The sequence below is a fragment of the Phycisphaeraceae bacterium genome (assembly GCA_019636795.1).
Classification (GTDB): Bacteria; Planctomycetota; Phycisphaerae; order Phycisphaerales; family UBA1924; genus JAHBWW01.
The window spans coordinates 57,672-173,014 of the sequence record JAHBWW010000004.1 but is presented as its reverse complement, the minus strand read 5'-3'; the positions used below and the strand labels follow the sequence as shown (position 1 = coordinate 173,014).

Genomic DNA, 115,343 nt, shown 5'->3' with positions numbered 1-115,343 from the left:
CTGGGCCCTGGTCGGTGGTTGGCCGTTGTATACGGACAATGCGCTGGACGGGATTCACGAACGTGCGAAGGTGGTTTCGCTCGACCCGCTGCCTCTGCCATTGGGATATCTCAAGAAGGGGCAGGTGCAGGTGTTGATCGGGCAGCCATATCACGGGTGGGGGTATGAGTCTGTGACGCACATCGTCGAGCGGCTGCACAATGCTGTTGCGCCCCCAGCCGAATTCATCTATGCGGATTTTGATGTCGTGACGAGCGAGAATGTCGAGGAATTTGAAGCCAAGTGGAGCGTGTGGAACCGCGATTAAAACTCGTGGCACGCGAGCAACAGGCTCGGCAAGCATCGCACGGCGAGATGATGGCTCAGGACCACAACATTCTGCTGACGGCCGAGCGCATCTCGAAACGATTCGGGATCACGCAGGCGCTGAACAATGTTTCGGTGTCATTTCGCAACGGCGAAGTGCACGCCCTCATGGGTGAGAATGGCGCCGGCAAGAGCACGCTGGGCAAGGTCATTGCCGGATTGCACAAGCAGGACGAAGGGGTCGTGACCATCGCCGGGCGCGTGCTCAAGCCCGGGTCGATTGATGATGCATTTTCTGCGGGCGTGCGCATCGTCCATCAGGAACTCGCGCAGTGCCCGAACCTTTCGGTGGCGGAGAACTTGTGCCTGCATGATCTGCCACGGTTGCGGTTTGGCACGGTTGATCGTGCGCGCATGCGCGAGCGTGCCGCGAAACTTGTGCATCGGCTTGAACCTTCGATTGATGTGGATGCGGAGTTGGGCACACTCTCGCCAGGGTTGCGGCAGATTTGTCAGATCGCGTCGGCTCTCGAAGAAGAGGTTCGACCCGGGTGCGAGAAGGCGCGCGTGATTGTGTTCGATGAGCCTACCAGTTCGCTTTCGATCGCTGAGACGGAGAAGTTGCTCGAAATCGTGCGGTCCCTGGCGCGAGAGGGGCTGACGATTATTTATGTCTCGCACCGAATGGGCGAGATTTATGCGTGCTGTGATCGGGTGACGGTGCTGCGCGATGGGGCGTTTGTCGCGACGAGCGATGTGAGTTCGACACCCGAGCCGGATCTTGTGGAGCAGATGATCGGTCGTCGGCTGGAGACACCAACGGGCAGGATTCGCACGCCTGGCGGCGAAGCGGCGACGCTTCGTGCGATGGGTGGAAGCGGGCCGAGGCAGGACGTGCCGCACGATGCGCCACGCACCTTCGAAGTGATCGGCATGAACTCGCCGGGAAAACTCAGGGATGTGTCGTTTTCGGTGCGGGCTGGCGAGGTGCTTGGCATCGGAGGGCTTGTTGGATCGGGTCGGTCTGAACTTCTCAATGCGATCTTTGCGCTCGATTCTCAGCGATCGGGTGTCATTCGCCTTGAGGGGGTTGAGATTGACACTCGCACGCCGCAAAAACTGATCGCTGCGGGTGTCGGCTATGTGCCGGAGGATCGCCGTGTGCAGGGCTTGTTCTTCGACCTTGGTGTGGCGGAGAACATTGTTGTGCCTTACATGCAGAGACTGGCAGCCGCAATCGGTATGAGAAGCCTGCCGAAGGAACGCACGCTCGTGACGCAGTGCCTTGATGAGTTTCGCGTCAAGTCCGCTTCACCATCGTCGCTGCCCAATGAACTCTCGGGCGGCAACCAGCAGAAATTGCTGATCGCGCGGTGGATGCAGAAGGATGCCAAAGTCTTGCTTCTTGATGAACCAACACGCGGCATCGATATTGGCACCAAGGCCGAGATCTATCGACTCATTCACGCTGCGGCCGACCGGGGCGTTGCGATTGTGCTGGTGTCGTCGGAAATGCCCGAGTTGCTGGCCCTTTCCGATCGTGTGTTGGTGATGGCTGAAGGAACAGTTCGTGGCGAACTGACGGGCGACGAGATGACGCAACGCAACATCCTCACGCTCGCGACACGTGAGGCCCGACCTGCCATGGCTGCGGGATGAACTCAGTCCAGCAGGATCGTGACGTTGCTTCCATCGCGACCGACTGCGGTGCGTTCGGTGCCGTCGGGCATGAGCAGGCGAACGTGGAGCGTGCGCGCAGGGCGCGGCATGTCGCCTTCAGCGTTGACAAGGCGAATCGTGACCTGCGAGCCATCTGATTCCGCTTCGTAGATCGAATGGAGGAACTGCCCGTCGAGGTACTCCCAGCCGTCGCCTTTGTCTTCGTAGAGTTCGCCGCGGGCAGAGCTTTCGGCGTCAAGATAAATGATGAGCGTCAAGGGATCGAGTGGAACCTCATCGACGTAGTTCATGACGGGGCCGGCGGGAATGATCGATCCTGGCCGAAGCAGAAGGCGTGGTTGATCGGGATCCTTCGAGTCGCGTCCGCCATCGAAACTTTCAAAGTCAAACTCGCGCCACGCAACGCCGGCAACAGGAGAGGGGAGCACGCTGACTCGATCGCGTGCGGGCTGGATCTGCGCCACGACAAGCAAGGCATCGCCGAGCAGAAACGAATCATCCTCGGAGCGAAGCGCGGGATCTGTCGGATCGGCAAAGAACGTGGGTCGTGCGATCGGCATGCCGGTGAGCGACGCTTCGCGGAAGAGCGTGTAGAAGTACGGCATGAGACGGTATCGACGTTCGAGGGCGCGGCGTGAGGTTGCCTCCACGGCTTCGCCAAACGCCCATGGCTCCTTGTCAATGTTGCCTTTGCCGGTATGGCCTCGGGCAAAGGGAAGGAGAGCACCGTACCCGATCCAACGGGCGAACATGTCTCCATCGCCGTTGCCTGCGAACCCACCGATGTCCGGGCCACAGAAGGGTTGCCCGCTCAAGCCGAGATTGAGTGTCATGGGAATTGAGACGTCCACATGGTACCAGTTGGCGCTGTTGTCACCGGTCCATGTCGCAGCGTAGCGATGGCCACCCATGAAGTTGGCGCGGCTGAGGACGAAGGGACGAACTTCGGGGTTGGCTGCCATGACCCCCTCGCGCGTTGCCTTGACCATGAGCATGCCGTAGACGTTGTGAAAGCGTGCGTGCGGGCCGGGGCCTCCAAGAGCCTCGTCGGCGTTATGCCAGTTGGTCTCGGGCATGGTCTTGGTGGGTGTGTTGAAGACGGCGGGTTCGTTCATGTCGTTCCAGACGCCGGAAATTCCGTGAGCCATGAATGGCTTGTATAACGAGGCCCACCAGTCGCGGACCGAGACGTTGGTGTAGTCAGGGAAAACACAGACACCCGGCCAGACCTCTCCGATGTAGACCTGCCCGGTGCTTGTCTTGACCCAAGCGTCTATGGCTGCGCCGGAGTCGTAGACGCTGTAGCCTTGTTCCCTCTTGAGACCCGGATCGATCATCCAGACGTTGTGAAAGCCTTGCTCAGCGAGTTTGGCATTGAGCCTTGCGGGGTTGGGGAACTTGACGGGGTCAAAGGTGAAACAGCGATAGCCATCCATGTAGTCGATGTCCATCCAGATGACGTCGGCTGGGATATTGCGAGAACGAAATTCTTCTGCGATTTCAAGAACGCGCGATTCAGGCTCATAGGAATAACGACACTGGTGATAGCCGATGGCCCATTTGGGGGGCATCGTGATGGTGCCTGTGAGTTCGCCGAGGCGCCGCATGACATCGTGCGGCGAATCGCCATCCATCACGATCACGGGCTGCGCAGGCCCTGCAGCACGAAAGACAATGTTTGTCGTCAGATCGACTTGGCATCGGTATGTGGTGTCGGCAAGAACCCCGAACGCCGTGCCGTCGGCCCGTACGGCCAGCACCCAGGGATGCGCGGTGTACAGACTCTGATCGCCATCCTGATAGCCATAGGCGTCGGTGTTCCATGTCTCGATGATTCGGCCGTTGCGGCGGAGCGGCCCGGCAGCCTGTCCTGTGCCATAGAGCGTGGTGCCAGGTTCGATTACGACGGTCGCGGTCCACCGATCGTCACTTTGGCCGAAGTCGACGAGCACCGGGAAGTCGGTGATGCCGGCTTCAAGAGCGGGGAATGGCTTGTGAAGGGCCATGGAGGGGAAGGCGGCGTCGCGTGCCTCCGAATCAGCATGAAACCGGACGGTTCGCTCCGCGATGGACTCGGCCACGACCTGTGCTGTAACGGATGGTGCTGCGAAAACGCCAGTCAACGCCCAATGAATCGAAATGAGGAGGGTTTTGTGGGTCATGGTGTGAACTCGATGCACTTGTGCCACTCCGGGCGTGATTCGTTTTCGGACGAGGTATGGTCCTGCCAAAATGGCTCAAGGACGTTGTTTCAACGCAGATTATTGACAATGGGCTATTCTGGAAAGCGAAATTCGTCTATAAAAGTATCGGGATTGTTGTGCGGTCGAAGTCCATTGGGGTTCGCCAGGAGAGGGATGTTTTATGACGCGACATCATCGTACCGTTTGGCTGCTTGTGGCTGTCGGGATTATGCTCGCGACAAGCTCGGCCAAGGGGCAACTGAGCCCGGTCTTCCTGCAGTGGTTCGAGACACAGTGGATCGACATCGAACGCCGCACGCCGGATTTCTTCATCGCCGGATACAACGCGGTGTGGCTCCCCCCACCGTCCAAAGCGTCTTTCCAATCGCCGGGGTATGACCCGTTTGATCGGTTTGATCTGGGCAAGCCTCCGATCAATGCGACACACTCCGGGCGCGCGCGCACAACCTATGGCACTGAGCAATCGTTCCGTTCGATGGTTGACGAGTTGCACCGCGCCAATGGGCTGGTGTATGTCGATGGCATATTCAATCACAATTCCGGGCGCACGACTTCGGATGCCTTTCTGGCGCAAGGTGGATGGCCGGGGTTCTGGATTCCGCGCGAGAATCCGCCGCGAAATAAGTTGCCGACTGATAACTGGGGTGACTTCCATGCGGGGAATGCACAAGGGTATTTGCAGTCGGAGAACCCCGGGGGATCGAACTACGACCTGGTGCGTGGCGATCTGGTTGCGCTGATCGATATCGCGCAGGAAACGAACCACCAGTACATTCGTCAGCCGGTCGCAGAGGGCGACCCGCTGAACATCCCCGCTGGGACTTTGTACAACAAGCCGGACCCGAACAACGCGAGGTTCTATCAGGATCAATCGCTCGCACCGACCGCGATCAGCAATCCGGGGACATCGCGCCATCCGGGCAATTTCAGTTACAACCGGCATCCGTTCAACGAAGCGGACCCGCTCGCGGGCGATGCAGTCACTGAAAACACGACCGGTCTGCTGATGCGGTGGGCGCAGTGGATGATGGAAGTGCAGCGGATTGACGGGTTTCGGCTTGATGCGCTCAAGCACGCGCCGACGTGGTTCTGGGATACGTATTTTGATGCTTCAGTCCACATGACACGCACGGATCCGTGGGGGAACAGGGTCAATCCGCTGACATTCGGTGAGAATGTTACGGGTAACTTTGACATGCTCAACAACTACATCCGAAAGGACAGTTTCGCGAATCGCGATGCGCTGGATCTGCAAGGAGCAGGGAGGCTCCGTGAGATCATCAACGCGAACGGACTCGGATCATGGGCGGGTCTGTTCTCGAACGGGGATAGCGGACACCTGGATATCGCGGACAACGGCGTGACGGATGGTTCGATGGGCATCAATCATGTGTTCAGCCATGACAACGGGTCAGTGGGCACAGGGAACTCGCTCCCGCCGCTGCCGACTGCCAAGCAGCAGGGGTTTCCACAGCACGCGTATCTGTTGATGAGGCCTGGGCGTTCGCTGGTGTATCACCACGGGCGAGGGGTGTCTCGGATATCCGGGTTTTATCCTCGCGAGGGCTCGCCACTGGCGCTCGGGCTTGACCCCGCGGCCAATGTGCTGGACAGCACGATGACGCGACTGGTGCGGCTGCACAATCAACTGGCGATCGGACAGTACTTTCAACTCAACGCGAACATCAGCGATGTGCTGGTGTTCGAGCGTGCGGCCAATGGGCAGGCCAACTGTTTGGTTGGTGTCAATGACCGTTACGACGCTGGCGTCGATACGGTGCAGGTGACAACGCAATATGCACAAGGCACGCGGCTGCACGAACAAACCGGAAATGCTGCGAATCCGACAATCGACCCGCAGAATCAGATTCCTGAGATCATCACGGTCGGTGTGGGCGGGACGGTGTCGCTGGTGGTGCCGCGGAATGTATCGAGCACAGGAACGGAACACGCGCGCGGGTATGTGGTGTATTCTGAAGCGTTGCCCACGGGTTCGCTGACGATCACGAATCAATCGGGGGTGATTCCGGCCGACCCGCCGCAGTTGCCAGCGTTCTTTCGCAGATTGAACCCGATTCCGGTGGTGTCTGGGCCGACGTTTCGGATTACGCTCAACACGTCGCAGACGGACCCACTCGACCCGGACACCGATGACAACGCGCTGTTCAAGATCGGCGCGGGGACGCGCGACTACAACGGGAACGGCATCATCGACATAGCGCCAACGAACCCGGTGCTTGGAGGGTATGAGCAGTTCATCACGATCAACTCCCCCACTTTTGGCTCGGGTGGAACGACCGGTGTGTATTCGCAGGAGATTGATACTTCGCTGATCGAAGAGGGATTCGCGTATATCTCGGTCATTGCGTTTCGTCGGCGCGCCAACCCGGCTACGAGCCCGATCTTCACGGAGTGGCGGACGGTGGTGTATGTTGATCGGCTTGATGCGGTGATCGAAGTTCCGGGGCTTGACGTGCCACTGGACAACCCGAGCCATGAGTTCCGAATCGTCAATCCTGATCGCACGGTGACAGCGGTGCACACCTTCCTGGATCTGCCGGCGGGAACGGACCCGGTGCCGCTCACGAGTGTCTTCAATGCTGCGACGCGCTGGGATCGGCTGGAATGGCGGCGTGCGTTCGATGCACCGATGTCGAACGGCGCGCATGTGCTGACCGTCGTGGCCTTCGAGCACTCGGGGCGAGCGACGGTTGTGCATATCCCGTTCAGCGTGGGACAGTGCCTTGCGGACTTCTCGCCGCCATTCGGGGTACTCGATTTCTTTGATGTCTCGGCGTTTCTGGCTGCGTTCTCGGCGCAGAATCCGGCAGCAGACCTGAACAACGACGGAGTGTTCGATTTCTTCGATGTATCGGCTTTCCTGTCGGCGTTCAGCGCGGGCTGCCCGTGAGAACGCGCAAAGCAAGAGCCATTACACTCGTGCGGCAACGATCACGATGAAACTATCCTCGAGTTCATCGGGATCGTCGATGGGAAATGCGTATTGCTCACCGGCCTCATCTTCGGCGTCTGGAAGATTCAGGTAGACGGCGGTATCGCGGAATCCGGCTTCGCGCATGGCATCGCGCAACTCGGGGACTGACCACAATCGCCAGTCGTAGATGAACGCGTCGGGGAACTCTTCTTCGATGATGCCATCGCGCTCGATATGAAAATGCAGGACATCGACAACGCGTCCGGTGAGTGGATTGGCCTGGCGTTGTTCCCAGATGTAGAGGATGCGGGAGCCGTCGGGTGCGAAGTGATCGCGTTGTACGCTGCCGGTGAGGAATGCGCTTTCGCCGCCGTAGGTGTCGCAGCAGAAGCACCCTCCGGGGAGCAATCGTGAGCGGACGTGCTGGAGATAGCCGATGAGTTCTGCGCGGGTGTGCATGTAGCCGATGGAGAAGTTGCCAGCGAAGATGAGGTCGGCATTGTCGCAGGTCTGACGGATGTCGTTTGGGCGTTTGATGAGTCGTGGGTGTTCGGGCCTGCGTGCCAGAACAGACGGGTCGATATCTGTAGCGATAGCAAGGCGATCGGGGGCGGCATCGACCCAGGCTTGGGAGAGTGAGGCGGTGCCGGAGAAGTCTTCGCCGAGCGTGAGCGGATTGCGGCTATGAACCGCGCGCAGCAAGGGCACAAGATGCCTGGGGGATTGCACACAGAGTTCGTAGAGGTCGTGCTTATCCATGACGGGCAAAGGGTACGCCGAGCGGTATCAGAAGATCGCAATAAGGATGAAGAAGAGGTAGACGAGCCCGATGAGGAGGCCGATGGCATTGAGGGCTACACCGACCCAACCGCAGATGCGTCCGCCTTTGGCGATGCCGAGCGAAGTGACGGGCGCGAAACCAGCTTGAACATCGAGTTCGGCTTTGCGTGCGAAGACGATGGCAAGAATAGAGCACGGCATACCGATCACGCCATAGGAAAAGCAAGTTGCAAGGCCGACAATGCCGAGTACTAGTGCGGTGACAGCCTTTCCTGACGCCTGATTGCTCGCGGCGAACTGCATGACAGGCGTGCCGCACTCCGGGCATCGCTGTCCGAGGGTCACGCCTACAAGATCGAAGCCGCACGAGGCGCATCGGACGCCGGGCTTGGCTTGTGGTAGCGAAGGTGGGAGATCTTCGGCCATGAATGAGATTCTCCGAGTTCAGAGAGTTTATCAGGAGGCGTGCTGTAGTGCAGGAAGATCGTCAGGCCATGCGCACCCATCGGAGCAATGTTTTGAGGTCTGGCGGCTTGCCGAACATGAGAAGGCCGACGCGGAAAATCTTGGCGGCGAACCAGACAGCGGCGTATGCGGTGAGGAGACCGAGGAGGATGGTTGCGAAGACCTGCCAGAGCGGCGGCGGCTCGGTGGAGGTGAGGCGGATGACCATGACGAAGGGACTGATGCCGGGGACGAAACTGGTGATGGTGGAGAAGGTGGAGTTGGGGTCGCGTGCGATGGGGAGCCAGAGGAGGTAAGGAATCATGACGATCATCATGACTGGAGTCATGAGGGATTGGGCTTCGCGCAGGTCGTTGACGGCGCTGCCGATGGCGGCCATGAGCGAGGCGATGATGGTGTAGGAAATGAAGAAGTAGCAGAAGAACCAGACGATCATCATGGGGCTGACGAGATCGGCGCGAGCGGCGACAAGCAGGCCGGTCCATCCGATGGCGCCGTAGACGATGATGAGGAACATTCCGACGCCCATCTGCCCGAAGATTTTGCCGGCCATGAGGTTCATGGGTGAGGCCGCGGCGAGGAGGAGTTCGATGACGCGGCTGGATTTTTCTTCGATGGTGGTTGTGAGGAGATATTGGCCGCCGATGAATACGGCCATCATGAGCAGGAACATGAACGCGAACTGGAAGAGGACATTGAGTTCGCCGAGGGAGCCGCGCTCGCCGGTCACTGTGACCTCTCGTGTTGGTCTTGGGTCAACGCTGGTCAGCGCGGTGAGCCGTTCGGGAGAGAATCCGGCATTGCGAATCCGGGCTTCGCGGATGGTGGATCGCACCTGATCGCGCACAAGCCCGCCGACACGATCATCGAGTTTTGGCCTGACAAAGATCTGGAATGAGCCGTAGGTCTCGGAACCTGCTGCGGGTTCGACAGAGTCGGGATCGATGATGACGAGGGCGAGTCGGCCGCCATCCTGGCTGCCCTTTCCTTCGGTGAGCGGTTGCTTCTCGGCTTCGATGTCTGCGTCGGCTGCGAGCAGTTCGATGGTGAGATCGGTCGGGATATCGGTGTTTGCAGCGGAGGCGATTGTCGAGCCCACGCCGGGTGGGCCTCCGGCGAGATCGGAAGCAGATTGCACGGCTTGCTCGACGCGTTGCTTGCCGGCTGCGGAGAGGGCTTCGGGGGTGAAGCGGCGAGTGAGTTCTTCGCCGAGCGTTCCGGTACCGTCGAGAAATGCGATAGAGCCAGTGACGCGCGGAGCGCGATCCTTCATGAGCAGTGGCATGCCGATGGCCATGACGGCCACGAGCACAATCGGGACGATGATCCCGCCGATGATGAAGCCCTTGGTCAGAGCGGTCGCGGTGAACTCACGCAGTGCAATGTGGGCGACGCGCTTCATTCGGAGGTCTCCGTGCGGGTGGATTCGGTGCGAATTGCGGCCCGCAGCCGCTCGACCTGCACAGCATCGCGGCCTGGGCCTGAGAGAACAATTTCGATGAAGACGTCTTCGAGCGAAGGGCGACGGAGTTCGAGTCTGGAAGGCGCGACAGCGGCGGCGATTCGTTGCATCACATCAGCGGCATTTGCGCCATCCTTGATTTCGATTTCGCGGGGTGCGCCGGGTTCGTAGGCCGAGACATGCCGCACACCTTCGACGGCGTGCAGCGGACTGAGATCGCCTTGCGGATCGAATGGGCTGAAGATGATGGTGCGTGGGTCGTGCTTGGCCTTGATGGATGAAATCGAATCGTCGAGCACTTTCTGTCCGTGGTTGATCATGACAATGTGTTCGCAGATCTGCTCGGCCTGGGCCATGACGTGGGTGGAGAAGATGATCGTCTTTCCCATGTTGTGCTGTTCGAGTATGAGTTCGCGCAAGAGCCGCATGTTGACCGGATCAAGACCACTGAATGGTTCGTCGAGGATGAGCAGTTCGGGCTCGTTGATGACAGCGGCAACGAACTGTACCTTCTGCTGCATGCCCTTGGAGAGTTCCTCGCACTTCTTGCCGACGGTCTGCCCGAGTTCGACGCGTTCGAGCCAGGCACCGATGCGTTTGTCGAGGTCGGGCCCACCGAGGCCTTTGAGGCGACCGATATAGCGCAGGAACGCCCCGACTTTCATCTTTTTGTAGACCCCGCGTTCTTCGGGCAGGTAGCCAACACGTTCGCGTGCTTCGACGGCGTTGCGTTTGCCAAGAACAGCGATTTCGCCCTCGTCGGGGAAGAGAATCCCCATGATCATGCGGATGGTGGTTGACTTGCCCGCACCGTTTGGGCCGATGAAGCCATAAATCCCGTGTGCGGGAATGGTCAGGTTCATGTTGGCGACGGCGATCATCGGGCCGAAGGACTTGCGGACGCTGGTGAGTTCGATGGCGTTCAAGTCTGCCCTCCCCGGGGGTGCTGCACGGCGTGAAATCGAGACATACCGTAGGTTCATGGCCAGCGGCGTTCTCACAGACAGTGTCCGGAAAAGGCTTGATGCTCTTTCAGAGCAGTTCGCGGGGCTGGAGCGCAGCCTCGAGGATCCGGCGGTGCTGGGCGATCACATTCGGGTGCGCGAGTATTCGATCAAGCGGGCGGCTTTGCTGCCGGTGGTCGAGGGGTATCGGCGGTATGTGGCGCTTGTCCGGGAAATTGCGGACCTGCGGGGCATGATCGAGGGTGGCGATGCCGATGCGGATCTGGTGGCGATGGCGGAGGAGGAACTGCCGCGACTGGAGGCCGATGCAGCTGCGACGATCGAGAATGTGAAGGCTTCGCTGGTGAGCAGCGACGACCGGCAGGTGGGGTCAGTCATGCTTGAAGTGCGGGCCGGGACGGGGGGCGATGAAGCGGGGCTGTGGGCTCGTGACCTGATCGATGTGTACCGTCGCTATGCGGAGCGCAAGGGGTGGGCTTTTGAAGAGTTGGATCTGACGACTGATCCTTCGGTCGGGGGGATCCGTCACGCGGTGATCAACGTGCGCGGCGAAGGGGTGTGGTTGGAGTTGTCGTTCGAGGCTGGGGTACATTCGGTCAAGCGTGTGCCTGCGACCGAGACGCAGGGGCGGATTCATACGAGTACGGCGACGGTGGCGGTGCTGCCCGAGCCGACCGAGGTACAGGTGTCGATCGACTGGGCGAAGGATGTGCAGGAGCACGTGACCACCGCGCAGGGGCCGGGCGGCCAGAACGTCAACAAGGTGGCCACGGCTGTGCATCTGGTGCATGTGCCCACGGGCGTCGAAGTGCGGATGCAGGAAACCAAGAGTCAGGCCCAGAACCGCGACAAGGCCAGGCGGCTTCTGGCGGCCCGGGTGTACGAGATCGAACGAAACAAGATCGAGCAGCAACGTGCGGCGGAGCGGCGCGAACAGATCGGCAGCGGCGGTCGAAGTGAAAAAATCCGGGTGTACCGCTATCAGGACAATATCGTCGCTGACCAGAGGCTCGAAGAGAAGCTCAGCAAGACGAAGATCATTGATGAGGCGGAACTTGGGCCGATGTTCGAAGCACTGATCGAACAGGAAACTGCCCGTAGGCTGGCGGCGCTGTAAGTGCAAGAGAATGATGGCTGCTGAGCGGGGGTTGCTGTAGCCTCATACACTTGCAACATGAATATCGCCATCACTACACACCAGTATTCTGAACCGTTCGGGGCTGTTTCACTGTGCGCTTCGCGCGAAGGGGATCGGGTAGCGCTTGCGGCGCTGATCTTCGGCGATTCGGACGACTGCTGCGAGATGCTCGAATCCAAAGGGCCAGAGAGCATTGCCCTGGTTTGTCCAGCAGCGGACCTCGAGTTGAAAGATGTGCTGGATCGCGCGCACAGTGCGCTGGAGAGGTATTTGGCCAGTGGCGAGATTGACACCACGCTGCCGCTCGCACCGCGCGGCACGGCTTTTGACCGGGAAGTCTGGTCGCTTCTATGCTCGATCGAGCGCGGCAGCACACGCACCTACGGCGAGCTTGCGCGGAGCCTTGGCAAACCCGGCGGGGCGCAGGCTGTCGGCGGCGCATGCGGGCGCAATCCGATTGCGATTTTCATTCCCTGCCATCGCGTGCTCGATGCGCGAGGTTCGCTGCACGGCTACGCGGGCGGGCTTGCTCGCAAGGCTGCCCTGCTCGAACGCGAGGGAGTTATGATTGAGAACGCGGGTCTGTTCGCACGAGCGGTCTGACGCGCGGAGGAGCAATTCTGTGGCTACGACCCGAGGCGAATCTCCCCTATCAACTGCAGTTTCCAGCGAACGCCAGCGTCTGCGCGAAGAGTACGCTGCATCGGGATTCTCGACGGGCGATTACGAGTATTTGCGTCAGCAGGCCGACGACTCGACGGCTGCGCTCAAGAGCGCCGGGTTGACACGTGGACTCGATGCGCTCAAGACTCCGCGCGGCGTGATCAACGCGGCGGTGCGATTGCTGCATGATCCTGCGGCCGAGGTTGCGCCGCCAACTAATGCCGAGGTATACGCGGCTGGTCTGCTCATTTCGCGGTTGTCTCGCCTGACGCGTGCATTTGCACATGCGCCTGAGGCGTGGTTCAATGCTCTTGCCTCGTTGCTCGAATCCATTGAGGCGGACGCGGACGACATCGACGCTCGGCTGGCGCTGCTTGAGTTTGCGGCCGCCTGTCGGGGAGCGAAGGTGAAAATCGCGCCCCATGGTGCGGCGCGAGCATCGCTCGACCTCGAAGGGTGGAAGTGCGGCGCTGCGGCCGTCGTCGTCGCGCATGGTGACGGGCTTACCGAAGCAGCAAAGGCTGGCGAGGAAGCGCTTCGCGAACTTCGTCTGCCGGGCATCATCATCTTCGAGATCACGTCGGCACTGCCCCCTGCGCCGAGGCTTGCTCGCGTGGCCAACGAAGAAACGGCGCTCGCCGAGATGCGTCGGCACCTCGATACGTACATCGAGCCTCGCCTCGAAGCAGTAGCACACGAGGTCAACACTGATTTTGCCTTCGCGGGGTTCTTTTCGGCAGTGATGAGCAGTGTGGTGGTGTCGAGCGGGCGGGCGTTTTATGCGTGGTGCCCGCGTGCGGCGAACCTGTGTCCACCTCGTGATGCCCGATTGACCCGGCTCGAACGGTTCATGCACCGGCTCAGCCGTCCACAGCCTCGTACCGCGCTCTAGTCGCCCGCGATGCCGAAGCGCTCAGCCAACATTGCATGTCGAAAAGCAAAAATGCGCTCCACATCGCGCTGGACGAATAGGGAGTTGAGCAACGGCGCAAGCACACCTCCGCGGGGGCGGTATACGACGATATCGCGTGCCTGAGTGACTTCGGGCGAGATGGCCTCGAAGGTGTGCGTGTGATCCCAGAGGCTGTAGGGCCCGCGGAGCTGGCGATCTGTAAAAATGGCAGGCGGTTCATATCGCGTGATTTCTGTACGCCATCGAATCGGGATTCCGTGGATGATGATGCGATAGTCAATCAGCGTGCCGGGCTGCATGACAATGGGTTCGGGAGTGAGCACGTCGAACTTCAGCCAGGGCGGAGTGAGCTCTTGGAGGTTTCTGGCTCTCGAAAAGAAGTCAAACACGACATCGAGTGACGCCATGAGCGTGATAGACGCTTCGAGTCTCCAGCCGAACGAGTTCCGGACGATCGTGCAGGTAGAAGATGAGTAACGAGTCAACAAGGTCATCGGTGATGAAGTTCGACGCATGATCCGCGATCGATTCAAGATGATCCGCGACGGAGCCAACATTCGCCATGTGCATAACTTTCGCAAAACGGCGAGATTTTGAGCGAGAGGCCTGGATCTGCCCGTCATTCGGCGTCGGTGTGCGAGCACTATGCCTAGTCAGAATACAGATTTTGGGTTTGTCAACCTATTTGCTGATTTTTGTGTGTCAGTGATGTTCTTTTTTTCGGTACTATAAGGGAGATCCACTTCATCGTGGGTTACCCGATCATCCACTTGGGCTCTCACCCAGATAGATGAATTTGCTCGGTGTTCTTGACCGAGTTGGCTGGGACTCGATCGTGCGGTTCTACGCACGTCGGCGAAATGAGGAGACAGAGATGGCATCGTTGAGCCTTACGTGCGCTGGTAGAACTGCGCCTTCCATGGGAAGGCTTGAGATGCTCGCCCAGAGCGATGTGACGGTATTGATTGGGGGCGAGACGGGATCCGGCAAAGGACTCCTGGCTCGACAACTTCACGCCCTGAGCCGACGATCGGGCGAGCCGTATGTCATCGCGGATTGTTCTGCCTTGACAGTCTCGCTCTTCGAGTCGCAGATGTTCGGGCATGTCAAGGGTGCATTCACTGGAGCCAGTTCTGACCGGCTGGGGCTCGTGCGGGCGGCGGATGGGGGCACACTCTTCCTTGATGAAGTTGGTGAGCTTGCGCTCGAGTCGCAGGCAAAGCTTCTGACACTCATTGAGGAGCGAACAGTGCTGCCGGTCGGTTCGGAACGGCGGTTGAATGTAAATTTTCGTCTGATAGCCGCTACGCATCGGGATTTGCCAGCGATGGTGAAAGCTGGCGCGTTCCGCGAAGACTTGTACTATCGATTGGCGGTTGTTGAACTGAGCGTTGCTCCACTGCGTGAAAGGCGTGACGAAGTGCCGATGCTCATCGATGAACTGATCGAGCGGAAGGCGAAACTGCTGGGTATCGAGCCCAAGCGGGCTTCGGCGGAGTGCTACATGGCGCTGCTGGATTATCCGTGGCCTGGCAATGTACGCGAACTTGGGCATGCCATAGAACGGGCGCTGGTCATGTCGCGTGGCGACTGGCTTGAACTGGACGCTCTTCCGCCGCGGGTGGTCAGCCACTGGCGAGAGCATCCACATGGTCACGGTCGGCTCATGTCCGAAGCAATGCGGCGACCAGAGCATATCGCAGGAGTGCTCAAGGCGACTGCGGGCAATAAGGCCGAAGCAGCGCGGAAGCTGGGGATCAGCAGGCGTCATCTGTATCGCCTGCTCAACGAGACCGCATGATCTCGATGGCGGTCTGACACTGAAGTATTTGGCAGGATCGGAATTCCTTCTCGAGACGGCTCGGTCGCAATTCTTCGTATCCGGCGCAACCACCACATGCAATTAAGGAACAGGCGCGGTGCTCATCGAGCATCCAATGTGTGACATTGCGTCATAGCGGTGTGACATGAAGAAGGCTCTTGTGTGACATCGAGTCGTCAGAACGAGACACGTCCAGCTTCTGAGCGCGCTTTGCACGTGACATAGCCGATTGTGGATGTCAATTTGTGACGCGATGTCGCTCATGCGGTGCCATGGAGAGGCCGTAAAAAGCATTTGCCATGATGAACGAGTCAATCCCTCGCCGTTGGCAGCATTGGCACGCGGCTTGCAATGCTCTTCACTTCATGAGACCTTCAGACAACAACCCGATATGGCTTGTGATTTCGGAGGGTCGATGTTCCGATTCGCTCCATGATCTTTGCCAGTCGCAGCGTTGGCCCATGATTGAGTTTGTCACACGTGATCGAGGGCTGAATGCCGCCATTTTCATGGGTACATCGTGCGTTGCTGTCGAGCTCGCTGAGCAGAGCAGCGTGCTATCTCACCTTGTTCGTTCGCTTGCGGGGCTCGACACCATTGATCGGGTCGCGTGCATTCTTCCGAGTTCTGCTTTGCATGCTGAACGAGAGGCTGCCAGTGCAGGCATCGACCTCTTCACTTCGGTCGAGCATTTTGCTGCGTCGCTGGGAATCCTGATGCCGTTTCCGTTGAACTCATCGAGTTCTGCGCCATCGAGGAATCCCTGGAGTGGCACACGGTTTGCAGTTCATTGAAGCAGGTTGATACGAGAGGGATTCACATGAAACTCGACATCGTGCATTCGCAAGTGATCGCCATGACCAACGAACAACTGCTGCTGATGGCCATCGAGCATTGCCGTGATCGACATGTCGGGGCAGTGATCGGGCTTGAACTTGATCGTCGCGCCTTGGCTGGGGGATGCCCTGGTGATAGCGAGCGTCATCGCGGCTCGCTGCTCGACTGGCTGAGCCCGCACACGCGGCCTTCGGTGGATGACACTCGGTATCCAACACGCGTGAGTCCTCGATTGACTGGCACTGAGGCTGTGCGTCTGCGTGCCTGATGAGTTTCTTTCGCTTGCTGCTCGCTGGGCGCTCGACGGTGCGCAGCGGGGTTCTCAGTCTCCTCTCTCCTCGCTGGGCGCTTCGCGGCGTGCAGCGGGTTTCCCACTCTCTTCTCTCGCTTGCTGAACTCCCCCCGGTGTTCAGCAGGCTTGTCAGTCTCCTCTCTTCTCGCTGGGCGAGTCTCGACGCTCAGCGGGTTTCCTTGACCCTTCATTGCGGGATGTTCGCTTTGAAGGTCGTGCTTGATGCCATGAGGCGGCATCGGATGCACGCTCGCCAAGCCTCATCAGGAGTTCAGATATGCAACGCAGTCTCATGGTGATTTCAATTGCAGCAGGGCTTGCCACGTGCGCGATGGCGAATCCAATTCTGCGGGCGCCGGCTGGCGACTACTCGCCGACCAACCCGGTGAACACGCTCGACGGAGTGTCGACCACTGCGAGCCACCTCCGCAACAACGAATGGAACGTGACGATCACATTCCAAACGGACTTCAACTACTTCGCTGGCGAGGCCAATGCCTTTGTTGCTCTCTACGACATCCCCACAGTTGTCGGCAAGACTCCGGGATCACCCGTGTATGTGCACAGTATCGGCTGGGACATTACACATACTGCCAACAGTCCATCGTGGCTCAACGAGCTGATCTTTCGGTTCGGCGATGACCTCGGGGTTGACTATGTCGAGCTGACACCGAGTGGCACAAGCGCTCCAGGGACTGAGAACAACAACTCTGGCGGTTCGAAGGTGGATCTGGTTGGGCTCGGGCTTGACTTCACGCTGTACAACGGGATTCTGCGTTTCCGCTTCTGGGACACCTTCAACGACAACTTTCCTAACCGCGACGGATTCATTCACGCCGGAAGCACGATCTCACTGGGCCTGAAGATCATCCCCGCGCCGGGATCACTTGCCCTGCTCGGCATCGGCGGGTTGGCGGCTGTGCGTCGTCGCCGCTGAGCACTCTGACCACACCCTCTCGCTCTGATGCCTCTCGCATCAACAGACAGCGAGCGAGAGGAACTCCCGCCGGCGCGAAAGCGCAGGCGGAGGGTTTCCAGACGAACCTCTCTTCTCTCCTCGCTCTGCGCCCGGCGGCGCATAGCGGGTTTCATTGGGCATATTGCGCCCGATGGTGTGTGCGGTTTGCGTCGGCCAGGACTGCATGCAATTCGAATTTGGCCACGATTGGAGTGTTTATGCGTACTCAACTTCTCTCGCTCGGTGTTGTTGCTCTCCTCGGTGTCGCCCCTTCTGCCAGCGCACAACTCGCTGCGTACGGAATCGGGCCAGTCAATGGTGGAACATCCCGTTTCAGCCATGATTACCTGCTCGATGACGGGACGCAGGATGAAGCGATTGGGCTTATTGGAGGCGGCGCTATCATGTATCTCAACCGGTTCACCGTGACGGCGGGTCGCGAGTACCTCACGGGCATCAGCATTGCACCAGGACTGTTTGGAAGCGGCAATGCACGGGACATCATCCTCAAGGTTTTCCGCGTGAATGGTGATCCCAGCAATCCCGCCAACCTGCAGAACATCTACAAGGCAGATGCCGTTCTGGAGGGACCGCGGTCCGATGACTTCCAGAAGTTCAACGTCGGTGGCCCAAACGTCTTCCTGGGCAATGCAGGAGATGAGTTCATGGTCGGGTTCTGGGTTAACAGTCTTGATGGAGACTTCCTTGGCGCAATCGACCAGACTGCATCACAAGGAATGTCATGGGCTATGGCGGGCTCCGACCCGAATGACATCTCGACATGGACCATCTGGGGAGTCATCGATTCCTTCGGATTCCCTGGCAACTGGATGATCCGCGCGAATGCGGTGCCGGCTCCGGGCGCTTTGGCTCTGCTGGGCCTTGGCGGGCTGGCAACTGTGCGTCGTCGCCGCTGAGCACTCTGACCACACCCTCTCGCTCTGATGCCTCTCGCATCAACAGACAGCGAGCGAGAGGAACTCCCGCCAGCGCGAAAGCGCAGGCGGAGGGTTTCCATATGAGCCATGATGCCGATGTGATGCATCAGGCGAGAAGCGGTGCTATGAGGCAGCGCCGTCAGTCCTCATGCTCAGCCTCAACAGGAGTTTGAACATGCAACGGATGATTGGATTCTTGACAGTTGTAGGAATCGCTGCTCTTGCAGGCGCTGGGGTGCGCGTGGATCTGATCGTGTATGAGAACGCCGACAACGCCGACGTGTCGATCCTGGATCTCTGGGTCAATCTGGTCGATGGTGGAACGTATGTTGATTTCACATTTCATAACGATTCGACTGGATCGGCCACAGTTGCGAACGTGTACTTCGAGGCGAACAGCCTGATGTCAGGCGGGTCGATTGTCGGACAGTCGGCGGGTGTAAGTTTCACTGATGGCGGTTCACCACCGAATCCGGCTCAGCCTGGGTTCCTGTTCGGCGGTGCGTGGGGCGGCAATCTGTACAGCGCCAGTGCGAATCCTCCGCCCTCGATGAATGGCATTGATCCCGGCGAAACACTGACAGTCCGATTCACGCTGGTCGGTTCATTTGCTGATGTGCTGGCTGCGGTGCAACCCAATGCGATTGGCGGCTTGCGCATCGCGCAGCATGTGATCAACCTTGGTGAGTTCAGTGTGTGGACGATCAATACGCCATCACCCGGCTCGATCGCGCTGCTTGGCTTTGGCGCGGCATGCGCTGTGCGTCGTCGCCGGTGAACATCGAGCTTCGGGAGAGCCAAGCTCCCATCTCGTGCACGTCTGTGCACAAGCCGTGATCTCGGTCGACACAGTTCGGCCGAGGCCGCGGTTTGTCGCATGGGCGAACCGGGTTCTGCAAGGGCAGAGTTCCGCAGCCAGCACATGGCGGCGCAACCGTGTACACTTGCCACAGGCGATCGGGCTGCTGGAGTAAACCCCGCTGTTCACTCAAACTCCTTCAAAGGATCCAATGCATGTCAACTGCGAAGTACAACCCGAAACTCAAGCACTCGAAGACTGTCAAACTCAACCGCCGCGATCTCACCGACGTGATCGAGACCTATTGCCAGGAGGGCCGCAGCGCGGGACAGGCGGCCTGGAAGCGGGCGTGCGACAAGGGAGTACGGCACGGCAAGATCGAGGAAAACAGTGTGGATGAATGCATCGCCTATGTGACACAGGAGGTCACGCGCGAGTGCAAGGATAAAGAAGATTCACCGATGAGCCCGAGCGACCTTCGAACCATGTCCAAGACCATGAAGCATTTGTCCACCAAGTACGTCTGACGCGCCGGGCAAGGGTGATGTTTGGGGTCTGCTGGTGTGATGCTGACATTGGGTGGCGTGTCATGGCGTCATCCGTTACAGTGTGCGGCTCGCGGGGAACGGTGTGCACCCTCGCGGCCGAACCTGTCTGACGAGGAACGCCATGACCAACCCCAACGACCCGACATCCGCTGCCTCGAACGCCGAGACTTCTGCCGCCGGAGCAGCGGGGCTCGATCGGGCAGCACGCGCGGCTGCCGGGTTCACCAACGACGATCAGATCTATGTCCCCGAGCCGGGCGAGCGGCAACTGACGCTGCGGGCGGTGCTGACCGGGTGTCTGATCGGCGGCGTGGTCGGGTCGATGAATGTGTCGCTGGGGCTCAAGATCGGCTGGAGTTTCGGCGGATCGATCATCGCGGCGATTCTCGGCTTCTCGCTGTGGGCGTTTTTGCATCAGATGTTTCAGGTGCGGCGCTTCGGGGTGCTCGAAACCAATATCGCGCAGACCACCGGCTCGGCTGCGGGGGCGATGGCGTCGGCGGCTGGTCTGCTCGCGCCGATTCCGGCGCTGGCGATGCTCGACGGCGACAACGCCATGCGATTGTCTTATGTCCAGTTGACGCTCTGGTCGCTGGCGGTTGGCTATCTCGGCGTGTTCTTCGCGGTCCCGCTGCGCAATCAGATGGTCGTGGTCGAGAAGCTGCGATTCCCGACCGGCACGGCGACGGCGCAGACGATCGTGTCGATCTTTGCCGAGGGAGCCGAGGCGATCCGCAAGGCCAAGGTGCTGCTGATCTTTGCGCTTGTGGGGTTGTTTGTGATCGCGCTCAAGACCGCGTGGTTCGATGGGTATGCACAGATCGCGGGATACGTCAACAACCCGCTGTCGGTGCTGCTCGGCGGCCAGTCCGCGCAGTCGCTGATCGACGATCCCTCGACGCCGCTCATCATCGGCATGGCTGCGATCATGATCAAGTGGGGTTTCTTTCCGATCGCGACGCCGGCGATGACGGGGGCGGGGCTGATCGTCGGCCCGCGGATCGGCTTGTCGATCCTGGCCGGCGCGCTCATCGGCTGGGGGTTGCTCGGGCCGTACGTGATGTCGGGCGGCGGGCTGCTGGGCGCGCTGTTCGGCGGGCATGACGGGTGGACAGAGCGGCAGGTCATCATGGACTCGCGCTTTGGCGTGCAGGGCTGGATCCTGTGGCCGGGCGTGGCGATCATGGTCGGCGATGCGCTCATGTCGCTCGCTCTTTCGTGGCGCACGATTCTCAATACCTTCCGGCGCACCACCACTGCAGACCCGTCGACGCAGTTTGAGACGCCCGAGCAGCGCGTGCCCAACTCGTGGTGGATCGGCGGGCTGGCGCTGGGCACGATCGCGGCGGTGGTGGTGATGGAGCTTGTCTTCGGCATTCCGTTCTGGATGACACTCATCGCAGTGGCGCTCTCGGCGGTGCTGGCCGCGATCGCGGTGCGTTCGACGGGCGAGACGGACATCAACCCGGTCGGGGGCATGGGCAAGGTGACGCAGCTGGCGTTTGCGGGCGTTGCGCCGGGGCAGATCCCGACGAACCTGATGGCGGCGGCGGTGACGGGCTCGGGCGCATCGCAGGCCGGCGACATGATGCACGATCTCAAGACGGGGCGCATGCTCGGCGCGTCGCCGCGCAAGCAGATCATCGCTCAGTGCATCGGCATCACCGCGGGGATTCTGATCGTCGTGCCGGTGTACTGGGTGTTCTCGAAGGTCTACACGATCGGCGAGGCGGGCGGCGAGTATCCGGCCCCGGCGGCGCATGCGTGGCGCGGCGTGGCCGAGGTGCTGGCGACGGGCTTTGGTTCGCTCCCGCCGTATGCACCGACAGCGATCGTGATCGGGCTGATCTTCGGCGCGCTGGTGCCGATCGTGCGCAAGATCTTCCCGAAGGCGGCTCCGTACACGCCCAGCGCGCTGGCGATGGGCATCGCGTTCATCGTCCCGCCGGCGTACCCGGTCATGATGTTCCTGGGGTCGATGGTGCTGGTGGTGTGGCGCAAACTGAGGCCGGTGCAGTGCAAGGCGCTGGTGTTTGCGGTCGCGTCGGGCCTGATCGCCGGCGAAGGCGTGATGAATGTCATCGTCGCGGTATGGAGCCTGGCCAAGGAGTGGCTGAGCGGCTGAGCCGAACAGAACACTCACGGGAGAGACGATCGCTTTTGTAAAGCAGAAGAGGCCTTTTGTAGAGCCGAAGATCGCTTTTGTAGAGCCGAAGAGCGATCTTCCCAAGCAGAATGTCGCTCTTGCAAAGCAGAAGAGGCCTTTTGTGAAGCAGAAGAGCGATCTTCTGGAACAGAATGTCGCTCTTCTATAACAGAATGTCGCTCTTCTGGAACCGAAGAGCGATCTTCTGAAAGACAAAAGGCCTCTTCTCGAAGACAAAACCGCTGTTCTCGGCCCCGCAACCGCTCCGGCCCCGCCCGCATCGCTCGCACGCGGCGTTTTTATCGCGGACCGGGGCACATGCCCGACCTGAGGCCAGTTTTATGGCCAGTTTTATGGTCAGTCCAATGACCAGTGCTGGCCCGATCAAGCCTCTGGCCAATGCTGGCCAGCAGACACTGCGGTGACAAACAGTGCGGGCCGCGCACCCGCCGCCGATGTGTGACGTCGTCGCCCCGACAGGGCGCGGGGTTGTAGCCACGGTTAGATCGCAGCGCAACCCATGAAATCGGTCGAGTTCACTTGATCCTACTCCGGTGGGGCAGAGGAAGCGATCAGAATGCGCAGCGATCGAATTGCAAAATACTACAGGTATTACTCACCGGCCAGCCACCGCAGGCATGCTTCCACCCCTGTAGAATCGGCGACGGCACCAAGCTTCTTCTGTTGCAGAGCCTTTCGCATCGCGTGCCAAGCCTTGTAGTCTTTCGACGTAAGGCCCACATGCGGCTCGATCGCGCCTTTCGTCCATAGCCAGATGTCTTTGTCTTTGAGCTTGGTGTGCAACGACGAGATGTACTTCTCTGCAGTTACGTCCGCAGCAAGTATCTCAAAGCACTCCCTCCGCTTGTGCTTGCTGAAGAAACCGTCGTCTCCCAAAGCAACGCCCATCGCATCTGCGATCGCCGGACACAGTGCCTTGCATGCCGCAATGTCCTCATCGTTCACGTCGAGCACCTTCGACGACACGGCTCCTCTAAACGCATAGTCCAAGTCCACGACCGCTCGCGTCGGGATGCCCATCTGACCCAGGACTTTCAGGCATTTGGCTGTGTTGCCGGAGCCATCCAACGCAACGAAACCTATGCGGTGGTCGGCAGGCGGAGCACCGTACAGGGCTTCAAACAGATCGGGAACCAACTCCCGCTCCGTCTTTCCTTCTGCGAGAATAACACGGTCAGAGAAGAGAACTTGGCCCGCGCCCTCGACGCTGAAGAGTTCGTCCAGCTGCGCCTGTGCTTCTTTCTCCAATGCCGCAATGGCCTGCGCGAGACGCTTGCGCTTCGTCGTGCCGTTCGCGTCGTTCTTACACAGTACCAGAACCGCACCGATCTCGTCCCGCCCGATCATGAGCGGAGAATGAGTCGTGAAGATGACCTGATAGGGCCCGGACGAGAGTTTGCGAAGCGCGCTGCGCACCTTTGCAACGGCCTGCGGGTGCATGTAGAGTTCGGGTTCATCGATCAGAAGAAGCGTCCGACCGCCCTTGCTGGCTTCCGCTGACTCCGCGAGTTGTCGGATCAGCGCCATCTGAATGGCGCGCTGAGCGCCGTGCCCAAGCGATGACACATCGCGTCCGTTCGGATCAACCGGACCGGCTCCATTCGTCTCATAGACCTTAATCGTGCCAGCCTTGAACATGGTGGTGAGTTCCGGGGCAGGAACGTGGACTCTTACTTCGACGCCTGGAAAAAACTCCGCTACGATTCCATTGGCCTTCCTGTCAAAATTCTCAAGTTCAATCGCACGCTCGTCACCCTCGGCATCGAGCAACTTTCGCAATTCGTCCAATCGCCTCGCGATTTCCTTGCCCTGAGTCTCCTTCATCGCGGTCATCAACTTGGCGATGAGTTTGCCGATTGTTGAGCCTGTCTCAAACTTGCCGATGTCCTTTCCGGCATCGTCCATCGCAGCGATTGAGATCGGCTCCGGAAAGAGAGCGGAAATCGCGTTGTCGATGCCGGACGGATTCTCCTTCCAAGCGGCAGCATCGCCAGCGGGCTTCGACAGATCTCTGACTTTGAGCTTGATGTCGCTGGCTGATCCACCGGGCCTGGGCTGTTCACGCTGAATCTCGACGACGCCGTCTTTGACGAAGGGTTCGATCTTCGGTTTGTGGGTCGTGCCCAGGTTGTCGATGATCTTCTGGGTCAGGCCGGTGATGCGGGCTTCGACCCGAACAGCCGACGCCGGGTCAAAGAAGGCGGATTCCGGCAGAACGGATTTTTTCAGCACCCATTGAAGGGCCGCGAGCACATTCGACTTGCCTGCGTTGTTGTAGCCGACGAGCGGAGTGAAGTCGGCGAACTCGACATCTTCGAGATTCCTGCAGGACTTGAAGTTATAGATCGAGACTTTTGAGAGTGTTTGCATGACTTACTGCTCCCCTTCCTGAGTGCTTGTTTCAAGCGCCTTCATCTCCAATCCCTCAATCTGCTGCAGCGATGCCCCCGCGATCGCCTGCAATTCGCCCCACATGCCAACGGTCGATGCCATTACGCGGTCGATCTGCTTCTGCCGCTTTGCCCAGTGCCGCTCGTAGACCGTGCGCTCGGTGATAAGGTCGGCCTGCATCGCCGTGAAGGCTTCCTTGATCGCTTCGACGCGCTGCCGGAACTGCGGGCCGGTCAGGTATTGGTAGAGGATCGCCATCTTGTCCTGCTGGCCTTCGGTCGCCCGCCGAGCCAGCGCCGCTTCGGTGAGCGCGTGCCGCAACGCCGCCGCGAGCGCGATCGTAAGCGCGGGCGTCGTGACCCACACCCCCTCGATCTCGGCGAAGGTGTCCAAACCCGGGGGCATCGTCTGTGTCACGATCACGGCGAGGTCGGCCTTAGCCGCCCGTTGGTCCTGTTTCAGTTTGTCCAGCCACTTGCCGTCCCAGTTCTTGGTACGTTTGGACTCCCAGAGGATCGAGCCGCAGGCTTGGCCTGTTTCGCTGAGCACGCGATGCAGCATGTCCGCCCCACGCTGCCCCTTCGCCACCTCCTCAAAGGTGTCGCGACGGAATGCGTCAGCGAGCCGCTTTTCAAGATCGAGTTCCTGAATCTCGCCCTGCAACTGCTGAGAGCCTTGTTCGAGTTTTCGCTGAGCCTCAGCAAGTTGCTCCTTCTGGGCTTCGATGACCTTGTCCTTCTCGGCGATGCGCAGCCGGGCGGCCTCCTCGGCATCCTTCTTGGCCTTTTCCAGTTGGGGCGCGACCAGTTCCGCGGCTTTCTTCTCCGCGGCAAGGTCCAGTTCGCGTATCTTCTCGTCGAGTTCTCGCTGCTTGCGGATGGCATCCTTCTGCGCTTGCTGAGCCTCGGCGAGTTTCATGTCCTTCTCCTTCATCGCCTCTTCGAGTTCTTCCTTTTCCGCATCACGCTCGGCAATTTTCTCATCGTACTTCTGCTTGGCCTTCTTTGCGGCGTCGCGCTCGATCGTGGCTCGCTGCTCAGCGACTTGTTCGGCAACCTGCTCGTCGATCTTCTCCCGCTCCATTGCCAGCGCCGCTCTTTCCTTCTCAATGTCCTTGCGTACCTTCTCGGCGGCCGTCTGCTCGTCAGCAAACGCCTTGCGCTTGGCGTCCAAGTCCTCTTCCTTGCTCTCAAACTCCTTTTCGAGTTTGCGGCGAGTCTCCTCTACGAGCGGCGCGGCCAACGTCTCATTGAGCTTGAAAGACTTGTGGCAGTGTGGGCACTCGATTTTCACGTCGGTCATGTGTTGGCCCCTGAGTACAGATTGGGTAAGTGTACGAGGAGTGTCGCGTGACAACACTGCCGGGGCTGCCGCCCCCGGCACCCCCGCTCAAGGCACCTTGCAGCGCAGGATGAGCGTGGTGAGCGTTTCCCCTTTTTCACTCGGAGCGAGCGGGGGCGACTTGGATACGCGGGCGGCACGCTTCCGGGCTGCGCGGGATCTGTGGCCACACCATGCCCGCGTCGTTTCGATCGCTCCATCACGCCCGATGCCGCTGATCGCACCGAGAGCCTGTGCATGCAGCCCTGCGAGACACGCCCCCGATGAGAGCGATGGCAATGGGTTGGCAGCGATGCCCGATGATCCCAGATCATCCGCACCGCTCGCCGGAGGAACCGGCCAACGGTGGCACGGCAGAGGATGTCTGCGCGATCGATGCCACCAGCCTGTTCTTGTTGTGTACAGCGCTACACTGTTTCACGCATGGCATGCCCGACTACCATGGCTGCACGAGATTCCATTCAATCAGCTGTTCTCCGACAACTGAAATGCCCCTGATCGAACTCGAAACTCAGATCGCTGCACCCATTGAACGCGTGTTCGATCTCGCTCGGAGCATCGACGCTCACATGGCCAGCACGACAGGATCTCGCGAGAGGCCCGTCGCTGGACGCACATCGGGCCTCATCGAACTCGGTGAGACCGTCACATGGGAAGCGACTCATTTTTGCATCAGGCAGAAACTCTCCGTCCAGATCACGGCCTTCGTTCGACCCCATCTGTTCGCAGACGAGATGATACGCGGCACCTTCGCCTCAATGAAGCATTTCCATCGGTTTGCCGAGTCCCGTGTAGGAACGGTGATGAAGGATGAGTTTCACTTTCGCGCTCCATATGGAATGCTCGGCCGAATTGCAGAATGTATGTTCTTGACCGGCTACATGAAGAGATTTCTTGCCAAGCGCGCCGCCGAACTCAAGTCCATGGCGGAGTCAGACGAATGGCGCCGCTACATCACAAGCGCGGGAGAACAATGCGATGCCGAACAACCGTTGATCCGCGATGCGAGTCGTGAGGGTTCCTATGACGCTCCATCCCGATGAGGAAGCCACCATCCGCAGTTTTGTCGTACCGGCGAAGCGTGATCGCTACATTGCGCTGCTCGGCAGTCGCACACGACGCCGCCAGGCTTTGGATGACTTGAACCACTTCACCGACTGGGACCGTCGCTATTGCCGTTCACTGCCATCCTCTGCCGATGTCTTCGATCTGCTCAATAAGGCGGGCGCGCCAGTGACGTGTCGCCTCATCTCGGACAACCCGGAACTGGACGGCCGCGAACTCACGCTGCGAGCAGCCGTGGATGCTGCTGAGAAGTGTGCGTTCGCCTCGATCCTGTGTTGCATCCCCGGCACGCTGGCCTTCTACTTTGATGAAGTCGCCGCTCCTCGCAATCGACTTCTGCTCGAACGCCGAGATCTAGACCGCTCACCAACGGCCGCAGTTCACCGGTGATACCAGCGGCAGATGAGTAAAGGGTCGGCCTGGATTCCACTCTCGCCCGATGCCGCTGATCGCACCTGAGAGCCTGTGCATGCAGCCATGCGAGACACGCCCCCGATGAGAGCGAAGCCCGATGATCCCAGATCATCCGCACCGCTCGCCGGAGGAACCGGCGAACGGTGGCACGGGTTCGTGCATTTAATCGCGGGCACCAAGCGGGCACCAAGCAGGCCGAGACGCACCACGCCCAATCATGGGATGTTGCCGACGAACACGCACGCGAATTCTGGTGCTGATCGCTCCATCACGACGATACCGGCGGCATGCAGGTCCATGACCTCGCGCGCCGGGTGAGCACCAGCGGAGCGCGCGGGCCGTGGAGCGCAACGAACGCGGCCACAGTGGCCGTGTGATCTCTGGCAGGCCGATGGCCGACACGCACGATGGACCCGCAAACCCAAAGGCACTGTGTCATGAGAACCAAACGCACCTCAGAATCGCCCACACCCGACTCGCCCAAACGCCCGCGCCGATCGCCCGGCAAACTCCCGCCGCCGCCCCCGGGCGTGGCCGTCTTGTCGCGGCCCGAGGCCGCCGCGTTCATGGGCGTGAGCCTCGGGACTTTCGGGATCTGGGAGCGCGACGGGCGCGTCACGATCCCCCGCTACCGCGCGCCGGCGGGACCCGGGCTCACGGTCCTGTACGCTGTCGAGGACCTGACGCGCCTGCGTGAGGAGCTGCGAAAACTCGAAGAGCCCCATCCCGATCCGCAGCGCCCCGGCGTCTACCGCGTGCCGATCCGCAGCGACAAGTACCGGCTCGTCGCCCTCATCGATGCCGAGGATCTGCCCAAGGTCGAAGGCAAGCACTGGAACGTCTCATACAGCAAAGGCGGCAAAGACCTGGACGTGATCCTCTCGACGGTCACGGAGCGCATGGTCCCCCTCAAGCGCGTCATCATGGGCGTGGACGCCCCGGAATGCCGGGATCAGATCGTGGACTTCATCAACAGCGACCCGCTCGACTGCCGCCGCGCCAACCTCGTCATCACAACCCGATCCGAAGTGATCCGCCGCCGCCCCAAAACGAAGGGTCGCGGCGGGAGCGAAGCCGCATCGGCCTACAAGGGCGTCGGATGGGATACGCAGCGGTGCCTCTGGAAGGTGCAGATTGGCTCGCGCGAGACCCACCGCGTCGTCGGCCGATTCCGCGACGAAGCGCAAGCCGCCGCGGCCTACGACGCCGCCGCGCGAGAGATGTACGGCGATGCGGCCCTGCTCAACTTCCCCGACGGGAACATCCCCGCGCCGACGTACCTCGATCCCGAGGGCAAGCCCGTGCGCGAGATGAACGCGTACCGCGTGCCGCGCGGGCTGCCCGCGCCCCCGCCGGGCGTGCCCATGCTTTCGCGTCACGAAGCCGCCGAGATTCTGCTCATCAGCACGACCACCCTCTGTGGCTGGGAAAAAGCCGGGCACATCTCCATCCCCCGCTACCGCGTCAAGGACACGACCGGCAACCCAATCTTCTACGCCGCCGCCGACATCACGCGCCTGCGCGATGAACTCGACAAGGTGGGCCAGCCCTACCCCGATCCGCACCCCGCGCGGGCGGGCGTATGGCGCGTGCCGCTGCGCACACTCGATGGATACCTCGAGGCGCTCATCGACGAGGCGGACCTCCACCACGTGCAGGGCAGGAAGTGGAACTTCGCCATGCGTAAAGGCGACAGGGCCGGCAAGGGCGTGGTCTTCCTCGTCGGCCCGCGCGACATCGAACGCGTGCAACTCAACCGTCTGATCATGGGCCTGACCAGTGACAGGCCCGGCGAGCACGTCGTCCACGCCAACGGCAACTCTCTCGACTGCCGCCGCGCCAACCTCGTGTTGAGCACGTTCGCCAAGGGCACCCGCGCCGCGTTCAAACTCCTGCACCGCTCGGGGCGGCCGACCACCTCGCGCTTCAAGGGCGTCTTTTGGACCACGCGCGACGAAGCGTGGGCGGCGAATATCCGCGTGGACGATGTGCACCGCGTGCTGGGCCATTTCGATGACGAAGAAGATGCGGCGCTGGCGTACGACGACGCCGCCCGCGAGGCCTGGGGCCAAGAGGCACGGGTGAACTTCCCGCGCGCGGGCGAACTGCCCAGCGCGGCCGCGCCCGTCAATCCCGCCGAACTCTCAAAGGACGCGCCGTACTCGGCCGCGCGACTCCCCGGCAAGCCGCGCGAGTGCACACTCGCCCGCCACGACGACGGGAGCGTGACTCTTTCGTGGCGCTGCGTCAACGCGGCCGCCGGCGCGGGCGTGACCTTCACGGTGTCGCGAAGGCTCCCCGGCCAGCGTGAGTTCGCCATCATCGGCACGGTGGCCGGCACCACGCACCAGTCACGCGTCGCAACCTTCACCGACGCCACCGTCCCCACCGCCCCCACCGCAGACCCCACTGCAGACGTGCTCGGCAACGCTGCCAGCCCGCAGTACACCATCCAAGCCTCCCGCGGCACAGACCAGGGCGAAGTCAGCGACGTGCTCACGCTGGACACGCACGAAGGACAAGCCGCCGGGAAACGCACACGGCAGGGAAAGGCGGCGTAAAAAGCGAAGAAGCAAGAGGAAGCCGCGGTGTTGGTGGAGCGGAGAGTGGGTGAAGCCGAGGTGCTGGTGAAGTTGGTGCCAACAGGCACCGGGAATCAGGCACTAGGTACGGGGCACTAGGCACTAGGCACTGGTGAAGGCAGCGGGCAGGAAGGCGGTTTTTCTGCGGATGTGGCTGCCTGGGTCGCCCGCAATCTGTAAGCGGAGTCGCGGCGGGGTGTCTGCACCGCTTCGAGGCTTTCGAGCCATCGAAGGATCGATCAGGCCCATAAAAAAAGCCGAAGGCCGAGGGTGACTCGGGCTGCGGCGGTCGCACCCTGTTTGACCAGGGGGCGGTGCCTGCGATTTCTCTTGTTGCGTGAAACCGCGGGCCGCGATCGATTACACTGACGGAAGTATAACGGCCTATACATTGCCTGTCAAGAATGTGATTGTCAGGGAACTGATCGTCAAGGAGACACCGCATGCCCCAACAAACAACCGTCCTCGGCCTCGACATCGGGTCCAACTCCGTCGGGTCCGCGTGGATCGACGCGAAGACCGGCACCATCACGCGCGGCATCTCCATCTTCCCCGCCGGGGTTGATGAGACCGACGACAAGCGCGGCGACCCGAAGAACGCCAATCGCCGCAATGCACGCCGCACGCGCATCACGCTCGCCCGCCGCGCCCAGCGCAAACGCGAACTGCGTCTGGCCCTGATCGACGCGGATCTGCTGCCGCCCACGAAAGAAGAGTTCAAGAAACTCCTTGAAACCACCGACCCGTGGGACTTGCGCCGCCGCGGCTTGAGCGAGGCTCTCTCGCCATATGAGTTCGGACGCGTACTGCTGCATCTGGCGCAGCGACGCGGTGCCCTCGGCCTGTCCATCGCGGACCCGGAAGACGGCGAGGAAGCGAGCGAGAGCGAAGACGGCAAAGTCAAGGCTGCCATCGGTGCCGTGCGGGCCGAGATGATTGTGCGCAAGGTCCGGACTTTTGGCGAGTTCATCGCGATGCTGCGCGATGAGCGTCGAACGCCGATTCAAGCAAGCAACGGGCGAACTACCGGCGCCAAAGGCGGCCCACGCGAGTATTGCAACCCTGTACGCAACAAGGCGGGCAGTTACGAGCGCTGCGCCGATCGCCCGATGATCCGCGATGAGTTCAAACATCTCTGGACTGCACAGAAAAAGTTCGGCGGTGCGCTCGCCCCACTGCTCACCGGCACACTCTGTGAACTGCTCGACAACGAACAGGGCGACAGTGTGTGGAAACACAAGGGTCTGCTCTTCGGCCAGCGCCGCGCGACGTGGGATCTGGGCACGCTGGGCCGCTGCGTGCTGCACCCCGAAGAGCGCTGCATCGCGCACGCCGACCGCTACGCCAGCCGCTTTCTGGTCATCGAGACGGTCAACAACCTGCGCATCATCGAACGCGGCCAATCCGCACGCCCGCTCACGCCCGACGAGCGCGAAAAGATCATCGCGTACCTGAGTGGGCCTCTGGGCATGATTGCGGCGTCAGAAAAGAAGGACCGCAAGACGGGTGAAGTTAAGATCACGCCCGAGCGACCCAAACGCACGGTCAGCGTGACGGACCTGCGCAACCTGATGGGAACCAGCGCCGAAGGCTGGGGACGCGCAAGCAAAACCTCGCACTACCGCTTCAACATCGAAAGCGACGATGACCGCACGATCAACACCGACTGGTTCAGCCGCGAGATCGTGCACGGGGCGATCGGGGCTGAAGCGTGGGACGCGATGAGCGAGCGCATGAAGGATGGCTTCAATCGCGCGATCCTGCGCTTCGATCCCGATGAACCAGACGACGCGAAGAAACTCAAGGCAGGAGTCATGTCATGGGGCGGCCTCGACGAAGAGCGTGCTGATCGACTCATCGAAGCGTGGAAGACGCGCCCGCGACCCGATGCCAGGCGCCTGAACATGAGCCGCCGCGCGGTGCGCAACATCCTGAGTGTGATGGAGCAGGCGTGGACCGATGAAGCAGGGACAGCGCGTTGGATCACCCAGATCGAGGTCCGCAAAGTGATCGCGGCCGATGACGATTCTCTTGACGTGCAGAGCGGGCGGAAACTCGATGACCTGACCCGCCGCCGCTACGCGACCGGGGCCAAGGGCGCGACCGCTCGTGACCGCTATTACATGGGCAAGCACACCCTGCGCAAGCCCGACGGCTCGGCGGTCATCGGCCCCGATGGCCACCCCCTCGCCGAGCCGCCGCCCGCGCCGCTCATCTCGAACCCGGTCGTGCGCAAGGCGATCCACGAAGTGCGGCGGCACCTTGTTGAGTACATGACCGCGTTCGGCCGCAAGCCCGACACCATCACCATCGAACTGGCGCGCGAAGCGAAGATGGGCGCGAAAGACGCGGACAAACTGCTCTTCAAGAACCGGCTGCGCAACCGCATCCGCAACGAGATTGTGCGGGACTTCAAACTTGATGCTCCGGGCGTGACGAGCACGCAGCAGCGGGCCGCCGTCGATCGCGTCATCCTGTGCGTGCAGCAGGGCGGTGTCTGCCCGTTGTGCGGGCAGGGCGGATTGACGACCAGAAACGCGGCAAACGGAGAAGGCTGCGAAGTCGCGCACATCATCCCCCGCGCCAGTGGCGGACACAACGGCCTGTCGAACATCGTCCTGTCGCACACCAAGTGCAATCGGGAGATGGGTCGCCGCACGCCGCGGCAGTATTTCAACGAGAAGTTGCCCGGCGGTTTTGATGAAGGTCTGCGCTTCGTTGAAGGGATCTATGTGGATCGCGCGCGGCCTAAGCCGTCGGAGCTCAAGAGCGCCACCGGTGAGCCGCTGTGGAGCGCGTACTTCATCGAGCGCGAGGACCGCGCCAAACTCGAGCAGTTCAAGAAGGACATCAAAGACATTCAGGACATGACCAACCGGCAGGAGGCCGCGACCAAGTACGCCGCGCGGCAGGTCATGGCGTATCTGGCTGACGCGCTCTATGACGGCACCGGCCTGCCCGAACGCGGCGGCACGCGCCGCATCTACGCGACCGATGGCCTGTGGACAAGCCGGCTTCGCCGCGAATGGGGCCTGTTTTTCGATCCGCACGACAAGCGGTCCCATGATCTGAGCGACACGGAAAAGCACATCCGCCAGGAGAAGGATCGCGGCGATCACCGCCACCACGCGATCGATGCGATCGTCATTGCGCTGTGCACGCCCGAGATCCAGCGGGCGTGGGACGCTCGAGAAAAGCAGGCCGACATCGACGGCATCAACACGGCCGACGAAGAACAGATGGCCAACTACCGTCGGGCCAACCCGCTGCCAGTGCCCGCTCCGTTCACGTCGCGCGACGCGTTCCGCGCGGCTGTCGAGGAATCGGTCTATGGCGAGCGCGGCTCGATCGTGCCGGTGTGCCACCGGCCAGTAAAGCGCAAACTCATCGGGGCGCTGCATCAGAAGACGCTCCATGGGCCGGTCCTGGATCGAGAAGGAAACCTGACCAATTTGTACACGGCCAAGAAAAGTGTGTTGGCACTGACACCAAACCATTTGCGGCTCCCTCGCTTGGAAAATTCCAAGGAGGCCATCGATCGGTTAGCCGACCGCCGCATCAAGGAAAAGGGCATTGAAGCGAAAGCTGCCCGCAAATGGGCTCGCGAGTTGATCAAGTCCCCCGCATATACGCCAGCAACGATTGACCCCCCGCCTGAGATCAGCGGAATCGTGCGCGATGCTGATCTGCGTCGCCGCTTGCGCCTGTGCCTTTATGAGAACGGCCTCGATCCCGACAACTTCAAGGCTAACGAACTCAAAAAGCTGGTCGAGGCGGGCAAGATTCGCCACGCATCGGGCGTGCCCATCAAGTCCGTCGTCCTGTTGCGCACCATGTCCGACCCGGTGCTCATTGACCGTAAGAAGATGGATTACTCTACTGGTCGCATGATTCGCGATGACGACCCCGCATCAAAGCGTGCATATCTTGGTGGCAACAACCATCATGTTGAGATCCGCGTCGCACCCGACAAGACGGGGCAGGCGGTGTGGACTGGCGAAATTGTGTCAGCCTTTGAAGCAGCGCAGCGCAATCTCGCTCGTTTGGGAGCCTTTCGCGCGGCGGGTGTGCCCAAGCCAAAGGTTTATCGCGATTTGCCTGCTGCCGAAAAGAATCGCTGGCGACCCATTATCCGTCAAATTGAGCAGGCCCACCCGATCGTCGATCGTCGCGACAACGACAAGAAGGGCGGCGCGTTCCTGATGAGCCTGAGTGAGGGTGAAACGCTGTACATGGCAGACAAAACCTCAGGAATTCCAGGATACTTCGTGGTTGCCATGATTTTCGGCACGAGCAGAATCATTCTGGTGCCACACTGGGATGCGAGAGCCGCCACCGGCAGAAAGGACTCAGAGGGCAGAAAGGTCAGCGACTCTGTCAGAGAACAGTTTGAAGTCTCACCAAACGTCCTCAAATCCCTGGCCCCGCCCGGTCATCCGCACGCGGTCAAGGTTCGCATCAGCCCGCTGGGCACGGTCACCGTGCTCGAACGTGATTGAGTTCCATATTTTTCGCTAGCTTTGCGGCAGTGCGCTTTGTTCTCCTGTGGTGAGCCGTCCTGCCCGTCTGGAGGACCGGTGATCCGCCGCACCGTCGAGATCAGCCGTGAGCCCGCCCACCTCGCTACGCGCGATGAGCAACTGCTCATCCTGCGCTGCGAGCGCGAGCCGCAGCGACTGCCCGCACGCCCGGCCAACCTCGCGGGCTCGATCCCGATCGAGGATCTGGGCGTGCTGGTCGTCGATGAACGCGACACGACCTATTCGCACGCAGCGCTGGTCAAACTCGCCGAGCACGGCTCAGCCCTGGTTGTGTGCGGCCGCGATCATCAGCCCTGCGGCTTGTACCTGCCGCTGAGCACCAACACGCAACTGCTCGATCGGCTCGACGCCCAGTTGAGCGCAAGCAAGCCGTGCCTCAAGCGCCTGTGGCAGGCCATCGTCACCGCCAAAATCAAGGCTCAGGCCGAGAATCTGTCGCACGATCCGGCGTCGCAGTCGCGGCTGCGGGCCCTGGCCGCCCGCGTACGCAGCGGCGACCCCGACAACGCCGAAGCCACCGCTGCCCAGCGCTACTGGCCCGCCTTGTTTGCGGGTATCGAGCGCGTGGGCCAGCCCTTCCGCCGCAGGCCCGGCGACCGCGACGCGGCCCCGCCCAACAACCTGCTCGATTACGGCTACGCGGTGCTGCGGGCGGCCGTCGCGCGAGCCATCATCGCCGCCGGACTCCTGCCCGCTCTGGGCATCAAGCACCGACGCCGCGACAACCCGTTCTGCCTGGCCGACGACCTTGTCGAACCTCTGCGGCCGATGATCGACTGGAAGGTGCGGGCGCTGGCCCAGCGCGGCGCGCTCGGGCTCGATCAGCCCACCAAGGCCGAACTGCTGTTGCAACTCTCGGCCCCGGTCCGCGTCGGCGACGGCTTCGGGCCGGCACAGGTTGCCATCGGTCGATATATCGCGTCGTTCGTCCGCGTGCTGCTGGGCGAGCAGGATGCGCTCGAGGTGCCCGTGCCGTGGTACGGCCAGACAGGCGATGAAAGGCTGACGGAATTCGATGATGATCCGGAGTTATCCACACTCATCGGCACCAACGAAGAACGCCCGGAAGGGTGGCACGAGTCCCGCCGTCGAAGCCAGACCGGGCAGAAACCGCCGGAAGTCGAGGATGACCGGCCATGCACCTGAGCGGGTACCGATTCATGTGGGTAGTGGCAATGTTTGACCTGCCGGTGGACTCGAAGAAGGCTCGCAAGGAGTATGCGCAGTTTCGCAAAGCCTTGCTCAAGAATGGGTTTGCCATGATGCAGTTCAGCGTGTACATTCGTCATGCAGCCAGCCGCGAAAACGCGGAAGTCCACATGAAACGGGTCGAGGCAGCGGTGCCGCCCGATGGGGAAGTGCGGGTCATCACGATCACGGACAAGCAGTTCGAGAGGATGCGAGTATTTTGGGGAAAAAAGCGACAGAAACCAGAGCCGGCCCCGGCTCAACTGGAACTTTTCTGACGGCGACTCGCGTGCAAGTGCCTGTCAGGGCGATATTTGCGGCGGGTCTAGTGTAATCGATCGCAGCCCGCGAGCAACCCGCAACTGCGATCGTTCGCTCGTTCAGCGTCGAATCAGTGTAATCGATCGCAGCCCGCGAGCAACCCGCAACTGACCGAGATCGAGATCGGGCCCGCGACCAAGTGTAATCGATCGCAGCCCGCGAGCAACCCGCAACGGGGTGGCTTGATTGGGTCTGGATTGCCCAAGTGTAATCGATCGCAGCCCGCGAGCAACCCGCAACGATGAGGTCGCGACCCAGCGCGTGGCTGGAAGTGTAATCGATCGCAGCCCGCGAGCAACCCGCAACCGACGCCCATCAGATCGCACGCGCGTTGGCAGTGTAATCGATCGCAGCCCGCGAGCAACCCGCAACATGAGTCCTTCGAGCCAGTCGGCTGCGAAGAGTGTAATCGATCGCAGCCCGCGAGCAACCCGCAACATCCTGCTGCCCAACAAGGCCGACGGCACGAGTGTAATCGATCGCAGCCCGCGAGCAACCCGCAACCACGACGCCAGTTGTGTCAAAGACGTGATGAGTGTAATCGATCGCAGCCCGCGAGCAACCCGCAACCCCGGGGCGATGAGGGCGCGCTGGCCGCGCTAGTGTAATCGATCGCAGCCCGCGAGCAACCCGCAACGTGCGGCGGGCGCGTGAGCGCGGCATTCGCAGTGTAATCGATCGCAGCCCGCGAGCAACCCGCAACAGTCGGTCAAGCGCGGAGCGCGGCGCGGGTAGTGTAATCGATCGCAGCCCGCGAGCAACCCGCAACGTCGCGCTCATCACGCTCATCACGCGTCTCAGTGTAATCGATCGCAGCCCGCGAGCAACCCGCAACATGGAACACCAACACAGAGACCAAGCCCAGAGTGTAATCGATCGCAGCCCGCGAGCAACCCGCAACATGGTGCTCGTGGTGCTCGTGGTGCTCATAAGTGTAATCGATCGCAGCCCGCGAGCAACCCGCAACAGTGCCACGCGGACGCAATCGCGTCGTCGAGTGTAATCGATCGCAGCCCGCGAGCAACCCGCAACTCGCGCGTGGTGTAGCCCACACTGACTGCAGTGTAATCGATCGCAGCCCGCGAGCAACCCGCAACACGCGGACGCGACGCCCGACGCGGGGCAGGAGTGTAATCGATCGCAGCCCGCGAGCAACCCGCAACTTGCTCGCGTCGGTCTTGACGAACCGCAGCAGTGTAATCGATCGCAGCCCGCGAGCAACCCGCAACACAACGCACAACGCATGTTTTCGGCGTATAGTGTAATCGATCGCAGCCCGCGAGCAACCCGCAACGGAATGATGTGTGGCTGTATCGCCTCGGACAGTGTAATCGATCGCAGCCCGCGAGCAACCCGCAACGCTCGCATCAGGTTCGCGGCCGCGTGCTGCAGTGTAATCGATCGCAGCCCGCGAGCAACCCGCAACGGGCAGGATTGCAAGGAACCGCCGCGCCTCAGTGTAATCGATCGCAGCCCGCGAGCAACCCGCAACAGCACCTCACGCATGGTACGACGAACGAGAGTGTAATCGATCGCAGCCCGCGAGCAACCCGCAACAGCGAAGATCCGCCGCACGATCGAAGAGCAAGTGTAATCGATCGCAGCCCGCGAGCAACCCGCAACAGCCGATCATCGTGGCCCGCATGGTGTCAAGTGTAATCGATCGCAGCCCGCGAGCAACCCGCAACAAACGGCGCACACTTGGCCGGCCGCGTTCCAGTGTAATCGATCGCAGCCCGCGAGCAACCCGCAACGGCAGTTCGTCGCGCCTGTCGTCGGCATGGAGTGTAATCGATCGCAGCCCGCGAGCAACCCGCAACGGGGAAGGGGAGGGCAGGGTGTGATCAGACAGTGTAATCGATCGCAGCCCGCGAGCAACCCGCAACAGATAATCGACGTTGGCGCCGGAACTCAGCAGTGTAATCGATCGCAGCCCGCGAGCAACCCGCAACAAGTGGCAAAGAAGATACCACAGTTCGGCCAGTGTAATCGATCGCAGCCCGCGAGCAACCCGCAACATGAGCAACGGCGCGCCGCTGCGCTCGAACAGTGTAATCGATCGCAGCCCGCGAGCAACCCGCAACTATGACCGACAGGTGAATCTCCGCAAGGCCAGTGTAATCGATCGCAGCCCGCGAGCAACCCGCAACAGCCGCACGCCGGTGATCACGTTCGCGCGCAGTGTAATCGATCGCAGCCCGCGAGCAACCCGCAACTGCAGAATCGCACACGCCTGCGTGAGGCAAGTGTAATCGATCGCAGCCCGCGAGCAACCCGCAACATGGAGAGGTAGGGCGCGAGAGGAAAAGGCAGTGTAATCGATCGCAGCCCGCGAGCAACCCGCAACGGGCATGGAACGGCAACAGCGGGTTCAATCAGTGTAATCGATCGCAGCCCGCGAGCAACCCGCAACTGAACGATTCCTCTCTCGATCGCGGCCGCAGTGTAATCGATCGCAGCCCGCGAGCAACCCGCAACGGCCTGCGCACGCGGCCCGTGCCCGCGGTCAGTGTAATCGATCGCAGCCCGCGAGCAACCCGCAACGATCGATGTCACGTACACGCTGCGCGTCGTAGTGTAATCGATCGCAGCCCGCGAGCAACCCGCAACAAAGGCGCCGATGATAAGCACGCCATGGCTAGTGTAATCGATCGCAGCCCGCGAGCAACCCGCAACGGCCTGCGCACGCGGCCCGTGCCCGCGGTCAGTGTAATCGATCGCAGCCCGCGAGCAACCCGCAACGGCTCGATCGCGGCGGCCATCGCGGCCGCAAGTGTAATCGATCGCAGCCCGCGAGCAACCCGCAACATAGTGAGGTAGGGCGCGAGAGGAAAAGGCAGTGTAATCGATCGCAGCCCGCGAGCAACCCGCAACGAAGGCCCGTCGCTGCGCTCCGACCCTTCGTTGCGGGCCATCCACAGGGGCACGATGCGCTATCCGACCCTATGTGAAATAGGCTCATGCCTCAGAAACGCTCGCTCAACCACAGACACACTCACTCACCCTCGCTCCGGCTTTTTCGAGCCTCGTCCACATCTGTTACACTCGCAGCCCACCATGCGACGACGACTCACCACACCGCTCCCCCTACGGCTCGGACGCCCCATCTGGTGGCTGCTCGGGTTTCTCTCCGGCATCGCCACGGTCCTGGGTCTGATGGCGCTCATCAGCCTCAACAATGGGTGAGTCGGCAGGACTCGCACGTCACGAACCTGACAGCGGAGCGATGGCTCCGTTATGAATGAGCCCGCCCGGTTGTGCCACTTCGACAGGATTCCCCCCACATTGCGGGTTTGTCATGGGCCGCGATCCTCCTTCTCTATGCCTTTGAGCAGGGGCGATGAAAAAAACTTCAACAATTTGAAGATTCCATTTCATTCACCGACCGCATGCGTCGATCACACTTCCAACATTGGCAGGGCGTCTTGAATGTGGCATCAGCCGCAGCGCCCTGTCGAAGACAACTCTGCGCTGAGCCGCAGAAGGAGCTTTATTATGGCAACAGTCCTGCCTCAGTCGCGCGAACAAATGATTGCGTGGTTCGCCGCCCGTATCGCCTCGTGGGCTTCAAGTCCAACGGCGATCAACTTAACCATGGCCCAGGTGACACAGCTTGCAACATTGCTCAATGAAGCTCAGAATGCCCAGACTGCCGCAATTGCAGCACGCATAGCATCGAAGGATGCAACATTACTCTTCCATCAGCACGCCGATCTGCTTCGTGCCTTTGGCGGTGACATGATCACACTCATCAAGGCCGGAGCCGAAATCAACAACGACCCATCCATCTACGCCCAGGCCTCGGTCCCTCCGCCCGCCGACCCCTCGCCGCTCGGCCCGCCGCCGACGCCCACCGATCTGAACTCGCGCCTCAACACCGCGGGCCAGGTGGTGCTGACCTGGAAGTGCACCCGCAAGGGCGGAACTTCATTCAACATCGCACGCCGCACCACCGCCCCCACTCAGCCCGTCAGCGGCTGGACACTCATCGGCACCAGCGAAGTGCAGCGATTCATCGATACCGCCCTGCCCGTGGGCCTCGAGAGCGCGACCTACCGCGTCATCGCCAGCCGGGCCGGCGGGTCGAGCGTGCCCAGCGACGTCAGCACCATCTTCTTCGGCACCGGCAACCAGCAGGAGACCGAAGACGGTAACAGCGGCCTCACGCTCGCAGCGTAAAGCCCTCGAAACGCAGCGCACGTCGCGCAGCGTTCATATCACGCCACAGCATGGGGTTGATCCTCCGGGATCAACCCCACTTTCATGCGCCGGCAGCATCGGGCCAGCCTCCACGAGCCAAAATAATTTTCCTCTCTGCCTTGCAGTTCGCACAACAGCAGGTAACTTGAAGAGTAGTTCGTCCTGCTTTGCGCGCTGGCACGGCCGCCTGGGGTGATAGCACGATGGGGTGAGATCACGAATGGCATCCTGCCCTGCCCCCACGCTCGACGTGGAACGTTGAACGAGTCCGGTTGCCCGCACCACCTGGCGGCTCGCCGGATGCTGCCAGTCATGTCGGCCCAATGCGTTGTCGGGTCGATTGAGTCCATGTGTGTCCTGCTCCTGGGAGCGCGGCTTGGCTCGGCCGAAACAAGACGAGTATTCTGGAACAAACTGAGGATCTTGACCATGCGATACACTGCAATGATTGCCGCTGTTACTCTCGCTTCCGGCTTCGCCCACGCGCAGCTCATCCAGCCCGACTCGGCCGTCGCCGGCAGTGAGTTCAACAACCAGTATCTTGTGACCAACGCCATCAACGGCAGCGGCCTGCCCGCCGGGTTTGGCCTCGACAGCGTCCATGCTACATACACTACTTTCAACCACTGGACCACCGCATCGGGCGCTCTTCAGGCGGGCAACGCCTGGGCGACGTTTTCCTTCAATGATCCTCAGTCGCTGGCCCGGTTCCATATGTGGAACCACCTGTCCAACGGCGTCGCGGCCGACCCGGGCTACGCCATCACACGATTCAACCTCGAACTCTTCGACGCCGACAGCAACCTCATCGGTTCGCTGCTCAATGTGTCGGCGCTGCCTCATGTGCATGTGGCCCAGACCTTTGATTTCGGCCTGACGCACAACATCAGCAGCGTCAAGATCACGATCCTGGCCAACAACGGCTCGACGCAGTACACGGGCCTGGCGGAAGTTGCGTTTGATGCTGTGCCCGCGCCCGGTGCGGTCGCACTGCTGGGCCTCGGGGCAATCACGGGGCTGCGCCGCCGTCGCTGAATCCTGCTTTCAGTTCTGACTCACCATTGGCGCAAACCCCCGCGGGTCTGCGCCATTTCTCATGCGCACGTCCTCCCTACCCTCCTGACGTGCAGGATGTCTCATTGCCGGCAATCGATCTGTCCGTCGTCACTCCGGCCCACAACGAGGAGGGCAATGTCGCTGCGCTCGTCGGCGAGATCGAACGTACCTTCGCCCATGCGGGTATTCTGTTTGAACTGATCATCGTCGATGATGGCTCGACCGACGCCACGCGGGCTCGAGCGCTCGACGCTGCGAGCGGCCGCGACTGGGTGCGGGTCATCGCCATGAGCAACACCCCGCCGGGCAGAGGCTGCGGGCAGAGCGCGGCGTTTGCGGCCGGGTTCGCTGTCGCGCGCGGGCGGCTCATCGCGACCATGGACGCCGACCTGCAGAATGATCCGGCCGACCTGCCGGCGATGCTCGACCTGCTCGAACGCTCGGGGGCCGATGTGGTGCAGGGCGACCGAAGCCGCTCGCGGCGCGACAACTGGATGCGGCGGCGCACCAGCGCGGTTGGGCGGGTGTTCCGGCGGTTGATTCTCGGTGATCGCGTGCGCGATACGGGGTGTTCGCTGCGAGTGATGAAACGCGAAGTCGCACGTGCTCTCCCGCTGAACCTGCGCGGCATGCACCGGTTCATCCCCGTCACGGCGCGCGACCTTGGCTATCGCGTCGTCGAGATGCCGGTCGTCCATCGCCAGCGCTCGGCAGGCGAAACGAAGTACGGCAAGGCGGGGATTCTCAAGCGAGCGATCCCGGGACTGGTCGATTGTTTCGCCGTGCGCTACATGCGCTCGCGGCGCACGCCGGTCGAGGCGGTCGAACTCGCGGCTGCGGAGGCTCGCCCATGAAGCCGGGTCCGGTGGTCGCAATGGTGGCGCTGATCGCGGTCGGCGTGTGGCTCGTGTTGCAGCCGACCCTGACGCGTGAAGCCTTCGACTATGAAGTCCGTATCGGCGGCGAGCGCGTGCGCGTGGCGGTTGAAGTCGGGAGCCAGCCGGTCCGCTATCGCATCGTCGGGCCGCCGCACCTTGTGCACGAGAGCCTGACAGCGGTTGACCTGCTCAATGTGCTCGACGCACAGGCCGAGGTACTCAACCAGAAGCCCGGGCTCGAACGAACGCTGCTTGGATTCTTCAACATCACGAGTTGGACGAACTTCGCCTGGATTGCGATCGGGCTGATTGGGCAGGCGGCGTTCTTTGGCCGCATGTTTGTGCAGTGGGTTGTCAGCGAAAGGAGCGGCCAGAGTCAGGTGCCCGAGATCTTCTGGTGGTTCAGTCTGATTGGGGGGATGAGCCTGTTTACGTATTTCGTCTGGCGTGTGGATATCGTCGGCGTGATCGGGCAAAGCACGGGAATTGTCATATATGCCCGCAACCTGCGGCTGATCCACAAGCACAAGCGGAGGCTGGCCCGCGGCGGCCAATAAAGCCGGCGGATATAGAGCCTGCGGTCGGGGGCGGTGTGAAATCATCATGATGAGCGGCCGAGGGGCTGCGCAACCCCGGCCGGATCGTGTAGACTGGTGGGATGAAGATTCGACTCGACGACACGCTGCTGGAGATGGAAGCCCGATCGGTGGCCGAAGCGCTCGAACTGGGGCGGGGGGCTGCGGAAAAGCAGGGGCGGCTGATTATCGAAGTGCATGCCGATGGCTCGCCGCTGCCGGCTGCGATGCTCGATGAACCGCCGGATCATGACGCGGGCATCGGCGAACTGCGGCTGCTCTCGACCCTTCCCGGGCCGTTCATTCAGACAACGCTGCTCGACGCGGCGGATCTGCTGGGACAGGTGCGGACGGATCAGGCCGAAGCGGTGCGTCTGTTCCAGTCGGGGCATATCGAAGAGGCGTTCGGACCGCTCCAGCGGGCCCTGACATCGTGGGCGATCGTGCGCGACGTGGTGGACAAGAGCGCGACGCTCGGGGCGATCGATCCCGAGAGCGTGCGGGTCGAAGCGGCTGACGGTGCTGTTCGCACGGGTCCAGCCCACATCGACACGCTGAGCGACAACTTGACCGAGATCAAACGGGCGCTCCAGATTCAGGATTTTTCAGCCCTGGCCGAGGTGCTGGAGATCGATATGAACCTCGAGGCCAATCAGTGGGAACGCTTCCTTCAGGCGCTGGCCGATCAGGCGGGACAGATCGGCGCGTAAGCGACGTAGTTTGATGGCCGACGTGACACGAACCAATCCGATTGATGTGCTGATGGAAAGAGCCTCGCAGGCTCTGGCCGAGACTCGGTACGTCGAGGCCGAGTCGCTGGCGGCCCGGGCACTGGTCAAGGCGCGGCGTGCCGACGATTTTGAACGCATCGCCCGCATCGCGCTGCCGCTTCAGGAAGCGCGGCGGCAACTGCGCCTGCTCGCAGCCGAGGCCGGGCCTGTGCGTCTGGTCACGGCACCGGCCGATGTGCCCGATCCGATCGCGCCGGGGTTCTATCTGGTCCAGCCGCCGCTGATTGGTCTGGATGCCCGCACGCTCGGCGAGGCGGGATTGCGACGCGGCGTGGCGGTCGTGGCTCTGGCCCGCGAACCGCTGACTCGAGATGGTTTGTGGCCCATCGTTGCGGTCAGTGAGATCAGTTGCCGCTGCAAGGTACTGCCGCCCGTGCCGCTCGAACGCGTCGAGAGTCGGATGTCAAAGGACGAGTTCAGCGGCCCGATCCCGGTTGCGTGGTTTGAATCGACGTACGAAACGCTCGGCGACAGTGCCATCGCTGCGATCGACACCGGCGAGCCACCGGCGTGGCGCGTCGATGACTGCCTCGAACGCCTCGATGCTCTGCCATTCCACGAAAAACTGCATCAGGTTCTGGCTGCCACTGCCCGCGAAGCCATCGGCCAGCCAACACCCGAAACGCCTCGAAGGCGGCCGCAGATCCGCGATCCGTATTCATTCTGACGCATCGCTACCCAGCGGCTCGCGATTGCATCGGCCGAGCCTCTTGACACGCCTGATATACTCAGTGGCGGAGGCCCGTTGCGCTTGCTCGATCATCTCTCCAGTCATGACACGCATCACTGCCACCGCATCGTCGACGAGTGCCGCGAGCTTGGAGCAGACACCGACGGTTGGCGCGTTCGACTCATCGAAAGTCTGCGGACGCTGGTCGGGGCGCGTGTGATCATCATGGCCGAACTGGTGAATCTCGGGCCAGCGGCCGATGGTCCCATGCGCTCGCTTGCGACGCACCGCATCGGCTGGGCAGACCAGCAGTCCGAATCCCGATGGCGTGAGTACTCGCAGTCCGTGCCCGTTGAACACACGCCCGAGTATCCGTATATCAACCGGTTCACCGGCCAGGGGCTGACACTCTCGCGTGACGAGATCTGGGGCCGCACGTCGTGGTATCGCTCGCGGACCTTCAACGAGGTCCATCGGGCGTGCGGCATCGACGACTATGTCATGAGCGTGCGCGCGACCGACATTCCCGGAAGGTCCGTCTCGATCTGGATCCACCGCGAGGTCGGCGATGTCGGGTTCACGCCGCGCGACCGCGCCATCATCGGGCTGGTGCATGACGAGGTCGGGCGTGCGTTCGGATCCTTTCTTGCCAGAGCCGATGAGCCGCGACTTGCCACACTCACCCAGCGCCAAAGGCAGGTTCTGTCCCGGTTGCTGCGCGGCGACGCCGAGAAACAGATCGCCTACGAGCTCGATCTGAGTCGCGCGACCGTCCATGACCATGTGCTGGCCCTGCACCGGCACTTTGGTGTATCGAGTCGTGGCGAACTGCTCAGCCGTTTCATCGGCCGCGCCCGGCCCGCGCTGAACACCGAACATCTCTGATCGCGTCGCTCCCCCCAGCCAGCGTGCCACAGCGACCCCACCAAAGAGTGGTGCCTGTGATTCCTGTTCACAGGCGAAGATGTTGGTGTCGAGCGAGCAACGTGCTTCGCGGCGACTTCAAGCAGCATCATCCACAGGAGACGTTTCATGAAGCGCATTACACTCGGCCTGCTCGCGATCAGCGGTCTGGCCACCGGGGCATCGGCCGAAGAACTCATTGTCACCGGCCTGTCAGGACTTGTTCAAACCATCGATCTGGACACCGGTGTTGTCGGGCATCGCGGCGTCTGCACCGGCGCGGTGCAGTCGATGGCGGTGGCCGACGGCACCCTCTATCTCGGCGGGCTGCTCGACGACGTGTATGTCTTTGATCTGGCGACCAACCAGGTCACCGGCACGTTCACGATTCCGGGCCAGGCGCACGCCATGGCGTGGACCGGCGCACAACTGCTCATCGCCAACACGGGCAGCACGATCATCACGATCGACCCGGCCGATCACTCTGTCATCGAGACGCGATCTGTCCCGACCGGCGACATCAGCGCGATCGGCATCGACGCCGGGGGCCTGTTCGTCGGTGGACAAAACTCGCTGGCCCTGCGGTCGCCGGTGGGCATGAACGACTTCCAGTTCTTTGCCGCGTGCGGTTCGATGATCAACGCCATGGCCTTCGGGCCCCAGCGCATGTATCTGGCGGGCACGACGTTCTTCAGCGAGGACGCCGGCACCGTCTACACCTTTGACAAGTTCGTCGGCGGGGTCAGTTACACTGCGACGTTCCCTGTGCCCAACGACGCTGCAGCGATCCTGGCTCATCGCGGGCTGCTGTACGTCGGCGGCAGTGACGGGCTCGTCCACGAGATGCACGCAGGCACCGGCCAGATCCTTCGCACGTTTGATCTCATGGTTCCGGTGCGCGGCATCGCGCCCGCGCAGGGTCTTGTCTCGTGTCCGGCCGATTACGACATCTCGGGCGATCTGAACTTCTTCGATGTCGCGTTGTTTCTCAATCTCTTCTCGGCCCAGCTGCCCGCAGCCGACACCAACGGCGACGGCCTGTTCGACTTCTTTGATGTCGCCCGCTTCCTGGACATGTTCAACGCCGGTTGCCCCTGATACATGCAACTGGCCACCCCACTGCTCCGTCGCCCCCCAGTGACGGCGGAGCGGCTTTGTGACTTGAAGCTTCACGCTCGGCTGGCGCGGCCCGGCGGGTACCGCACGTCGTATCGAACCTGCATTACTCCCACGCGACTAGTTCTTACTCGCTTCGGCGAGGTGAGTCAGCGTTTTGCGAATCATCGACCGCGCCGACACGGCATTCTCGACCGTATTGATTCCTCTCGCGTCTAGCCCCGCCAGCACCTCCAGACACTCGCTGGCCAACAAATGAGCACGCGATGTATCGCCCCACTGCAGTGCCATATCCGCACCAAGGCTCAGCGTGAAGGCGAGCAGGCCTTCGGCAAAGGCGTTTCCAGGCTGAAGACGACTGTGCTGGCGCGTTCGTTCAAGCATGTCGTCAAGCTGGAACCTGGCCTGATCAGTCCGGTTGGCAGTCGTGTCAAGCCGGAGTTGATTGCGCCCGACAAGCACCAGATGCTCGACGAAGGCCGAGCGATCGGGCTGCAGATGAACGAGTTGGTCGGCCAACTCCATTGCTGCTCTGGTATGCATCGCGCATGCCGCAAAGTCCCTGGTCTGTCGGTAGTGGTTGGCCAAACGGTAGTGTGCCGACGAAAGATTGTACTTGCTCAGAATCCGACCGGGTGAATCGTTGAACAATGCCTCGGCCAGATGGAGTCGCTCGATGAGCCAGGCTTCCATCTCGGCCCAGTGCTCGGGCTGTTCGTACCGCAGCCTGAGCCGTTCGTAACTCCAGCACAGATCATCGCGCACTCCTATGTGCGATGGATCCATCTCCAGCAGTTGCCTCTGAATGAGCATCGCCGCGTCGTAGGTCGCCAGATACTCCTGGCCTTCAAACAGCACCCGCTGCATGTCGCCCATGCGTACCACCGATTCGGCGTAGCGTCGCCCGAGTTCGATGTTGCGCGGGTCACGGCGGTGGAGAGCCTCGTAGAGCGCCATCGAGCGACCAAACTCGCCCATCGCATCTGCCAGATCACCGTCGAGGTAGCGCAAGTCTCCGCGCTCGCGCAGCAAGCGTGCCAGAGCGGCCTGCAGATCATGGTTGTCCGGATCCGCTGGCAGCAGCCTCTGGACGCGTTCCATGAGCAGTTCGACCATGGCTGCCCTCGATTCGGCTGTCCCGCTGAGCACGCTCAGGCGGTCGAGCGTCTCGACGATGAGCGAGGCGATCAGTTCGCGCTGGTCCTGCACCTCGCGCGCCAGTCGGCTCCGCGAGGCCACGATGTTGATCACCAGTATCACCAGCAATGCGGCGCACGCCAGCGACACCAACGACGCCATCGGATGGCGCCGGGCCAGCAACTGCGCGTGATAGGCTGCGTTGTTCTTGCGTGCCGTCACCGGCATGCCGGTCAGGACGCGTTCGAGATCGTCGGCCATGTGCTGGGCCGAGGCATAGCGGCGGGCCGGATCCGGGTCTGTCGCGCGTGCCATGATGGCTTCGAGATCGTGCTCGCGTCCGCCGCAGGCTCTGAGTCGCACGTCCACCGGCGCTGCTGCCGCCTTGGCCATCTGGCGCAGACTCGTGCGGGCCCGCGCGGGGGCGCCGGTCAGTACTTCAGAGAGCACCAGCCCCAGTGCATACACGTCCGAGCGCGCGTCTACATCCTGATCGTCGATCTGTTCGGGCGACATGTACCCCAGCGTCCCGACCACCAGTCCCGCTTCGGTCAGTTCGCTCCTGGCGCTGCCCGCCCCGACCAGTCTGGCCACGCCGAAGTCGATGACGGTGGCCCGCGACCGGCCGTGATCGTCACTCGACACCAGGATGTTCGAGGGCTTGAGGTCGCGATGTATGATTCCTCGCTGATGGGCGTGATGCACGCCTTCGGCCGCCTGCCGCACGAGATCCACGCGCCGGCTCCAGTCGAGCCTGCCTTCGAGTGCCGCCGTCGTGATGAGCTTGCCCTCGACCAGAGCGCAGGCGGCCCACCATCTCCCGTCGCTCAGTCGTCCGCTGTCGTACACCTGTGCCACCGCGGGGTGACTCATCGACGCCATCACGCTCACCTCGCGCATGAAACGCCGGGCGTCGCGCGGCGAACCGGCAGATCGCATCACCTTGATCGCCACGTCGCGCTCGAGCGGAGCGGGTGAGCGCCCGCGATAGACGATGCCCGTGCCTCCTTGTCCCAGCACGCCCGTGATCGCGTACTGCCCGATGACCTCGGGCATAGGCGGATTTGGCTCGGGCTCATCGCCAGACAAAACTCTGCTGACCCATGTTCCCGTGCGCGCATCGAGAAACCCCTCGCGGTCGATCACTTCGGCTTCGTCGAGCAGGCTCTTGACCTGGGCCTGGAGCACCGCGTCGCCGCAGGACAGTTCGTCGAGCAGCCGGGCGCGATCGGCGGGCGGGGCTTCGAAGACCTGCCCGAAGATGGTGCAGACGCGATCGGTGCACACGAGTTCTTCGATTTCGGGACTATTCGCGGCCACGGCATCGCCGCTCTCCTCGGTCGCGTGGGGCTGGCCCAACCTGTCGTCTGCCTGTGGCCGCATCGCCTGATCCGTCTCCTGCTATGCGCTCTGGGTGTGTGTCTCGTCGGGTCCGACGCCCGCCGCGCCCATCAGTCGCCGCAACAGCACGCGCGCCAGCGTCCAGTCCTTGCGCACGTTCCGCTCGGTCATGCCCATCTGCACTGCGATCTGGGCCGCGCTCAGGCCGCCGAAAAACTTGAGTTCCACGATGCGGGCCAGGTCCGGCTTCCTGGCCGCGAGTCGCTCAAGTGCCTCGTGCAGGGCTTCGATTTCTCTCGGGGAATCGAACTGGGGAATCTCATCGAGTTCCGCCGGCACGCGCACCATCCCTCCGCCTCGTCGAGTCGCACGTCGCGAGCGGGCGTGATCCACCAATATGTTCCGCACCACCGTCGCCGCCAGAGACCGAAACTCGGCCTCGGTGCGATACTCGGCTCCCGGAGTACGCATCAGTCGCAGCCAGGCTTCGGACACCAGGGCTGTTGGTTGCAGGGTGTGGCCTGCTCGTTCCAAGGCGAACTGCGCCACCGCGATGGTGTGTAACTGTTCAGCTAGGCTCCGGACTGCCGCGGCCGCGTCGGTCATAAACCCAGCGGGTGAGGGTAAAGTGTCAGCCGTGTGATCGGGCGGGTCCATCGTATGGAGTCTACCAGCAATTCTCCCTACGAGTTTCGCTAATTCGGTTGATTCTCTACAAAATTCCACCCATTTTTCCCATCTCCCGCCGACGTAAATACCCGGAACGACAGCGTAAATTCCCTTGCAATGCGAACTTGAGGCCTCTATGCTGCCTCCCGCGGTCGCAGCGAAGTCGGCAAATTGACCCGCAGCGGCGTCCGTCGCCGGGGGGTAGGGAAAGATGCTCATGGTGCAGTGTGGCAAGCGGCGAAGCGTCGCCTGGGTCATTGCGGCGTCGACGTTCGGGCTGCTTGTGCCCGCAGTCGCGGCGCAGGATGAGCGGGCCCTGATGCTCGACCTGGGTCTGCACTCGGCCTCGGACGCTTCGATTCTGGGCGGCATCGTCGTTGGCCAGCAGTACACCGAGCAGAACCAGTGGCGGGCTGTGCGCTGGACGGCGCCGGGCACAATCGAGAATCTGGGCACCCTTGGCGGAGTGAGTTCCTTCGGGCGCGGGGTGTCGGCACTGGGCGATGTGGTGGTCGGGCAGTCGTACAACGCAGACAACCGCTGGCGGGCGTTTCGATGGGTTGCTCCAGGCCCGATGGTCGAACTGGCTCCGCTGGACGGGGTCCGGTCCGAGGCGTTTGCCGTCAGTGACGATGGGCTGGTGACGGTCGGCTGGGCCGAAGTGCCCGGCGGCTGGCGGAAGGCGGCCCGCTGGGTTGGCAACGGACTTCCTGAGAATCTCACCGGCAATGCCGACAGCGAGGGCTACGGCGTCAACGCCGACGGGTCGGTGGTTGTCGGCATCATCCGCACGGGTGCCAGTTCATACCGCCCCTTTGTCTGGTCGCAACCGACCGGAGTCACGATCCTGCCCAGTTTCGGCGGGCAGATCGGCTCGGCACAGGCTGTGAGTGCCGACGGCACGGTGGTCGCGGGCATGGCGGGCGATGCGAACCAGAACCTGCTCGCCTTTCGCTGGACGGCCGAGCATGGAATGCTCGCGCTGGGCACGCTGGGCGGGACCAGTTCGGCCGCGACGGGCATCTCGGCCGATGGATCCGTGATCGTCGGCTGGTCGCGCGACAGCCAGAACCGCAAGCGGGCTTTCCGCTGGGACGCGATCGCGGGCATGGTGGACATCGGGACGCTGGGCGGCAACGAGGCCGAGGCCACGGGCATCTCGACGAACGGCCAGTACATCGTGGGCAACGCTCAGAACGCGCAAGGCCAGTGGCGAGCCTTCCGCTTTGGGCCTGGCGGTCCGCCGCCCCCGCCGCCCGAGTGTCCGGCGGACCTCAACGCCGACGGAGTGCTCGACTTCTTTGATGTGCAGTTGTTCCTGAGCCTGTTTGCGGCTCAAGATGCCCGGGCCGATTTCACGGCTGACGGGTTCTTCAACTTCTTTGACGTGCAGGCATTCCTTGCAGCCTTCAGCGAGGGCTGCCCCTAAGGCGAGGCGGCCGCGGGCAAGTGCCTTGCGACCAAGATATTGCGGCAAGTGCCCCAACCTGCACGGTGCGCATTTTGTCCGACAGTTCGGTACCCGCCGGAGGCCAGCTGCGCTCACGAAGAACTGGTGGTCAATGCCGCACCGCCCGACCCGGCTCAGACCCCGTACACCGCACTCTCGCCCAACTCCTCGGCGATGCGGATCAGCTGGTTGTACTTGGCATTCCGGTCGCTGCGGCACGGAGCACCCGTCTTAATTTGCCCGCAGTTGGTCGCCACCGCGATATCGGCGATGGTGCTGTCCTCGGTCTCGCCCGAGCGGTGGCTGAGCACACACGCGTAGCCGTGGCGGGTGGCGAAGTTCACCGTCTCGAAGGTCTCGCTCAGCGTGCCGATCTGGTTGACCTTGACAAGAACCGCGTTGGCACACGCTTCAACCACGCCGCGCTCGACGAACATGCGGTTGGTCACGAACAGATCATCGCCGACGAGCTGAATCCGGTCGCCGAGCCGCGCGGTGAGTTTGGCCCATCCTTCCCAGTCGTTCTCGGCCAGGCCGTCCTCGATTGACGCGATCGGATACTTGTCGCACCAGTCGGCCCACAGGCTGATGATGTCGTCGGTGGACAGGATCTCTCCGGAAGACTTGAACATTTTGTAGCCGCTCTTGCCCGCCTCGGCCGCGTGGTTGTAGCATTCGCTCATGGCCGGGTCGAGCGCCACGAAGATCTCCTCGCCCCACTTGTAGCCGGCCTTGGCGACCGCTTCTTCGATGATCCGAAGTGCGTCCTCATTGGTGGCCAGGTTGGGGGCAAAGCCGCCCTCGTCACCGACGGCCGTCGAGAGTTTGCGTTTCTTGAGCACTGTTTTGAGCGTGTGGTAGATCTCGACGCCCGCCCGCATCCCTTCGCCGAAGGTCTCGAAGCCGATCGGCTGAATCATGAACTCCTGAAAATCGACGGTGTTGTCGGCGTGCGCGCCGCCGTTGAGGATGTTCATCATCGGCACGGGGAGCGTGCGGGCGCTGGTGCCGCCCAGATAGCGGTAGAGCGGAAGGCCCGATGCCTCGGCCGCGGCCTTTGCCACCGCCATTGAGACGCCGAGAATAGCGTTTGCCCCGAGGCTGCTTTTGTTGGTCGTCGCGTCGAGTTCGAGCATCGCCGCGTCGATCCCTTCCTGATCGCGGGCATCAAGACCCTCGATCGCCGGAGCAATGCGTTCGATCACGTTGTCGACCGCCTGCGTGACGCCTTTTCCCATCCAAGCTTCGCCGCCATCGCGGAGTTCGACAGCCTCGTGCTCGCCGGTGCTGGCGCCGCTGGGCACGGCCGCGCGGGCGATGACGCCTCCATCGAGAGCAACTTCAACTTCGACAGTGGGGTTGCCCCGGCTGTCGAGAATCTGGCGGGCGAAGACAAGGTCGATGTCGAACATCGGGGTTTCTCCTGAGCAAAGTGTGCTGGTTTCGTCGGTTCACGCAAGGATAGCGCGGTCGCCGAGCCGAACTGCCCGCACGGGCGATGCAGGGCGTGTATCCTTTGCAGATATGGCTCCCGATCTGACCAGGGAAGAGTTTGCGGACGGCATCGAAACGCTGCACCGGCGTCTGAGCGCGATGGGCCAGTTGGCGCTGGGGCTGGTCGAAGACGCGCTGGTGGCGTTTTACGCCTGTGATGCACAGGCCGCCAGAGCGGCCATGACCGCCGATGACGAGATCGACCGGATCGATGTCGAGATTGAGCAGCACGCCGTCGAACTGCTCACCGCGGCCGCGGCAACCTGCATCACCGTCGCGCCCGCGACGATCCGCCAGCTGCTGACCGTGGTCAAAGTCAACAACGAAGTCGAGCGGATCGCCGACGCCGGGGGCGAAATTGCCGCATTGGCGGCGGTCGCCGATGCGGGCCAGCGCGACCTGCCCGCGACGACGCGCGTGATGACCAACAGCGTGGTCGGACTCATGCGCGACGCGATGCGGGCCTTTGCACGCCAGGACGCGGATGTGGCGCGGGTGGTGCTGGCCAGCGAGCATGTGGTCGAGGGTTTCAAGGCCCGGATCCTGCGCACGGCCGAACAGCGCGTGGCCGCAGGGGCCATGAGCGTCGATGCCGCCTTCAACTTGCAGGAACTCGTCAGCCACTGCATGTTCATCGCAGACCACTGCACCAACATCGCCGAACAGGTGATCTACATGCAGACCGGGCTGATCGTCAGGCACACGGATGAGCAATGGGTCGAGCGCCCCAGCGCCGAGGAGCCGTAAGTGAGCGGGCCTTGCGTGATCGGGCTGGACTTTGGCACTTCCAGCGCCCGGGCCATCGTGGCCCGCATCAGCGATGGCGCGATCATCGCGTCGGCCACCTTCGACTACCCGAGCGGCACGGCAGGAGTCATCACCAGCGCAACCGATGCGAACCTGGCGCGCCAGCACCCGGGCGACTATCTGGCCGCGATCGACGCTCTGCTCGGGCAGGTCGCGTGCAAGGCCGCGGCCTCGATCGACATCGCCAGCATCGTGGGCATCGGCGTCGATGCCACCGCCTCGACCCCGATCCCGGTGGACGCTGCCCTGCGGCCGCTGGCGCTGGACGCGGCTTTTGCGGGCGATCCTGACGCGCTGGCACACCTGTGGAAGGATCACACCGCCCATGCCGAGGCGGTCCAGATCACCGCCGAACTGACGCGAAGCGCCCCCGCTCATCTGGCCCGCTGCGGCATGACGTACTCGAGCGAGTGGTTCTGGTCCAAGATCCTGCGTGTCGCGCGCACGAACCAGCGCGTGGCGCGCGCGGCTGCAACCTGGGTCGAACAGAGCGACTACATCCCGGCGGTGCTCGCGGGTCTGAGCGACGCGGCCACGATGCCCCGCAACGTGTGCGCCGCCGGACACAAGGCGCTCTACGCGGCGGATCTGGGCGGCTATCCGCCCGTTGCCGTGCTCGAACGCCTGCACCCGGCCCTCGCGGGCGTGCGTGAGTCGTGCGCGGTGCCGGCGGTGACGAGCACAACGCCTATTGGCACGCTGACCGCCCCACTCGCGGCCCGTTGCGGGCTTTCGCCGCGCGTCGTCATTGCGGCTGGAGGTATCGACGCACACCTGGGAGCAATCGGCTCGGGCGTGCGCGCGGGCAGCATGGTCAAGATCATGGGCACAAGCACCTGCGACATCCTCATCGCCGAAGCGGGATCGTCGCTCGACATTCCTGGCGTGTGCGGCGTTGTCGATGGGTCGGTTGTGCCCGGCTGCCTCGGGATCGAAGCTGGACAGAGCGCGGTTGGTGATCTCTTCGACTGGTTCGTGCGCCACGTCGCGCGCAGCGGGAGCGACGCTGCTGCGATCGCCCGGACGCATGAGGAGCTCACGCGCGAGGCTGCACGTCTGGCCCCCGGCGCAAGCGGGCTGGTCGCCCTCGACTGGAACAACGGGAATCGGTGCGTGCTGGTCGATCCGCTTTTGAGCGGAGTGCTGATCGGCCAGACCCTGCACACCACCGCGGCCGAGATCTACCGTGCCCTGATCGAGGCCACCGCCTTTGGCGCGCGCACCATCATCGACCGTCTGGCCGAGCAGGGCACAGCGCTCGACACCATCATCGTCTGCGGCGGCATCGCCGAGAAGAACCCGCTGGCCATGCAGATCTACGCCGACGCCATCGGACGCCCGATGCATGTGGCCGAGTCTTCACAGGCCTGTGCGCTGGGCGGAGCGATCTGCGCCGCCGTCGCCGCGGGTGCTCACCCCGACATGCCTGCCGCCATCGCCGCCATGACACGCCCGCCCAGCCGCGTGCTGGTACCCAACCCCGCCGCAACGCGCGTGTACGACGAACTCTTCGCGGTGTACTCGGCCCTGCACGATGCCTTCGGTCGCGGGCACAGCGCCATGGACCTGCGCACGGCGATGAAGCAACTCATCGCGATCAGCCGTCAGGCCCGCGCAGCCGGCATGCCCAGTTGAATGAGCAGAACCGGCCCCGCTGCGCAAGCGCTTCACGCTGTGAACATGACCCTACCCGCTACCAGCACAGAACGGATCCATCGATCATCCCAACTGTAAAGCAGCGTGCCCAGCGGGTCGGGACTCGTCAACCACGCGCGATCTGGACGGACCACAACCACATCCGCGTCGACCCCGGTCGTGAGTGTTCCGCAACCATGCCATCCCAGCGCCGCAGCGCTGCCCGCAGTGATCGCATGAAACGCCTGCGCAGCCGTCGGTGCCTCATCGCCACGCGCACGGGCCGACTCGATCATCGCCCGGGCCACGCGCACCATGCTCCGGTCCGGGCCGCCCGCGATATCGCTCCCGAGCGCGACCGGAATGCCGGCCGTTGCCAGCCCCGCGCGATCCATAATGCCGGCTTCGAGAAACCGATTCGCGGTCGGGCAGTGGGCTGCGCATGAACCGCGGGACTCGATGAGCGCTGCATCGGCAGGCGCAAGGTGAATCGTGTGTGCCAGGATCGTCCGCGGGGTGAGCAGGCCCACGTCGTCGTAGACCTGCGTATACGAACGCCCCGGGAACAGCGACTCGACCAGCGCCACCTCGGCGTGGGTCTCGGCCAGATGAGTCTGGATCGTCCACCCTCGCCGGGCTGCAAGTTGGGCCGCGTCACGCATCAGTTCGGGCGTGCACGCCACCGCGAACCGAGGCGTCACCGCCGGTTCGAGCCGCCCGACGCGCTCGAACCGCGCCAGTTCGGCCAGTTGCACCTCGCGCGGCAGGCACAACTCGGGGGGTGCGTTGCGGTCCATCAGCGAAGGCCCCAGCACCCCGCGCACTCCCAAGGCCGCTGCGGCCTCCATTGCTGCCCGCGCACCGGCTGGGTGCACGCTGGCATACGCCGCCATCGCCGTCGTGCCAAACGAAATCAGTCCGCGCACCGCCCGCTGGGCCATCGCTGCGGCGTAGTCCGTATCCGCCCACAACGCCTCGGCCGGGAAGATCACACACTCGAGCCACTCAAGCAGTTCGAGACCCGCGATACCAATCGCGTCGTACTGCGGCAGGTGTACATGCGCATCGACAAACCCTGGCATGATGATGAAGTCATCTCCACCCAGATCCGCTGCTGCCGGTGCTTCGCCCGCCCCCATCTGCACAATCAGCCTATCGCGCGCCAGCAGCCAGCCTCTCTCGAGCCGGCTGGTTGATCCATCATGCACGAGAAGATGTCCGGCGATGAGCATTGTCTGGTTGTCCTTGCTTTGGACCACATCAAACTGCCAAGCAGCCAGCGCTCAGCTCCACACGACAAGTACCGAGCAGAACGCGAGCACACTCAACACGACACAAACTGCTTGAATCACTCGGCCAGTGTAGACGCGGGCACTTAACCGGGATTGACAACGACCACATCCGCGCTCGCTCGCCATCGCTCCGAAACGTGCGCGAATGTCGGCTCCGCAACCCCCTCGAAAAACTGCCTGGCCCGCTCGATCCCCCATCCCCGCTCGCCCGCCCTTTCGATAGCCTCCCACCGCCGCCAGCGTTGATCGGCGGGTGCCTCGACGTAGACCGCCACATCAAGCATCTGTCGGACCCGTGGATCGAACGCATGAATCCCCTCGCAGACAATCAACATCGCTGGCTCAATCCGCCGCGTGGCCACGCGTCGATGTTCTTTGAAACACCAGACCGGGGATTCGACCGTCATGCCAAGTCGTAACTGTGCGAGATGGGTTGCGAGCGCGTCAAGATCCGCGTGCTTTGGGTCGTCCCGTTCATGCTCAGGAAGGTCGGAGTAGTCAGGCAGATAGTCATCAGTTGCAACGATGATGCCAGCGGGCCTGGTCAACTCGCGCGCGAGGGTGGACTTGCCCGCCCCGACCGGGCCGGTGATACCGACGATCTGGCGGGGAGAGCCCGAACGCGACGCCACGAGGTCCCGGATCAAATCCGGAGCCTTTTCCATGGGGATCATGTGTGGCCAGTGCACATCTTCCACTGCCTCAACCATATGCTGATGTTTTGCTGTACCATGCACTGTCAAAGGAGGCATGCGTGCCCAACGTGCAGGGGTTCATCGGGATTGGTGTGCTGATCGCGATCGCGTGGATGCTCGGGCCGCGCAGGAAATCGCTCGATTGGAAACTTATCGCTGGGGGCTTGTCGCTCCAGGTCGCTGCCGCGTTGCTCATGCTGCGCGTGCCGATTACCGCCGACGCCATGCAGTACCTCGCCTTCGGCATTGCCGGTGTCATTGGACGCGCGGACGCAGGCATTTCGTTTGTCTTCGGTTCGCTGGGTGATACGTCCGGCTCATGGGGATTCATCTTTGCGGTCCGCGTGCTTTCGATCATCATTTTCTTTGCCTCGCTGATGGGAGTGCTGTATTACCTGGGCGTGATGCCTCGCGTTATTGCTGCGTTTGCATGGGTGCTTCGTCGCACACTCGGCGTCACGGGGGCCGAAGCCACCGCCATGGCGTCCAACGTCTTCGTAGGACAAACCGAAGCCCCGTTGTGCATCAAGCCACTGTTGGACACAATGACCCGCGCCCAACTCATGACGCTCATGGTCGGTGGTTTCGCGACGATCGCAGGCAGCGTGCTCGCCGGGTTCGTCATGTTTCTGGCCCCCGCTGCAGCCGCCGACGCCGATCAAGCCACGCAGGCTGCCGCAGCAGCAGTACGGGCCGAGTGGATTCGACATCTGCTGACTGCAAGCGTCATGTCCGCTCCCGCTGCATTCGTGATGGCAAGGCTGCTCGTGCCTGAAACCGACACGCCGCCCGATGAGCACGTTGCCGCACTCAAGCCACTCGATCCACCGGCCAACCTCTTCGACGCTGCAGCGATCGGCGCGACCGATGGCCTGCGCCTCGCGCTCAACGTTGCCGCCATGCTCATCGCATTCGTCTCGCTCATCGCTCTCATTGATTGGCCTTTGCGCGCACTGGGAGAATGGGCCCCGATCGCGCAGGCGCTCGATGCTCGCGGCGTCGATGAACTGAGTATGAAGGTTATTTTCGGCTGGCTTCTGGCGCCACTGGCCTGGACAATGGGCGTGCCCTGGGCTGAATGCACATTCTTCGGCTCGCTGCTGGGCGAGAAGATCGTGGTGACAGAGTTCATCGCTTACCTCAGTCTTGCTAGCGATATCAATACCGAATCACCCGTGCTCAGCCCTCGTTCGGCACGCATGGCGGCCTATGCACTGTGCGGGTTTGCCAACTTCGCTTCAATCGGAATCCAGATCGGAGGCCTGAGCGCACTGGCCCCCGGACGCCGTCGCGACTTTGTACAGCTGGCTCTTCGCGCCATGATCGGCGGAGCGATGGCATCATGGATGACGGCTTGCATTGTCGGAGTCATGCTGTGAACACATCCGGGCCCGAACACACTCAACACGCCTCACTCCAGCCTGGTATAACTCTGTCCTGGGCTGGCAAGCGGGCACCCGACATTTCTGCCGTACTCGCTCGCACGCAATCGCAATCGCTCGAAGTGAGTTCGCGATCAGACGCTGCCTCATCCAACATTCTCGTGCGTGGTGAGTGTCTTGCAGTCGCGTGCACACTTCTCGAAGACTTTCGTGGCCGCATCAAACTGATCTACCTCGACCCGCCTTATGCCGTAGGAATGGACTTTGACGCTGCCCTGCGCACCGAGCAACGCCCAGAGCCGATATTCGCATACAGCGACCGCTGGCCGACGCTCGACGCCTATATCCAGTTTCTCTACGAGCGGTTCATCGTTTGTCGCGAACTTCTCTCTGAAGATGGCTCAATTTACGTTCATGTCGATCAACGCACGAGCCATTGGGTGCGATGCATTCTGCAAGAAATCTTCGGCCGCGAATATGATCGCGGCGCGATCGTCTGGAGCCTCGGCAACGGTGCCAAGAGTCGCAGCGCCTGGAGTTGCGTGCACAACGACATTCTCTGTTTCTCGAAGGGTGCTGACTTCACCTTCCGCCACGATCACCCCGCACTGCGCGAGCCCTACGCGCAGACCAGCATCAAATCGCACTTCCGCAAACGCGACGATCAAGGCAGGCACTTTCGTACACGCCAGATCAACGGGCGCTCCTACCACTACTACGCCGATCAGGGCCGACTCGTCGGCTCGGTCTGGAATGACTGCCCCGCCATGCTCTCGCGGTCCCCGATCCTCGACGAATCAACCGGATACCCAACCCAAAAGCCAGAGAAACTCCTCGAGCGCATTGTCGAAGCATCGAGTGAGCCGGGCGATCTCGTCGCCGATTTCTTCTGTGGCAGCGGCACCACGGCTGTCGTCGCCCAGCGCCTGGCTCGCAGGACAATCGCAGCCGACCTCGGCGCGCGCGCCATTGAAACCACAGCGCACCGCATGCTTTCAGAGCCCAATGCTGCATCGATTCAGGTCCGTGAAGTCCACTCGGAAGTTTGTGCCAATGCGTGCTCACTTGCTGCCTTGTTCGCACCCAACGCAACATGGGACGAATCCATAACTGCGGCCATCGCTGAGACAGGCGACCATCGCATCATCGTTTGCCCAGCAGGAACCCCCCCTTTACGCGAGACTCTCGAACACGCATCTCTATACGCGCCTTCGCGCACACGCTGTACACTTCTCGCAACGCACTTTGATCGTGCCAACTTCGGCTCAACGACCGACGATTGCTTGATTCAGTGCCTCGCTTATCTCCCGGAAAGTGCAACCGCAGCATCGACACGCAGTCTGGTCTTCGCCGGGTCGCCACAACTGCACACTTCAGTGCATGACAACACGCTCAAAGTCCGCTATACACGGCCGATCTATCGCTTCAATACAACTCAGGCTCGCTTTGTCCACATTTGCGACGAAACCCGCGTTCTGCGATGGTTCGCCCATTATGCAGACTCGGATTGTACAGACGAACCTCCATTCGCTTCTGGCCTCAACCCCGGCGATTCAATTCACCTTCCCCTTTCTACTTCTCTCACTTCGCCCGCGCTTCTCACGATCATCGATGGGTGCGCCTTTCGCCATCGCACATTCATCTCATCACTTTGTCATGCATCACACGATAGTAAAATGGAACCGTTTGCGACTTCTCCCCAACCATCAGTTCAGGATCGCACACCATGAACAACTGGCCCTTTGAGCGCAAAGCCGTGATCGGCATGGTCCATGTTGGCGCACTCCCTGGCACCCCAAAGAGTCGCATGTCTGTCTCAGCCCTCGCTGCAGACGCCGCACGCGAAGCCGCCGCGATCGAATCCGCTGGCCTCGACGCCGTCATGATCGAGAACATGCACGATTGCCCATATGTTCATGGCGAAGCGCTCGGGCCCGAGATCACCTCCGCAATGACCAAAATCGGTCAGGCCGTCCGCGATGCGATCTCGCTCCCGCTTGGCGTCCAAATCCTCAGTGGCGGCAATCGTCACGCTCTGGCCGTCGCTCTGGCCATCGACGCGCAGTTCATCCGCTGCGAGAACTTCGTCTTCAGCCACATCGCCGATGAAGGTCTCCTCGCAGAAGCCGAAGCCGGACCACTTCTGCGATATCGTCGCAACATTGGTGCCGATCACATCGCGATCTATTGCGACATCAAGAAAAAACACGCCTCTCACGCAATCACAGCCGATCTCGATCTCGCGCAGTGCGTCAATGCTGCCGAATTCTTTGGTGCCGATGGCATCATCGTCACAGGCTCCGCAACAGGCCTGCCGACTTCGATCGACGACGTTTCGGCTGCAAGGTCTGCAACCACGCTCCCAATTCTCGTCGGCAGCGGCACGACCCCAAACAACGTCCTCGACATGCTCGCGCACGCCGACGCAGTCATCGTTGGTTCTTCTATCAAACACGAAGGCATCTGGAGCAACCCCGTGGACCCACGCCGCTGCGAACAACTCGTTCGGAGTGCACGCACACCGCGCGGAGGCTAAGGCACCGCTCCGCACGCGACATCATCCATCGGGTTTAAGGACAACCTGCGCTGAACGCTGCGAGGAACAACGAAACATCGAAGAAGTTGAACTCTCCATCGCCATTCAGGTCTGCCCGCGCGACCCCGCCTGAGAAGTCACCCAGGAACAACGACACGTCGAAGAAGTTTAACTCGCCATCGTTGTTCCAGTCCGCCAGACACTCGACCACCTCGGCCAGCGGCAGGATGAAGTCGATGATCACCGGCCTGTGATCCGATGCAACGCCGCTCGTCGAAAGTGGCTGAATCGGAAACGTACGCACTGGTACCGGCAACTTGTCAATCGTCATGCCCGTGGTAAACGACGCAAACGTGAACTGTCGTCGTGCTGTCGCGATGCTGTCCTGCCAGATCAGGTAGTCAAGCTTGTTTGATGCACTGAACGTTCCTGTCTCGCCACTGATCGGGTGCTGCGCCGAGTCATACGTCGAATCCGAACGGTCGCGGTCGGTCCCATCCGTTCCGCCCGTGACAGCAGCCCGAGCGATCCACTCCGCCGGACCCTTGCGGCCATTGGTGGCCTCGTTCTCATTCAGATCGCCTCCGACAATCACCGGCGTGTTGGCGTCAAGCACCGCTGGTGTCGATGCAGGAAACGCGATCTTGTTGTTCGGATCCGATACTCCCGTTCCTGCGCCATTGAAAAAGTAATCAATGAAATACGCAATATTCTGCGAAGCGCGAAGACGATCGGCAAGGTCCGACGATGCGCCGCCGCTCTTGAGATGCATATTGCCCACCACCACATCGCCGGCATACACGCCATCGGGCAGGTCGATCTCGACATGCATGAAGTCGCGAATACCCCCATTGCCACCATTCTGGTATGCGTCCGGTATCAGCACGAAGTTCGAGAATGCCGACTGCCCGTCACCATTGATGTCAGCAATCGGATACCGCGACATGATGATGTTGCGATTGAACTGATCCGTCGAGCTCGACACAAACACATACGGCAGGTCATACTTCGGCATCCATCGCTGAACATACGACGTCACCATCTGTCCACCGTTGAACGGGTCCGGTCCGCCGTACATGAACAGCCCCAGAGCCGTTGTCAGTTCGCCAACAGAATCAACGCCAGTGCCCGACCCGTTGCCGCTGCGATCTCCCGCTTCCTGAATCAGCAGCACATCGGGTTGAAGCGCCGCGACGATATGAACAATCGCATTCCAGTCGACAAACCCGTCATGCTTGCGTGGAGAAGTCGACACGATGCCATCGCGGATATTCCACGTCATGACACGCAGGTCCGTCGAGACTTCCTTTCCCCATTCACCGTTGTTCGGGTCCCACTGCGCCGATGCCCAACCCGTCATAACGCCCATGATGATCAGTGAACCGAAACCTGCTCGATGCATGATGTCCCCTCATTCGCACGCAGTGGCGGCCAGTCTCTACCACAAGCCAAGTATAAAGATCGCCCGCACCTTTCGGCGCGGGCAATCGTGAACCTTTCAAACCGATCCCTCTTTCAGCACTTGGGCCGATCAAGGACAACCGGCTGAGAACGCCTGAAGGTATGCCTGAACGTCAAAGAAGTTGAACAAGCAATCTTTGTTGATGTCTGCTGTCGGGTTCTGGGCCGAGAATGCCTGCAGGAAGGCCTGCACGTCAAAGAAGTCCAGCACCCCGTAAGGCGATGAAAAGTCTGCGATGTTGCACGGCACAGTCCCTGCCGACGTCGGGTTGCCGATGAACAGCAGCGCGTTGTACTGCTGGTCGGCACCACCCGCAAGATCGAACGTGCCGTCATCATCGACGTCGTACACGATGCTCGCCTGAAGGACCATGCCGCCATTGGTCCGCGGATCAGCATTGCTCATGCTCGAAAGCGGCAGGTTGCCCCAGGTGTGGCTTGAGCCGTTACCGCTGAAGATCGTGCCCGAATCCACCGAGTCATGGTCGGCCATGTTCAGGAAGCGGATCTGATAGTTGCGACCCGAGTTCTGCCCTGCGAACACCGAACCGAGTTCGAGCACGAGTTCGAGCTTGTAACTGAATGTCACCTCGTCATACACCGCGCGGAACAGCGCCGAGTCGAAATCGCTGCCGCCGCCCGGCAGACGGTTGAAGAGTTCGACCGCGCCAATGAACCAAACATTGCCCGCAGCGTCGAACGCGGGGCTCGAAAGCGACGGCCCAAGCGGACTGCCACCCGTCACATTGAACAGCGGCGTGAGCACACCGATCACGTTGTTATTGCCATCGAAGACTTCCTTGCCGCTGCGCCCCGAGACGAACGCCTGATCGATATAAGCCGCCATCGTCCAGGCACTGGCCCCGGTCGCAGGGTTGAAGCGGCACACGAGGATCTGGGCAGAGAAGTCATTCATCAACGCATTCTCATGCATCGTCGCAGCGGTGAGTCCCATGCCGTTGCGATCACGTGCGACCGCCACCTGTCCCGTTCCGCCGAGGAACCCGGTCTGGCTGCGATAATGCCCGAACTCGCGAGAGGGGTTGGTGTATGTGAGCGTAAAGCTGTCGCTGTTGTCCGTCACAGTCGTCGGAGCAAAGTACGCCTGCGCGGCCAGAACAGAACCGCTGTTGTCGGTCGTGAAAATATTCATGCCGGTGGTGATGTTGGCCGGATCCTTGGCAAGCACACCAAACGTTGTGCCGCACACGCCCAACGCGAAATCGGTAGTCATGCCAAAGGCGCCACGATGATCCACAACACCCGCAGCATAGTGCGAAGTATCCACCGTAAGCGGCGCGGTCGAACCACGAGCGTACTGGCCGACAAACGTCGGGGTAGAAACAACCGGAACGCCTGCGATGCTCTGCGGAATGTGGGCCGGTGCTCCGTAGTTCGGCACCGCATTGATCACGAGATTCGTCGTCGCGTTATGCAGCGCCGTGTTGCCATTGATGTGGTTCAGCACCGCTCCGCGCTGAAGCAGCGCCGTACGGAACAGATTATTCCCCGACACCGATGGCAGCCCGGGGCTTCCCGCCGTCTGGAACGAATCTGCACGGAAGTACGCATTGCCATGAGCATCGACCGAACCGATACCCATGCGCGCTGAATCGCCCGTCGTCGCATTGGCGGTATTAACCGCACCCACAACACGTGTCACATACAGCCGACCTGGGTCGGAGTGCTTGTAATTCACGACCGCGCCCAGAATACCGCCGTAGTTGAACCCGCCGGTCGTCGTCGAGTATTCGGCGACAAGCGCCCCAAACTGATGGGCAAAGCCGGTTGGAGACACAGAACCGGGCACAAGGTTGGTGCCATTCGGGTTCACGCCCGCGCCCGGCGCGTTCTCCCACAGCGCGTAAGAGCCTGACGCGAACGGCACGCCCCTCAGCAGATCCGCACTCAGAAACTGGGCGCTCATCAACGAACCCGAGAAGGCTGGCGATGTCTTGGAAGACTTGACGATCGGCGCGATGGCAAACGTGTTGCCCCACGAAGTGGTGAACGGAGCCATGTCAACCACATACGACGTTCTCTGCAATCCGGTGTTCCAAGGATCGAGCGAGTCGCCCGGCAGCGATCCCCCCGTCGCGATGCTGTCCTGAGCGTGAACAGAACCTGCCACGCCAGCGCACGCCATCATCATTCCCACAACCAACCGACTGTTCGAACTCGCCATGTTGATCCACTCCTCTATTGTCAACGCGCCAGTTTTGCTGGCATGACTCTGGGCAGGCAGAGATCCCCTGCGACGTCGCCTGCGCGATCCGCCCACCCGTGTGCAACGCTGCTTTCGATTATCGGGCTTGACTCGGATCCGATCCTTGAACCCACCCGATGATGCTCCTCAGGATGAGTGTAGTCTGCAATCCACCGCACGCCGCATGGGACTAGCCAAATTCACGTCCTTTTCACATGCCCCCACTCGTACGACCAGACTGCAGGTCCGAGTTTCAAACCTCATCCGAATCCTTCCCGAATGCCCAGTCAGCATAATCTGATTCATCATAAAACTCATCAAATCCTCTCGCGTTTGACTCGCAGTTTGGGTACGCTCACTCTCCACTGGCGTTCCCGAATCTCAAAGGTGCACCTTCATGTCGCGTCGTTGCGTCTCTGCGCTCACATCAATCGCTGCTGCGATACTGACCTGTTCTGGTGTGGTTGCGCCTGCATATGGCAAAATTCGCAGCCCAGAACCACCTATTGATACAACGATGTCCGCCCCGGCAGGTCCTGAATCCGGTATTCAGCATGTCGCCCTGCTGCCTGGTTCGCGAGCTCTCTCCGAAATGCCAATACAGGTGATCACGGACTCCACAATTCTGGCCATCCGCTTTCACTCCCCCATTACAAGCGATCTCATGGCCCAGCTTTCCAGCAAGGGTCTTGACCTGGGCCCGAGTATTGACTCGCGAACCTGGGTCGTCCGTGCAGGTCCGATAGCTGAAGCCATCGATCTCTCCACAATCAACGCGTCAGCCTGGACGGACCTCGGTGCAGACTTGCGAATTGCGCCAGATCTGCTCACCCTTGCCACTGGCCCCGAACCCGCCACGGTGCGGGTCAACATCTTGGCGTGGGATTCCTCCCCTGCCACGATCGATGCCATACTCCAGCACGGACTTGCCATTGGCCTGGTGGCTGAACATCGCCCTACTGCCTCGCGCAGAATCGTTGCCGAGATTCCTGCGCAGCACTTGCTCGAACTCGCAGCACACCATGCCGTTGTATGGATCGACCGCTGGTCAGCACCCGAGACCGATTTGAATCTCATTCGCCATATTTCTGGCGTCAACTCATTGGAAAGTCTGATCGGGCTTGACGGAACGGGTGTTACTGGTGAAGTGATGGACAGCGGGATCCGCGTCAACCATCAGGAGTTTGCTGCCAATCCACCGATACTGCGTACAACGGCAGGATCAGACTTCAGTCACGGCACGCCTGTCTTTGGCATCATCTTCGGGTCGGGCCAAGGCAATCCCGCCACGCGCGGCGTTCTGTCTGGCGCGATGGGTATCTTCTCACGATTCACGGCGGTCCCAGATCGGGCGGCCCACGCTCTGGCTCTTGTTCAGTCGCCGTTCCGCGCTGTGTTTCAGAGCAACAGCTGGGGCGGAGATCGCACACGACACTACACGACTCTCTCGGCAGAACTCGACGATATCGCGATCGCGACGAACCTGCTGATCCTGCAATCGCAGAGCAATTCGGGTAACGCAGATTCTCGGCCTGAGGCGTGGTCCAAGAACGTGCTGTCGATCGGCGCGATCAATCACTACGACAATGCTGTGATGCTCGATGATCGCTGGGCACAATCTGCAAGCACCGGCCCCGCGATTGATGGCCGCATCAAGCCGGATCTAGCCCACGCGAATGATCGCGTCTTCACAAGTTCGGGTAGCGGGAACGCTGCGTACGAAGAGTTTGGCGGGACGAGCGCCTCAACGCCCATTGTCGCCGGCCTTGGTGGGCTTGTGTACCGCATGTGGGCCGATGGGATTTTCGGCAACCCTGTCAACGGTGGCGATGTGTTCGATGAGCGCCCGGCATCTACGACAATCAAGGCTCTACTCATCAATACTGCGAGACAGTGGGATTTTTCGCATGTGGCTGATGATCTCGGGCGGTATCGCCAGGGCTGGGGCATGCCTCACGTTCAGGATCTCTATGACCTGCGGCATCGCATGATCGTGATCAATCAATCGGAACAAGTCGCTACTGGCGCGGTTCGTATGTATCACGCCGATGTTGCTCCGGGCGAACCGAAGTTCCAGGCTACTCTCGTGTACTTCGATCCCCCCGGGTTCCCAGGCGCTCTGTCGCACACGATCAACGACATTTCGCTCCGCGTCACCGCACCTGATGGCAGCATCTATTGGGGCAACCACGGGCTGCTCGACAGCACAACTTCGGTTGCGGGCGGGCAATCAGATCCGATCAATACCGTCGAGCAGGTCATCATTGCAAATCCGATGCCCGGATCGTGGGTGATTGAAGTGATCGGCATTGATGTGCAGATTGATATGAGCGGCCAGAACGACGGAATCTCCGTGCCTTACTCGCTGGTCGTTTCCGGCGGAATCAAGATGCCTGATGCGATCGGGCTCTCGTTCGGCACGAGCGGTCTTCCAGAAACGCGCGATCCATACCGGAGCCTCGTTGTTCCGTTTCAGTTATTAGGAACATCGACGGGCATCGACCCGCAAACTGTTCGCGCGTTTGTCGAAACTGGCGGTCCAACGCCTCTTTCGCTGGCAGCGACGCACCTGGGAGGCAATGCGTTTGAGGTTACGCTGCCCCCAGCAATGTGCGGAACCAAGACTCGGTTCAGCATCGAGGGCCTCACGACAAGCGGACAAGTACAGCGCTGGCCCGAACTCGCGCCGCTGAGTGGTTTTGAGATCACTGTCGAGCCTCAGACTGTCTACACCGTCGAGCAGTTCACAACGCCCGCGGGTTGGGTCGTGACCAATAGCGCAGGGTTAACTGGCGGTGCGTGGGGCTGGGGCACTCTGGTCGGAGGCGGGCATCGCGGCGACCCGATTATCGACGCTGATGGCAGCGGAACATGCTGGATGACTGATCCTGCACCGGGCAACAGCGATGTGGATGGCGGCCCGACGACACTCCGCTCGCCACAGATCAGCATTGCCGGCATCGATGACCCTCAGATCACATTTGCGTACTGGTTGTTTTGTGATGATGCGGGAGTTGCGGGCGAAGATGTACTCGAAGTCGAAATTGCTCCAGGAGCCAGCAACAACTGGATGTCCGTCGCAACACTGCGATCAACCTTTGGCTGGCGTGACCACACCATAGCAGTCCGGGACTACATCCCCACGGGCAATGCAGTGCGCATCCGCTTTATCATCAGTGATGTGAATAACGATTCCGTCACCGAGGCTGCGATCGATCACGTGCGTGTGTGGTCACGGGCGTGCAGTTCTGTGTGTCCGGTCGACTTGAACTCGGACGGAATACTCGATTTCTTTGATGTCCAGATGTTCCTGAATCTCTATACGAATCGACATGCCGACGCTGATATCAATGGCGATAGCATCATCGATTTCTTCGACATTCAGGCGTTCCTCAACCTGTACGCTGCGAGTTGCGACTGAGCGATCACTCCGGCAATGCCCGCGCCAGCCTTGCTGCCAGCAGTACATTCGACCGCACCAACGCCAGATTAGCCCGCAGTGTTGCGCCGCCCGAGAGTTCGTGGAGCCTCGCGAGGACTGCTGGCGTTACATCGCGGCCGACCTCGCCCGAAATTGCGACCTGGGCAAGCGCCTCATCGCACCAACGGGTCCAATCCTCGTCGTTGAGTTCGTCAGCCTCAGGAATCGGATTGGCGATCACGATCCCCCGCCCTGTGCGAGCGAGTTCGGCAGCGATGAATCGCGCAAGGTCTTCGACTTCGTCGAACCGAGCATCGACACCCACGCCCCCATCGCGAAGATAGAAGGCGGGGAACCGATCGGTGCCGAAGCCGATGACGGGCACACCAAGACTTTCGAGCACCTCTCGTGTCGCACAAACGTCGAGGAGGCTTTTGACGCCGCTGGACACAACCGCAACGGGGTATCGCGTCAGCGCGGCCAGATCGCTCGACACATCGAGGTTCTGGGCAAAATTGCGATGTACACCACCGAGAGCCCCTGTCGCGAAGAGACGGACTCCTGCTGCTGCTGCCAGTTCCATGGTTGTGCCGACTGTTGTTGCTGCGCTGAGTTTGCGGTGGATTGCGACGCCGATGTTCGCAGCGTTCACCTTGAGCACCTGAGCAGAGTGGAGCATCGCCCCGAGCTCGTCGAGCGTCATGCCGACAATCCCTCGCCCCGCATGGACTCCTACCAAGGCGGGCGCGACACCTTGTGCCGACACCAGTTCGAACAGTTCGCGGGCAAAGTCGGGGGCTACGGACCGAGGGACGCCGTGACACAGAAGGGTGGTTTCCAGCGCGACACTTCGCGAATCTGCCCGGTTGACAAGGCTTGGCTGGCGCAACATTGTTTCCCTTTCGCGCGTCTATTTGCTACGCTGATGCCGATCGATCGCGAGCGGAACCAACCATGCTGACTGTCATCATTGCACTCGGTTCATTCGTGCTCTACCTGGCGGCCTACCACACGTATGGCCGATTTCTCGCTCGGCGAATCTTCCGGATCGAACCCGAACGCGTCGCGCCGGCCCACGAGTTGAGCGACGGCGTGGATTTCGTCCCGAGTCGACGAGAGCTCGTCTTCGGCCATCACTTCACTTCGATTGCAGGGACCGGGCCGATCGTGGGGCCTGCGGTGGCCGTCGTCTGGGGATGGGTTCCCGCGCTCGTCTGGGTGCTGCTCGGTTCGATTTTCATGGGCGCGGTGCACGATTTCGGGTCGCTCATCATTTCGATGCGGCACCGTGGACGGACGATTGCCGATCTTTCGAGCGATGTCATCAGTCCGCGCGTTCGCGTGCTTTTCCTGCTGGTGGTGCTGATCGGGCTATGGATGGTTCTGGCGATTTTCGGTCTGGTCATCGCTGGTGTGTTCGCAATGTTTCCGAGCAGCGTCGTGCCGGTGTTTTTTCAGATTCCAATCGCGGTCGGGCTTGGTGTCTATCTGCGTCGTGGCGGAAGCCTGATCCTTGGGTCACTGATCGCCTTGATTCTGATGTATGGCTCGATCGCGTGGTCGGGTTCGATTGACTGGGCAACAGCAGTGAACCCGGATGGGGTGCGCATACTTCCCCGTGCGTGGGCAGAGCATGTTTCACCCGTGGGAGTCTGGACGATCGTATTGCTTGTGTATGTTGCGATCGCGAGCATTATTCCTGTTCAGTGGCTTTTGCAGCCTCGCGATTACATCAACAGTCATCAACTGCTCGTCGCGATGGGCCTGCTTGCGCTGGGGTTGATCGCTTCTCATCCCCCGGTCGTAGCCGACGCGATCAACTTGCACCCTGAGCCTGCGTCGCCTGGGGCGAGAGTACCGAGTTTTATGCCATTTCTGTTTGTGACGATCGCGTGTGGTGCGATCAGCGGGTTTCATTGCCTGGTTGCGTCGGGGTGTTCGAGTCGGCAGTTGAGTTCAGAGCGGGACGCGCAATACGTCGGCTACGGCGCGATGCTGACTGAAGGCATGCTTGCGATTCTTGTTATTCTGGCGTGTGCTGCCGGCATCGGGATGGGGACGCTTGGCAGCAATCAAACCCTGCTGACTGGCGATGCTGCATGGGCACACCACTATGCGACATGGGGCGGTGATCGCGGGCTGGCCGATGTTCTTGCTCCGTTTATTCGCGGGTCTGCGAATATGATCGAAACGCTCGGAATCTCGCCGGCGCTCGCCACCGCGATCATGGGCGTGTTTGTTGCGTCATTTGCTGCGACAACGCTGGACTCGGCCACACGCCTGCAGCGCTATGTCATTGCTGAACTCGCAGCGAGCAGCCGCCCTCGCCATCAACTTGGCACGTTACGCCAAGCGATCTCTAATCGCTACGGTGCCACCTTGCTCGCTGTGGTGTCTGCAGGGATGCTGGCCTTTTCTGACGCCATTGCACGCAATCCACGCACTGGAGAGTTTAACGGACTGGCCTCTGCCGGCCGCGGCGGGCTGATCCTCTGGCCTGTGTTCGGGGCGATTAACCAACTGCTCGGCGGGTTGGCGCTCCTTGTCATCACTGTCTGGCTCGCCAAGAGCCGTCGCCCCACGCGGTATACCGCCATTCCCATGACATTTATGCTCGCGATAACCGCGTGGGCGATTGTTGAACTGCTGCGATCGTTTTCGGGCGTTGGTGAAGGGGCGTTGCCGCAGTGGCATCTGGCGGCCGTCGCAGCGATCATGCTTGTGCTTCAGATCTGGATCTCGGTCGAGGGCATCCGTCTTCTGTTCAAACGCGGAGACAACGCTGCCGGGCCAACTTCGCTCGACTAGCATCGCACACCTTACGAAAGGACGCCTCGCATGCTCTTTCGACTTATCTTGTGTGGAGCGGTGCTTTCGGGCCACGCTTCGTTTCTGGCGGCTGGTCCCGACGACGAAGCTCTCTATGCCGATGCGGTCAACGAACTCGCCTCCGCGGACCGCCTGCGCGAGTATCACGATCTTCTTGCCAGCGAGCCTCATGTCGCTGGTTCGATCGGCGACCAGCGCACCATTGAACGCATCGCGGCCCTGTTCGCGTCCTTCGGCTTACACGTCGAGACACAGGAGTTCTGGGCCTATCTCGCCGTGCAAGGCCGCTCGACCGTAGAAGTCCATGCGGGCGACGACGAACCAGTGACACTGCCGCTGCGTGAAAAGCCGGTGGACTCTGATCCCGACACGCAGGATCCGCACCTCGGCGATGGCTGGAGTGCTTACTCAGGTTCCGGCGACGTCATCGGCGAAGTCGTCTATGCCAACTATGGACGGCTTGAGGACTTCACAGAACTCAATCGCCTTGGCATCGACTGCCGCGGGAAGATTGTCATCGCCCGCTTCGGCGGAAACTATCGCGGATTTAAAGCCAAGTATGCGCAGGAAGCCGGCGCGATCGGGCTTGTCATCTACACCGACCCTGCAGACAGCGGTTACACGCGCGGCATCCCGTACCCCGAGGGCGGCTGGGCGAATGAAACAAGTATTCAGAGGGGGTCGCTGGCCACGCTTGATTATCCTGGCGATCCACTCACACCATTCATCGCTGCGACCGAAGGCGCCGAACGTCTCGATCCAGAATCGGTTGCGTTGCCACGGATTCCTGTGCAGCCAATCGGATGGGGCGCGGCTCACGAGATCCTTTCACGGATGAGCGGGCAGCGTGTGCCCGATGCATGGCAAGGCGGACTCCCCTTCTCATACCGACTCGAAGGAGGTGCTGCACTGCGCGTACGCGTGAGCGTTGAGCAAACGCGCAAACTTGTGAAGTCGGCCAATGTTATCGGCGAGATTCGAGGCTCGACGCATCCCGATGAAATCATCATTGTCGGCTGCCACCACGATTCTTGGGGGCATGGCGCGTCGGATCCGCTTGCGGGTCTGATCTGCCTGATCGAGTCGGCCCGTTGCTTTGGTGAACTGGCAAGTCAGGGCTGGAAACCTGCCCGCACGATTCGCTTTGCCGCGTGGGGAGCGGAGGAACACGGCATCATCGGTTCGGTCGAGTACGTCGAGGCGCACGCGCAGAGCCTAGCTCAAGGGGCGATCGCATACATCAATCTCGACATGGCTGCGATGGGTCCGAACTTTGGGGCCTCGGGCACTCCATCGCTCGCGGCTGTCATCGGGATAGCCGCAGCCTCGACCCCGCAGGCGAACGCGCCCGAGCAGACCGTGCTCGATCACTGGAGCACGCGTTCGAACAACCAGCCCAATCTTGGCGACCTCGGCGGTGGATCAGACCACATCGGGTTCCTCTGCCATTTGTGCATTCCATCTGTCAGTCTCGGTGCCCATGGTTCGCCGGGTACCTCGTATCACTCGAACTACGACACGCTCGCCTGGTATCGCAAAGTAGTCGGGGAGGACTACGAGTCCGCTCTGATGATCACACGCATCACCAATGGCACTGTGGCCCGCCTGGCTCACGCTCGTGTTTTACCCTTTGAGCCGACACGGTACACCGACGCGACCCTGCGGCACATCGCCAACCTGCGACGACTGGTTGCGACTTCTGCGAGTCTGGCTCCCATCGCCCCCCCAACGCTCGACCGCATCGCCTCTGAGGCTGAGGCGTTCAAAGTCCTTGCCGATGCCGTCATGGCCAGGGTTGCAATCGCCGATGTACCGCCCGACCGCGCTTCGATGATCAATCAACGCTTGATCGACATCGAGCGGCTCTGGTGCACTGTCGGGTTCGACACCGGGCGCAGTTGGTTCCGCAACGGTTACGCCGCGCCCGATCAGACTTCCGGGTACGCTGCCTGGATGCTCCCTGCGCTGCGGCACGCGGTGGAGCTTGGCGACCCGGATCTGGTCACGCAGCGGGGGCAGAGTTACATCCGCTTCTTCGAGCGCTCGCATGAACTGATCGGCGAGATCAATCTGCTGATCGAGTGATGCCCGTGGCCAGAACGCCATCGAGGGACGAACCCGGCGACTGCGGCTCGACGGGCTCTGCCATGCGCAGCATCCGGTGAATCTCGACCACAAGCGTGTCGTCATCGGTCGGCGCGCCCCCACGGTGCTCGGCAATCGCGCTGAGCAGCAGTTCGGGCAGCATTCCCTGCGGACACTTGGTCGTTGCAATGAGTGAGCGGAATCCTTCGATGCGCATCATGCGCCCGTCGGGCGCCCGGGCCTCGGTCACGCCATCGGTGTACGCGATGATCTTGTCTCCTGGATGGAAGGGCAGCACGCGCGTTCCCGGGTCGAACTCATCATCGCGGCAGGCACCGAGCATGAAGGCTGTCGACGAAATCTCGTCGAGCGTGCCATCAACCGAGTGCAGAAAAACCGGCGGGTGGCCCCCATTGGCAATCTCGACGGTATGGTTCTTCGGGCTGCAGCGTAGACACAGCGCGGTGGCGTAGACCGAGTGCTTGGCGAGTGTCAGATTCACATAACGGTTCAGGTGCTTGAGCACCTTTCCCGGAGGGATGCTCGGGTCATCGGCGTAGAGCAGTTCCACCTCGCCATGCAGTCGGTTTACGGTCAGTGCTGCGGGAATGCCGTGCCCCGTGACATCGACAAGCACAAGACTGACCGATCCCGCCGCGTCGCCATGGGCGACGCGCGTCAGATGCAGATAGTCCCCCCCGATGTGTCGCATGGGCTCGTAGCGATAGGTGACGCGGATCTCGCCTTCGGTCAACGGCTCCGGGAACAGCGCTTCATGAATGCGCCGTGCCGACGCCAGTTCATTGCGCAGCACGCCGTAGCGATTGCTCAGTGCGCGGTACCCGAATCGGTGCTGCCTCCACTCGTGGCGCACGGAGGAATACAGAATCCCGGGCAAGGCGACGAGCGAAGACATCGCGATTCCCAGCACATCGGACCAGACTTCCCCAACGCCGTCACTGAAGACGTACACGCCGCGAGCAACCAGGAACACAAGCAGCGGAATCGTCGCCTGACCCCCCGTCCACGGGTGGTTGATCGAGGCCAAGACATGCACCGCTCCAAAGACGAGCAGCGGCGCGGTATATGGATCAAGCCAGTAGTTTGAGATGACCAGGTGAATGCTGAAGAACGAGATGAGCCCCAGGCTCGTGTACAGCGCCATGTTGCGCGACGACCCGCGATCAAGCCCGACATAGATGGACCACGCCAGCACGCCCGCCATGAGCAGATCGCTCAAGGCCAGCCCGACGAACGTGAGCCACTGGAACTGCTCGGCAATGCCCTCGCTGATCCGGTCGATCCATTCGATCGCGCGCACCAGCACCCAGACTGCGCTCATGCCCAGTGCGAAGTTGCGCAGGCGCTTGCGCAGCAACCCGAACGTCTCGCGCACGAACTCATGCCTGAACTCGATGGTTTCTGCACCTGCCACAGCCGAACATGCTCCTCAATCGGGCTGCTTTGCTCGCCCGACCCCAATGAGCGTACCCGATTCTCCCGCGGGCGTGCGCCCTGAATCAGGAACTTTCTTGCACACTTGTCCCGGCCTGCTGCGGGTGCTGATCCCGATTCAGGTGTCCAGGTTCGGACTGGGCCTCCCCTACCGGCCCGTGGGATTCTTCGCCGAGTGTTCGATACAGCTCAATGACCAGAATGTCATCGTTCTGAGGCCCGGACTTGAACCGGTTGACCGCCCGCATGATGGTCGCGGGCCAGCGCTGCGTCTGGTCTGCCCAACCCTGGGCGATGATCTGCCGGAGCCCTGCAACTTCGAGCCTTTGGCCTGTGCGTGAGCTGACATCGGTCGCGCCATCGGTATAGGCGATGATCGAGTCGCCGGGCATGAAACGTCGCCTCTGCGGGTTGGGGTCGAACTCGATATCGGGCAGCGCGCCGAGCACGATCGCCGTCGCGTGCAGCTCCTCGATCTGTCCCGAAGAACTCCGCAGGAACGCCGGCGGGTGCCCGGCACTGGCGAACTCGAGCGTCGATGTCGTCGGATCAACGCGCATCACGATCCCCGTGACGAACACGGAATGATCGGCCAGGGTCAGGTACACGTATCGGTTGAGGGCAGCAAGAATCGCGCCCGGGCCCATATGGGTATTCTCCGCATAGAGCCGTGTGAGTTCGCCGTGCAGACGATTGACCGTCAGGGCCGCGGGAATCCCGTGCCCGGTGACATCGAGCACCGCGGCGCTGAGGGCTTCGTCCCCGCCGCGCTGCCCGGGCGAGATGTGTGCGTGCAGGTAGTCGCCACCGATCTGGCTCATGGGTTCATAGACAAACGCCAGGCGAACGCTGCCCGTCTCGCGGGGCGGAGGGAACGCCGCCTCGTGGATCAGTCTCGCATCGACCAGTTCCTGCCGCATCTGGTGGTAGCGATGCCTGAAATATTCGACCATCTCGCGCGACTGCTCGCGCCAGTTGCGCACCACCGAAATGACGATGCCCGGCATGCACAACCCGCCTCCGACGAGGATGAACCCGGCCCTGCCCAATCCGACCGGTGCCTCGGCGATGATGGCCAGACACGCGATGACCAACGCGCCGGCAGCGGGCAGGACTGTCCGCAGCGGGGTCCAGGGCAGGAGGATCGCCCCTCCCGCGTGCGCCACCAGCACCCCGACCAGAAACGAGCCGGCGCGAGGGTCGAACCCGAAGACCAGCCGCACCGCTCCGAACGAGGCCTCGACAAGCGTCATCAGGATCGACACCCGCAGGAGCAGCACGCCCCCCGATTTGAGCATCGCGACCACGGCCAGCGCGACATACGACAGGCCCCAGACGATATCGACACCGATCGCGGCATCCGGGTACGAGCCGATGCTGCGAAACGCGCTGACGCGCAAGGCCGCCATCACCAGCCCGACCACAAAGCCGATGGCCAGCAGCAGCAGGAGTTGGCGGCGCACTCTCGGTTCCTGCTCGGGTGTGATCGGCGGATCGAGCATGCGCCAGATGCTTTCGCCGAGCATGGATTCGGTTGTCTGGAGTGGGTGCATGATCTCGCCGGGCCGCCTGTCTTCGAGCCGAAGCGTGATCGTAGGTCTGGCGCAGGTTGCTGAACACTAACTCTTGCGATTTGCCCCGGGAATCCAGAGCACATCGCCCTTCCCGCCGTCGTTGGCGACGCGCGAAAGCACGAAAAGAAGGTCGCTGAGGCGGTTCAGATAGACCGCCGCGAGCGGATTGGTGCGTTCGGCATCAACCGCCATGAGGGAAACGACGCGGCGCTCGGCCCGGCGGGATTCGGTGCGGGCGTGGTGCAGGCGAGCCGCCAGTTCGCTGCCGCCGGGGAGGATGAAACTGGTCAGCGGCGCAAGGGCTTCGTTGTGCTGGTCGATCGCGTCTTCGAGCCGATCGATCTGCGACTGAACCACCCGCAGCCTTTGCTTGGCGTCGATCGGCACGCATAGATCGGCTCCGACGTCGAAGAGATCCTGCTGGATCGAGCGCAGCAGATCAGCGATCGCCGACTGCCCGGCTGCATCGGCCGCGACAACCGCCAGGCCCATCGCGGCGTTGGCTTCGTCGACCGCGCCGTAGGCTTCGACGCGGGCGTCGTCCTTGGCGACGCGCGAGCCGTCACCCAGGCCCGTCGAGCCGTCATCACCGGTGCGGGTATAGATCTTGTTGAGTTTGACCATGGCTCAGCCTCCGATCCGGTACAGTATCGTGCCCGGCGGCGGAACGTGAACAGACACGAGAGCGAGCGTCGGGCGCGCGTGTGAACGCGAGAAAGTGAGTGAGCGCGTGCCGGAAGCCATCGAGAGGGGGCTGAAGTTTCGCTGGAAGACCGCGCCGTGCGCCGCTGGCGGCCCGCTGGTCGAGCGTGTGCTCGCGCGGCGCGCGATTGCCCAGCCCGAGGCCTTCCTGAATCCATCGCTGAGCCAGCTTTCGGATCCATCTGTGATTCCCGGCGTCGATCGCGCGGCCGAGCGGCTGCTGTCGGCAGCGCGGGCGCGCGAGCCGATCGTGATCTACGGCGACTACGACGTCGACGGCATCACGGCGACGGCGATTGTCTATCGCATGCTCCGCGCGATCGAGCCCGAGGCGCGCATCACGACCTACGTCCCCCACCGCATCGACGAGGGCTACGGCCTGAGCGCTGAGGCGATTGCAGCGCTCGCGGCCGAGGGCGCGCGCGTGATCGTGAGCGTCGATTGCGGCATCACGGCGGTCGAGCCTGCCCGCATCGCGCGCGAGGCCGGCGTCGATCTGATCATCACCGATCACCACAACCCGCCGGCGGATGGCGCGCCGCTGCCGGGGGCGTTTGCGATTGTGCATCCGGCTCTGGCTGGCGAGGCGAGCACGCTGCGCGATCTGTGCGGCGCGGGCGTGGCGTACAAGCTGGCGTGGCGGCTGGCAACGATGGCCAGCGGGGCCGCGCGGGTGCACGACGACCTGCGCACGCTGCTGATCGATCTGCTCGGGCTGGTCGCGCTGGGCACGATTGCCGATGTCGTGCCGCTGGTGGGCGAGAACCGCGTGCTCACACACTTCGGCCTCGGGCGGATTCGTTCAACGCCGTTCATCGGCCTGCGGGCGCTGGTCGCGGCGTCGGGGCTGGCCAAAGAGTCGATCGACACCGAGCGTGTCGGCTTCAGTCTTGCCCCGCGCATCAACGCCTGCGGGCGCATGGGGCACGCGCGCGAGGCGATCGAACTGCTCTTGACTGATGATCTGTCGCGGGCCGAGGCGATCGCGTGCGAACTTGCGAGCCTCAACGACCAGCGCCGCGCGACCGAGCGCGCGATCGTCGATGAAGCCAGCCAGCTGGCCGAGGCTGCGGGGATGACCGGCGCGGACCGGCGCGCGATCGTGCTGGCGCATGAAGCGTGGCATCCGGGGGTGGTGGGCATCGTGTGCAGCCGCCTGGTCGAGCGGTTCAGCCGTCCGGTGCTGCTCATGCAGCGGCAGGCCGAGCGTTCGACTGGGTCGGGGCGCTCGATCGACGGGTTCAACCTGCACGCGGCTCTGGCGGCGTGCGCGGGGCACCTCGAATCGTTCGGCGGGCACGACATGGCGGCGGGGCTGAGGGTGCGGCATGAATGTTATGATGCGTTTGTCGAGGCTTTTCTCGATCATGCGGGCGAGCAGCTCGCGCCGTCGGATCTGGTGCGCACGCTCGAATATGACGTGGACGCGACGCTGGGCGAGTTCTCACTGCGCGCGGTCGAGGATCTCTCGCGTCTGGCCCCGTTCGGACGCGGCAATCCGCCGGTGCGGCTGCGGGTGCGCGGCGGGCGGCTCAACGCGGCGCCGCGGACGATGGGCGCGCGCGGGGCGCATCTTACATTTGATCTTGCGGGCGGCGAAGAGCGCGGGGGCTCAGAGGGTCCTGGTGGTTCGGGGGGCAGAGTCGGGGGCGTGCGCGTCGTCGGGTGGAACTGGGGCGATGTTGCAAGCCAGCTGGGCCCGGGCGCGACGATCGACGCGATCCTGACGCCCAAACTCTCGACCTGGGGCGGGCGCACGAAGGTGGAGGCGGAACTGGCGGATTTGCGCGTAATCTGAGACCGCGCGAGCCTGTTATGCAATATCACAAGTCCGGGCACCGGGCGATTGCGCGAACGCACTACGCGAACCAATGAAAGCGGCCCCGGCGTTGTCTTCCGGGGCCGCGCGAGTTGAGAAGGGCGAGCGGTTCAGGCCGCGAGGGTCAGGCCCGGGTTGTCCTGCTGCTGGGGCGCGGCGCCGAAGTAGAGGATGGTGGGATCGGATGGATCGCTGAATCCGCCGCCGCGTCCGGCGACGATCTTATAGGTGACGGCCAGGGAGCCCGCGGGCACGTTCGAATCGGTGAACTTCTGTTCTTCGCTCACGCCGACCATGACGTAGGGGGTGTTCTGATTGTCGGGGCTGGTGAGCGAGCGGAAGACCTGGAATGAGGTTCCGCCGCGTCGCGTGCATTTCCATTTGAGGTGGACGATGCCGCTGGTCGAGAGCGTCGCGATCAGGTTGGTCGGGATGGGCGGCGCGCCCAGCGGCGAAGGATCGGCGGGCTCGGGCACGTCGGCCAGGACGTAGACCTGCGGGTTGCCGGTGGTTTCGGCGGTGGTCTTGATGTTGCGAATCAGGAGGCGGCCCAGTTCGTTCAGGGCATCGGAGGCGATATAGAAGTTTGCCGTCGCGCTCATGGCGTTATTGCGCTGGATATGGGCGGAGGTATAGGCAGCCCTTGCTGCCGAGACGCGCGTCTGCAGATTCGTGATTTGGCCGGAAGACAAACCAAGGGTAGAAGCCGAAATCGCCCAAAGGGCCAGTCGTTGCTCGAACCATTCGAGTTTTTCAAGTCGATTCGGGGGAAGCACTGTCATGAGCGATCTCCTTGTGTGTGATGTGATGATGAATGTGAATCTGTTTTCTTCATGTTGTGCCTTCCTTATGAACAATGGCTGCAGCACACACAGCGCGTGCTGCGGTGAATGAAACAAGCGGCTGCACATCACGCCGCTCACAGTGCTGGTGGTATCGAACGAGACGCGCGAGGTTGTTGAATATTTTGGTATGTGCAGAAGCGCGGCAGTGTCGGCAGATCTTGCGCCTTGCCTGCATGTGCCACCGATCCGCGGCTCTGTGTTCACAGCAGATCGCAAACCCCGAGCCCTGAATGGGTGACCCACCGTGCCACTGACCTGTCCTCAGGTCAGTGCGGTGCCCAGACGACGAACCACTGATCCGAATACGGGTCAGTGGCACAAGTTACGGGCACCGAGCGGGACGACGGATTGGTGTCATCACGCCGATCTAAGGGTGGGAGTTTTAACTAGTGGGCGGTTGGTGATTTGTAGACGTGCCCTCGGCCACATTCACGAGCTGCACCAACACGCCGTAGTACTCTTGGGAAATGTGAGATGTCTTCAGTGACTGGAATACCTCTTCCTTGATTCGACTCAGAACCGCCTTCCGCTTTCCCCTATCTTTCTCTACAAGTTGGAGCCACTTATCGATCGCAGATAGTTTGCCGGGGCCCTCTGGAATAGCGAGCATCGCGGCATCTGCCGCAGGCACATCCTCTGCTGCAACTCGCATAGACGCCGCAACCAAGACGGCAGACACGATGAAATCTTCGGCGGTCTGCCATTCCGTTCCGTCACCCAACTCGTCGTATCGAACCCAGGCGCCATCTCCCTTAAAAGATCGTTGCCCTTCTCGGGCGGGGCCGTCGCCGTCTGAGACAACGAGGTATCTCCTTCCCGCCAAGTCCAAGAGTGGGGTGACTCTCGGAACATCTTTGATTCCACGGACATAGCATGTTCCAAATTCCTTTAGTGCCTTCGCCGCAGCGAACTCCTTGGGTACGCGGGAGAGAGCGGTTTGAAACAGGACGCGATCGCGACGGCCCTCAAAGACCAGATTCCTCGCCCGAAGAATTTCGAAAACAGAAGCTCCGAGGGCATTGTATAGGATCTCTTCATCAACAATGTTGTCCCCATTCGCCTCAGATACCGTCGTTGTCTCATCCGCTTTCTTCACCAATAGATGGCGCTCAATGTGCTCCCGGTCTATCATGAACACAGAGTGGCTCGCGCACACAACATAGCTCGTCTCCGCAATCTTCATGAGCTCGTCTCGAAGGTACCGCACGCCCGACGGGTGCAGGCCCAGATCCGGGTCGTCGATAAGCAGAAGCGCTCCGTCCATCTCTTCATTGCGCACGGATGCGGAAATCATTAGCAAAAACGTGACGAATCGTTTGAACCCGTCGCTTCGGCGGGAGAGGTCGTACACATTGTGGACATCCCGAATCGTCGCCTCAATCGAGCTTCCGTTTTCCGCAAGCGACAGCTCGATTCCCTGGTATTCCGGCCACACCTCCCGGATGTGTTTGGTAGACTGAGCCGCAACGCGATTCAACAGATTCCGAAAGCCATTGCTTCGAGCCCTGCTGGCATCTATCGCCTCGGCGGGGTCTTCTTCACCCGCAAGGGTGAACATCTGTCGCAAGGGCTCACACGACTGCGGATCGGCTGCGAATTCCGCTATGTCCACCTTGCCAGGTAACACCATATCATCCGAGTACTGCCAGAAAACGACATCTGGTAACGAACCAGATACGCGCTCAGTCACAGCTTTGCTTATCATCTTACTCAAGTCCAAGAAAGTCGCGGTGCGGAATGAGGTTCGTGCCGCTTCCGGAACAACACTGATGTCATACAGACTTCCCGGAATGGCGGACACCTGCGCGTTCTCGATAAGGACATGCGCTTTCGCGCCGTCAACGAGCGCAAAAAGCTCACAGTTCATCGCTAAGCTGTCTGAGAGCTTCCAATGCGTAGCTTGCTTAGTGCGCGAGAGGAGGATCGCCTGAAACAACCCCTCTCGAATTCGTCTCACGATCTCGGCGAGTGATAGGTCCGTGCTCCCATCGAGCATGGCGACGTCTGAGAGCTTGCGACCGTGTACTAGAGATTGCAGCCGCTCCGCAATCGCGACGGTGTCTGATTGGTCTAGCGTAAAGACGAAGCGAATGAATGCTTCGGTGTACGGTGTTTCATCTTGACGAACTTCGCGGAGATCGTCTTTGGTGAGAATATGGCTTTCGTCCAAGTGGCGCAACGCCTCAAGAATGTTGGACTTCCCCGCCTCGTTCTTTCCGACAAGGGTTCGGAATCGCGGAGTGAACTCCACTGTCGCGTTTTCCACGGACCGAAAGTTTCTGATGTGAACACGACGAAGCTGCATACTAGGCCTCCGCACGGCGGCCACTGCCGTGCCTATGAATCGCAACGGGGCCCCCCGAGGTTTTCGGGCTGGCCTCTCTTCTGGACACTACATCTTCCCCACATGTTCCTCGTCCAGAATCTCCTGGACCGAGATCAACTTGATGATGCGCCCCGTCTTCTTGTAGAACGCGGCGGCTTCGCGCTGGGCGTCCGCACTGTAACCGAAAGCGACGAAGAAGCCGCGGGTGCGGTCCTCGCGGGCCATGACGGCTTCGAACTGATCGATGTCCGGGCGGCCCACCTTGTCGGTCTGCTTGACCTGCACCGGGAACCAGTCGTCCATGAACATCGTCTCGCCGGTCACGCCATGTTTGTTTTTCGTGCCCTTGGCTTCATCCTGCGGCCGCGAGCCGACGGGGTAGATGCGGCCGTCGATGCCCATGTCGCCGACCTGCGTCTTGTTGGGAATGCCGCCCAGCGCGATGACGGCCCAGTTCTCGAACTCGAAGGGCGGGAGTTTCTTTAACTTCTCGATCGTCCACGGCAGATCGCGGACAACGAAAGCATCAGCGCGGCGAGCTTTCCACAAAGGCTCAGACTCCTTCATGCCGCAGACATCGCGGAGCCGCTTGGCCATGACCCGGCAGGCGGTGGGCGAGATGTCGATCCCGATCCACTGGCGGCTGAGGTTCTGAGCAGCGACGAGCGCCGTGCCGCAGCCGCAGAAGGCGTCGAGGACGATGTCGTTGGGGTTGCTGGAAGACTTCACGATTCTATCGAGCAAGGCGATGGGCTTTTGGGTCGGGTAGCCAAGGGACTCCTTCGCCTGCGAGTTGATCGGCGGGATGTCCTCCCAAACCGTATCGACAAGGACGCCTTCTTGTTCATCGAGGTAACGCTTCAGTCGTGGCATTCCGCCAGCCTTCTTTGGCCAATAGATCCGCCCCTCCTTATCCATCGCATCAAGCTTGTCGACTGTGAACTTCCAGTGATTCCCCTTAGCGCCGATGTCAATGCCTCTGAACGGAAGGCCTGATCTACCGTTTCGAATGCCTTCCGCTGTCAGGTTGTCAAGGGAGTAGCGGCGTCCGGTGCCTTCTTCGATGTTGCTGTAGTGCTGGTCAATGCGTGCTTGGCTGTGGGGCTTAAACTGGCGATGGAACGTGTGCTGCTCCCCACCCACATAAAAGAAGAGCGAGTCGTGATTATTGGGAAACGAGTGGAAGGTCTGTGACTTGGCTGTAGTCCGACGCCAAATGATTTCGTTCCGAAATGAGTTCTCGCCGAGAATCTGGTCGAGCATGACCTTGACGTAGTGGCTGGCATGCCAGTCGCAGTGGTAATAAAAGCTGCCGGTGTCCTTGAGGACGCGGGCGAGTTGCACGCAGCGCGGTCGCATGTACTCGATGTAGGCCTGCGTGCTGGCGTGGCGGTCTTCGAAGGCCCGCTTTTCCTTGGTCTCGCCCCAGAAGACCTCGTAGTTGCGGTTGGAGTTGAAGGGCGGGTCGATGTAGACGAGGTCGACGCATTTGTCGGGCAGGTTGGCGAGTTGTTCGAGGCAATCGCCACACCAGACGACGCGGGTGTCGACGAGGGACGATGGACGGCTTCGCGCGGGTGGTTCGGCAGGGGCGGCGGGCGTGCGTCTGACTACCTTCGCGGGATCTGGCGGCGAGGAGGGCGCGGGCGGCGGGGGTGGTTGCTTCTGTCGTGTGCGTTTGGCCATCGGCGGAAAGTATAACGGAACAACCCGGTTCTCGCGCCGGGGCCACAGGCCCATCGGAAACCCGAGCGCACTGAAAGAGCGATGTGTCGCGCCGCTGGACTGGCGTGAACTCAAGGTGACAGGAGCGGGAATCGACGCCTCGTCGTGGCCATGCAGAGCCATGACCACGGCACCCTGCCCCCGGATCGTGCGGCCCGCACCAACGCACGCGATCAAACCTCTTCAAGGAGTTCGACTGCATCTCCTTCGGACTCGGATTCGAGGATCAACTGACGGTTCAGCCACGCCTCGCGTGCAGCCGGGTCGGCGGCGATTCTTTCCTCGATGGCGAGCGATTCGCGGTACTGCCGCGCCTCGGCGAGCATGGTCCATTTGGCCTCCACACCCAGCACATCAATCTCGCGACGAATGTCGGTCAGAGGCGCCCTGAAGAACTCCTTGCGATGATTGACCTTGTTGATCTGATTCAAGAGAAAATGCTTGTGCAGCCGGGTCTCGAGTGCAGGGGCATCTTCGGAAAAGATCACGGCATGAACATCGAACTCGAAGGGCACGCTGGCATCGCCCAGTTCACGCACCCGATCAAGCGGATCCAGACGCCGCGTCAATCCGATCTTGTAGACATCCTCGCCGAACGAACCGACATTCGAAATGATGTAGACATGCCCGCGCCTGGTCTGCTGGGCCATCGACAACGCCCGCTGGTTCTTCTCTTCGGCCTCGGCAAGCCGTCCCGCCAGTTCGGCCAGTTGCGCCTCGAAGGCGGCCCGTTGCTCGCTGGTCGCAGCAGCGATGCGTGCTTCAGCTTCGGCCATAGCCTTGCGCAGAGCCTCTTCTTCCTTGGCGGCCTGCCTGATCGCCTTCTCATACTCGCGCCGCGCCTTTTCTTCCTCACGGATACGCTCACGAATCTGCCGCTGCTCCTCCTGCTCGCGCTGTCGCAGTTCGAATGCGATGACGGCCCACCGCAGTTCTTCGAGGCGTGATGCGAGGTAGGCCTCGGTGATCCGCGCGTCGCGGAATGGTTTTCCGCCGAAATTGACAATCGTGAATGCATCGCGGATCTCGGCTTCGAGCGTGCCGACGTTGTCGTGTCGCACGCGCGACAGGATCGAATCAACCTTGCCGTTGAACGCGTCGAGAACGAAGCGTGCAGCCCCCTTGGCCCGGCTCGACTCGGCATAGTCACAGGTCGCCGCATGCCCCCCCCGCGACCATCGCGGCTGAGTGTTCTCTGGCCATTTTCAGGTGCCGCCCTGCGTCCTTGTGGCTGAACTCCTCGGCGAGTTCGTCGAGAAGCCCCGAGGCCGGTGCCAGGTACGCATCGCCATAACCTTCGACGATGTTGCGCATGGCGCGTGCAGTCTGCTCAAAGCGATCTGCATCGCGCACCGCCTCATAGGCCTTTCCCGCGATCCTCTCGGCATGCTTTTCGGCATCGGCGATGATTTGCTCTGAACGCATCGCCGCGGCCGATAGAGCCATCTGAGCCTCTGCGAGTTGCTCTTTGGCCTTGGTGCGGGCTGCGGCAGTCATGGCATCAGCCTCCACCTTGGCGTTGGTCACAGTGCTGTCAGCCTCCATCTGCGCCCCGGTGGTGAGGATGCGGGCCTCAGATTCGGCCGCTTCCAGTAGAGCTGCCGCCTTGGTTGCCGCAGCGGAGGCCGCACTGCGAGCCTCATGAACCTCGGCTTCGAGAGACATCACTCGCTTGTGCTCCAGAAACCACATGACACCCGCATAGCACGCTCCGCCCAGCGCGAACATGAACAGGAAGAAAAGTAGAATGACCATCAAAGAACTCCTTGCAGCCGAAATGCGTGGTTGGGATTTCGAAGCGATCTTATCAAAATCCTGACCGCCATTATGAGTCGTTCACCACACTGGGCAGGCGGATTGCTCGGTGCGGAGGGCCACCAGCCCCTTTTATCGGGGGATCAACCGCCTTCGCACCCTCGATAACGCGGTTGTGACGGTCCGAAGGTCCCATATGGCGCGCCGAATTGTCATTGCGCCGCGCGTTGACACGACAATTCGGCGCGTCAAGATCATTTATCGTCGCGCCGACACGACAATTCGGCGCGTCAACACGACAATTCGGCGCGTCAACATCATCTATCGGCGCGTTGACACGACAATTCGGCGCGTCAACATCATCTATCGGCGCGTTGACACGACAATTCGGCGCGTCAACATCGTGTATCGGCGCGTCAAAACGATCTATCGGCGCGTCAACATCGTTGATCGGCGCGCCGCAGAAGCTGTTCGGCGCAGCAGGCACGCCCCCGGGCGGGTCACTCGGAGGCTTCGTCGGCGTTGCGGCCCTGGCCGGATCGGTTGCTGCGCGGGGTGGGTGCCCGCCGCCGGGTTGATCGAGTCGTGCGACTGCATGCCGCTCGCCCGCGGCCGCCCGGGGCGGGACACATCGAAACACAGTGCCGGACGAAAGCCGGACTTTGCAATTTTACGTGACGGGAGTGTGAGTCGGGTCAGAGAGTTGCGCTTGGAACCGTGGGAGGTGCCTCAGTCGCGTCTGAGGAGTTCGAGCCGGCTGGCCGTCAGACTCGCAGGAGCGGTCAGCCACCGACCGTTGTCGATCGCGCCGGCAGCCGTGATCAACGAGCCGACACCGCAGATCGCTGCCATTGAAACCAGCAAGGAGCAATACAACATGTCAACACACAAGCGTCTTGTCAGTCTCATCGTCCTTGGCGGCGTTGCCGCAGCCGCGGGTGCCGGGCCGAGCAACATGATCCTCAACGGCAGTTTCGAGAACAACACAGCCGGAGGAACGCTGTACAACCTGGTCAACGCAGACTTCAGCACCATCATGGCCAATGCCACCGCGTTCGGCACCTCGCAGGAACTGGACATCATGCATACCTCCAACTTCTTCGGCCTCGCGCCGGTGGACGGAGACTACAAGGTCGCGCTGCACTATCGCGCCGACGGCGGGGTCGATGCGTTCTCGTTCGACCTGTCGAACTCGATCGTCGCGGGCCGTCAGTACACGGTCTCGTTCTGGGCCCAGACCGTCATGGACTTTGACCCGGGACGCGAGCCGCTGCTCATCGGGATCTCGAGCTCGGCCACCGACTTTGGCACCCAGGTCTTTTCGACCGGTCCGATCTCGCCCAGCAGCTGGCAATACTTCGAGCACACGTTCATCGCCGGCAGCGACGCGGCGTACCTGACCGTCGCCAACGGCACCGGACCCAATCCGACGTGGATCCATGTCGATGATTTCCGTCTGGTGCCCGCGCCCGGCTCGGTCGGTGTGCTGGCCCTGGGCGGGCTGGTCGCGATGCGCCGCCGCCGCTGAAACGCCACGGCGCAAGCCCGATCGCCACACTTGCCTTTGAACCAGCGTGATGAACTCACGCTAGTTTTTCTGCGCACGCGCCCCGCGACCGGACGAACGCCCGCGGCGGCATCGCACGGGGCCGAACTAAAATCCCGCTGCCTTAAGCCACGCCGAAGGATGCCGATCGAGCGCCGCAGCGATCGAGAGCAGCGACTCGAGACTCGGCAGGTGCGCGCCGCGCTCGATCGAGGACAACTGACTCACGCTCAGTTCGGCCTGTTCGCCCAGATCCTTGAGCGTCCAGCCGCGCTCGGTGCGGGCCAGCCTGATCTGTCGCCCGAGCTCGGCACGCAGGCGATCCTGCGGGCGCTGCCCGAGGCCGAAGGCGGCGGCCGCCTGCGACAGGGCGCGGCGCAGTTCATCGAGCGAGAACGGCTTGGCCAGGTAATCAAACACATCCTGCTTGAATGTCTGGCGCATGCTGTCGAGCGTCGGGTAGCCCGTGACGACAATCACGCACAGCTTGCTCCACCTGCGGCGGATCTCGGCGAGCATCTCTTCGCCGCTGAAGCGGCCCATCTTGATGTCGAGCAAGACAACATCAGGCAGCGAATGCTCGCAGGCGGCAAAGAAGCTCTCGGGATCGGCAACCGTGCGCACGTCGTGGCCCTCGCCCGCGAGCGTTGCTTCGATGTACTGCCGGAAGTCCGGGTCATCGTCAACCGCGACGATCGACAGCGGCGGGATCGAAACTTCAAGCTCGATGTTCATGGCGTCTCCAGAGGCAACAAGGTAGGAGATCGTACCGGGAGCATCACCTCAAACACAGCCCCGCACTGCCCCGTGCGGTTGCGGGCCAGCAGCGTCCCGCCGTGCTCGCGGACGATGCCCTCGGAGACCGCCAGGCCCAGGCCGGTGCCCCGATCATCAAGGTGACTCGAGACGAACGGCTCGAAGAGGTGCAGCAGCACCTGCGGGTCGATGCCGGGGCCGTCGTCGGTGATCGTGACCAGCGCCCACGCCTGGCCGTCGCGCTCGATCGTCTCGGCCTCGATCGTCACGAGGCCGGGATGGTCGGTGCGGCTGATCGCGTCGATGGCGTTGCGCACGAGATTGACCATGACCTGCACGAGTCGATCGCCGTCGGCCTCGACGATCAGGTCCGCAGGGATGTCGTTGACGATCTGCGCGCGCGCCGAGCCGCGATCGAGTCGAAGCAGTTCCATCGCCTCGATCGTGACTTCGCGCAGGGCAACAGGCGACGATTCGGGCGGACGCACGCGGGCGAAATCGAGCAGCCCTTCGCTGAGGCGTTCGAGCCGGCCGATGACGCGACGCAGCAGGGCCGACTCGGTCTGGCTGAGCGAGCGGCTCGGGTCGGTGTCGAGTTTCTCGACCAGTCCCTTGGCGACGGCCAGCGGCGTGTTGAGTTCGTGCGCGATGCCCGCGGCCATGATGCCCAGGCTCACGAGGCGATCGGCCCCGGCCAGATTGCGACGCGCCGTTTCGAGCAGGTGGTTCTTGCGCTTGAGATCGGCCGCGACCAGTTCGATCTGCGCCAGCGCTTCGGCCAGCGCCCGCTCGTGCCGCCGGATGCGCCGGATGGTCTCGTTGCGCGAGCGCATGATCTCGCCCAGTTCGTCGTGCGTGATCGCGTCGTCGGGCACGAGTTCTTCGCTGGTGCGCCCGTCGGTCAACGCCTGGTCGGCGTCGAGAATGCGCGAGATCGGGCCGTAGACATGCTGGGGCAGCACGAACAACTCGAGCGCGCCCGCCACAAGGGCATAAAAGAACAACAAGGCCAGCACCGCCAGGCCGTAGACGCTCAGCACCGCCCGCCTCGATGTTTCGATCGACGTTTCGACAATCCAGAGTTCGCCGATGCCGTCGAGTTCGGTCCACGCTGTGGCCACGCCGGGCAGCGCCCGCCCGGGGACGATGTGCGCCGTGCCGGGCACCGCCCGCGCCCGCTCGACCCAGTCGGCCGGAACGGTGCGCGGATCGACGCCGCGACGGATGCGCACCTGCTCGCCATCGATCAGCAGTTCGCCGGCGGGCGCGATCGCACGCGGGCTGGTCCGCAGCGTCAGTTCGAGCAAGCGCGAGGCTTCCTGCTCCTCGGCCCGCGAGACGACGCGAAGCAGCGCCGGGCGGAGCGTGACGAGCAGGATCAGCGTCATCGCCAGCGAAAAGATCGTGTGCAGCACGATCATCTTCTTGCGGATGCGCATCCCCGCCAGCACGCCGCGGCGCCGCGCCGGGTGCGCTGAAGTCTGATTGTCTACAGTCCGGCTCATGGCTGATTCTCGCAGGGCATCATTCGAGACCGGAGGCGGCGAAACAACCCAGCGTACGGCGCGGTCCGTCGCGACGTGGGCGATTGCTGAACACGCGCGGCGGTTTCCGGATCTGGTGCCGACGGCTCTGGACACCGGCGGGCTCGACCCGCGCGACGCCGCGCTGGCCCATGCGCTCTATGACGCGGTGGTGCGGCGCTGGCTGACGCTGGCGGCGGTGCTTGATGGCTGCCTCTCGCAGCCGTTTGAACAGCTCGAACCGAAAATGCGTGCGGTGCTGCTGGTCGGCGCGGCACAGCTGCTGCTGATGGATCGCATCCCCGCTCACGCCGCGCTCGATGAATCGGTCGCGTGGGCCAAGACGCATATCCGCCCCAAAGCCGGCGGGCTGGTCAACGCGGTGCTGCGCGAGGTGCAGCGGCGCCTTGCGGGCGAGCGGGCGCAGTGGACCGACCAGCGCGATGAGATCATGCTCGCGTCGGGCGGCGCGAGGGCGCTGAGCGAGCCGTTCCTGGCTTCCGACCCGATCGACCGCCTGAGTCAGCAGGTCTCGCTGCCGGCCGGAGTCATCCGCCGATGGATCGACGCACGCGGCGTGGCCGATGCGCGGGCGGCGGCACTGGCGACGATGTGCGAGCCGCCGGTCGTGCTCAATACGCAGTTCGCCCGGCAGATCCCGGCCGGGGCGCGCCCGCACGAGGTTCGCGGGCATCACGTCTTCGAGGGCACCGCCGCAGAACTTTCCGCAGTGCTTGCCGCCGATGAGAACCTATGGGTACAGGATGCCGCTTCGGCCAGCGCGATCCGCAGCGTTGCGGGCCGCACGCCCGCGCTGATTGTCGATTGCTGCGCCGGGCGCGGGACCAAGACGCGCCAGCTGGCCGCGACGTTCCCGGGCGCGACGATCGTCGCGGGCGACGTCGATCGCGCGCGGGCCAGGGATCTGGCCCGGCTCTTCAAGGGTCATCCGCGCGTCGAGGTGCTGCCGGTCGATCAGATCCTCCTGCGCACGAGCGGTCGGGCCGATCTGGTGCTGCTCGATGTGCCGTGCTCGAACTCCGGCGTGCTGGCGCGCCGGCCCGAGGCCAAGTATCGCTTCGGGCGCGATCAGACGCGGCGGCTGGCGCAGATTCAGCGGCAGCTGATCGCCGATGCGGTGCCGATGCTCTCGGCTTCGGGCGCGATTCTGTATTCGACGTGCAGCCTCGAGCCCGAAGAAGACGCCGAGCCGCTGGCGTGGGCGGTCGAGTGGCACACGTTCCGCATCGCCTCGACCGAGCTGCTCTGGCCGCGCAGCGTTCCCGGGGCCGACGCGGCGGGCTATATGGACGGGGCGTTCAGTGCCGTGCTCGAGCGGTAGGTGCTACCCTTGCAGACGGTGCCTCGCGCTGGTTCGGGGCCGGGGTTGGCTCCGCGCTGTCGCGGCTCATCTGGAACACGCATGAATCTGCTGGACATTCTCAAGCCCGAGTTCATCCGCGCCCCGCTCGTCGCTCAGGACAAGCAGGGCGTCATCAACGAACTGGTCGATCTGCTAACCGAGCACGGTGCCGTTTCGACGCCCGCCGAACTCAAGGCGGCCGTCTGGTCCCGCGAGCAGACGCGCACGACCGGCATCGGTCACGGGCTGGCGATCCCGCACGGCAAGTGCGCCGGACTGACAAGCCTGGCGATGGCGATCGGCAAGCCCGCCACGCCGCTCGACTTTGACGCCCTCGACGGCCAGCCGGTCCGCCTCGTGGTCCTGCTGGCCAGTCCGCCCGATCGCACGAGCGATCACATCCAGGCCCTGGCCCGCATCAGCAAGCTGATGGCGGCTGAAGAACTGCGTTCGCGGATCTATGCCGCCACCACGGCGGAGGAAATCTACGACCTGCTCCGCTCGCGCGAAGGGTGAATGTTCTCACAAAATGAAAAACTTCGCGCAGCTGTGCAGGCTGCGCGAAGTGTACAAAGGTTCGATCTATCTGCCCCGGCGTCTCAGGCCGCGAGGGTGAGGTTGTTGGCGGCCTGCTGCTGGGCGGGGGTGCCGCGCGGCCGCACGCCGCCGCTGGCGATCCAAAGGCGCGAGCAAGGGAGCGATCATGGTCCGCACTTTTTCAGATTCTTGTGTGGCATTCTCCCCATCATGTGTATACTCGCGGCCAAAGGGTGAAAAGACCACCCCTTCGAGGAGATGACATGATGAAGGATGTGTTGTTCGGGTGCCGTCTGCGGATGGTGCGGGGATTGTGCGCTCTGGGATTGGCAGCGTGCGCGGCGGTAGCGCCCTCCGCGGCGCAAAACTGCGGGAGCGGGCAGCCGTTCGGCCCGGCGCTCACTCCACTCTCGACCGCGGCCTTCCCTTGGAATCTCGTGACCGGCGATTTTGACAACGATGGCGTGCTCGACATCGTGGTGCCCAATCTCAGTGCGACCTCCGTCAGCGTGCGGCGCGGGCTTGGCGACGGAACCTTCGCGCCGCGCCAGGACATCGCCCTCGGCGGCTCGCCGAACAACCCGGTCGTCGCCGATTTCAACGGCGATGGACGCGATGATCTGGCCATTCCGGTGTCGATGACGGGGAATCACGGAGTCCGGGTCTTCTACGGCCAGCCCGACGGCACCCTGGGCGGGATGGTCGTCCTGCCCACCGCCGAAAGCCCCCGCGTCGCCCGCGCCGGCGACCTCAACGGCGACGGCCTGCCCGACATCGTCGTCGCGCAGGCCGGCAACACCGGCACGGTCGTCCTCTCTGTCTATCTGAACAATCCCGCGGGCGGATTCATGCCGCTCCAGACCGTGTTCAACCATCAGAGTGCCGAGTCACTGGCCCTGGGTGATGTCAACGGCGACGGGGTGCTCGACATGCTCGTCACCACGAGTGGCGCTCCGTTCGTCCATCTGCACCTTGGCATCGGGAACGGCACGTTCGATCCGTATGTTCTCACCGTTTCACTGCTGACGCAGACACGCCACATCGATCTTGTCGATCTCAACAATGACGGAAAGCTCGATATCGTGGCCAACAACGACAACTCGTTCACCTTTATGGTCGCTCTGGGCAATGGTGACGCAACCTTCCAGCCCGTGACCTTCGTGGAGATGCCCACGCAAGGTGCCGCGCGCCGCAGAGGCCTTGCTGACATCAACGGTGACGGGAAGATCGACCTCGTGTTCGGGCATCGCAACACCGGGCTCGTCTCGGTCTGGCTCGGTGTCGGCGACGGCACGTTCGCGCCGCCGTCCACCTTCAGCGTGCCCGGCGGGCCGTCCGCGGTCGCACTGGCCGATCTTGACAACGACGGCGACCTGGACCTGATCGTCGCCTCGGAAACCAGCAACGAGCTGCGTGTGTTCCTGAACCAGTGCCTGCTGCGTCCGAGCATCACCGCTCAGCCGCAGTCGCTCGCGGTCAAGCGCAAGACCGGTGCGCAGTTGCAGGTGCAGGTCGCGGGCGGGACGCCGCCGGTCACCGTGCAGTGGTACTTCGGCAACGCGCCACTGTCTGATGGCGGCCCAGTCAGCGGCGCACACACCCCAACGCTCACCATCGACCCCGCCGATTTCGAGCACGTCGGCCAGTACTACGCCGTGGCGAGCGGGCCGGGCGGAAGCGCGACCAGCGCCATGGCCATTCTCGCCGTCAGCAACTCCTGTCCCGGAGATTTCAATGGCGATGGCATACTCGACATTTTCGATATCATCTCGTTTCTGGGCCAGTTCTCGGCTGGATGTCCGGAAGGAGCGCCGGGCGGCTGAACGTCGCTCGCCCGGAAGAACAGTGAAGTGTCGGAGGCGGCCATGAGCGGTCGTGCAAGTCCGCGAAGCGGGCGCGGGTCTGCACGGCCTGATGTCTCCGCATCGGGGTGCGGGGCAAGGCACTGAGGAGCCACAACCGCACTGGCGACAGCGCCAGAGGGGGCACTTCCCCACAATCAGGCACTTTCTTCGCCCGTTTCAGTCGTACAAACGCGCGTTGCAGGAACACAAACGCGCGTTTCAAGAGTTGCAGCGCGCGTTTCAAGAACACAAACGCGCGTTTGAATCGTTGCAGCGCGCGCTGCAGGAGCACAAACGGCCGTTGCAGGAACACAAACGCGCGCTTCAGGAGCACAAACGCGCGTTGCAAGAGTTGCAGCACGCGTTTCAAGAACACAAACGCGCGCTTCAATCGTTGCAGCGCGCGTTGCAGTCATTGCAGCGCGCGTTGCAGGAGCACAAACGGCCGCTTCAAGAGCACACTCTCGAGCTGAGCGGACCCAAACCCGGACCGGTGGATCGCCCGTTCGATCCGCCGCCACCCCAACCAAGGCTTCCGGTGCGCGCTGCACAGTCGGGCCGTGTGTGCCGATCAGGTCCGGGCCGCGCCGCGACCAACGCAACGCACAAGAGAGGAAGCAGGAGAGTGAGACCATCGAAGTCCACAACAACCTCTTGAGCAGCACGCGCAGCACGAACCCGGATGCCGCCGGGCCCGATCACGTCCGGCTCAGACCATTGCCCACGCGGTTGAGCCCGGCTTGCTCGGCCAGGTCGGACAGAAAACAATCGCGCTCCGCGGGCGAAATCATCACCGCCTTGAAGACGCCCTGCCCGAACCTGACGTGCAGACGATCAAGCGACAGCGCCGGTGAACTCAGGGGATTGCGCGTCGGACGCACCTCCACGATCTTGGCCAGCGCAATACGCTGGCGGCAGAGGCCGTGTCTGACAATCAAGTGAGTCTCGTCGAGCCCGTAACGCATGGGAAAGACAAGCCCAACATACAGCCCCGCAACCAACGCGACAACCGCAACGCCCACCAGCAGGCTGGTGATGGAGCCCGCCAGCACAGTAGTAACGCACACCGCAACCGCGGCTCCCGGCGGCACGCACAGAATCGGGACGAGCCACCAATCGATCTTCGAGGGATACCACCGCGGTTCTTCAACGGACACAAGATCAACTCCTCGCAATCGTCGGATCTGTATGTCGGTGCATGCCGGAAGCGCGAGCATGTGTCCAGACACCGCGATGGCGTCGCACCCGGGGGCTTGAACGCGGCAGTATAGGCGGATCCACATCACATCCTCGATGACAGACCCGGCCTCGGCTGGCCGCACTCGGGGCAGACATCGCCCGGTGTTGCAGCCAGGTCGTAGGCGCACGACAGGCACAGGCCCCGCCGCCCGCGCCGCCAGCGTTTGAGCAGCGGCACGCCCAGCAGCGGCAGCGCCCAGAGCAGGCCATAGAACAGCGAATTGGCCGCCAGAGCGGGCAGGAGCGGACGCAGGGGCAGGCGAATTTCAGACAGCGTCGTGCCGGGCAGATGAAACCGACCGAGGGGGATGGTCAGGCTCCACCGCTTTTCGAAGACACCGCTCGAAAGTGCCTGGCCCAACGACGGAGGAGCGTCGATCATACGCGAAATAATCGTCTGTGATGCACTTCTCAAGGGCCAGCCGTAATCGTACTGCTCAATGACCACAAAGTCATGGTCGCTCATGTGGCGGGCAACCGGCAGTTCATGAAAGCGTGCTGCGATCTGATCAAACTGCGAAGCACTTCTCATGGCCAGTTCCGGTTGGCCGTCGGGGTACGGCGTACCCGGAGGAAGTTCAGCAGCGTACCGGGCCCGCGCATTGGCTCCAAAGACGGTATGACGGTTCAGAGGCGTGATGAACCACAGTGTCACGATCGTCGGACGGTTCTGACTTCTGGTGTATTCAAGGAGCAGCGGCTCGATGTACGCCGCTCCTCGTTGATCCAGGGGATACCACGGCCCAAACCACGGAGTCCGTGCTGCAACAGCAAGCCCCCACGCTACAAGCCACGAGGTCGCCAGTCCCAGCAGCACGCACAGCACCAGGCGCACACGCCAACGCGGGCCAGGACTTCGTTCACGCCGAGCCATGCTGCATCCTTTCAATACACACCGCGCTGATCGCTCAGCCCGCTTTCTTTCTCGAACTCGCCCACAGCACGCCGCCGAGCGCACCGCCCACCGCCCCGCCAATCGCGGCCCCGTTCGAGCCGAAGAGCACGCGGCCCAGCACCGCCGACACTGCCGCCGCACCCACAATCACGATCAGGACCACAACCGTTCTGTTCATCGTGCAGACTCCGAAGTATGCAGCAGCATACCACACTCCTGCATCGCTCGATCAGGACGATCGGCGTGCCACCGCCCCTGCCATTATCCCTGCCGTTAACCCTGCCACTGCCCCTACCATCGCCCCTATGACCAGTCGATACACATGGACCGTGCTTCGGGCCGGAAGACTGCTGCTCGACGGCGGCGGAATGTTCGGCCTCATCCCCCGCGTCGTCTGGAGCCGATCCGCGCCCACCGACGACAAGAACCGCATCGAACTCAGCCACAACTGCATCCTGCTCGAAAGCGAAGCGCCCGACCCCGACGTCGGGCGGCCGCGGCGCATTCTCATCGAGACCGGCACCGGCGACAAGCTCGACGCCAAGATGGCCGCGATCTTCGGCCTCGACGGCCGCACCATCCAAACCGCACTGGCCGAGATCCGCATCGCGCCCGAAACCATCGACGCCGTCATCGTCAGCCACCTGCACTTCGATCACGCGGGCGGGCTCACGCGGCGCGTGCGCGAAGGCGAGACGCCCGACTGGGTCGCCGATCGGCCCGGAGCCGCTTCGGGCGATGAGCCGCGCGTCAAACTCACCTTCCCCAACGCGCGCGTGTTCGTGCAACGGCGCGAATGGGTCGATGCCCGCGCGGGCGACTCGGTCATGACCCGCACCTATTACCGCGATCACCTGCTGCCGCTCGAAGATGAAGCCCTCGCGCTCGATGGCGGCCGCGAGCGGCTCGTGCTCATCGATGCGCCGCGCCCCTTCCCGCTCGGCCGCAAGCCCCACCGCGATGAACTGCCCAAAACCGCCGCCAGCGAGCGCATGATCGAGGTGCTCCCCGGCGTGCGCGTGTTCCTTACGCCGGGACATACGTGGGGCCAGCAGGCGATCCTGTTCACGGACACGAAGGATCGTACCGTCGTCTTCACACCTGACGTCATGCCCACGGCCTGGCACGTCGGCGCGGCCTACAGCCTCGCGTACGACGTCGAGCCGTACACCAGCATGCTCTCGCGTCACTGGTTTCTCAAGGAAGCCGCTGAGCACGACTGGCTGCTTGTGCTCGATCACGAGCCGGGCAATCCTGTACGCCGCGTGCGCGACGATGGCAAGGGATGGTTCGAACTCGTCGAAGATCAGGCGTAAGAGACAGCCATGACCGATGAGAAAGAACCAGGCCTGCGCGAGCAACTCGAGGGTCTGGTCGCGTACAAGCGAGTCTTCACTGGCGACACCTTCACGTTCGGGGTGATGAAGTTCGGCGGCGGTATGCCGATGTATGACTTCAGCGACGGCGCCAGCCGCTTCATGGATGACATGTACCGCCTGGGATGGGTGAAGGCAGACTTCGACTGGCCTGCCTGGGCGGGCACGCCCGAAGCCCAGCGCCTCGTCAACGACGCCGCCGCACTCGAGGCCGCCACCGCCGAAGATCTTGCCCGGCTGCTGACCGCTCACCTGCGGCAGGAACGCTTCTGCGAAGGGCATCTGGGCGGGATGTTCGACACCGGCCACCTGACCGCGATCGTCGTGCGCGCGGAGAGACTGCTCGAGGCGCTCGACGCCGATCAGTAATGCGTGAAAGCGGTGCCGGCTCAACCCTCGCGCGCGTGCCAGGCCTTGAGCACCTCAGCCTCGCGCTCGGGGGTCAGGCCTGCGCGCGGCGCCGTCTTGAGCCGCTCGCGCCGGGCCTCGGCTGCCGACCGCTCTTCTTCACGCTCAGGAACTTCGGCCAGCCACGCGAGCGTATCGCCGACGGTGTCGGCCAGCGGGCGGACCTTGAGCCCCGCCGCCATCGCCCTCTTCGTGCTCACTTGACCGAAACCGGCATAGTTGCCCGCGGGCGGCACCCAGCAGGGCATGTGCGACCACGCGCCAACACCATTGGCCGCCAGAAACTCGGCATCAGCCCACGTGAACGTCGCGTTCGATCCGCTGACATCACGGCTGGTCTCGAGCAACTGGCCCATCGTGCGCTCGGCTGCCGGGGAGTCGGCGTTGAAGGTGTCCATCAACTGCGCCTCGGCGCAATGGTTGATGAACACCGCCAGATCGCGCACGTCGATCGACTGCGTGAAGTGCCCGCTCTCGCCCGGAGCAAGCACCTCGCCGCCGCGCGCGACGCGCGCTGGCCAGTAGGTGAACCGATCCGTGTCATCGCCGCGACCCACGATCAACCCCGGACGCACCACGCACGTCCTGCCCGGCATGATCTCAGCCACGCGCTTCTCGCAGCGGGCTTTCATTGCGCCGTAGTGCTGCCCAACCTCGCGGTGCGTCGGGATCGCGGCGGCAACGTCGTCGGGAATCTCGGCCAGCGGGGCGTCCTCATCCATGCCCGGCGTGCCGTAGTCGCGATACACCGACACGGTCGAAACAACAATGTACTGCCCGACCGAATTCTTGAGCAGTTCGGCCGTGCGCCCGACCGTGTCAGGCGTGTAGGTGAATGTGTCGATCACGACATCCCAGGTCTTGCCTTCGAGCGCGGAGATATCGCCATAGCGGTCGCCTTCGAGCTTCTCGACCTCGGGGAACAGGTGCGGGTTGCTGCGACCGCGATTAAACAGCGTGACATGATGCCCCTTGGCCAGTGCGTCGGTCACCATGTGCGGCCCGAGAAAGCCGGTGCCACCAAGATAGAGGATGCGCATGGGCTTCCTGCTTATCTTGCCCGCAAAAGCAAAAGCAGGAAGAGCGGCCGCAGCAGCAAGCACAGCCGAGGTGCCGACGATAAACTCCCGACGATCGATGGACATGGACGAAGTCTCCGTAACGGTGCGCGACCCCGTTCTTTGATACCGTTGATTGTCACTCGGGTTGCGGGAAAAGGCAATGGGAACGATCAAAATGCCAGAACTTCGTTGGGCCATCATCGGAACCGGCGACATCGCGCGCAAAGTCGCCCCACTGCTGGCCTCGGCAGAAGGAAACCGAATCACTGCAGTATGTTCACGCGATGCGGCTCGGGCAAAGACCTTCGCCCAGCAGTTCGGCATCGAACACGCCGGGACATACGCCGACCTGTTCGAGCGAGCCGACCTGCGACAGGTTATCGATGCTGTGTACCTGACGCTGCCCAACCGGATGCATCCGCAGTGGTGCACGCGATTGCTCGAAGCCGGGTTTCATGTGCTGTGCGAAAAGCCCCTCTGCTGGACCAGAGCGCAAGCCGAGCAACTCTTTGCTGCCGCCGAGCGACACCAGCGCATCCTCCTGGAAGGATTCATGTACCTGCACCACCCGCAGACCGCCGAACTGGCACGCATCGCTCGCGATCCGGCAGGACCAATTGGACCTTTGCAGCACGTCGAGGCCTGGTTCGAAACCGACATGAAGGCCGCCGGTCGCGAAGCAACGCGCTACAGCCATGCGCTCGCTGGCGGCACGATGATGGATATCGGGTGCTATCCCGTCAGTTTCATCCGCTCTGTCACGCGGTGTTCGCTGACCGACTCGAGCGCGAGCCAATGGCACGCCCAGGGTGCCATCGCGCCCCCGCTCGCCGGCGAGACATCTGGAATTGATGAGCGAGTCCGCGTCGAGGGCCGTCTGAACTCCGATGTCTCTTTCGCATTCGAAGCCCGTATGGACAGGCCCGGGCGGAAGGAAGTGCGCCTGACCGGTGCATGGGGAAGCGTCTGGACCGACTGGCCCTGGTCGCCAGATCCAAAGTGGGCTCAGCTTCACGTCGAACGGTCTGCACAACACCCGCACGGCCCCGGGCAGAGCACGATTGTCATCGAACACGGCGGAGACAAGTTCATCAATCAGTTCACAGCGTTCGCCTCGGCGGTCCGAGGAGAACAGTCGGCCCATCCGTCCGCAAGTTGGTCCATCGAGCAGGCAGGTGATCTCGAAGCGATCCTCGGCAAACTTGGCATCGACTTTGAACAGGCCTCATGAGTGTGGCCGAGCGCCAAAACATAAAGAAGCAGGCCCCGCCACTGAGACGGAGCCTGCCTACACGATGTCAATCATGAACCCAAAACTCACCGACGGCGGCGCATCGCAACCAACCCGCCCAGACCGATCAGACTGGCGGTGCCGGGTGCCGGAATGATCTCGACCGTCCAGAAGAGCTGGATCCTGGCAAGGTCAAATCCGCCGATGTCCCCCCCACCAAGGCCGACGACACCAATGCCCGCGACGGAAGAAGCGGTGCTGCCGTTGAGTGTCAGAGCAAAGGTTCCCAGCGAACCGCCAACTGAGTTGAAGATGCTGAATCCTGAACTCATGACGGTGATGGGATTGGCAAAATCAATCGCGTCGGTGCCTGCTGCAAGCATGCCGACATCCAGACGCCACGACTGGAAGACGTTGCCGTTCGGTGCGGTCAGCCCAGGGGTCGGCTGCCAAGGACCTTGCGTCCCCATCTCGACCTGAATCAGGTACAGATTTCCGCCAAGGCTCGTCTTGGCTGAAGTAATTGTGAAGGGCTGGCCTGTGATCAGGTTGTTCCCCGCGAACTCAGAGCCGCCGAATGTGTGAGAATGCGGCACATCATCGATGAAATAGGCGTTTGGCGGCGCCTGAAGCAGCGCGCGGGCAACGAACGAGTCGCCCGTGCCTCCGCGGGTGCCAACCTGACCGAAAATGCTGCCGAAATGAGTGGCCTGACCCCCATCGCGCAAATCCTGCCCGCTGACAAAACCGATATCAGCACTCGCCCCGCCAGCAAGGGCACACACAGTTGCCACGCACAGTACAGTGAACCTCTTCATTATCTTGTCTCCTCAATAGATGCACAGACAAAGATCCATTGCACAAGCAAATGGATCGCCTCTCGACGGAGACTCTCTCCGGTCGCCGTAGAGATAAACGTATTTTGCTTACAAACCAAGCAGCAGGGATCAGAACAACCCCATCGAAACTCAAGGTACCAGAAGTTCCTTCCGCTGTCAAGTGAATTGTACTTGGGCCGATTCCCCGATTTGGAACCTGACCATCCGATCTGATCTGGCCCGATGCCATCAGCCAGAGCCGACCGCTGCAACCTGGTTTCCGGACTTCAGATGCTTATCTTGACGCACCTTGCATCGCGAATGCCCTCTGGTTCGCTTCACAAGGCACCCTTGAATCAAGGGCTCAGGGATGGCTCCCCCGGCGCATGCCAGACAAACATCCGCCCATCATCGGCGATCGCAAGGATCCGCGTTCCATCTGCCGAGAACTTGAGCCCGTGCACGCTTGACGTGTTGCCGCGGAGAGAGATGAGTTCGCTCGCGTGATCCAGCGCCCAGACACGCACGGTGTTGTCAAAACTGCCCGTCACAAGCCGCGAACCATCGGGTGAGAGCACGCACGCGTAGACGGGCCCGAGGTGCCCAATGAATCGTCGTTGATGCCCAGTGTGCAGGTTGTATGCAAGCACCGTGGCATCCTCGCCAGTCACGATAAGATTCGCATCATCAGGCGTGAACATCAATGACCACACTTGCCCCTCTATGGAGACAGGGAGAAGTCGCCTCGTATCCGTAATGAGATTGTGAATGCATACACGCCCATCAGCGTACCCCATCGCAAGGACGCCGCCATCCGAGGTAGTTGCCAAAGAAAATACTTCTCCATCAGCAATAAGACTTTGGGCGGGACCAAGGGCCGTCCCATCAAACTTGTGCCATGTAACGCCATCAACTCCGGCCGCAAACGCACGGCGGAGTGTGGGGGACCACGCCACTTCATTGATCAATCCCGATTGGCTAGGAGTGGACACAACCGCTTTGCTCTTTGTGTCGAAGGATAAAACGTTTCCCTCCGATGAAGCCATCAATGCGGTATTTTGCCCCTCCATCATGATCATGTGGCGGATGAAACGTGAGTCATGCTTCCAGGACTCCTTCACAGAAAAGGTATCGATGTCAACAGCGACAATGCTGGACATCGTGCCTGCGATGTATGCAGTTCGACCATCGGGGCTCAAGGCGAGCCCATAAATGGATGAGCCAAATGCCAATGGCGTTTCCTCCAGGCTTGGTGCAATGCTCCATGCACGCAGTGTGCCGTCGAGTGACGCTGAGACAACTTCTTCTTCACCGAAGAACTGAAGCGAAAGAACTGTGTGTGAATGACCGATGCGGGTTGTGACAAGGTATCCGGAATCGGCTTCGATAACGCGAATTCTGTTGTCAGTACTACCTGTCGCGATGCGCTTCCCGTCTGCCCGCCACGCGATTGCAGAAATTTTGTTCTCGTGAAGAGGCACCATGAGTCGCGGGCGATCCGGAGCGGTGTTCCCCACGGGCCACACCACAAGGGAGCCATCAATGGTGCCAACAGCAACTTCACTGCTGTCGGGCGAAAAAGCAAGACAACGCACACCACTGCGATGCTTCGGATACGCACTCCCCCTGAGATTACCCGTCGTGCTCGTCAGATCCATGATGACCAGGCTGCCATCGTGAAATCCCGCCGCCGCCCACAGGCCGTCAGGTGAAATACGGACTGCGGATGCTGGTCGCATCAGATTGAATGTGACGGAATTGCCCGGTTCATCTTGTCTGTAGCAAGTTACGGTCCGATGGCCCAGGATAACGCATCGGCCATCGGCGCTGACGTCGATGCGCAACTCGGATGTCGCCAGTGGCGTCGACCAGTACGGGTCGCCACTTCGCGGGTTGATGATCTGTGCTTGTTCATGCTCTGCGATTGCAAACGCTTCACCAAAGTTGCTCATTGCGAAAGCCGGCCAGACCTGATCCGATGTATCAAATGGAATGCGATCGAAAGTTGCAAGATCCCACAGTTCCAATGTGGTCCCATAGCGAAACGTGGCTGCAAGCGTCGGCGAAAATTGCGTAAGGTTGATGCCACGCGGATTGACCACTCGAGTGCGAATGCTCTGGTCCGCGCGCGTATTGAGATAGTGCCACTCGAAGTTGCGCATGTCGGATGCGCATTCCGCCAGCAGCGTGCGGGCGCGACCGACATCTCCAGCCTGAAGCGCCGCCTGTGCGAAACCAATTCGCGTGAAGTAGTTGACCTGCCGTAAAACCTCGGCTCGTTGCCTGGTTTCATCAAGCGTCACCTGCAGATCATCCCGAAGCTCATCGACACGGTGAGCCTGAAATACTGCAACACTGGCCAATGCCGCAAGCAGCACCACGCTGGCCACTGCCACTCGAGTCAGACCGCGATAGCGATCAAGACTCTTGCGAAGCACATACAAGGCCGAATCCTGCCGAGCAAGAATCGGCTTGCCATCGAGAAATCTGCGAATGTCATCACGCAGTTCGGAGGCCGACTGGTATCGCCGATCAACATCCTTTTCGATGGCCTTGGCCACAATCACGTCGACTTCGCCCCGGAGATCCTTGTTGATGCTGCTTAGTTTTGTTGGCGGGTCATCAAGGATCGTCCGTGCCGCTTCGGGCATCGACCGGCTCGTCAGATCGTGTGGTAACCGTCCGGTGAGAAGTTGATAGAGCACAACTCCCAGCGCATAGACATCGCTCCTCACGTCAATTTCATCAGGATTCCCCGTAATCTGCTCGGGACTCATGTAGGCAAGAGTTCCCACGAGCTGGCCATCGTGCGTCCGCAGCGTTGTATGGTCCGCGTCATCGCGCGCGATGCGTGCAACGCCAAAGTCGAGCACCTTCGGCTGGCCTCGAGGGTCCACAAGTATGTTGCTCGGCTTGAGATCACGATGGATGATGCCGCGCTGATGGGCGTGATGAACTGCATCGCAAATCAGCGCGAAGAGTTCGAGTGTTGCATCGATCGAAAGATGTCGCGTCGCGACGAAGTCTGTTATCGGCGGGCCTTCGACAAGTTCCATCGCCAGAAACGGCTGATCGTGACCATGAACGGCTGCAATACCGGCCTCATAAATCTGCGCGATTCCAGGGTGTTGAAGACGGCCAAGGATCTCTGCCTCACGCTCAAATCGTCGCACAAGTGTTGGCGAGACGACTCCACCGCGAACAAGTTTGAGTGCAACAGTCCGCCTTGGGCGGTTCTGTTCTGCCAGATACACAACGCCCATGCCTCCAGCACCGAGAAACCGGAGAATGCGGTAGGATCCGATCTCGGACGAAACAGAAAGGTTCTCGAATGGCGCCGCGCCGCCAAATGTCTGACCAAACGGCGCAGCAACTGGTGGAGCATCAAGAATGCCCTCGTCCGACGAAGCGTGCGCGAGCAGACTCTCAACCTCGGCCCGCACAAGCGGATCGAGGCGTTGTTCGTCGAGAAATGCCTGTCGATCGTCGCGAGGAAGTTCTATCACCAGGCCGAAAACTTCCTCGACCCGTCTCAGCAGGTCCGGGCTCACGCCTGATCCTCATCCTTCTTGCCTGAAATGGCCCGGTGAAGCCAGGCCCGAGCAAAACTCCAGTCAGTCTTGACGGTAGCGAGTGAGATGCCCAGCGCAGCAGCGGTTTCCTCAAGGGTCAACCCGGCAAAGTAACGCAACATGACGACGCTCGACTTGCGTTCGTCAATGGCTGCAAGTTGATCGAGGGCTTCGTCGAGCGCGAGCATGTCAAGTGGATCGGGCTCTGTACTCATGGCATGGTCGCCCAGTTCAACCCGTTTGCGCCCCCCACCATGCTTCATACGCTTGCGGTGCCGGGCCCGCTCGACCAGAATTCGTCGCATCGCCAGCGCAGCCGATGCAAAAAAATGCCCCCGGCTGTTCCAATGCAGGGCCGAATCGCCCACCAGTCGCAAGTAAGCCTCGTGCACCAAGGCTGTCGGCTGAAGCGTCTGGCCGGGTGCTTCGGCTCCGAGCCGAACCCGGGCAAGTTTGCGCAGCTCCTCATACACCAGCGGAAGCAGGTCGGCCGCCGCCTGCGGGTCGCCCGCGCGGGCGGCTTCGAGCAGCAAGGTCACCTCATGCGGCGACCGGGCGGGAGGTGTCGCCGGATCAAGTGCGTAGTTCGTAGGTTGGTCGGCAGGCATGCAAGACTCTGCTACAAGAAGGCTTGGACGCCTCCATCCGAACCGGGTCGAGCGATTATCCCACAGCACCGACCCAAACGCAATGGCAGAATCGGCCCCCGAGTCGGATTTTCAAAGAATTTTCTCTCCACGACCAGCCGGCCGAAGCCCAGATGTCGCACTGGTGAGCATCGGGGGCGTTCCTTTACCAACCAAGCACCCCTAGACAAGGAGACCGCCATGCGTCATTCAGCAAAACTCGCTATCGCTGCGCTCACGCTAGTCGCCGGGACTGCAGGCCTGATCATCGCCGGACCCTTGAACCCGCCCGCGGGCAGCGTCCAGAGCACTTATAAGACCCTCGTCGAGGTCGAACCCCGAATCGCGATCAACGCAGTCAACACACCAGGTGATGCCGATTCCGTGTTTCGCATTTCGCAACCCGGGTCGTACTACCTGACAGAAAACATATTCGGCGCTGCAGGCATGTTGTGCATCGAAGTGGCTGCCGATGATGTCACGATCGACCTCAATGGCATGACCATCAGAGGTCACACCGCATCATTCGGCGGCATCATTGGTGACGGTGCTCGCTCCAACATCACAGTTCGTAATGGGACGATTCGATCGATCGGCAATGGCGTCGGGTTGGGTTATACAGCTGCCGGATCTCGAGGATGGGAAGTCGAAAACGTCTCAGTACTCAACAACGGCAACGATGGAATGCGTCTGCCGGGAGCCTCCATCGTTCGTTCCTCGCGCGCAGCATTCAATGCGGGTTATGGAATCAGATCATTGGATTCCTCACAAGTGTTTGATTGCATCAGCGAGCAGAATAGCGTCGCGGGCGTGTTCGTCCTCAATAGTTCGATCGTTTCCAGAACAATCGCCCGCAGCAACAGCAATAACGGCATTGATGCCTCTGGCGACGGCACCCGAGTGCTCGATTGCACTTCGACCAACAACTCCGGCCACGGAATCGTTGGTCTCAATGGCTCGGTCATTACCAGCTGCGTCGTTCGCAGCAACTCGCTCAATGGCATCACAGCCAACTCATCGAGCCTGATCGAAAACAATAGCGTCACGTTCAATGGCGGACACGGCATCTCCTTCCTGGGAAACTGCACCGTGCGCGAAAATGTCAGCAACTCGAATGGCCAGTCCACACTTGGAGCCGGGATCTTCACCTCTGGTTTCAGGAGCCGAATCGAGGGGAATGTCTGCAACGACAACGACTATGGCATTCGCGTCACCGCTGGCACCAACTTCATCACTCGCAACACAGTCTCCTCGAACACAACGCTGAACTGGGATGTCGTCGTAGGAAACCGCTGTCTTGTCGTGCAGGCCACCAATGCAGGTGCTATCAGCGGCAACTCTGGTGGCACTTCACCCGGTTCATCCGACCCCAACGCCAATTTCACATATTGAGCGCTCGTCTGTTCGAGCGGCTCACAGCCTCACAACCTGGCACGCACAAACGCGCCATCACCATAGTTAGGAATTGAACAATGAAGAAACTGATCCTCACCACCGCCGTCGCACTCTTCGCACTCCCCGCCCTGGCTGGTCCGCTCGACCCGCCCGAAGGCCCTGTCGCTTCCTCCATGAAGACCCTTGTCGAAGTCGAACCACGCACTCCCCTCAAGTACGAAACCACACCCGGCAATGGCGAGCACTTCTTCGTTATTGTCCAGCCTGGATCGTACTACCTCGCTTCCTCACTCATTGTCACGGGCGATACGGGTGCCATTCTCATCTCGGCTCCTGATGTCACGATCGACATGAACGGATTCTTCATCGCACGCGCCGGCGGTGGAACCAGCACCCGCCCGCTTATCAGTGTCGACGCAAACGCCTTCAGCAACACCACCATCCGCAACGGAGCCCTGCGCGAATCAGGCAACCACGGCATCGTCCTCGGCCGCAACGCGCGCATCGAGAACGTCACCGTTCGCAATGCCAAGGGCGACGGGATCAATGTCGGACAGCGCAGCATCATCTCAAACTGCTTTATCGAGGCACCGCTCGGCAATGGCATTGTCGTCAGCACCCACTCGATTGTCGAAAACTCCACGGTCTACAGCGCTGGACAAAACGGAATTGTAACTTCAACCCAGGGGCGTGTCATCGGCAGTTTCGCCAACCAGTGCTCGCAGTCCGGGATTTCCGTCGCGTACGGCTCCCACGTTGAAGGATGCACCGTCAACGCCAACACTGCCTTCGGCATCACCGGCCAACTCAACTCCGGAGCACTCAAGATTCTCGGAAACTCCTCAACCAACAACGGCTCAGGCGGCATCCGTGTTTATCACAGCTCCATCGTTCGTGACAACAACATCAGCTCATCCGGCCTTCAGGTAGCATGCATCGCTGTCATCGAAGACGGATCTCGGATCGAAGGAAACCTCTGCCACGGCGGGCCGCACGCTGTGCAGATCGAAAACTCCGGCATCGACAACCTCGTCATCGGCAACCACTCACGCAGCGCCACAGTCGGCAATGGCTTTGCCACCGTCAACCAGGCCAACAACATGATCGGGCCAGTTGTCAGCACTGGCGGCACCATCATGTCGACCAGCCCTTTCGCCAACTTCTCACGCTGATTGCACCTCGACGCAGTTTTAACTGCACGGAGAATCGTCATGAACAAACAAGTCACAATCACACTTCTGACACTCGCCCTCCTCGCTCCCTTCGCTGCTGCTCAGTCCAATGTCTCGGCCACTAAAAAATGGGCTTGGGGCGAGAACATTGGATGGATCAACTGGCGCAACGCGAACAACGGAACCCAGGGCATCGTCATCGATGGCACCTACATGAAGGGGTACGCGTGGAGCGAGAATGTCGGATGGATCAACTTCGGCAACGGCACCCCGGTCGGCGGACAGCACTACGCCAACAACAACGCATCTGACTTCGGTGTCAACATCGACCCATCTACAGGCCACCTCTTCGGTATGGCATGGGGCGAGAACATCGGATGGATCAACTTCGACACCGCTCCAACGCTCATCAACTCGAACCAGCACGCAAGGCTCGACCTGCAAAGCCGCCGCCTCCGCGGACACGCATGGAGCGAAAATGTCGGATGGATCAACCTCGATCACAACCAGCACTACGTTGCGCTGCGATGCCCAGCAGACTTCAACGACGACGGCGTCCTCGATATCTTCGATGTGCTCGGCTTCCTCAACGCCTTCAGCGCTCAACACTCGAGCGCCGACCTCATCAACGACGGAATCTATGACTTCTTCGATGTGCAGCGATTCCTGAGTCTGTATTCACAGGGCTGCCCCTGATCGTTGACTCCAAAACCAACCAACGTTGATCGTGAAAAATCACAGCCCCGCACACACCGTGCGGGGCTTTTTCATGCGCCCGACTGGTTGGTTCGTTCTGAACTTGAGTCGCTCAGCGCGTTGCAGCCAAGGCTGCAATGTCCGTCCGCATTTGCATCCCCGCGAACGAAATATGTCGGCAAGCCTCATACGCGCGATCGCGCGCCGTTTCGAGATCATCACCCAACGCGGTCACGCCCAGCACACGCCCGCCTGCGGTCATCAACTTGCCATCGCTCTCGCGACGTGTGCCCGCATGGAACACCGTCACCCCCGCAACCCGTTCCGCAGCCTCGACGCCATGAATCTGAACAGGCTTCGAAGACGTTTCAGGGTACCCTGCACTCGCAAGCACAACACAAACGGAAGTTTGCGGCTTCCATGCGATATCAATCTCATCCAGACGCCCCGTCGCAGTCGCTTCGAACAGGTCGATGATGTCGCAATCGAGCCTCGCTATCAAAGGCTGACACTCCGGGTCACCAAAACGCACGTTGAACTCAAGCACCTTTGGCCCGGCCGGTGTGAGCATGATGCCTGCGTAAAGCACACCACGATAGTCGATGCCTTCGCGACGCAATGCGTCAACAGTCGGCACAAGGATCTCCCGCTCGATGCGCGCCATCATCGCGTCATCGATCGTGCCAGCCGGGCAGAACGCACCCATCCCGCCTGTATTCGGGCCCAGGTCGCCATCGCGCAACCGCTTGTGATCCTGGCACGGCGGCAACACGAGAATGTTGCGCCCATCGACCAGTGCGAGCAACGAAACTTCAGGACCGGTGAGACGCTCTTCAATCACCACGCGCCGCCCGGCATCGCCGAACACACGCTGCTTCATAATGCGCTCGACTGCATCTGCTGCTTCTTCAAGACTCGAACACACGAACACGCCTTTGCCCTTGGCCAATCCAGCAGCCTTGACTACGGGCGGCTCATTGCGTGATTGCACATAGTTGATCGCAGATTCGTAGTCCTCAAAACTGCGTGACTCGCCTGTCGGGATCGACGCCGACCGCATCAGTTGCTTGGCCCATGACTTGTCAGCTTCGAGCATCGCGCCCGCCTTGCTTGGCCCGAACACTAACCGCGTCTCGGTCGCCAGTGCATCCGCAAAACCCTCAGCCAGCGGATCCTCAGGCCCGATGACCACCAACCCGATCGAATGATGATCGCAGAACTGACGCAGGCGATAGACTTCGCGGATGTCCACCGGTACATCAACGGGCTTGCCGAGCGTTGACAATCCGGGGTTCGATGGATGCGTGATCCACAGTTCGCCAAGCCGATCCGAGCGAACGATCGCTGTCGCAAGCGCGTGCTCACGTCCTCCGCCGCCAATGAGCAGCACATTGACCTTGGATCGTGATTGATTGGAAAAATCTGGCATCGGGCGATGGTATGCAAACATCTGAGTCGAACGACAGAGTCAATCCATATACGGCACTAAAACCACAGTGCAAACCCCACGTCAAGCCCAACCGTTGCTGCACATCCCTAGGCAGCCCAACTCGACGTAACGACTCCGGAGCTTCGATCCATTGACCACCAGATGAGTCCAGCCTATCCTCCCCTCCTGTCTGCGGGGTGGAGCAGTCCGGTAGCTCGTCGGGCTCATAACCCGAAGGTCACAGGTTCGAATCCTGTCCCCGCTATTCCCAAGCCGGTTGCGAAAGCAGCCGGCTTTGTGGTTTTTGGGCCGGGCCGATGAGAGACACCCGCGCGTGTTGGCCCCTTCGGGCCCCGTTCCCGCGTCCGTGGGGGCGGTGGGCCAACGCTCCCCAAACGTGACGCGGTCTCTGGTCTGGACGCCGGGATAACCGGCTCGGCCGCTCGGTGGGCGCTAATTCGCCCGAATCGCCTCGAGGTCTCTGCCGGGTGGCGAGAGACACCCGCCGCGGTGAAGTCTCTGTTCGACCGGGTGAGCGGGTTTGACGGGGGTGATCAACTGCAAGGGCTGCTCGCGACATTGATCCAATCGATGCGCCGCGGTGAAGCGGGCGCGCACCGTCGGTAAGCGGCGTCATAGGTCACCCGTGGCGAGGTCGCGATGCACGCGGATCGCCTTGGAGCGACCCATGCCACGAGCGAGCGACGACAGCCGGCGCAGCCCCGAAGCGATGACATCCGAAGAGCGGCAGGACGAGATCTCGCGCATCCTCGCGCGTGGTCTCGTGCGCGCGGTTCGCATCGAGCGGGACGCCGCATCGCGGGCGTTGCGCGAAGTTGAAGAAGGTGCCGCGACATGCCTTGAACTTCCGAGCGATCCGAGCCTCACTGTGGCGACGCTATCCAAATCCCGACCGGCGGGTGAAGGAGACGCGTGATGGAGACACCAGCCACAGGAGGCCGCATGAAGCATGCGACGGCAAGACGGATCGAGGACGAGATCGACTCGCTCAAAGACATGTCCACCAACGAGCTCGTGGAGCGGTTTGTCGAGCTGCACGGCTACCAGACCCGGACGCGCCACCGGACGTACCTGATCCGCAAGATCGCCTGGCGGCTTCAGGCCAACGAGGAGGGTGACCTCAGCGAGCGGGCGAGGAAGCGGGCCGAGGAGCTCGCAGACGACGCTGAGGTTCGGGTGATGGCCCCAAAGACGCTTGTCACGCCGCCACAGACGGGGCGGTCCGCCACGGTGACGCGGGGACTCAACCCGGAGGCGGAGCGTGACCCGCGTGTCCCGCCGCCCGGCTCAGCGATCGTCCGCGAATACCAAGGCCGGACCATCCGGGTGCTGGTGCTCCCCTACGGCGAGGGCTTCGAGTGCGACGGCGAGCGTTTCAAGACGCTCAGCGGGGTGGCCAAACACATCACCGGGAGCCACATCAACGGCTTCCGGTTCTTCCGGCTCGGCCAGGACAGGAGCACGCGATGAAGGTACGCAAACGCGATCGGCCAAAGGAGGCCGCGGCCCCGGGCAGCCGCATGCGATGTGCGGTGTACACCCGCAAGTCCAGCGAAGAAGGTCTCGATCAGGAGTTCAACGCGCTTGATGCTCAGCGCGAGAGCGCCGAGGCGTTCATCGCCAGCCAGAAGACCGAGGGTTGGGTCTGCCTGCCGGACCGCTACGACGACGGCGGGTTCTCCGGTGGCAGCATGGAGCGGCCGGCGCTCGAGCACCTGCTCCGCGATATCGAGGCGGGAAAGATCGACTGCGTCGTGGTTTACAAGGTGGACCGGCTCAGCCGCTCGCTGATGGACTTCGCTCGGATCATGGAGGCGTTCGACCGTAAGGGCGTGTCGTTCGTCTCGGTGACCCAGCAGTTCAACACGACGAGCTCAATGGGACGCCTGACGCTCAACATCCTGCTCTCTTTCGCACAGTTCGAGCGTGAGATCATCGGCGAACGGATCCGGGACAAGATCGCGGCCCAGAAGCGCAAGGGCAAGTGGGCCGGCGGCGTGCCGGTGCTGGGCTACGACGTGGACCGCTCCGGCCCGAGCCCGCGGCTGGTGGTGAACGCCCGCGAGGCGGTGCGGGTCCGTGCCCTGTTCGATCTGTACCTGGAGAAGCAGTCGCTGTTGCCGGTCGTCCGCGAGCTGCGACACCGCGAGTGGACCAACAAGAAGCGGGTCACGAAGAAGACAGGCAAGGTCATCGGCGGGAAGCCATTCAATAAGGCCACGCTGCACAATCACCTCATAAACCCGGTCTACGTCGGGAAGATCACCCACAAGGGCGAGATCTACGACGGCGTGCACGAGGCCATCGTGGACCCGGAGATCTTCGAGCGGGTCCAGAAGCTGCTGCGCTACAACGGGCGGACCGGCGGTTTCGAGGTCCGCAACAAGTACGGTGCCCTGCTACGCGGTCTGATCACCTGCAAGGCATGCGGGTATGCCATGACGCACACATTCACGAAGGACAAGAAGGGCGGGCCGCGGTTCTACCGCTACTACCGGTGTACGCACGCTATCAAGAACGGGGCATCCGAGTGCCCGTCGCGGACGCTGCCGGCGGCGGAGATCGAGCGGGTGGTGGTCGACGAGATCCGCGGGTTGGGCTCCGACCGAGCCTTGCTCAAGCAGGTGCTGGCCGACGCCCAAGCAACGATCGCCGAGGAGCGCGAGGGTCTGGTCACGGAGCGTGCCGATCTGAGGCGGACGCTGGACCGTTGCCACCGCGAACTCCAGACTCTCGCGGCCGGAGGGCTCGCGGATACAGATGTGTCCCAGCGGATCGCAGAACTGCATGAGCAGATCACTGCCGGGGACAAGCGGCTGCCCGAGGTCGAGAAGCGGATCGGCGAACTGGACGCAGAGACGATCACCCAAGCGCAGGCCGAGGCGGCATTCAGCGGCTTCGACCCCGTGTGGGAGAACCTGATCCCGCGTGAGCAGGCCCGGCTGATCCGGCTGCTGGTCTCGGCGGTGGAGTACGACGCCGTGAAATCGAGCGTCAGCGTGACCTTCCGCCCAACGAGTATCCGGGCCTTCCTCGACCGCATCAAGAAGGAGGCGGCATGACCACCGTCACCCGGCCCATCCACTTCCGCGTCCGCCAAACCCGGCGGCTGATCGTCACCGAGCCCGCTCCGCCCCCTCCGCCGGGGCGGGTGCCCCGAGTCGCCCGCCTGATGGCCCTGGCGATCAAGTTCGACAGGATGCTTCAGGACGGTGTGGTGGGCAGCCAGACCGACCTGGCGGACCTGGCCCGAGTGACCCAGCCGCGAATGACGCAGATCATGAACCTGCTGCATCTTGCGCCGGAGATTCAGGAGGAGATCCTGTTCCAGCCGCCGGTGACGGAGGGGCGGGATCCGGTGACGGAGAGGGATTTGCGGGGGATCGTGACGCTATGGGATTGGACGTCTCAGCGGGAAGCATGGCGTGACCTCGACAGCTCAAACATCCGCCGCGCAACGGCTTAGACCCTCGTTCTGGGGCGACCCAGTGACGGCATATTGTCAGTGAGTTCGAAGAGCAGCCGGCATCGACCGTCAATAACGGCTATCCTCCGACTCCATGTCTGGACTCCGTCAGGGCAACCCGCCGCCTCCCCCGCCGGAGGTGATGACCATCGACGAGCTTGCGGTCTACCTGCAGGTCTCGAAGTCGTCCCTCTACAAACTCGCGCAGGACGGGAAGGTGCCCGGCCAGAAGGTCGGGAGGCATTGGCGGTTCCACAAGTCTGCGGTGGATGCGTGGCTCAGTTCGGATGGGAGTAGAGAGGGCGGAGGGTCGCGCCGGCCGAGCCCGGGAGCAGATGACAGATGACCTCAGCAGAACGCGAACTCGAGCAGGCTCTGATAGACCGGCTCGTCGGCCTGAAGTACGAGCACCGGCCCGACATCCGCGACAGAGATGCGTTGAACGCCAACTTCCGAGAGAAGTTTGAGACGCTCAATCGTGTCAAGCTGACCGATGGCGAGTTCGGCCGCCTGCTCGACGAGATCGTTGTCGCCGATGTCTTCGACGCCGCTGTTCGGTTGAGGGAGAGAAGCAGCTTTGTCCGCGACGACGGCACACCGCTCAACTACTCGCTCGTCAACATCAAGGACTGGTGCAAGAACACCTTCGAGGTCGTCAGCCAGCTCCGCATCAACACCGCAAACAGCTTCCATCGGTACGACGTGATGCTGCTGATCAACGGCATCCCGGCCGTGCAGATCGAGCTGAAGACCCTCGGCATCAGCCCCCGCAAGGCGATGCAGCAGATCGTCGACTACAAGTCCGACCCGGGCAACGGGTACACCAACACGCTGCTCTGCTTCGTCCAGCTCTTCGTCGTCAGCAACCGCGATCGGACGTATTACTTCACCAACAATAACAAGAAGCACTTTGCGTTCAACGCCGACGAGCGGTTTCTGCCCGTCTACGAGTTCGCGGATTCCAAGAACGAGAAGATCAGCCACCTGGACGACTTTGCCGAGTCGTTCCTCGCCAAGTGCACGCTCGGCCGCATGATCAGCCGCTACACGGTTCTCGTCGCCGGCGAGAAGCAGTTGCTGATGATGCGCCCGTACCAGATCTACGCCGTCCAGCAGATCGTCGATTGCATCAAGGACAACACCGGCAACGGCTACATCTGGCACACCACCGGCAGCGGCAAGACCCTCACCAGCTTCAAGGCCTCGACGCTGCTCAAGACCAACGACGACATCCACAAGTGCCTGTTCGTGGTCGACCGTAAAGACCTCGACCGTCAGACCCGCGATGAGTTCAACCGGTTCCAGGCCGGTTGCGTTGAGGAGAACACAAACACCGCCGCGCTCGTCAAGCGTCTCCTGAGCGATAACTACGCCGACAAGGTCATCGTCACCACGATCCAGAAACTCGGCCTCGCCCTCGATGAGCAGAGCAAGCGCAACAAGCAACGCGCCGAACGCGGCCGAGACACCTATTCCGACCTGCTCGCGCCCCTCCGCGACAAGCGCATGGCCATCATCTTCGATGAGTGCCACCGCTCACAGTTCGGCCAGACCCACCAGACCATCAAGGACTTCTTCCCCAAGGCCCAGTTCTTCGGCTTCACCGGAACACCGATCTTCGAAGAGAACGCCACGGCCAGGAAGGTCGACGGTGATGTCCAGACCTTGATGACCACCGCCGACATCTTCCAGCAGCCCCTGCACCAGTACACCATCACCGACGCCATCGAAGACCGCAACGTCCTGAAGTTCAACGTCGACTACTTCCAGCACGGCGGCGAGGACGCCCGCAAAGCGAACCCCGACGCGGTCAAGCGTGCGATCGTCGACAACATCCTCGACAAGCACGACGCCGCCACAAACAGCCGACGCTTCAACGCACTCTTGGCCACCGCCAGTATCAATGACGCGATCGCCTACTTCGATCTGTTCGCCGAGGCGCAGGCTGAGCGGCAAGCTGAAGATCCCGACTTCAAGCCTCTCAAGATCGCCGCCGTCTTCTCTCCGCCCGCCGAAGGCAACGCCGATGTCCGTCAGCTCCAGGAAGACCTCCCCCAGGAACTGGCCGACAACCAGCAGCAGCCCGACGAGAAGAAGGCCGCGCTCACCCGCATCATCGCGGACTACAACGCTCGGTACGGCACGAACCACAAGCTCGCCGAGTTCGACGCCTACTACAGCGATGTCCAGGAGCGCATCAAGAACCAGAAGTTCCCAGATGCCGACATGCCCGGCAAGGACGGCACACCCGGCGGCGGGAAGATCGACCTCGTCATCGTCGTCGACATGCTCCTCACCGGCTTCGACAGCAAGTACCTCAACACTCTCTACGTCGACAAGAAGCTCAAGCACCACGGCCTGATCCAGGCCTTCAGCCGCACCAACCGCGTCCTCAACGACACCAAGCCCCACGGCCAGATCCTCGACTTCCGGGGCCAGAAGGACAACGTCGACGAAGCCGTCCGGATGTTCTCCGGCCTCGAAGCCACCGGCGAGGGTGCCGAGGAATCCCGCAAGATCTGGCTCGTGGATCCGGCCCCCGTCGTCATCGAGAAGCTTAAGGCCGCGAAGGCCGACCTCGACGCGTTCCTCGAAGGCCAGGGCCTGCCCCCAGCGCCCAGCAGCATCGCCAACCTCAAGGGCGACGCCGCCCGCGCCGGCTTCGTGCAGCAGTTCAAGGAGGTCCAGCGACTTCAGGTCCAGCTCGACCAGTACACCGACCTCTCCGATGCGCAGAAGCAGGAGATCGAGGCGACGCTGCCCAAGGACGACCTCCGCGGCTATCGCGGGGCCTACCTCGAGACGGCCAAGCAGCTCCGCGACCAGTCGCAATCCAGCGATGAGCCCGATCCAACCGTCGACGACCTCGATTTCGAGCTGGTCCTCTTTGCCTCTGCCACTATCGACTACGACTACATCATGACGCTCATCAGCCAGATGAGCCAAGCCCCTGCTTCAGGCAAATCGACAAAGACCCGGATGACCCGCGAGGAGCTGATCGCCCTCATCCAGTCCGACGCCAAGTTCCTCGATGAGAAGGACGACATCGCCGCGTATGTCCGGAGTCTCGAAGCCGGCAAGGGCCTCAGCGTGCGGGAGGTCGAGGCCGGCTACGCCCGTTTCAAGGCTGAGAAGCAGCAACAGGCGATGCATGACCTCGCCGCCGTCCACGGCCTCGAAACGGACGCCCTCGAAGCCTTCACCGCCGAGGTGCTCGACCGCATGATCTTCGACGGCGAGAAGCTCACCGACCTGCTCGCGCCGCTCGGACTGGGCTGGAAGGATCGCCAACGCAAGGAGCAAGAACTGATGGCGGGCCTGATCCCGCTGCTCAAGCAGCGCGCCGCCGGACGCCGGATCAACGGACTGGCTGCGTGGGAGCAGTGAACGAGACGACAGAGAGGATCAGGCCATGAGCAAGGACGACAAGACAACCAAGCCAAAACCGCATCTTCGGTTTCCGCAGTTCCGGAATGCCGCGGGCTGGAATGTCAAGCGTCTTGGTACCCGCGGCGCGTTCTTGTCCTCACTCACAGGGAAGTCTGCAGCTGACTTCGATACGGGTGACGCCAGGTTTATCCCGTACATGAACGTCTTCTCGAACACTTTCACGGATCTCCATGATCTGCGTGCGGTCGATGTCGGTGAGGGCGAGACGCAGAACGCCGTCGCCCGAGGCGACGTTTTCTTCACCGTTTCATCAGAGACCCCAGAGGACGCGGGCATGTCGAGCGTTCTCCTCGGTGACATCGAGGACTGCTACCTCAACTCGTTCTGTGCCTTGTTTCGCTTTCATGAAGGTCGCTCACCAGACCCGGTCTTCT

The 115,343-nt window shown here is 61.9% G+C and carries 89 protein-coding genes, 1 tRNA gene and 1 CRISPR repeat array (2 of these 91 cut by a window edge); of the genes, 56 read left to right on the top strand and 34 right to left on the bottom strand.

What is annotated here, in order from left to right:
- Nucleotides 1-307, top strand: the final stretch of a protein-coding gene (locus KF757_09800) for a substrate-binding domain-containing protein (GenBank protein MBX3323270.1). Its footprint begins 710 nt before the window's first position; only the last 307 of its 1,017 coding nucleotides appear in the window; the start codon falls outside the window, past its left edge; its stop codon occupies nucleotides 305-307.
- A 5-nt stretch (nucleotides 308-312) separates the two neighbouring features.
- Nucleotides 313-1,965 (top strand): sugar ABC transporter ATP-binding protein, encoded by a 1,653-nt coding sequence (locus tag KF757_09795; GenBank protein ID MBX3323269.1) that lies wholly within the window; start codon nucleotides 313-315, stop codon nucleotides 1,963-1,965.
- A gap of 2 nt (nucleotides 1,966-1,967) precedes the next feature.
- Here the strand turns inward: KF757_09795 and KF757_09790 are convergent, their stop codons facing one another.
- Complete coding sequence (locus KF757_09790; protein MBX3323268.1) at nucleotides 1,968-4,148, bottom strand: DUF5110 domain-containing protein; 2,181 nt, start codon at nucleotides 4,146-4,148, stop codon at nucleotides 1,968-1,970.
- Nucleotides 4,149-4,350: 202 nt separating this feature from the next.
- Here KF757_09790 and KF757_09785 point away from each other — a divergent pair, with 202 nt between their 5' ends.
- Entirely contained in the window at nucleotides 4,351-7,101 is a 2,751-nt protein-coding gene (locus KF757_09785) for a hypothetical protein (GenBank protein ID MBX3323267.1), read from the top strand.
- A gap of 21 nt (nucleotides 7,102-7,122) precedes the next feature.
- Here the strand turns inward: KF757_09785 and KF757_09780 are convergent, their stop codons facing one another.
- The 4 genes from KF757_09780 to KF757_09765 form a co-directional block, all read right to left on the bottom strand.
- Entirely contained in the window at nucleotides 7,123-7,884 is a 762-nt protein-coding gene (locus tag KF757_09780; GenBank protein MBX3323266.1) for a hypothetical protein, read from the bottom strand.
- A gap of 27 nt (nucleotides 7,885-7,911) precedes the next feature.
- A complete protein-coding gene (locus tag KF757_09775) occupies nucleotides 7,912-8,331 on the bottom strand; it encodes a hypothetical protein (protein MBX3323265.1) in 420 nt (139 codons plus the stop codon).
- A gap of 61 nt (nucleotides 8,332-8,392) precedes the next feature.
- Entirely contained in the window at nucleotides 8,393-9,772 is a 1,380-nt protein-coding gene (locus KF757_09770) for an ABC transporter permease (GenBank protein ID MBX3323264.1), read from the bottom strand.
- Entirely contained in the window at nucleotides 9,769-10,758 is a 990-nt protein-coding gene (locus tag KF757_09765; GenBank protein ID MBX3323263.1) for an ATP-binding cassette domain-containing protein, read from the bottom strand. Before KF757_09765 ends, KF757_09770 begins: the two co-directional genes overlap by 4 nt.
- Nucleotides 10,759-10,813: 55 nt before the next feature.
- Here KF757_09765 and KF757_09760 point away from each other — a divergent pair, with 55 nt between their 5' ends.
- Genes KF757_09760 through KF757_09750 form a run of 3 tightly spaced genes read left to right on the top strand, consistent with a single transcriptional unit; the run spans nucleotide 10,814 to nucleotide 13,490 of the window.
- Entirely contained in the window at nucleotides 10,814-11,914 is a 1,101-nt protein-coding gene (locus tag KF757_09760; protein ID MBX3323262.1) for a PCRF domain-containing protein, read from the top strand.
- 57 nt (nucleotides 11,915-11,971) lie between these two features.
- The gene (locus KF757_09755) at nucleotides 11,972-12,538 is read left to right on the top strand and encodes a methylated-DNA--[protein]-cysteine S-methyltransferase (protein MBX3323261.1); all 567 of its coding nucleotides are present in this window, start codon (nucleotides 11,972-11,974) and stop codon (nucleotides 12,536-12,538) included.
- 19 nt (nucleotides 12,539-12,557) lie between these two features.
- On the top strand, nucleotides 12,558-13,490 hold the full coding sequence (locus tag KF757_09750) for a hypothetical protein (protein ID MBX3323260.1): 933 nt from the start codon (nucleotides 12,558-12,560) through the stop codon (nucleotides 13,488-13,490).
- Here the strand turns inward: KF757_09750 and KF757_09745 are convergent.
- The gene (locus KF757_09745; GenBank protein MBX3323259.1) at nucleotides 13,487-14,026 is read right to left on the bottom strand and encodes an SRPBCC family protein; all 540 of its coding nucleotides are present in this window, start codon (nucleotides 14,024-14,026) and stop codon (nucleotides 13,487-13,489) included. The two genes, KF757_09750 and KF757_09745, sit on opposite strands and share 4 nt — an antisense overlap.
- Nucleotides 14,027-14,430: 404 nt before the next feature.
- Between KF757_09745 and KF757_09740 the strand changes: the two genes are divergently transcribed.
- The 8 genes from KF757_09740 to KF757_09705 all read left to right on the top strand — a co-directional run bounded on the left by KF757_09740 (nucleotide 14,431) and on the right by KF757_09705 (nucleotide 21,830).
- Nucleotides 14,431-15,312, top strand: a complete 882-nt coding sequence (locus KF757_09740; GenBank protein MBX3323258.1) for a sigma-54-dependent Fis family transcriptional regulator — start codon at nucleotides 14,431-14,433, stop codon at nucleotides 15,310-15,312.
- 482 nt (nucleotides 15,313-15,794) lie between these two features.
- Nucleotides 15,795-16,127: a hypothetical protein gene (locus KF757_09735; GenBank protein MBX3323257.1), complete on the top strand. Its 333-nt coding sequence runs from the start codon at nucleotides 15,795-15,797 to the stop codon at nucleotides 16,125-16,127.
- Between the two features lie 26 nt (nucleotides 16,128-16,153).
- Complete coding sequence (locus tag KF757_09730; protein MBX3323256.1) at nucleotides 16,154-16,438, top strand: hypothetical protein; 285 nt, start codon at nucleotides 16,154-16,156, stop codon at nucleotides 16,436-16,438.
- A gap of 301 nt (nucleotides 16,439-16,739) precedes the next feature.
- A complete protein-coding gene (locus tag KF757_09725; GenBank protein MBX3323255.1) occupies nucleotides 16,740-17,399 on the top strand; it encodes a PEP-CTERM sorting domain-containing protein in 660 nt (219 codons plus the stop codon).
- Nucleotides 17,400-17,638: 239 nt separating this feature from the next.
- Nucleotides 17,639-18,337: a PEP-CTERM sorting domain-containing protein gene (locus KF757_09720; GenBank protein MBX3323254.1), complete on the top strand. Its 699-nt coding sequence runs from the start codon at nucleotides 17,639-17,641 to the stop codon at nucleotides 18,335-18,337.
- A gap of 196 nt (nucleotides 18,338-18,533) precedes the next feature.
- On the top strand, nucleotides 18,534-19,136 hold the full coding sequence (locus KF757_09715) for a hypothetical protein (protein MBX3323253.1): 603 nt from the start codon (nucleotides 18,534-18,536) through the stop codon (nucleotides 19,134-19,136).
- A 236-nt stretch (nucleotides 19,137-19,372) separates the two neighbouring features.
- Entirely contained in the window at nucleotides 19,373-19,684 is a 312-nt protein-coding gene (locus KF757_09710) for a hypothetical protein (GenBank protein MBX3323252.1), read from the top strand.
- A gap of 142 nt (nucleotides 19,685-19,826) precedes the next feature.
- Nucleotides 19,827-21,830: an OPT/YSL family transporter gene (locus KF757_09705; protein MBX3323251.1), complete on the top strand. Its 2,004-nt coding sequence runs from the start codon at nucleotides 19,827-19,829 to the stop codon at nucleotides 21,828-21,830.
- A gap of 633 nt (nucleotides 21,831-22,463) precedes the next feature.
- On the opposite strand, the gene KF757_09700 is transcribed toward KF757_09705, so the two are convergent.
- Nucleotides 22,464-24,242: an AAA family ATPase gene (locus tag KF757_09700; GenBank protein MBX3323250.1), complete on the bottom strand. Its 1,779-nt coding sequence runs from the start codon at nucleotides 24,240-24,242 to the stop codon at nucleotides 22,464-22,466.
- A gap of 3 nt (nucleotides 24,243-24,245) precedes the next feature.
- Entirely contained in the window at nucleotides 24,246-25,565 is a 1,320-nt protein-coding gene (locus KF757_09695; GenBank protein ID MBX3323249.1) for a DUF2130 domain-containing protein, read from the bottom strand.
- Nucleotides 25,566-26,092: 527 nt separating this feature from the next.
- Here KF757_09695 and KF757_09690 point away from each other — a divergent pair.
- From KF757_09690 to KF757_09625, 14 genes are all read left to right on the top strand, one after another.
- Nucleotides 26,093-26,647 (top strand): SRPBCC family protein, encoded by a 555-nt coding sequence (locus KF757_09690; protein MBX3323248.1) that lies wholly within the window; start codon nucleotides 26,093-26,095, stop codon nucleotides 26,645-26,647.
- Nucleotides 26,628-27,059: a hypothetical protein gene (locus KF757_09685; protein ID MBX3323247.1), complete on the top strand. Its 432-nt coding sequence runs from the start codon at nucleotides 26,628-26,630 to the stop codon at nucleotides 27,057-27,059. Before KF757_09690 ends, KF757_09685 begins: the two co-directional genes overlap by 20 nt.
- Nucleotides 27,060-27,520: 461 nt before the next feature.
- Nucleotides 27,521-29,644 (top strand): hypothetical protein, encoded by a 2,124-nt coding sequence (locus KF757_09680; protein MBX3323246.1) that lies wholly within the window; start codon nucleotides 27,521-27,523, stop codon nucleotides 29,642-29,644.
- A 464-nt stretch (nucleotides 29,645-30,108) separates the two neighbouring features.
- Nucleotides 30,109-34,164: an HNH endonuclease gene (locus KF757_09675; GenBank protein ID MBX3323245.1), complete on the top strand. Its 4,056-nt coding sequence runs from the start codon at nucleotides 30,109-30,111 to the stop codon at nucleotides 34,162-34,164.
- 78 nt (nucleotides 34,165-34,242) lie between these two features.
- Nucleotides 34,243-35,352: a type II CRISPR-associated endonuclease Cas1 gene (cas1, locus tag KF757_09670; protein MBX3323244.1), complete on the top strand. Its 1,110-nt coding sequence runs from the start codon at nucleotides 34,243-34,245 to the stop codon at nucleotides 35,350-35,352.
- A complete protein-coding gene (gene cas2 / locus KF757_09665; GenBank protein MBX3323243.1) occupies nucleotides 35,343-35,672 on the top strand; it encodes a CRISPR-associated endonuclease Cas2 in 330 nt (109 codons plus the stop codon). Before cas1 ends, cas2 begins: the two co-directional genes overlap by 10 nt.
- A gap of 49 nt (nucleotides 35,673-35,721) precedes the next feature.
- A CRISPR array of direct repeats spans nucleotides 35,722-38,593; the repeat unit is 36 nt; unit sequence AGTGTAATCGATCGCAGCCCGCGAGCAACCCGCAAC.
- A gap of 617 nt (nucleotides 38,594-39,210) precedes the next feature.
- Nucleotides 39,211-39,894, top strand: a complete 684-nt coding sequence (locus tag KF757_09660; GenBank protein ID MBX3323242.1) for a hypothetical protein — start codon at nucleotides 39,211-39,213, stop codon at nucleotides 39,892-39,894.
- A 450-nt stretch (nucleotides 39,895-40,344) separates the two neighbouring features.
- Nucleotides 40,345-40,950, top strand: a complete 606-nt coding sequence (locus KF757_09655; protein ID MBX3323241.1) for a PEP-CTERM sorting domain-containing protein — start codon at nucleotides 40,345-40,347, stop codon at nucleotides 40,948-40,950.
- 104 nt (nucleotides 40,951-41,054) lie between these two features.
- A complete protein-coding gene (locus KF757_09650) occupies nucleotides 41,055-41,825 on the top strand; it encodes a glycosyltransferase (protein ID MBX3323240.1) in 771 nt (256 codons plus the stop codon).
- Nucleotides 41,822-42,406 (top strand): lipid-A-disaccharide synthase N-terminal domain-containing protein, encoded by a 585-nt coding sequence (locus KF757_09645; GenBank protein MBX3323239.1) that lies wholly within the window; start codon nucleotides 41,822-41,824, stop codon nucleotides 42,404-42,406. Before KF757_09650 ends, KF757_09645 begins: the two co-directional genes overlap by 4 nt.
- 101 nt (nucleotides 42,407-42,507) lie before the next feature.
- A complete protein-coding gene (locus tag KF757_09640) occupies nucleotides 42,508-43,134 on the top strand; it encodes a hypothetical protein (GenBank protein MBX3323238.1) in 627 nt (208 codons plus the stop codon).
- Nucleotides 43,135-43,156: 22 nt separating this feature from the next.
- Nucleotides 43,157-43,882, top strand: coding sequence for a hypothetical protein (locus tag KF757_09635; GenBank protein ID MBX3323237.1), 726 nt, complete (start codon nucleotides 43,157-43,159; stop codon nucleotides 43,880-43,882).
- An 84-nt stretch (nucleotides 43,883-43,966) separates the two neighbouring features.
- Nucleotides 43,967-44,770: a hypothetical protein gene (locus KF757_09630; protein ID MBX3323236.1), complete on the top strand. Its 804-nt coding sequence runs from the start codon at nucleotides 43,967-43,969 to the stop codon at nucleotides 44,768-44,770.
- Nucleotides 44,771-44,917: 147 nt separating this feature from the next.
- Nucleotides 44,918-45,886 carry a hypothetical protein gene (locus KF757_09625; GenBank protein ID MBX3323235.1) on the top strand — a complete coding sequence of 323 codons (969 nt, stop codon included), beginning with the start codon at nucleotides 44,918-44,920 and terminating at the stop codon, nucleotides 45,884-45,886.
- 138 nt (nucleotides 45,887-46,024) lie between these two features.
- Here KF757_09625 and KF757_09620 read toward each other — a convergent pair whose 3' ends face one another.
- The gene (locus tag KF757_09620) at nucleotides 46,025-48,424 is read right to left on the bottom strand and encodes a serine/threonine protein kinase (GenBank protein ID MBX3323234.1); all 2,400 of its coding nucleotides are present in this window, start codon (nucleotides 48,422-48,424) and stop codon (nucleotides 46,025-46,027) included.
- An 18-nt stretch (nucleotides 48,425-48,442) separates the two neighbouring features.
- The gene (locus KF757_09615; GenBank protein ID MBX3323233.1) at nucleotides 48,443-48,988 is read right to left on the bottom strand and encodes a sigma-70 family RNA polymerase sigma factor; all 546 of its coding nucleotides are present in this window, start codon (nucleotides 48,986-48,988) and stop codon (nucleotides 48,443-48,445) included.
- A 280-nt stretch (nucleotides 48,989-49,268) separates the two neighbouring features.
- Here KF757_09615 and KF757_09610 point away from each other — a divergent pair, with 280 nt between their 5' ends.
- Nucleotides 49,269-50,480, top strand: a complete 1,212-nt coding sequence (locus KF757_09610) for a hypothetical protein (protein MBX3323232.1) — start codon at nucleotides 49,269-49,271, stop codon at nucleotides 50,478-50,480.
- Nucleotides 50,481-50,635: 155 nt separating this feature from the next.
- Here KF757_09610 and eno read toward each other — a convergent pair whose 3' ends face one another.
- Entirely contained in the window at nucleotides 50,636-51,913 is a 1,278-nt protein-coding gene (gene eno, locus KF757_09605; protein MBX3323231.1) for a phosphopyruvate hydratase, read from the bottom strand.
- 112 nt (nucleotides 51,914-52,025) lie between these two features.
- Here eno and KF757_09600 point away from each other — a divergent pair, with 112 nt between their 5' ends.
- The gene (locus tag KF757_09600) at nucleotides 52,026-52,742 is read left to right on the top strand and encodes a hypothetical protein (GenBank protein MBX3323230.1); all 717 of its coding nucleotides are present in this window, start codon (nucleotides 52,026-52,028) and stop codon (nucleotides 52,740-52,742) included.
- Nucleotides 52,743-54,437: a ribulokinase gene (locus KF757_09595; GenBank protein MBX3323229.1), complete on the top strand. Its 1,695-nt coding sequence runs from the start codon at nucleotides 52,743-52,745 to the stop codon at nucleotides 54,435-54,437. It abuts the gene before it with no gap.
- A gap of 32 nt (nucleotides 54,438-54,469) precedes the next feature.
- Here KF757_09595 and KF757_09590 read toward each other — a convergent pair whose 3' ends face one another.
- On the bottom strand, nucleotides 54,470-55,696 hold the full coding sequence (locus KF757_09590; GenBank protein ID MBX3323228.1) for an amidohydrolase family protein: 1,227 nt from the start codon (nucleotides 55,694-55,696) through the stop codon (nucleotides 54,470-54,472).
- Between the two features lie 116 nt (nucleotides 55,697-55,812).
- Nucleotides 55,813-56,394, bottom strand: coding sequence for an AAA family ATPase (locus KF757_09585; GenBank protein ID MBX3323227.1), 582 nt, complete (start codon nucleotides 56,392-56,394; stop codon nucleotides 55,813-55,815).
- An 89-nt stretch (nucleotides 56,395-56,483) separates the two neighbouring features.
- Here KF757_09585 and KF757_09580 point away from each other — a divergent pair, with 89 nt between their 5' ends.
- From KF757_09580 to KF757_09570, 3 genes are read left to right on the top strand one after another with little or no spacing between them, the layout of a single operon-like run.
- Nucleotides 56,484-57,803 (top strand): hypothetical protein, encoded by a 1,320-nt coding sequence (locus KF757_09580; GenBank protein MBX3323226.1) that lies wholly within the window; start codon nucleotides 56,484-56,486, stop codon nucleotides 57,801-57,803.
- A complete protein-coding gene (locus KF757_09575) occupies nucleotides 57,800-59,536 on the top strand; it encodes a site-specific DNA-methyltransferase (GenBank protein ID MBX3323225.1) in 1,737 nt (578 codons plus the stop codon). The genes KF757_09580 and KF757_09575 overlap by 4 nt, the downstream gene beginning before the upstream one ends.
- On the top strand, nucleotides 59,533-60,342 hold the full coding sequence (locus tag KF757_09570; GenBank protein MBX3323224.1) for a BtpA/SgcQ family protein: 810 nt from the start codon (nucleotides 59,533-59,535) through the stop codon (nucleotides 60,340-60,342). Before KF757_09575 ends, KF757_09570 begins: the two co-directional genes overlap by 4 nt.
- Before the next feature lie 34 nt (nucleotides 60,343-60,376).
- Here the strand turns inward: KF757_09570 and KF757_09565 are convergent, their stop codons facing one another.
- Both KF757_09565 and KF757_09560 read right to left on the bottom strand, forming a co-directional pair.
- Nucleotides 60,377-61,744 (bottom strand): hypothetical protein, encoded by a 1,368-nt coding sequence (locus tag KF757_09565; protein ID MBX3323223.1) that lies wholly within the window; start codon nucleotides 61,742-61,744, stop codon nucleotides 60,377-60,379.
- 129 nt (nucleotides 61,745-61,873) lie between these two features.
- On the bottom strand, nucleotides 61,874-63,988 hold the full coding sequence (locus KF757_09560) for a hypothetical protein (GenBank protein ID MBX3323222.1): 2,115 nt from the start codon (nucleotides 63,986-63,988) through the stop codon (nucleotides 61,874-61,876).
- 538 nt (nucleotides 63,989-64,526) lie between these two features.
- On the opposite strand from KF757_09560, the gene KF757_09555 reads away from it, so the two are divergent.
- Nucleotides 64,527-67,430, top strand: a complete 2,904-nt coding sequence (locus KF757_09555; GenBank protein MBX3323221.1) for a S8 family serine peptidase — start codon at nucleotides 64,527-64,529, stop codon at nucleotides 67,428-67,430.
- Nucleotides 67,431-67,434: 4 nt separating this feature from the next.
- Here KF757_09555 and KF757_09550 read toward each other — a convergent pair whose 3' ends face one another.
- Nucleotides 67,435-68,322: a pseudouridine-5'-phosphate glycosidase gene (locus KF757_09550; GenBank protein MBX3323220.1), complete on the bottom strand. Its 888-nt coding sequence runs from the start codon at nucleotides 68,320-68,322 to the stop codon at nucleotides 67,435-67,437.
- 62 nt (nucleotides 68,323-68,384) lie between these two features.
- Here KF757_09550 and KF757_09545 point away from each other — a divergent pair, with 62 nt between their 5' ends.
- Nucleotides 68,385-70,238, top strand: a complete 1,854-nt coding sequence (locus KF757_09545) for a carbon starvation protein A (protein MBX3323219.1) — start codon at nucleotides 68,385-68,387, stop codon at nucleotides 70,236-70,238.
- Nucleotides 70,239-70,268: 30 nt separating this feature from the next.
- Nucleotides 70,269-72,344 (top strand): M28 family peptidase, encoded by a 2,076-nt coding sequence (locus tag KF757_09540; GenBank protein MBX3323218.1) that lies wholly within the window; start codon nucleotides 70,269-70,271, stop codon nucleotides 72,342-72,344.
- On the opposite strand, the gene KF757_09535 is transcribed toward KF757_09540, so the two are convergent.
- From KF757_09535 to KF757_09525, 3 genes are all read right to left on the bottom strand, one after another.
- Nucleotides 72,325-73,779, bottom strand: a complete 1,455-nt coding sequence (locus KF757_09535; protein ID MBX3323217.1) for a serine/threonine-protein phosphatase — start codon at nucleotides 73,777-73,779, stop codon at nucleotides 72,325-72,327. The genes KF757_09540 and KF757_09535 overlap by 20 nt on opposite strands.
- An 85-nt stretch (nucleotides 73,780-73,864) precedes the next feature.
- Nucleotides 73,865-75,352: a serine/threonine-protein phosphatase gene (locus KF757_09530; protein ID MBX3323216.1), complete on the bottom strand. Its 1,488-nt coding sequence runs from the start codon at nucleotides 75,350-75,352 to the stop codon at nucleotides 73,865-73,867.
- A 66-nt stretch (nucleotides 75,353-75,418) separates the two neighbouring features.
- Nucleotides 75,419-75,997, bottom strand: a complete 579-nt coding sequence (locus KF757_09525; protein MBX3323215.1) for a cob(I)yrinic acid a,c-diamide adenosyltransferase — start codon at nucleotides 75,995-75,997, stop codon at nucleotides 75,419-75,421.
- Between the two features lie 94 nt (nucleotides 75,998-76,091).
- Here KF757_09525 and recJ point away from each other — a divergent pair, with 94 nt between their 5' ends.
- Nucleotides 76,092-77,873: a single-stranded-DNA-specific exonuclease RecJ gene (gene recJ / locus KF757_09520; GenBank protein MBX3323214.1), complete on the top strand. Its 1,782-nt coding sequence runs from the start codon at nucleotides 76,092-76,094 to the stop codon at nucleotides 77,871-77,873.
- A 131-nt stretch (nucleotides 77,874-78,004) separates the two neighbouring features.
- Here recJ and KF757_09515 read toward each other — a convergent pair whose 3' ends face one another.
- From KF757_09515 to KF757_09495, 5 genes are all read right to left on the bottom strand, one after another.
- Nucleotides 78,005-78,817 carry a hypothetical protein gene (locus KF757_09515; GenBank protein MBX3323213.1) on the bottom strand — a complete coding sequence of 271 codons (813 nt, stop codon included), beginning with the start codon at nucleotides 78,815-78,817 and terminating at the stop codon, nucleotides 78,005-78,007.
- Between the two features lie 304 nt (nucleotides 78,818-79,121).
- Nucleotides 79,122-81,044 (bottom strand): AAA family ATPase, encoded by a 1,923-nt coding sequence (locus tag KF757_09510; protein ID MBX3323212.1) that lies wholly within the window; start codon nucleotides 81,042-81,044, stop codon nucleotides 79,122-79,124.
- 87 nt (nucleotides 81,045-81,131) lie between these two features.
- A complete protein-coding gene (locus tag KF757_09505) occupies nucleotides 81,132-82,913 on the bottom strand; it encodes a restriction endonuclease (protein MBX3323211.1) in 1,782 nt (593 codons plus the stop codon).
- 50 nt (nucleotides 82,914-82,963) lie between these two features.
- Nucleotides 82,964-83,851, bottom strand: a complete 888-nt coding sequence (locus KF757_09500; protein MBX3323210.1) for a GIY-YIG nuclease family protein — start codon at nucleotides 83,849-83,851, stop codon at nucleotides 82,964-82,966.
- Nucleotides 83,852-83,936: 85 nt separating this feature from the next.
- The gene (locus tag KF757_09495) at nucleotides 83,937-84,545 is read right to left on the bottom strand and encodes a hypothetical protein (GenBank protein ID MBX3323209.1); all 609 of its coding nucleotides are present in this window, start codon (nucleotides 84,543-84,545) and stop codon (nucleotides 83,937-83,939) included.
- A 196-nt stretch (nucleotides 84,546-84,741) separates the two neighbouring features.
- On the opposite strand from KF757_09495, the gene KF757_09490 reads away from it, so the two are divergent.
- Nucleotides 84,742-86,073, top strand: a complete 1,332-nt coding sequence (locus tag KF757_09490) for a hypothetical protein (GenBank protein ID MBX3323208.1) — start codon at nucleotides 84,742-84,744, stop codon at nucleotides 86,071-86,073.
- 126 nt (nucleotides 86,074-86,199) lie between these two features.
- Here KF757_09490 and KF757_09485 read toward each other — a convergent pair whose 3' ends face one another.
- Together KF757_09485 and KF757_09480 are read right to left on the bottom strand one after the other, a co-directional pair.
- Nucleotides 86,200-86,826: a response regulator gene (locus KF757_09485; protein ID MBX3323207.1), complete on the bottom strand. Its 627-nt coding sequence runs from the start codon at nucleotides 86,824-86,826 to the stop codon at nucleotides 86,200-86,202.
- The gene (locus KF757_09480; protein ID MBX3323206.1) at nucleotides 86,823-88,352 is read right to left on the bottom strand and encodes a hypothetical protein; all 1,530 of its coding nucleotides are present in this window, start codon (nucleotides 88,350-88,352) and stop codon (nucleotides 86,823-86,825) included. Before KF757_09480 ends, KF757_09485 begins: the two co-directional genes overlap by 4 nt.
- Between KF757_09480 and KF757_09475 the strand changes: the two genes are divergently transcribed.
- The 3 genes from KF757_09475 to KF757_09465 all read left to right on the top strand — a co-directional run bounded on the left by KF757_09475 (nucleotide 88,351) and on the right by KF757_09465 (nucleotide 92,093).
- A complete protein-coding gene (locus KF757_09475) occupies nucleotides 88,351-89,712 on the top strand; it encodes a hypothetical protein (protein ID MBX3323205.1) in 1,362 nt (453 codons plus the stop codon). The two genes, KF757_09480 and KF757_09475, sit on opposite strands and share 2 nt — an antisense overlap.
- A gap of 81 nt (nucleotides 89,713-89,793) precedes the next feature.
- The gene (locus tag KF757_09470) at nucleotides 89,794-90,249 is read left to right on the top strand and encodes a PTS sugar transporter subunit IIA (protein MBX3323204.1); all 456 of its coding nucleotides are present in this window, start codon (nucleotides 89,794-89,796) and stop codon (nucleotides 90,247-90,249) included.
- Between the two features lie 485 nt (nucleotides 90,250-90,734).
- Nucleotides 90,735-92,093: a VCBS repeat-containing protein gene (locus KF757_09465; protein ID MBX3323203.1), complete on the top strand. Its 1,359-nt coding sequence runs from the start codon at nucleotides 90,735-90,737 to the stop codon at nucleotides 92,091-92,093.
- 719 nt (nucleotides 92,094-92,812) lie between these two features.
- On the opposite strand, the gene KF757_09460 is transcribed toward KF757_09465, so the two are convergent.
- Genes KF757_09460 through KF757_09450 form a run of 3 tightly spaced genes read right to left on the bottom strand, consistent with a single transcriptional unit; the run spans nucleotide 92,813 to nucleotide 94,426 of the window.
- Nucleotides 92,813-93,397: a PH domain-containing protein gene (locus tag KF757_09460; protein MBX3323202.1), complete on the bottom strand. Its 585-nt coding sequence runs from the start codon at nucleotides 93,395-93,397 to the stop codon at nucleotides 92,813-92,815.
- Nucleotides 93,397-94,227: a hypothetical protein gene (locus KF757_09455; GenBank protein MBX3323201.1), complete on the bottom strand. Its 831-nt coding sequence runs from the start codon at nucleotides 94,225-94,227 to the stop codon at nucleotides 93,397-93,399. The genes KF757_09460 and KF757_09455 overlap by 1 nt, the downstream gene beginning before the upstream one ends.
- 34 nt (nucleotides 94,228-94,261) lie before the next feature.
- Nucleotides 94,262-94,426 carry a hypothetical protein gene (locus tag KF757_09450; protein ID MBX3323200.1) on the bottom strand — a complete coding sequence of 55 codons (165 nt, stop codon included), beginning with the start codon at nucleotides 94,424-94,426 and terminating at the stop codon, nucleotides 94,262-94,264.
- A 127-nt stretch (nucleotides 94,427-94,553) separates the two neighbouring features.
- Between KF757_09450 and KF757_09445 the strand changes: the two genes are divergently transcribed.
- Both KF757_09445 and KF757_09440 read left to right on the top strand, forming a co-directional pair.
- Entirely contained in the window at nucleotides 94,554-95,564 is a 1,011-nt protein-coding gene (locus tag KF757_09445) for an MBL fold metallo-hydrolase (protein MBX3323199.1), read from the top strand.
- A 9-nt stretch (nucleotides 95,565-95,573) separates the two neighbouring features.
- The gene (locus KF757_09440; GenBank protein ID MBX3323198.1) at nucleotides 95,574-95,993 is read left to right on the top strand and encodes a hypothetical protein; all 420 of its coding nucleotides are present in this window, start codon (nucleotides 95,574-95,576) and stop codon (nucleotides 95,991-95,993) included.
- Between the two features lie 20 nt (nucleotides 95,994-96,013).
- Here KF757_09440 and KF757_09435 read toward each other — a convergent pair whose 3' ends face one another.
- Nucleotides 96,014-97,177 (bottom strand): hypothetical protein, encoded by a 1,164-nt coding sequence (locus tag KF757_09435; GenBank protein ID MBX3323197.1) that lies wholly within the window; start codon nucleotides 97,175-97,177, stop codon nucleotides 96,014-96,016.
- A 76-nt stretch (nucleotides 97,178-97,253) separates the two neighbouring features.
- On the opposite strand from KF757_09435, the gene KF757_09430 reads away from it, so the two are divergent.
- Nucleotides 97,254-98,324 carry a Gfo/Idh/MocA family oxidoreductase gene (locus KF757_09430; GenBank protein ID MBX3323196.1) on the top strand — a complete coding sequence of 357 codons (1,071 nt, stop codon included), beginning with the start codon at nucleotides 97,254-97,256 and terminating at the stop codon, nucleotides 98,322-98,324.
- A gap of 86 nt (nucleotides 98,325-98,410) precedes the next feature.
- Here the strand turns inward: KF757_09430 and KF757_09425 are convergent, their stop codons facing one another.
- The 3 genes from KF757_09425 to KF757_09415 form a co-directional block, all read right to left on the bottom strand.
- Nucleotides 98,411-99,142 carry a hypothetical protein gene (locus KF757_09425; protein MBX3323195.1) on the bottom strand — a complete coding sequence of 244 codons (732 nt, stop codon included), beginning with the start codon at nucleotides 99,140-99,142 and terminating at the stop codon, nucleotides 98,411-98,413.
- Between the two features lie 356 nt (nucleotides 99,143-99,498).
- On the bottom strand, nucleotides 99,499-102,693 hold the full coding sequence (locus KF757_09420; GenBank protein MBX3323194.1) for a protein kinase: 3,195 nt from the start codon (nucleotides 102,691-102,693) through the stop codon (nucleotides 99,499-99,501).
- Nucleotides 102,690-103,322, bottom strand: coding sequence for a sigma-70 family RNA polymerase sigma factor (locus KF757_09415; GenBank protein MBX3323193.1), 633 nt, complete (start codon nucleotides 103,320-103,322; stop codon nucleotides 102,690-102,692). The genes KF757_09420 and KF757_09415 overlap by 4 nt, the downstream gene beginning before the upstream one ends.
- Nucleotides 103,323-103,541: 219 nt before the next feature.
- Here KF757_09415 and KF757_09410 point away from each other — a divergent pair, with 219 nt between their 5' ends.
- The 3 genes from KF757_09410 (at nucleotide 103,542) to KF757_09400 (ending at nucleotide 106,603) form a co-directional block, all read left to right on the top strand.
- Nucleotides 103,542-104,732, top strand: coding sequence for a right-handed parallel beta-helix repeat-containing protein (locus KF757_09410; GenBank protein MBX3323192.1), 1,191 nt, complete (start codon nucleotides 103,542-103,544; stop codon nucleotides 104,730-104,732).
- Between the two features lie 80 nt (nucleotides 104,733-104,812).
- Nucleotides 104,813-105,907 carry a right-handed parallel beta-helix repeat-containing protein gene (locus KF757_09405; protein MBX3323191.1) on the top strand — a complete coding sequence of 365 codons (1,095 nt, stop codon included), beginning with the start codon at nucleotides 104,813-104,815 and terminating at the stop codon, nucleotides 105,905-105,907.
- 39 nt (nucleotides 105,908-105,946) lie between these two features.
- Nucleotides 105,947-106,603: a hypothetical protein gene (locus tag KF757_09400; GenBank protein ID MBX3323190.1), complete on the top strand. Its 657-nt coding sequence runs from the start codon at nucleotides 105,947-105,949 to the stop codon at nucleotides 106,601-106,603.
- A 112-nt stretch (nucleotides 106,604-106,715) separates the two neighbouring features.
- Here KF757_09400 and purD read toward each other — a convergent pair whose 3' ends face one another.
- Nucleotides 106,716-108,032, bottom strand: a complete 1,317-nt coding sequence (purD, locus tag KF757_09395; GenBank protein MBX3323189.1) for a phosphoribosylamine--glycine ligase — start codon at nucleotides 108,030-108,032, stop codon at nucleotides 106,716-106,718.
- Nucleotides 108,033-108,223: 191 nt separating this feature from the next.
- Between purD and KF757_09390 the strand changes: the two genes are divergently transcribed.
- From KF757_09390 to KF757_09355, 8 genes are all read left to right on the top strand, one after another.
- Nucleotides 108,224-108,297 (top strand) — tRNA-Met (locus KF757_09390).
- Nucleotides 108,298-108,720: 423 nt separating this feature from the next.
- Complete coding sequence (locus tag KF757_09385; protein ID MBX3323188.1) at nucleotides 108,721-108,969, top strand: hypothetical protein; 249 nt, start codon at nucleotides 108,721-108,723, stop codon at nucleotides 108,967-108,969.
- A complete protein-coding gene (locus tag KF757_09380; protein ID MBX3323187.1) occupies nucleotides 108,969-109,523 on the top strand; it encodes a DUF2924 domain-containing protein in 555 nt (184 codons plus the stop codon). The genes KF757_09385 and KF757_09380 overlap by 1 nt, the downstream gene beginning before the upstream one ends.
- Entirely contained in the window at nucleotides 109,520-111,115 is a 1,596-nt protein-coding gene (locus KF757_09375) for a recombinase family protein (protein MBX3323186.1), read from the top strand. The genes KF757_09380 and KF757_09375 overlap by 4 nt, the downstream gene beginning before the upstream one ends.
- Nucleotides 111,112-111,519 carry a hypothetical protein gene (locus tag KF757_09370; protein MBX3323185.1) on the top strand — a complete coding sequence of 136 codons (408 nt, stop codon included), beginning with the start codon at nucleotides 111,112-111,114 and terminating at the stop codon, nucleotides 111,517-111,519. Before KF757_09375 ends, KF757_09370 begins: the two co-directional genes overlap by 4 nt.
- Nucleotides 111,520-111,613: 94 nt before the next feature.
- Nucleotides 111,614-111,865, top strand: a complete 252-nt coding sequence (locus KF757_09365) for a helix-turn-helix domain-containing protein (GenBank protein MBX3323184.1) — start codon at nucleotides 111,614-111,616, stop codon at nucleotides 111,863-111,865.
- Entirely contained in the window at nucleotides 111,862-114,906 is a 3,045-nt protein-coding gene (locus KF757_09360) for a type I restriction endonuclease subunit R (protein MBX3323183.1), read from the top strand. The genes KF757_09365 and KF757_09360 overlap by 4 nt, the downstream gene beginning before the upstream one ends.
- Before the next feature lie 25 nt (nucleotides 114,907-114,931).
- Nucleotides 114,932-115,343 carry the 5' portion of a restriction endonuclease subunit S gene (locus KF757_09355; protein ID MBX3323182.1) on the top strand. It continues 896 nt past the right edge of the window, so 412 of the gene's 1,308 nt are visible here — the first part of the coding sequence; it begins with the start codon at nucleotides 114,932-114,934; its stop codon lies off the right edge, out of view.

What these genes read in the sequence shown, in the direction of transcription:
- KF757_09700 (MBX3323250.1), bottom strand. Translation starts at nt 24,242, where the DNA reads ATGCAAACACTCTCAAAAGTCTCGATCTATAACTTCAAGTCCTGCAGG.
- KF757_09740 (MBX3323258.1), top strand. Translation starts at nt 14,431, where the DNA reads ATGGGAAGGCTTGAGATGCTCGCCCAGAGCGATGTGACGGTATTGATT.
- KF757_09675 (MBX3323245.1), top strand. Translation starts at nt 30,109, where the DNA reads ATGCCCCAACAAACAACCGTCCTCGGCCTCGACATCGGGTCCAACTCC.
- KF757_09565 (MBX3323223.1), bottom strand. Translation starts at nt 61,744, where the DNA reads ATGCATCGAGCAGGTTTCGGTTCACTGATCATCATGGGCGTTATGACG.
- KF757_09550 (MBX3323220.1), bottom strand. Translation starts at nt 68,322, where the DNA reads ATGTTGCGCCAGCCAAGCCTTGTCAACCGGGCAGATTCGCGAAGTGTC.
- KF757_09790 (MBX3323268.1), bottom strand. Translation starts at nt 4,148, where the DNA reads ATGACCCACAAAACCCTCCTCATTTCGATTCATTGGGCGTTGACTGGC.
- KF757_09505 (MBX3323211.1), bottom strand. Translation starts at nt 82,913, where the DNA reads ATGGCTCTGCATGGCCACGACGAGGCGTCGATTCCCGCTCCTGTCACC.
- KF757_09460 (MBX3323202.1), bottom strand. Translation starts at nt 93,397, where the DNA reads ATGTGGATCCGCCTATACTGCCGCGTTCAAGCCCCCGGGTGCGACGCC.
- KF757_09615 (MBX3323233.1), bottom strand. Translation starts at nt 48,988, where the DNA reads ATGACCGACGCGGCCGCGGCAGTCCGGAGCCTAGCTGAACAGTTACAC.
- KF757_09725 (MBX3323255.1), top strand. Translation starts at nt 16,740, where the DNA reads ATGCAACGCAGTCTCATGGTGATTTCAATTGCAGCAGGGCTTGCCACG.
- KF757_09620 (MBX3323234.1), bottom strand. Translation starts at nt 48,424, where the DNA reads ATGCGGCCACAGGCAGACGACAGGTTGGGCCAGCCCCACGCGACCGAG.
- KF757_09625 (MBX3323235.1), top strand. Translation starts at nt 44,918, where the DNA reads ATGAAGCGCATTACACTCGGCCTGCTCGCGATCAGCGGTCTGGCCACC.
- KF757_09775 (MBX3323265.1), bottom strand. Translation starts at nt 8,331, where the DNA reads ATGGCCGAAGATCTCCCACCTTCGCTACCACAAGCCAAGCCCGGCGTC.
- purD (MBX3323189.1), bottom strand. Translation starts at nt 108,032, where the DNA reads ATGCCAGATTTTTCCAATCAATCACGATCCAAGGTCAATGTGCTGCTC.
- cas2 (MBX3323243.1), top strand. Translation starts at nt 35,343, where the DNA reads ATGCACCTGAGCGGGTACCGATTCATGTGGGTAGTGGCAATGTTTGAC.
- KF757_09430 (MBX3323196.1), top strand. Translation starts at nt 97,254, where the DNA reads ATGGGAACGATCAAAATGCCAGAACTTCGTTGGGCCATCATCGGAACC.
- KF757_09655 (MBX3323241.1), top strand. Translation starts at nt 40,345, where the DNA reads ATGCGATACACTGCAATGATTGCCGCTGTTACTCTCGCTTCCGGCTTC.
- KF757_09785 (MBX3323267.1), top strand. Translation starts at nt 4,351, where the DNA reads ATGACGCGACATCATCGTACCGTTTGGCTGCTTGTGGCTGTCGGGATT.
- KF757_09410 (MBX3323192.1), top strand. Translation starts at nt 103,542, where the DNA reads ATGCGTCATTCAGCAAAACTCGCTATCGCTGCGCTCACGCTAGTCGCC.
- KF757_09720 (MBX3323254.1), top strand. Translation starts at nt 17,639, where the DNA reads ATGCGTACTCAACTTCTCTCGCTCGGTGTTGTTGCTCTCCTCGGTGTC.
- KF757_09680 (MBX3323246.1), top strand. Translation starts at nt 27,521, where the DNA reads ATGAGAACCAAACGCACCTCAGAATCGCCCACACCCGACTCGCCCAAA.
- KF757_09685 (MBX3323247.1), top strand. Translation starts at nt 26,628, where the DNA reads ATGACGCTCCATCCCGATGAGGAAGCCACCATCCGCAGTTTTGTCGTA.
- KF757_09585 (MBX3323227.1), bottom strand. Translation starts at nt 56,394, where the DNA reads ATGGAAAAGGCTCCGGATTTGATCCGGGACCTCGTGGCGTCGCGTTCG.
- KF757_09450 (MBX3323200.1), bottom strand. Translation starts at nt 94,426, where the DNA reads ATGAACAGAACGGTTGTGGTCCTGATCGTGATTGTGGGTGCGGCGGCA.
- KF757_09530 (MBX3323216.1), bottom strand. Translation starts at nt 75,352, where the DNA reads ATGCACCCACTCCAGACAACCGAATCCATGCTCGGCGAAAGCATCTGG.
- KF757_09375 (MBX3323186.1), top strand. Translation starts at nt 109,520, where the DNA reads ATGAAGGTACGCAAACGCGATCGGCCAAAGGAGGCCGCGGCCCCGGGC.
- KF757_09735 (MBX3323257.1), top strand. Translation starts at nt 15,795, where the DNA reads ATGATTGAGTTTGTCACACGTGATCGAGGGCTGAATGCCGCCATTTTC.
- KF757_09705 (MBX3323251.1), top strand. Translation starts at nt 19,827, where the DNA reads ATGACCAACCCCAACGACCCGACATCCGCTGCCTCGAACGCCGAGACT.
- KF757_09570 (MBX3323224.1), top strand. Translation starts at nt 59,533, where the DNA reads ATGAACAACTGGCCCTTTGAGCGCAAAGCCGTGATCGGCATGGTCCAT.
- KF757_09470 (MBX3323204.1), top strand. Translation starts at nt 89,794, where the DNA reads ATGAATCTGCTGGACATTCTCAAGCCCGAGTTCATCCGCGCCCCGCTC.
- KF757_09755 (MBX3323261.1), top strand. Translation starts at nt 11,972, where the DNA reads ATGAATATCGCCATCACTACACACCAGTATTCTGAACCGTTCGGGGCT.
- KF757_09445 (MBX3323199.1), top strand. Translation starts at nt 94,554, where the DNA reads ATGACCAGTCGATACACATGGACCGTGCTTCGGGCCGGAAGACTGCTG.
- KF757_09525 (MBX3323215.1), bottom strand. Translation starts at nt 75,997, where the DNA reads ATGGTCAAACTCAACAAGATCTATACCCGCACCGGTGATGACGGCTCG.
- KF757_09715 (MBX3323253.1), top strand. Translation starts at nt 18,534, where the DNA reads ATGCAACGGATGATTGGATTCTTGACAGTTGTAGGAATCGCTGCTCTT.
- KF757_09455 (MBX3323201.1), bottom strand. Translation starts at nt 94,227, where the DNA reads ATGGCTCGGCGTGAACGAAGTCCTGGCCCGCGTTGGCGTGTGCGCCTG.
- KF757_09780 (MBX3323266.1), bottom strand. Translation starts at nt 7,884, where the DNA reads ATGGATAAGCACGACCTCTACGAACTCTGTGTGCAATCCCCCAGGCAT.
- KF757_09540 (MBX3323218.1), top strand. Translation starts at nt 70,269, where the DNA reads ATGCTCTTTCGACTTATCTTGTGTGGAGCGGTGCTTTCGGGCCACGCT.
- KF757_09745 (MBX3323259.1), bottom strand. Translation starts at nt 14,026, where the DNA reads ATGCGTCGAACTTCATCACCGATGACCTTGTTGACTCGTTACTCATCT.
- KF757_09400 (MBX3323190.1), top strand. Translation starts at nt 105,947, where the DNA reads ATGAACAAACAAGTCACAATCACACTTCTGACACTCGCCCTCCTCGCT.
- KF757_09640 (MBX3323238.1), top strand. Translation starts at nt 42,508, where the DNA reads ATGAAGATTCGACTCGACGACACGCTGCTGGAGATGGAAGCCCGATCG.
- KF757_09545 (MBX3323219.1), top strand. Translation starts at nt 68,385, where the DNA reads ATGCTGACTGTCATCATTGCACTCGGTTCATTCGTGCTCTACCTGGCG.
- KF757_09415 (MBX3323193.1), bottom strand. Translation starts at nt 103,322, where the DNA reads ATGCCTGCCGACCAACCTACGAACTACGCACTTGATCCGGCGACACCT.
- KF757_09440 (MBX3323198.1), top strand. Translation starts at nt 95,574, where the DNA reads ATGACCGATGAGAAAGAACCAGGCCTGCGCGAGCAACTCGAGGGTCTG.
- KF757_09510 (MBX3323212.1), bottom strand. Translation starts at nt 81,044, where the DNA reads ATGCAGCTTCGTCGTGTTCACATCAGAAACTTTCGGTCCGTGGAAAAC.
- KF757_09425 (MBX3323195.1), bottom strand. Translation starts at nt 99,142, where the DNA reads ATGAAGAGGTTCACTGTACTGTGCGTGGCAACTGTGTGTGCCCTTGCT.
- KF757_09485 (MBX3323207.1), bottom strand. Translation starts at nt 86,826, where the DNA reads ATGAACATCGAGCTTGAAGTTTCGATCCCGCCGCTGTCGATCGTCGCG.
- KF757_09475 (MBX3323205.1), top strand. Translation starts at nt 88,351, where the DNA reads ATGGCTGATTCTCGCAGGGCATCATTCGAGACCGGAGGCGGCGAAACA.
- KF757_09690 (MBX3323248.1), top strand. Translation starts at nt 26,093, where the DNA reads ATGCCCCTGATCGAACTCGAAACTCAGATCGCTGCACCCATTGAACGC.
- KF757_09495 (MBX3323209.1), bottom strand. Translation starts at nt 84,545, where the DNA reads ATGGTCATTCTACTTTTCTTCCTGTTCATGTTCGCGCTGGGCGGAGCG.
- KF757_09600 (MBX3323230.1), top strand. Translation starts at nt 52,026, where the DNA reads ATGGCTCCCGATCTGACCAGGGAAGAGTTTGCGGACGGCATCGAAACG.
- KF757_09385 (MBX3323188.1), top strand. Translation starts at nt 108,721, where the DNA reads ATGCCACGAGCGAGCGACGACAGCCGGCGCAGCCCCGAAGCGATGACA.
- KF757_09660 (MBX3323242.1), top strand. Translation starts at nt 39,211, where the DNA reads ATGGCAACAGTCCTGCCTCAGTCGCGCGAACAAATGATTGCGTGGTTC.
- KF757_09610 (MBX3323232.1), top strand. Translation starts at nt 49,269, where the DNA reads ATGGTGCAGTGTGGCAAGCGGCGAAGCGTCGCCTGGGTCATTGCGGCG.
- KF757_09770 (MBX3323264.1), bottom strand. Translation starts at nt 9,772, where the DNA reads ATGAAGCGCGTCGCCCACATTGCACTGCGTGAGTTCACCGCGACCGCT.
- KF757_09370 (MBX3323185.1), top strand. Translation starts at nt 111,112, where the DNA reads ATGACCACCGTCACCCGGCCCATCCACTTCCGCGTCCGCCAAACCCGG.
- KF757_09730 (MBX3323256.1), top strand. Translation starts at nt 16,154, where the DNA reads ATGAAACTCGACATCGTGCATTCGCAAGTGATCGCCATGACCAACGAA.
- KF757_09380 (MBX3323187.1), top strand. Translation starts at nt 108,969, where the DNA reads ATGGAGACACCAGCCACAGGAGGCCGCATGAAGCATGCGACGGCAAGA.
- KF757_09560 (MBX3323222.1), bottom strand. Translation starts at nt 63,988, where the DNA reads ATGGCGAGTTCGAACAGTCGGTTGGTTGTGGGAATGATGATGGCGTGC.
- KF757_09365 (MBX3323184.1), top strand. Translation starts at nt 111,614, where the DNA reads ATGTCTGGACTCCGTCAGGGCAACCCGCCGCCTCCCCCGCCGGAGGTG.
- KF757_09405 (MBX3323191.1), top strand. Translation starts at nt 104,813, where the DNA reads ATGAAGAAACTGATCCTCACCACCGCCGTCGCACTCTTCGCACTCCCC.
- eno (MBX3323231.1), bottom strand. Translation starts at nt 51,913, where the DNA reads ATGTTCGACATCGACCTTGTCTTCGCCCGCCAGATTCTCGACAGCCGG.
- KF757_09435 (MBX3323197.1), bottom strand. Translation starts at nt 97,177, where the DNA reads ATGTCCATCGATCGTCGGGAGTTTATCGTCGGCACCTCGGCTGTGCTT.
- KF757_09555 (MBX3323221.1), top strand. Translation starts at nt 64,527, where the DNA reads ATGTCCGCCCCGGCAGGTCCTGAATCCGGTATTCAGCATGTCGCCCTG.
- KF757_09480 (MBX3323206.1), bottom strand. Translation starts at nt 88,352, where the DNA reads ATGAGCCGGACTGTAGACAATCAGACTTCAGCGCACCCGGCGCGGCGC.
- KF757_09490 (MBX3323208.1), top strand. Translation starts at nt 84,742, where the DNA reads ATGGCGCGCCGAATTGTCATTGCGCCGCGCGTTGACACGACAATTCGG.
- KF757_09360 (MBX3323183.1), top strand. Translation starts at nt 111,862, where the DNA reads ATGACCTCAGCAGAACGCGAACTCGAGCAGGCTCTGATAGACCGGCTC.
- KF757_09695 (MBX3323249.1), bottom strand. Translation starts at nt 25,565, where the DNA reads ATGACCGACGTGAAAATCGAGTGCCCACACTGCCACAAGTCTTTCAAG.
- KF757_09760 (MBX3323262.1), top strand. Translation starts at nt 10,814, where the DNA reads ATGGCCAGCGGCGTTCTCACAGACAGTGTCCGGAAAAGGCTTGATGCT.
- KF757_09710 (MBX3323252.1), top strand. Translation starts at nt 19,373, where the DNA reads ATGTCAACTGCGAAGTACAACCCGAAACTCAAGCACTCGAAGACTGTC.
- KF757_09645 (MBX3323239.1), top strand. Translation starts at nt 41,822, where the DNA reads ATGAAGCCGGGTCCGGTGGTCGCAATGGTGGCGCTGATCGCGGTCGGC.